Below are 115,343 nucleotides of genomic sequence, written 5' to 3' on the forward strand. Positions count from 1 at the left end.
CAAGCTGCTGAATAAAATACTTCTGGGCAAAGGGTGCAACGACTTCAAACAAAGACAAGTCAGGGTTCAAATCTTCAATCACACCTTCTAATGTTCCAAAAGCTTTGATCAGCATGGTAACAGAGTCGTCAATTTGTAAATTGTTATCATGACAAATCAGAACGACTTGTGAGAAAACTTTTTGCAGATCGATTTCTTTGATAGGTAGCGTCAAATAGCGATTCAAAAAATCATCTAATTCATCGGTGAAGGTTTCTTCATCGAAACTACCGACTTGTTTACAAATTGCGTGGACTGCGTTCGTGATTCGCTGGGTATCTTTACTGTAAATGGCAATAATCGTATTGCTCATCTTTACCTGCATCTCACCGTTGATGGTGCCCATCATTCCAAAGTCGATAAAATTTAAACGAAAAGGTCGCAGCTTTTCTTTAGTTGAATGAGTAATTTCATAAGGCAGTTTCCCCAATTTGCCGGCATATTCCTTTGTTTTTAACGGTTGGTCTTGTTGATTTTCGGCAGCGGTCATCAGCTGTAGCAAAAGATTTCCAGGGTGGGGATCGGCATGGAAAAAGCCGTCCTCAAAAACTTCTTTCATAAAATGATCGATCAACAGTTCGCTGACCATTTTTTTCAGCTCTTTATTGGATAAGTCGTTGTGAATTTGCGGCTTATCATCCGCGTTGATTAATTCCTTTAGGTTTGTCCCTGGCATCAGTTCCATCACGATTAATTTTTTGGTGGAGTAGGCGGGTTCCATTTTTGGAACGCGGATTTCTTTCCAACCATGATTTAGCTGGTAGAATTTTTCCGCAAAGTTCAGCTCTTTTTGAAAATCCAATTCATTTTGCAAAGAGGTGCGGATTTCTTTTAGGATATTTTTTAAATCAATGACGTTGCTTTCAGGCACCCAGCTAGCCAAAGGGATCGCTTTTTCAAATAAGGACAAGTCTACTTCGATCTCAGAAGCAATACCTGGATGCTGGACTTTAGCAACTACCGACTGGCCATTTTTTAGCTTCGCATGATGGGCTTGGGCAATTGAAGCGGAAGCAAAGGGGACCTCATCGAAGCTTTCGAAAATTTCCGTTAGAGGTACTTCTAGCTCACTTTCGACTAATTGTTTTACTGAGTCGAAGTCATCCGTCTTTACATCATCTTGGAGCTTGCGCAATTCTTTTGTAAAAGCTAAAGTAAAAATATCTGTTCGCACCGACATCATTTGTCCTACTTTTATAAAGGTTGGGCCTAATTCTTCAAAGGCTTTGCGAACATCGGCTGGATTTTTCTGCTGGGTAATATTTTTTACTAAACTATAGCGATTAACGATCGTCACGATTTGGCGCAAACGAGCCGTCTTGGATTGTTTACTCATAATCGTCACCTCCATCTTACTTCTATCTTACAAGAGAACTTTTCTGGATACAATCAAACCCCCACATTATTTCCGGTTACACAGAAGGAGGTGGGGTTAAGTTAGATTTTTAGCTTTAACGAGTAGTTACAGTCTGAATGACTTGCATGATACAATAAGTGATTCCAGCTGCGATAACAGGACCGGCAGCGACACCCTTTAAGAAGACCACACCCATGATTGTTCCAAAAACAAGAGCAACGGTGACCTCCGGCGATTGATTAATCAGCCCGACCCCTTTGGATGATAAGACGGCAACTAAGACGCCGCAAATCGTGGCTACCCAACCTAAGGGCGATTTTAAGGTATTTAACAGATCCTTCAATACGATATCACCGGTGGCGATAGGAACTAAGATCGTTGCCGAAATCAACGTCACCCCCCAATTGATGCCTTGTTTATTTAAGAGACTCAAAAATTTATCCGAATGGGGGACCAATTTCAACACTAAGACGGCGATCGTAGCAATCAACAAACTTTGATTCTTCGCAACAAAGGCCACCAATAAAATCAGTCCTAAAAAAAGCCAACTCTCCACTTATACCACTCCTTTATAAAAAAGATAAAGATTCTAATGCTGTTTATCTGCTGCTCAACGGTTCCAACTTATTTACTATACAAGAAAAGATCGGAAGTTGCGAATGGTTTTCTGATGTGGATAAAACTTTTTTCCCAAGTGATTTTAGTGTAAGCTTTTTAAGAAGTAAAAAATAATGTAAGCAAACAATGACTTAGCTAAAAGCAGGAGGATATACATGAAGATAGGTTTACGAACAATCAAAACAGCGGTGGCGGCACCGATTGCTTTATTACTAGCGGGAGGACTGCAATTAGATTCAGCTGCGTCAGCTGCTATCATCACGATCTTGACTGTCACCAATACTAAGCGTTCAACCGCTAAGACCGCGTTGAATCGTTTGTTTTCTCTGACCTTAGCTACGGTGATTGCTGCCGGCTGTTTCTTACTGCTGGGCTTTCATCCAATCGTCTTTGGCCTGTATTTAATCCTGTTTATTCCATTATCGATTCGTTTTGATCTAGCGGAAGGAATCGCGGTCAGCTCGGTCTTGATTACCCATTATTTAGCGGCTGGGGCCATGCCTCTAACGTTGGTGATTAACGAGTATTTGTTGATGGTGATTGGCGTGGGCTGTGCTTTGGCGGCCAACCTTTATATGCCAAATACCGAAAAGCAATTGCAGGAAGATCAGATAGTCGTTGAAGTGACGATGAAAAAAATGCTGGATCGAATGTCGGCGTTTCTTAATCAACCAGACAAAGAAGAAATCTTGCGGCAGGAATGCTTGTCATTGCAAGATTTTGTAAAAAAGGCGCAAACACGAGCATTAGAATATGAAGAAAATCATTTCTTCAACGGCAATAGTTATTATTTTGAATATTTTGCGATGCGGCGCTTGCAACTAAAAATTTTTTCGGACATGCTACAAATTTTGAATCGTTTGTCAGCAGCGCCAGAAGATGTACAGGAATTAAAGGAATTGTTTGAATTCACTGCGGAAACTTTAGCGGAGGAAAATGACGGCTCTGCGATTTTACTTAAGATCGAAGAAGTTGATCAGCGCTACCAGCAAAAATCGTTGCCGGAAAATCGCCAAGCCTTTGAAGAGCGAGCCCAGCTGTTTCAGTTGTTTCAATTATTCCAAGATTTTATTGAAATCAAAGCGGGCTTTTATCGGAATAAATAATTACGAAAGAATCAGCCTTAAGGCCTATGTAAACGGTTAACAGAAGCTTTAAAATAGTAAGTAAGAAGCAAGGGATGAGGGGGATAGCATGAAAAAAATAGTGGTAGGGTTGTTGTTGGTAGGGGCCGCTTTGGTCAGTATGAGTAGTTTGATTTTTCATAATCGTACCAGTAATGAGACTTTTACTAGCCAAAAGACGGTAAAAAAATTAATCATTGAGGATCGCAATATGCCAATTGAGATCGTTGGAGCTTCTGGCAATCAAACAAAGATCAGCTACCAAAAAAGCCGAGACATTAAGTATAAGATCAAGCAAAAAGGGGACACGTTGAATGTTGAACGACAAGGAAAACGTTGGTTCAATTTCAGCATCTTTAATTTTGGCGTCAGTAATGCAAAAGTAATGGTGGAAGTACCACGGGCCCGACTAAAGGATTTGGATGTGGAAACGTCAAATGGAAAGCTGACAGTCGAGAATCTGACGTTGGATAATTTAGATTTAGAAAGCAACAACAGTAAAATGCAGCTAACGGGTCTGGACGTGAAAACGATCGACGCGGAAACTAGCAACGGAAACATCCAGCTAGACCGTTTAAGTTTCGATGAGGGTTCTTTTGACACAAGTAATGGCAAGCTTGATTTGAATAACCTTGAGTTTAAAGAAGGTGAATTTGAAACGTCGAACGGAGCGATTCGTTTGAATCATTTGCAAGGAACCAAATCCATCTATCTAAAGACTAGTAACGCAAAGGTCAATGGAACGATCGTTGGAGAGCGAGCGGATTTTGCAACTGTTTCAAAAACCAGCAATGCCTCAAATAATTTAACCAATCAGTCTGACGGTTCGAAAGATTTAGAAGTAAAAACGAGTAACGGCGATATTGCCATTGATTTTATTCGTTAAAGCTTTCAAAGGATAAAAAAGAGGTTTCTATCTCATTTGAGATAGAAACCTCTTTTTTTTATCTGAATAAATGAACTTCTCTTTGGAAACGCCATACGAAAAAAGTTTCTGAAAGGGCTAAGTATAAAAATAAACCTGCTATCAAAAGAACTGTTTTGGCTCCAATCCACCGATAAAAGAAGACGGAGACGATTACTCCTAAAATGAAAGCGACGACGACGAATAAGAAATGGAAGAAGCGGGTTTTAGCGCCAGCATCTTTCGTCGCTAAATAATCGTAAAGATTCGTCGCAACGCCTTTCAAATTACCAGTTGTAAATAAATTCGTGTAGGCTAAGCCGTTGATTTTATCAAACGCCACCCATTGAATTGCGGCAGTGAAGGCGATCATGATTGTAATAATGGCTGGATGCGGCTGTAAAAAGTGCAAGCTGATCAAAAAAAAGACCAGTGCTTCAAAATAAAGCAGGAACAAACGCCAAAAATGAAGCTGTTTTTTCTTGAAATAATCGATCATAAATTTGGCCAAGAGAATCCCGATAAAGAAGAATAATGTAGAAAGAAGTTTTTTTCCTACCATATTCCATTGATGTTCATAGGCTTGAATGATTGCTAAGACGATGTTCCCAGTCTGAGCAGAGGCAAAGGCTTCGTAACGAATATAAGTATAGCTGTCCATCATTCCGCCGATAAAAGTCAAAAGCAATCCCACCGAACGATTCTCGTGAAAACTGTTTTCCATCTGTACTTCAACTCTTTTCGCTAACTATCTTAACATATTTTTTCTGAAAATCATTCTTCAAGTTTCATCTCTTCTTTAATTAGTAAGGTAAATTTGTTAAACAAGACCAGGTCACTCGTAAAAGAAAAGTAAGGCTTATTTCAGCGATTAGAAGAAGCGAAGCTGTAATTGTACATGAAGTTTTCATAAGAAACATTTAAAAGTTTCCTCTTTTTATTTAGCGAAAGCAGATATTTATAAAATTTGAAAAAAAATAATTCGGGTTAATCAACCAAATGAATTTTTTTGCAAAATAAATTAACTAAAATACTGCTTTTTACGAATGATCATGACCGTTTCCATAAAACTCGCAAGATGATTACGAGGGACTCCCTTTTTGGCAAGAATGTGTTAGAATGAGAATGCTTTTTATCCTGTGAACGTGAAGGGAATTGAGAAATTACCATGCCTGTAAAAAAAAGGACACCATGGTTAGAGGCGTTTTACGCAGTGATCCCACTTTGTTTAAGCTATATTCCAGTCGGCTTGGCCTGTGGCATGCTACTGCAAAAAGCGGGGTTCAATATTTTTCTGACGGCCTTACTTTCGATGTTGGTCTTTTCAGGAGGCGCACAATTTTTAGTCGTCTCAATGCTGAGTGTCCATGCATCATTTGTGTCCACCATCCTAATGGTCTTTTTCCTGGAGCTGCGTTACGCACTGCTTGGCTCCAGCTTGTCGCAATTTTTTAAAAAAGAGAAACGTTCATTCATCGCTTTGTTTTCGCAATCAATGAATGATGAAAATTATGCTGTAAATTATTTGAAGTATTCTACCGACCCTGAATGGAATCGTAAGAAAGCATTGTATGTCAATTGGTTTTCAATGGCTTCTTGGACCGGAAGTACGATTTTAGGTACGATTTTTGGTTCGGTGATCCATGTCGATACTGAACTGGTTCATTTTGCTTTGACAGCGATGTTCATTTTTATGTTCATGATGCAAATGAACAATGGCTTGCTGCTGATCACGGGCTTATTGTCTGGTGGGCTAGCGATCATTTTTATGCTGATGTTTAAAAATACCTTTGGTTTGATTTTAGCCACATTGTTAGCATCTTTTGTCGGTTATCTGATCGAACGTTTTCGTAAAACGTCCAACACGAAAAATGACGGGCCGAATCATTATGATTTGACCGGCGAGGAGGTTCATCATGAGTGATAGCTCTTTATTGTTGCTGATTTTGTGTCTCTTCTCGGCGTCTTATTTGCCACGATTGTTTCCGATGCTGTATTTTTCGCAACGTCAAGTGCCGCAATGGTTCAGTGATTGGATGAAATATGTGCCAATCTCTTTATTTGCTGCATTAGTATTTAAAGATGTCTTTATTAGCGATAATCAATTTGATTTGATCGGCAACGTTCGAATCATCGCGATGTTTTTAGTGGCCGGTGTCGCCTATAAAACTCGTTCTATGGCAATCTCTGTAATTACGGGATTAGCTGCAGTCTTTTTACTATCGATGATCTAAAAAAGAGGCCGTGACAGAAGCTACGCTTGGAACGCCGTTTATTTGGAAAAAGGAGGTATGACAAGTCTTTTGTCATACCCCCTTTTTTGTGAGTTCCATTTCGTATTTTTAAGGCGATTAGTGGAATCGTATGCGTGCTGAAGATCGATCATTTTTCTGCTTTTTAAAAAGGAGCCCGCCACTTTGAAGTAGCTGTATAGGCTAATTTTGATATTCAGCTAACGGCCGATAGGTTAGTACTTGCATTTTGCGATAAAATTCGGCGGGCAGGTTTTTCCAAGAAGCCAACAGGTTTTTGAAAAAACCGCCTTCTGCATTGATGATGTATTCATTTAATAAAAGGCCAAATGATTTTTTCGGCTGTTCTTTGACTAGTTCTTCATAAACTTTGGTGGCTTGTGCTTGGTCCTCGGCCACGAAAAGTGTATTCACTTCGACATACGCACCTTCAATGTTTTGTGTTTCCTCAACAAAGTAAACAGATTTAGTGACTGTTTGTTCCTCCATTTGAGTCATCCTTTCTTTTAACTACATCTAGCTTACAAAAGAAATATTAACTGTTCGTGAATTTTTACGCCTAATCCTTCAATAAATTATGAATTTTTCAAGTTATTCGGCAAATATATTTTAAATTTGCTGCCTTGATCAGGAGAACTCTTGACTTCGATACGCCCTTGGTGTAGTTCAACAATTTGTTTGGCGAGAGCTAAACCCAGTCCGTTGCCTTTTGTTTTTCGACTTGTGTCGCTTTGATAGAATTTATCGAAGATACGCTCCGTGATCTCTGGGGTCATACCGATTCCTTCATCGCTGAGCGTGATGATCTGTTCACTTTCCGTATTTTGCAGGTGGACATGGATACTACTGTTTTTTTGACTATATTTGATGGCGTTATCCATTAGGTTTAACCAGACTTGATACAGAAATTCTTCGTTGCCATAAAATTCGGTTCGAGGCAGATCCAAATCTAGGCTTAGATTTAATTGCTCCCATTTAGGTTGTAAAAATAAAATCACCTCACGAATTTGTTCGTCTAAGCGAAAGCCTTGAAAGTCTAACCCTAATCCTTGATTTTCTAGTTTGCTGAGCTTTAAAATATTGTCGGTTAAATGGGTCAACTGCTGAGTGCCCTCAAGCATTCGCTCCAGATACTCTCCTCGTTCAGCAGGAGACAGTGCCTCGTTTTGCAAAAGCTGGACATAGCCTTTAATCGTAGCGATCGGTGTCTTGAATTCATGGGAGACAGTTGAGACGAAATCGTTTCGTAAAGTTTCGATACTGCCTAATTCTTTTACCATTAAATTGAAATCGTGATATAGCTCCTCGACGTCTTCCATTTGCTTTTCTTCACTTAATTGGATCGTGAAATCTCCCTTAGCCACTTGACTCATAGCTTGTCGCAAGTCGCCGATAGGTTGCAGGATTCGTTTGCCGACAAAGATCGAAAGAGCGGCACCGATTACCAAGCTTAAAAAAATAATGAAATAAAGCGGAAAGAGGTGTCCGTCACGCTCTGGTGTCAGCAGCTGAAAATGATTCACGAGAAAGAGCATCGCGATGAAAAAAGCTAAGACAATCACCATCAGTAAAAAAATGATCGCGACAAAATTCATCCATAGTTGGGGAAAGATTCGTTTTCTCATAGAATGACCGCCTTATAGCCTAATCCGCGAATCGTTTCGATGGTAAAATCGGGATTATTTTCTAAGCGAGTTCGTAGGCGCTTGATATGAACATCGATCGTCCGTTCGTCGGTGTCTGAATCTAAGCCCCAAATCTCATCCATTAATTGCTGACGAGTAAATATTTTATTGGGATAAGCCAGTAATTTATATAAAAGTAAAAATTCCTTTTGCGGTAGCGTCACACGTTGCTCTGGCGTTTTAATTTGGTAAGTTTCTTGACTGAGCTGAGTATCACCCACGATTAATTCCTTCGTGTGGACGATTTGGGCCCGCCGCAGTAGCGCATCTACTCGTAAAATCATTTCATTTACATCGATTGGTTTGACCATATAATCATCGACTCCAATGGTAAAGCCGCGTTTTTTATCTTCGAAAGAATCTTTAGCAGTGATAAATAAAATCGGCAGTTCATAGCCCGCTTGCCGTAAACTTTCCGCCAGCTCATAGCCATCCATATCCGGCATCATGATATCACTGATGATTAGATCAATGAATTGCCGATCTAAAAGTTCGAGTGCCTCGACGCCATTACTCGCGCGAAATACTTCGAAACGTTCATTTTTCAAAGCTGATTGATAAAGGATTGATAAATTTTCATCATCTTCTACGATAAGTATTCGATTCATTTGCGTTGCCCTCCTTTTTGCTCAATAATAGTAGCAAATCACTGTGAACCTAGTATGAATTTTTGTTCATTTTGAGTTAATAATGCCATGCTATCTTTACGATGTAAACTAAGAGAAAAGGGTGACACGATGTTAGAATTAAAAGATATAAAAAAATATTATCATGTGGGCGATACCACCACAAAAGCGTTAGATGGTGTGTCGGTTGCATTTCGCCGACAAGAATTCGTCGCGATACTAGGAGCCAGCGGATCAGGGAAAACAACGATGCTGAATGTAATCGGCGGCTTGGATAATTATGATTCCGGCGATATGATCATTGATGGAACATCAACGAAAACCTTTAAAGACGCCGATTGGGATGCCTATCGTAATAATTCCATCGGTTTTGTTTTCCAAAGCTACAACTTGATCAGTCATTTAGGAATTATCGATAATGTAGAGCTTGGGATGACCCTCAGTGGTGTCTCGAAGGAAGAAAAGCAGCAGCGGGCTGAGGATGCGTTGCGGCGAGTAGGTCTGGCTGATCACATGCATAAGAAACCGAATCAGCTTTCTGGTGGACAAATGCAGCGAGTCGCCATCGCACGAGCATTAGCGAACGATCCAGATATTTTACTTTGTGATGAACCGACCGGTGCTTTGGATACCGAGACTAGTGTTCAAATCATGAACTTGATCCAAGAATTGTCCAAAGAAAAATTGGTTATCATGGTGACGCATAATCCTGAGCTGGCAAATAAATATGCTGATCGGACCATTCAATTTTCTGATGGACAGATTTTGAATGATTCACACCCTCATATCGAAGGAAAGAAAGGCGAAGAGTTTCAATTAAAACGGACCAAGATGAAATTCATCACTGCCTTGAAGCTTTCCTTCAATAACTTGCGTACCAAAAAAGGGCGGACCTTTTTGACTGCCTTTGCTTCAAGTATTGGGATCATCAGTATCGGAATTGTACTTTCACTGTCCAGTGGTTTTCAAAAGCAAATTGATACGACCCAAGCGGAAACGATGGCGAAGTATCCAATCACGATCTCCAAAACCACGACAGATCAGTCAGCAAATCGCAATCAAGCATTAGGCTCAGACAAAGTGAGTGACTCAAATAAAGCTGGCAAAAATGAAATCATCGCGAAGATCAGTGATGAAGATAAAGCTCAACATACGAATAAGATCGATCAAAAATATATCGACTACATTAATAATATCGATCCTAAGTTAAGTAATAATATCGGCTATACACGCGTCGTAGGGATGAATCTTTTACGTGACGTGGATGGTGATGTGAAACCAGTCAAGTTATCAAATGAAGCACCAGACAGCGGTCCTTCTATGATGAGCGCGATGTCTAGCATGACTGGGATGGGCGTTTCATCTTTCCCTACGCAGCTAGATGAAAGCTCTGGCAACTTTTTAGAAGACAATTATAAATTGTTAGCTGGGGCTTATCCGAAAGCTGATACTGATGTGGTACTAATCGTTGATGCCAACAACAGCACCAATATCAATTCATTAAAAAATCTTGGCTTCGAGCTGAAAGACGGCGAGAAACTGAACTTCGATAAGATCGTCGGCACACAATTCAAATTGATTAACAACAATGAGTACTATCAAAAATTACCGACAGGGAATTTTATTCCTAAAAATGATTACCAAGCGATGTTTGATAATGCCAACAACGACACGTTAAAAATATCAGGAATCTTGCGGGTGAAAAGTTCTTCGACTATGAACTTATTAGCGCCAGGGATCGCTTATAGTAATGAGTTAACGTCTAAAATCGTCAAAGACAATGAAAACTCTGAGATTGTCGCAGCACAAAAAGACGCGGACACGAATGTAATGACCAACGAAAAATTGGACGATGCAACCAAAGAGAGTACTTTGGCCTACTTAGGCGGCGACAGCATCCCAAGCAGCATTATGATCTATCCAAATAATTACAAAGACAAAGAACAAATTTTAAGCTATTTGGATGATTACAACAAAGGCAAATCAAAAGAAGACAAGATCATTTATACTGACTTGGCAGGCACAATGACTGAATTGACTGGCGGCTTAATGGACGCCATTACTTACGTTCTAGTTGCCTTCGCCGGAATCTCATTAGTGACCAGCATGATTATGATTGGGATCATCACTTATACTTCTGTCATTGAACGGACCAAAGAAATTGGTGTCTTGAAAGCGCTGGGAGCACGGAAGAAAGATATTACCCGAGTATTTGACGCAGAAACTTGTATTTTAGGTGTCGCTTCAGGAACTTTAGGTGTCTTGATCGCCTATCTTGCGACTTTCCCAATCAACGCGATTCTTTATAATATGACCGAACTTAAAGACGTGGCACAATTAAATCCAGTCCACGGAGTTATTTTGATCATCGTTTCGACTGTATTGACCATGATCGGCGGACACATTCCAGCCAAAATGGCGGCTAAAAAAGATGCGGCTATCGCCTTGCGAGCAGAATAATTTATCGATCAAATAAAAAATAGGGAGTGCGGCCGCTACAGGTCGCACTCCCTATTTGGTTAGTCTCAGTAAATCAATGTAAAGAAATAAAATTCGCTACGGACAAGAGAACTCCAAGCACGGCGATCACTCCGCAAACAATTAAATGAACCCGTTTGTTCATTAACGCCACTGCGATGAATTCCCGTAAAAACGCATTGGGCCAATAATAGCGGGCAGTTTTTGAACCGATTCCGTCAATTTTTAACCCCGCTTGGGAGGCATACATCCCAGCTCGAAAAATATGATAATTATTTGATGCAAAAATTGCGTGGTAGCCAGAAGGATTTTCCCGGTCCATGATTTCTTTGCTGAATTTCATATTTTCTAAAGTATTTGTAGATTGAGCTTCTAACAAGATATCTTCGGTGGGAATCCCTTGTTCGATAGCGTATTCTTGCATTGCAACGGCTTCGGGAACTTTTTCATCAGGACCTTGTCCACCAGACATCAATAGTTTAGGAGCCGACAAAGTTTCTTCTAGCTGTTGGTGATAAAATTGAATTCCACGATCGATCCGCTGCGCTAAAAGCGGTGTTACTTTGCGGCCATCAATCAAACCGGCACCAAGAATAATAATAAAGTCTTGATCTTCTTTCGGTTGATTAAATTGATAGATCATTGAGATGGATAGAAAATTCCAAAAAATGACGAAAAAATAAAAAGCAATCAAGGTTGGAATAGACAAGAGTGGGACAGTCCACTCAGGCAGTAGTTGAGTGCCATAAGATTGGACAATGATCAACGCGATAATCGCCAAAGCCAAAATCAGCGTTAATAAATTTGGCAGTCGGCGCGATTCATGACGCAAAACGATAAAGCTGTTTCCGATTAAAAAAATGATCGCGGCATAAATACCAAAAAATAAACTGAATAAGAACAACAGTCCTAAAATACCTAAGATCCCCGCCGAGATCAAGGAGCCTGCTGAAAGTGTCACGATAACTAAATAGCTCATAAAGCTAACTATAAAAAGATTGAATAGCCAGCCATTTCTCAAGCGACACTTGTCCTTGAAATAAAAATAATAAAATAAGAAAAAGAAAAATAGCGGAATTAAAATAAAAAACGTTTTCTCGCGTATTTCGATAAAGCAAAAATATAAGATTAGAAAAATGCCCGTCCAAATCAACACACGTCTGAATTTTTTTTGCTTAAATCGAACGAGTAAAAAAATAAATCCAATCAAATAGATTGCCAACGAAAATAAATCTCGTTGTAGTTGCATTTCACCACACCTTTCTAGCATAGTATAGCAAAAAAATAGAACAATGCGCACTCAAGAAGGAATAGTTGGTTTTCTTTCGGAAGATTAGTAAAATGAATAAAAGAATGACATGAAGTAAATAGGAGCAACAGTAGTTTTGGCTGAAAATAAGTTTACATTAGGAGGACAGAAATGGAAATTAAGGGAGTAGACCGAGTTGATTTGCCGCCATTAGTTGTAATTGGTAAAGAAGGCCGCGGCTTAGCTGAAGAAGGGTCATCATGGGTGCCATTATTATGGGATCAAATGAATACTCATTTTGAAGAAATTGTCGGACTTTTAGCTGGACAAGAAATGGAGGACTTACACCTGTGGGGCTTAATGAGTGATGGTGCCCATTGGTTAGAGCCATGGCAGGAGGAAGGCCGTTATCTTGCCGGTGTACAAGTGCCGAAGGATGCGGAAACACCCGCAGGTTGGTCGCGCTGGGAATTGCCGGCGATGAGCTATTTGACCCTCAAGGCTAGTGCTGAAAAAATCGAAGATGCCACGAATTTGATGCTGGGAGAAATATTTCCGTTAGAAAAGCTTGAGCTTGCCGGCGCGATTCAAGAGCATTATTTGCCGCATTTTGCTGAAGGCGAAGTTGAATTATATTTTCCCTTTAAAACGCAATAAAAAACTTTCGACCTATGAATTTGATTAGGTCGAAAGTTTTTTGTTTTAAGCAAATAGATTCGTGATTCTTTTCCAGATAAGTTCAAAGACGTTGGATTTTTCTACCGCTGTTTTTGTTAGCAGATCGGTCGTCGCACCTTCATCTTTTTGCAGATAGCCTAAGTTGTCTTGCGCTAGCTGGACACTGACGGTTCCGATTTTTTCGTTTTTATGAACCGGTGCGATAATGGCGCTATCGTCTAAAAGAGAATGATCTAAGTTCGTTTTGATTGTCAGATTTTTGATATCCATATCGTTACGGACCCATAATTTTACCGGAGCACCTAAGACTAAAGGCACATTCTCTTCTCTGCCATCGGTAACTTTCAATGTTTTTTGTCCGCTAGGTGGTTCTTGACCAGCAGCAGTAACCTCTTGCTGACTCCAATTCGTCAAGCAGTAGTCCATTAATTTGTTGGTCTCAACAAATCTAGCTGAGCTGTTATTTGGTTCATCCAAGGCGTTCAAAATGACCGTAATCACTCGGCGTCCATCTTTTTGAATCGTTCCCACAAAACAAGCACCGGCTAAATCGGTTGTCCCTGTCTTTAATCCGTCTACGCCGTCTTTGTGATCACTGCCGTCAAGCACCATCAAATTCCAGCTTTCCATCTCTTCTGGATGGGTCGTGTTTGGAGCGAAAACTTTTTTCGCAATTTTTGATGTTTCTAAAACCTCGGGAAAATCTTTAATCAGATGCTGAGCGACAATCGCCACATCTCTGGCAGACATTAGGTTCTCATCGTTTTCTTGTGTGTCAGGATAACGATGTGCGCCAAGGTAAACATTGCTTAAACCAGAGGCATTAATGATAGTAGCATCAGTGATGCCCCATTGTTTGACTTGTTCCCGCATTTGATCGACGAAGGTATGTTCATTGCCAGCGACTAATTCAGCTAGAGCAACGGCCGCCGCGTTGGCAGATTGAATGATCATGGCTTCAAAAAGGTCTTTAACTGTATATTTTTGATCCCGAACTAAAGTAACGTTTGATAATTCGGGGGTGGTGCTGAGCTGTTCCGCATATTCGGATATCGGCACTTCTTGATCCCACGAAATTTTTTGCTGTTTGATCGCGTCTAAAACAAGATATGCCGTAATTGTTTTAGTAATTGAAGCGATCCCTTTTGGTGTGTCACCATCTTGATTGAAAAAAACTTTTCCTGAGTCTGCGTCGATTGCAAAACCGGCATTAGCGTTGACGGAAAAATCGTCTGCTGCTCGAGCGGTGATCCCTACAAGCGATTGGCAGAAAAGAATTAAGACAACCAAAATGAGGGGGAATTTTTTCTTTTTATGCATTGATAATCTCCTTTATTTCTCTTAACCCTAAAAGTTTAGCAAAATCATTAGGTGAATACAAGAAAATACGCGAAAACACCGAAGATTCCATTAATTTTGGCTGTCCTCGGTGTTCCTTATTAGCATGTATTCTTTTTGTTGGTTAAAAACTTCTTCCTCCACCGCCGAAAGTTCCACCACCACTGGAGTGAGTTGAGCTTCCGCCGCCTCCGCCACCATTGTTATTGGAGGCTTTTGGAATGCGCCGCGTGGTGACAAACGAATTCACTAATTGATCTTGTCGTTCAGTTAAATCCAATTGCGCATTTTGGCGATAGGGATATTTGTAGGTCCCTATTTTTAATTGATAGCGCAGGCGTACTGAAACAAAAAAGCCAATTGCCGCTATCGCTGCAACGAGTACCCCAATCGCAAGTTCAAGCGGTGTGATGGATTTATAGTAGGTGACTTTGCCGGTGTTTTCATCAATGCGATAAGAACCGCCGGGCACTCCGTTATCGACGAAACTTTTGATATTGGTCAGATAGGCCGTGCTAGCTTGATAATAATCGCTGTTTTTCATGGCCTCCGTGACATCATCCAGTAGCTGATCACGGCGTTTGTCGGTCACAAAATCGATCATATTGCCGGAGGTCGATAAATAAATTTCACGTTGATTCATATCCAACAGTAACAAAGCCCCGTTATGATCGTTGCCAATCCGATCCCTCAGTTGATCGTCGGCAAATTTTCGTGGTTCTTCAGTGTTGCTATTGGTTGTTAGAATGAATACTTCACCTTTGATCTTTTCATTGATCGCGTCAGCGCGCTCAGCTAATTCGGTTCGTTCTTCCGGTGAAAGTAGGTTGGCCTGGTCATCGATAGTATTTGCTGCCGCTAAGACTTTCAAGGGACTAAGCAATACGAAGAAACCAAGTAAGAACAGTATTTTTTTCATAGAAAATACCCCACAATCATCGCAAGCGCCATAACGGCCGCAAAAATTCCGCCGGAGAAGAGTCCTAAGCGTTTATAACTAATCGGCAACACTCCGCTGACTTTTCCTGATTGGCCGTTCATCGCGTAATAGTATGTTTTGTCCGAATTGTCTTGATAAGTTACCAACCAAACAGGTAAGAGCATATAATGATTGTCCTGTTTTTGCACCTGAGTCGATTGATTGCCCGGCGTGAAGGTTGTGTAACCGGAAATCGTGTCTTGCAATAAGTCTTTCGTGTATTCATCTAATTCGTGGTCGATCTGCTGCGCTAAATCTTTGATTTCGATATCGCGCTTCTCTGCTTGGAAACCAGCTAAATATTCCGTATGAAAATCCACCGCTTGATCAATGGAAAAAGGTTGGACACCTTCCACCATTTTTTGTTGGATATTTTTCGTCAGGGCATTTTTGGTCAAGTGTTTGATAGAAGCTTTTCCTTTACGAAAAATTTGATAGACTTTAGTTTCCGTATATTCCAATTCGCCAACGACCCAGACTCTTAATGCCGTTCCTTTACCGGCTAAGCTGCCGACTGTTTCAGCGTCCACTACCCAATAAGGAAAATAGACACCAGTCATTTTTTCAATCTGAGCTTCATTGAAAAAATCTTTTGGAACAAAACGCTTTTTACGTGCCCAACTCAAAAAATCAGCCACTGCTTTTTCGCGATCAATGGTAAAAGGCAAGACCTTGTTAGGTAAAAATTCGCCGGTCAGCCGTCCAGATAACACGACGGGGTTGTGGCAAAAATAACAATAGGTTGCGGCAGTCGTATGATCCGTGACGATTTGAGCGCCGCAACTGGGGCAGAGAAACAAATCCATCTCGCCGGAAGCCGTGTCTGTTGGGCTCGCAGTAGCCGTCGCATCATCTTTAGTCACCGCTTGTTCTGTAGCTTCAAATTTTTCGATGTCTTCCACGGTAAAAATACTTAAGCAATAATCGCAGTGGAATTTTTGATCACTTGGATTAAACGTCAAAGGTCCACCACAGTTGGGGCAATGATGAGTTACTACATCTGCCATCGCAGGTCCTCCTAATTCGTATAAATGAATTCATTTTTCAAAAAGCGAAAAATGAGTTTGGTTCTCAACACGTATATCATTCCGCTAAAGTATTTTTCAGTTTTTAGATTAAATACCAGATTTCATCTTTTTACTAATAGATACTGTGAAAAGCGGAACTGACATCCTAATTCGTATTAATGAACTCATCTTTCAAAAAGCGAAAGATGAGTTTGATTCAAGTCGTATACCATTCTACTAATCTTGCTAAAGTAAGATTAGTAGAACTGGCATACTGCATCCTAATTATTACTCTAGTGGGATTCCTTTAAAAGGTTTGCCGCAGTGAGGACAGAATTTTGGAACGCCATTACTTAAATCGACGACTTCACCACATTCGCTGCATTTCATTTGAATTTTTGCGCCTGTTGCAGGAGCGGGTTTTGGTTCGCCGCAATTACTACAGAATTTACCGGTATTTTCCGTGCCGCATTTTGGGCAAGTCCAATGGTCATCTGCTGATTTTTGCTGTGCTTGTTGATTTTGCTGAATCTGTTGGTTATTACTTTGCGAAGCTTGGTTCAAAAAGTCTCCGCCAGCATTCATGCCCATTCCCATACCGAAGAAACCAGTCGTTGCTCCTGCGTCGTTTTTACCAGCCGCTTCCATGCCGCGAGCGACAGAGCCTTGTACATAGCCTTCTCGAACGCTTGGATCACCTAGCATTGCGCCTTCGTTGCGCATATTGATTAACTTGGTTGAGTCGTCCGTGTAAGAGATGCTGGCAACGGCTACTGAAACAATTTCCATCCCACGTAGTTCTCTCCAGCTATCATCCAACGCATCCGCCAAGTATTTACTTAGCTCTAAGCTTTTTGATGGTACGTAAGAAATCCGTTGGCCATCGGCTGACATTTGATTGATAGAAGCTTGTAAGCCAGTCAAAAATTCTTGCAAGTATTGTTCATTGATGTCGTTGATATCTACTTGATCCATATTCCGAGGAATCGCGTTGGCGAAAAATAGAATCGGATCGGTAATTTTAATTGAATACGTTCCATGTGCCCGCAAGAATAACTCCGCGTTATAAAAGTTATCGAAATAATTCAACGGAGTGCTGGTGCCAAATTTGATCCCTTTGATCTCTTGTAAATTAATATAGAAGACTTGTTGTTTTTGCGGAGTGACACCGCCAAATTTGAAACGGCTGAAGGTTTCGGCCACGGCATCTTTTAATGAGCCGTTGAACATTGAAGGCGCAGAATTATTTTCTACGGTGTAATAGCCTTCTTCAGCGGTGTAGTCAATAATTTTTCCGCCGTCTACTAGGAGCATCATCATATTTGGATAGACATGGATCACAGAGCCGTCAGTGATGACATCCTGAGTCCCTTTTTTATTGCTGCCACGTTTATCATCTTTACGTACGGCAACACCTTTTGACATGACAGTTGTCTGTCCCATGTCGGCAGGTTCAATGACCTCTAGCCATTGATCTGCCATTCCGCCGCCGATACTGCTAGTCGCTGCTTTAAATAGTCCCATCAAAATCCCTCCATAAAACGTTTTTTCTATTATACCATAGGCTTTTTTTGAAATAGAAAGGAAGTCCTCCGACAAATTAAAAGACCCTAAACAATTGCTGGATAAAATTGGTTTTTATAGTTTTTTTGTCTAAAATCACGTATAATAAAAAGCAGTGATTTTGTAAGAAAAGAGGAAAATTATGGCGTATCAAGCACTTTACCGCGTTTGGCGTTCTCAACGTTTCGATGACTTAGTTGGTCAAGAAGCGATTACTAAAACGTTAAAAAATGCGATCCAACAACAGAAAACTTCTCACGCCTATTTATTTACCGGCCCCCGTGGTACAGGGAAGACGAGTGCGGCGAAAATTTTTGCCAAAGCCATCAATTGTCCTAATAGTGTCGATGGGGAACCTTGCAACGAGTGTGAAATGTGCCGCTCGATTACTGAAGGACGGCAGGAAGACGTAATTGAAATCGATGCCGCCAGCAACAATGGTGTGGAAGAGATTCGTTTTATTCGTGATCGAGCTAACTATGCACCGACAGCGGCAAAATATAAAGTTTATATTATCGATGAAGTGCATATGCTTTCGACGGGTGCTTTCAATGCCTTGCTAAAAACGTTGGAAGAACCTAAGGAACATGTGATTTTCGTCTTAGCAACAACGGAGCCTCATAAGATACCAGCGACAATCATTTCGCGGACCCAACGTTTTGACTTCAAACGAATCGGTGTCTCAGCGATCATTGGTCGGATGGCTTACATTTTAAAAGAAAGCAATCAGCCTTATGAAGAACAGGCATTGTCGGTCATTGCGCGAGCGGCGGAAGGTGGGATGCGGGATGCGTTGAGTATTTTGGATCAGGCCATTTCCTTTAGTAATGAGACGATTACGTTAGCCGATGCCTTAGCCGTGACTGGCAGCTTAACGACTGAAATGATGGATAGCTTTATCGGTGCTTGCTTACAACAAGATGTCAGCAGTGCGTTAGAGGTTTTGGAAAATATTCTGGCAGAAGGGAAAGAAGCGCGCCGTCTAACAGAAGATTTATTATTGTACTGCCGTGATTTATTGATTTATCAGCAAGCCCCCAAGCTTTTGGAAGGTCGCGCGGCCTATTTGACCGATCCTTTCAAACAATTAGCTGAAACAACGGCTTCGGAGCGTTTGTATTCAATGATCAAGATTTTAAGTGATACACAAAATGAGATTCGCTTTACCAACCATGCGAACGTTTATTTAGAAGTTGCGACAGTAAAATTGGCAACACCGCAAACCGCGGCAGCAAATGGGGCGAATGTTCAAGTAAGTACGGCAACCAATCCAGTGGATCAAGCGGAGCTGACGGCTTTAAAAATGCAACTGCAGCAACTGCAGAAAGAATTGCAGCAATTAAAAGCTAATCCAGCTGTTGAAAAGGAAGAGCGTAAAGCGGCCGCACCGAAGAAAAGCGCTAATAGTTATCGTGTGCCGACTGAACGGGTCTATCAAGTATTGAGTGAAGCGACCAAGGATCATCTACTTGATGTCAAAAGCGTATGGGAAGATTTGTTGATGGCTTTGCCGGTAACTCAGCGGGCGATGCTAAAAGCCAGTGAACCAATGGCGGCCGGACCTGCATTATTGTTGGTCGCCTTTGACTATGAGATTGTTTGTCAGCGAGCAGACAGCAATGAAGAGCTGCGCTTGAATTTGCAAAACAGTTTAAGTATGATGATCAAAAATTATACCCCCGAGTTTGTTTTTATCACGCGGGAAAGCTGGCCTCGTTTACGACAAGCCTTTCTCAGTCAACATCACGACCGTCCAATCGAGATGGAAGCGAGTGATTCAGAGGAAGAAATCAGTTTACTACCAGAAGAAACCAATGAAGTCGTTGAACAAGCGAAAAGTTTGTTTGGTGATCTTGTTACAATTAAAGAAGATTAAAAGTAGAAGATAGAATCTTAAAGGAGCGAACAATCGAATGATGCGCGGAATGGGAAATATGCAAGGCATGATGAAACAAATGCAGAAGATGCAAAAAGAAATGGTGAAGGCTCAAGACGAATTAAATGCCAAAGAATTCACTGGTAGCTCGACAAATGATCTAGTTACAGTGACTTTCACTGGAGATAAAACCATGAAAACAATGGCCATCAACCCTGAACTGATTGATCCAGAAGATCCAGAAATGCTACAAGACATGATCGTGTTAGCTGTCAATGATGCGATTAAAAAAATTACTACCGAGACCGATCAAACGATGGGTAAATATACAAAGGGACTTCCTGGAATGTAAGCGACTTTGATCAGAAAGGAAGAACACAATGCAATATCCAGAACCAATTGCGAAACTGATCGAAAGCTATATGAAGCTTCCTGGGATCGGACAAAAAACCGCGACTCGTTTGGCTTTTTTCACAATTGATATGAAGGACGAGTCCGTTAATGAGTTCGCTCGTTCATTGATCAGTGTCAAGCGCGACCTGCGTTTTTGCAGTATCTGTGGTAATATCACGGAAGAAGATCCTTGCGAGATTTGTTCAGATACGACTCGCGATCGTAGTACGATCCTAGTGGTTGAGGAACCCAAAGATGTCATGTCGATGGAAAAGGTTCGTGAATATCACGGACTCTATCACGTTCTCCACGGAGTGTTGTCACCCATGGAAGGAACTGGACCGGAAGATATTAATATTGCACCGTTAATCAAACGGCTGCATGATGATGAGGTTAAAGAAGTTATTATCGCTACCAATGCGACGACTGAGGGAGAAGCTACGGCGATGTATTTGTCGCGCTTGATCAAACCAGCTGGCATTAAAGTGACTCGCTTAGCCCATGGCTTGTCGGTTGGCAGTGACATTGAATATGCTGATGAGATCACTTTGCTGAAAGCAGTAGAAGGACGTCGTGAACTTTAATTTTTTCACGGCGTTTTTTTGAAAATAGAAGATAATTATTTTGGGGGACAAGGAACGTGAAGGGACTATTTATTACGATTGAAGGACCAGACGGAGCTGGCAAAACTAGTGTAATCGAAGAGCTGTATCCGAGATTACAAGCAACAGCGGCAAAACAAATTGTTAAAACAAGAGAGCCAGGCGGTATTCCAATCGCAGAGAAAATTCGCCACGTGATCCTTGATCCAATCAACGACCAGATGGATGATCGGACTGAGGCGTTGCTTTATGCGGCGGCTCGGCGCCAACATTTGGTTGAAAAAATCTGGCCAGCTTTAGACGCTGGAAAAATTGTTTTGTGTGACCGTTTTGTTGACAGCTCTTTAGCTTATCAAGGAGCGGGCAGAGGCATCGGCATGGATGAAGTTTTAAAAATCAATGAGTTTGCTATTGAAGGAACTATTCCAGATATTACTTTGTATTTAGATGTCGATTCAGATACAGGTTTGCAACGAATTATGAAGAACCGAACCAATCAAATTGACCGTTTGGACTCCGAAGGGTTACAATTTCATCAAAGGGTTCGACATGCTTACCTAAAACTTGCGGAAGCAAATGCTGATCGAATCGTAAAAATTGATGCTAGAAAGCGTCTTGATGAAGTTGTAGAAGATTGTTTCTACGAATTGTTGACCTGTTTTCCAGAGTATTTTCAATCACGAGAGGTGTAAAAGAGATGAAACTTATTTTAGCGATTGTCCAAGACAAAGATTCTAACCGTTTAGCCAATGAATTTATTGATGCCAATATTCGAGCAACCAAGCTTTCTTCTACCGGTGGCTTTTTGAAGGCTGGCAACAGCACCTTCATTATTGGGATCGAAGATGAACGGGTAGAAGATACATTAGCGTTGATCAAAGAAACGTGTCAAGCACGGACACAATACGTGACCACGCCTGTGACCCTTGATATTTCTTTAGACGGGCAAGTTCCTTATCCAGTTGAAGTCGAAGTCGGTGGGGCGACAGTCTTTGTCTTACCAGTTGAAGGCTTCCAACAGTATTAATGATGGAAGAAGCGAAAAGACTCGAAACCATTCAACCGATCGTTTTTCGCCAATTACAAAACAGTTTTGAGCATGGGCGTATGGCTCATGCTTATCTTTTTGAAGGCGATCAGGGGACAGGTAAAGCTGAATTGGCACTGTGGTTTGTGAAACATCTTTTTTGTTTGGACCTGCAAGCCGGGATGCCCTGTGAAAAATGCAATAATTGTCTACGAATAAATAGTAAGGATCATCCCGATGTCGTTGAGATCGAACCGGATGGACAGTCAATCAAGGTGGACCAAATTCGCGCGCTGCAAAGCGAATTAGCAAAGAGCGGCTTTGAGTCTGCGAAAAAGGTCGTAATTATCCATCAAGCAGAAAAAATGAATCTTAATTCAGCAAATAGTTTGCTGAAATTTCTTGAAGAACCACCAGCGAATTTTATGATTATTTTAGAAACGCAATCGTTAGGGAAAATATTGCCCACGATTCGCTCCCGGTGTCAGATCATCCATTTTCAAGCATTGTCAAAGGAACGTCTCCAAGCACGCTTGGAAGCCGATCAACTCCCAACCAAAACCGCACAACTATTAGCAAATTTAACAAATAGTTATGGAAAAGCTGTTGAAATCTCAAAAGATGAATGGTTTAATGAAGCTAGAGATAGCGTTATTCAATGGTTTAATTATCTCGAAAAAAATGACCCGCAAGCTTTTATTTATGTGCAGAAGAAGCTCGTGAAGACCTTTAAAGATAAAACGCAGCAGCAATTTTGTTTTGAGCTGCTAGCTTATTTTGTCAAGGAAAAACGTGATCAAGACTTGAAAAACCAGCAAACAAGCTTAGTGAAGGCTAATAACTTGTTAGCGGAAGTTTTAGCTGCCAGTCAAAAATTAGAAGCGAACGTCTCATTTCAAAATATCGCAGAACAAATAACGTTGCATACTGTTTTTGCATAACGTTATTTAACAGAGAGTAGGGAAAACCATGGTTGAAGTTGTGGGTGTTCGGTTCCGTGACGCAGGACATATTTATTATTATGCGCCTGGAAACAAAGAATACTACTATAATGATAAAGTCTTGGTTGAGTCACAACAGGCGCACCAGATTGCGACAGTGGCGATTCCAAAAATCGAGATTGCTAAAAATGATTTATCAGATGATTTAAAAACAATTTTGCATAAAGCCTCTGAAAAAGAATTAAGAAAAGTGGCTCAAAACGAAGCAGATGCAGCCGCAGCCTTTAAAACGGCTAAAGAAAAGATTCGTGAACATGAGCTGGAGATGAAGCTAATTCAAGTTGAATATACGTTTGATCGCAGCAAAATGGTTTTCTATTTTACGGCAGACGGTCGGATTGATTTTCGTGAATTAGTGAAAGATTTAGCCAGTGTTTTTCGGACACGGATCGAATTGCGTCAGATTGGCGTGCGAGATGAGGCAAAAATCTTAGGCGGAATCGGCCCTTGTGGCAGACCACTGTGTTGTTCGACCTTTTTAGGCGATTTTATCCCGGTCTCTATCAAGATGGCAAAAGATCAAGGCCTATCCTTAAACCCAACGAAAATTTCGGGTCTGTGTGGTCGTTTGATGTGCTGCTTGAAATATGAGAATGGCGAGTATGAAGCAGCTAAAAAAGCCATGCCTGATTATGGCAAAGAAATCAATACACCCGAAGGCCGCGGAAAAGTGATCGGTTTGAATTTGTTAAGCAAAGTGGTGAAAGTGCGCCTATTCGGCCGCGATGCCACTGTGGATTTTGATTATCAAGAGTTAGTTGAAGCAGGTGAACAAGCATGATGGATCGACGCTCGTTATATGATGGCTTAAACCAATTAGAACATGAGATGCAAAAAAATCTGACTGATCTTGTTTCAATGAAAGAAACATTGTTAGAACTAGTAGAAAAGAATACGACATTAGAGATGGAAAACGAACGATTGCGGGAACGTATTCGACAAATCGATGAAAAGAAATCCCCTGTCTTTGATGAACGTCAGGAGTTATCTGAATCTCGGTTGAATCTTGAAAAAATATACGAAGACGGTTTTCACGTCTGCAATTTGCTTTATGGATCAAGACGAGAACAAGATGAACCCTGTGCCTTTTGTTTGGATGTTATCTATCGCGAAAGTAAACAAAAATAAGCGAACCGGGACGAACTGTTCCGGTTTTTTAGACTATAAAGAAAAGTATAAAATTTTCGCATGAATAAATTACTTTACAACAGGTATATTCATGTCTGGCTTCACGAACTAGCTTTATCGGTAATAAGCTGAGCGAGTTCGCGAAAGCCTTTCTTATAGTTTAGCGCAGCTTTCAGAAGTTTGCCTCTTGGAGAAGGACTTCAAATCGCTAATTAGAAAGAAGGAAAGTCGTGAAAAGTCAAAAGAGTTTTGCTGAAGCTGTCGGAGCGCTTTATCTAGTACCGACACCAATCGGAAATTTAGAGGATATGACCTTTCGAGCAGTAAAGACACTGCAGGAAGCAGATTTGATCGCCAGTGAAGATACACGAAATACCCAAAAATTATTGAATCACTTTGAGATAAAAGTACCGCAAAAAAGTCTTCACGAACATAATTATAATGAACGTATCCCAGAATTGATCCGCTTTTTAAAAAGTGGTCAAAGTATCGCGCAAGTCAGTGATGCCGGGATGCCCTCAATCAGCGATCCAGGTCATGAACTAGTCGTTGCTTGCATCAATGAGGATATTCCTGTGATTGCGTTACCTGGAGCGACTGCTGGGATGACCGCTTTGATCGCTTCAGGCTTATTGCCACAGCCTTTTTATTTTTACGGTTTCTTACAACGAAAGAGAAGTGCACAGAAAAAAGAGCTGGAAGAATTAAAGAAACAAACCGCAACTTTGATTTTTTATGAATCACCTCATCGAGTGAAAGAAACCTTGAAAAATATGAATGGTGTTTGGGGAAACCGTGAAGTAGTGATCTGTCGAGAGTTGACGAAGCTCTATGAAGAATATTTGCGAGGCACTACCGAAGAACTATTAACTTATTTAGAAGATCACACCTTAAAGGGTGAATGCTGTCTCTTAGTGGCTGGCGCTGACGAAGTGGAGGAAGCGGATGAAGTTTTCGAAGGAACGCTGAAGGAACAGGTAGAAGCGTTGATTGTAGCAGGTCAGCCTTCAAAGGAAGCCATTAAAACGGTTGCTAAAAGACACAATTTGAAAAAACAAGAAGTTTACAAAGAATACCACGAATTATAAGAGTATGAGAATCCTCCTACTCTTTTTATGTTAATATTTCTAACACGAAAAGTAACTAAATTAAAAAAAGATGAAAAAAATGAGTAAAAACACTTTTATTATAATGAAACGATGTTAGAATACTTAACATAAAAAGAATGGAGTGGTTTGATGGCAGCGAATATTGCATTTATTTTGATTTGTTCTGGATTGGTTTTTCTCATGACTCCGGCACTGGCCTTTTTTTATGGCGGACTAGAGCGTAGAAAAAATATTTTGAACACAATGATGATGGTCATCTGTACGATGGGATTGGCCTCGGTTCTGTGGGTGGCGATTGGCTATTCGTTATCCTTTAGCGGTCATGGCGACTTTTTTGGGAATTTTGACAAACTCTTTTTTCACGGTGTTTCTATGACGAAAGGCGATGGTATCCCTGAAGGTCTGTTTGCTTTCTTTCAGATGATGTTTGCTTTGATTACGACCGCAATTTTGACCGGATCAGTTGCTGGCCGGATGCGCTTTTCAGCGATTTTCTTATTCATCGCGATTTGGCTAGTGGTCGTGTATTTCCCAATGGCTCACATGGTTTGGGGTGGCGGCTTCCTTGATAAAATCGGTTCGATTGATTTTGCGGGTGGGAATGTTGTCCATATCAGTTCAGGCATATCTGGCTTGGTTTTAGCAATCGTACTGGGTCGCCGGCGAGAATATCATCTGGGGGATTATCGTCCTCATAACGTTCCATTTGTTGTATTAGGTACCGGCTTATTATGGTTCGGCTGGTTTGGCTTTAATGGTGGTTCTGCGTTAGCAGCAAATGGTTTAGCGATTCACGCGTCAATCACGACGAATACAGCAGCTGCTTGTGCCATGCTTTCATGGATGTTGATTGAAAAATTGTTAAATGGCAAGCCAACAGTAGTTGGAGCGTGTACCGGTGCGGTTGTAGGTCTAGTTGCCATCACTCCTGGTGCCGGTTTTGTTTCGATTGGCGCAAGCTTCTTGATTGGGGCTCTGGTTAGTCCCTTCTGCTATTTGTTTATTGCTGTAATCAAACAAAAACTAGGTTTTGATGATGCATTGGATGCCTTTGGCTGTCACGGTGTTGGTGGGATCTTTGGTGGGATTGCCACTGGGATTTTTGCTGATCCGTCAGTAGGTGGGAAAACAGGACTCATTTACGGACAGACCCATTTATTCATCGCTCAGATTGAGAGTGTTCTATTTACGTTAGTATTCGCTGGAGTGGCCAGCTATTTGATTATTTCTTTGATTAGAGTCTTTATGCCGATTCGAGTGTCGCAACAAGAAGAAGCGATGGGGCTGGATCAAATTGAACATGCTGAGAATGCCTATCCAACATTTATGGGGATGGATTCTTAATTAGAGAAATGAATCGAGAGTCTTTCTAGAAACATCATTTTGAAGGGAGTCTGCAAGGCACAATGAAAAAAGTTGAAGCAATTATCAGACAGGAAAAGTTGGAAATACTCAAGGCAGCGATTGATCATGAGGTGGAAGTAAATGGGATGACTGTTAGCCAAGTCTTAGGCTGCGGATTGCAAAAAGGACAAAAGACTCATGTCCGAGGACAAGAAGTTATTACGACCTTGCTGCCAAAAGTTTCGGTAAGTTTTATTTTAGCGGATGAAGACGTGGAGCGAGTGATTGATTTAATCTTAGATACTTGTCAATCTGAAGAATGTGGAACGGGGAAAATATTTGTTTATCCGATTGAGGAAGTGATTCGCATTCGTACGCGGGAATCTGGAAAAGCTGCACTTCAATAATAATGGAATAAATTTTAAACGAAGGGCCGTACCGATGTATTTTGGTGCGGTTCTTTTTGTTAATTCAGAATAAATGAAACATTTTTCGAAGCCCATGAAAAATGTCTTATTTTCGTACACATACGATTTTTCTAACCTGCCAAGGCAGGAAGAAAAACTCGCAGCTATTTCGTGTTAAGGAACTCATTTTTTGAAAAGCACAAAAAATGATTTCTATTTTCACTGCGCATACGATTCCACTAATCGCGCTAAAGCGCGAAGTGGAACTCGCAAAAAACCACCATAGCCGTCACTATGGTGGAAATGAAGGTTGTTATTTACTCTTGGTAGGAGTAAGTATGAAAAAACCAATTCGGGATAATTGGTATATCCATATAATAATCGACCGCTACGATGAATTCATGAATAGCCGTTTGTTAATCACTAAGAAATGTATTAGAAAAAACTTATGCAAATTTCTGTGGAATTTTTTGATATTTTTACATAATGTAAGGGTTGCATTTCGTTTTAAGGAAATTGCTGGCTATGGTACACTTGATTTGGAAGACTTAAATAGGAGGGTACATTTATGGCAAATATCAGTAAAAAGTTACTAGCTGAATTGACTTCAGAAGAAGCAACGGGACCGTTTATCACGTTTATGTTAAATACGCATCACGCGCATCAAGATGTGGAAAAAGATCAAATCACGTTTAAGAACTTTGCTAAAGAAGCGAAGAAACGCTTCGAGAAGAAATACACTGATCACAGCTTTGAACCATTCCAAGAAAAGATTGATCAACTCTTAGCGGACGGTGACTTTTGGCGTAGCGGAACAAAAGGGGTTGCGGTCATTTTGACAGCGAGCGAAACCTATATTCACCGGTTAAGTATCGGGGTGGATGATCAATATTATGTCAGTGATCTGCCTTACTTATTGGCGATCATTAAAAATGCCCAGTTCAATTATTCTTACTATCTAATGGCCTTGAACCGGGATTCGATGAAACTTTATTGTGTTCGCAATAAAGAGGTCAAAGCAGTTGAACTGCCTGATGACGCTCCTAAAGATATCGTAACGGCTTTAGGCGATGAATTGACCGGTGGAAACTTGAATGTGTCTGCTCGCGGCGGTGAAACCGGCAGTTTCCACGGAATTAATACCAAAGACGAAGAAGTTGAGATTGACTGGATCAATTACTACCAAGCGGTGGATAATTATTTGAAAGAGCTGGATAATCCAGAGCAGTTACCAATTTATCTATTTGCTTTACCGGAAAACCAAACACAGTTTAAAAAGGTGGCTAAAAATCCATATTACTCAGATAAAGCAGCTATTACTGGTTCACCGGCTCAATCGAACGTGAACGACGTGAAAAAGGAAAGTCAAAAAATTGCTGATGAGTTAGCTGCGGCGGAAACACAAAGCTATCAAAAATTAACTGATAAGAAATTTAATGATCAATTGGTAGATATTGTGCCAGCAGCAAAAGAAGGTAAAATTTCTCATCTCTTTATCGCTACTTCCAATTTAGTTGATGGATTTGGCGAGGACCCAGATGTAGAATATGATCGTCGTCAAGTATTGAATGAAATTGCTGATGATGTTATCAAAAATGGTGGACAAGTATTTGTTCTAGACCAAAAAGATGCTCCTGATGAAAAAAGTTTATTGGCGGTTCTGCGCTATTAGCGCTTTAATGTTTCAAATATATTAAGAAAAAACTTTTTAAGCGATAATCTAGTGTTATCGCTTTTTCTGTGTTATACTTCTAATTGTAGTTTTTGTACGGTAATATTGGCAAGTTTGTTTCAGACGACATCTTTCCTATTTCACCATTCAAGTAATTACAAAATTAATTTTTATCCTAGGAGGATGTTTAACATGGAACAAGGTACAGTAAAATGGTTTAACTCAGAAAAAGGTTACGGATTTATCACTGCTGAAAACGGAAACGACGTATTCGTACATTTCTCAGCAATCCAAGGCGACGGCTTCAAAACTTTAGAAGAAGGTCAAGCAGTGACTTTCGATGTTGAAGATGGCCAACGTGGACCTCAAGCAACAAACGTAAACAAAGCTTAATTAGTTTTTTCAAACGAGTGCTTCGGTACTCGTTTTTTTTATGCTCTTTTTTAATCGTGAGATCGACTTAGCAGAATTTTTTGCTAGGTCTTTTTTTATTTTTGAAAAAAATAGTCAGCTTTCAAAAGACTTAAGGGGACGGCTCTGTTAAAAAATGGTAGAATCCGCTATAATTCCATAGGAAGGAGGCTGTCATGAAAAAAAGATATGCAGTTGTAGACATTGAAACGACTGGGACAGATCCAAAGTCGGATCGGATTATTCAATTTGGCTGTGCGCTGATTGAAGATAGTGAGATCGTTGCGCATTTTTCAACGGATATCAATCCCGATCAAACGATTCCAAATCAAATTCAAACCCTAACAGGGATCACGAATCAGCGGATTCGGAAAGCCCCTTATTTCGAAGATGTCGCCGAAACAATCAGTAATTTATTAGAGGGAACCGTTTTTGTCGCCCATAATATTTATTTTGATTATCCCTTTTTAAGTAACGAACTGGAACGCTGCGGGATGCCGCCGTTAACGAGTGACGGCATCGATACCGTTGAATTGGCGCAAGTGTTCATGCCAACTTCACCAAGCTTTCGTTTAGGCGATTTGGCAGAGGAATTGCAGCTAGTCCACGAAAATCCTCATCAAGCAGATAGCGATGCTGATGTAACGGCGCAGCTACTGCTCTATTTAGAGACTCAAATTAAAAAATTGCCGATCATCACGTTAGAGAAAATTGTAGCGACTGCTGACCAGATGGCCTTTCAGACGAAAGACTATTTAGTCGATTGTTTGACTGAGTTGCAGGAACAACGTGAGCCGTTGGCAAAAGAGTTGGTGATCGTTCATGGCTTCGCGCTGAAAAAAAAGAGCGTACCACTTTTTTCTGAGAATTATTTTGGCAGCAAAGCTTATCCTCGTTCTCGGAAAGCCAAAGAAAAGGTCTATCAAAGTGAACTGGATTTTCGTAAGGAACAGGCACGCTTGATGAATTTAGTCTATGACTTTTTCAATAAGAAAGAGGATAAAAATATTTTAGTCGAAGCCGCAACCGGCATCGGAAAAACCTTAGGCTATTTATTGCCTATGAGTTATGTGGCAACACCGGAAAAACCATTAGTGATCAGCACCGTCTCTTTATTGTTGCAGGAACAGATTTTGAATCACGACCTGCCGCTGATCAATCGTTTATTAGATCAGCCTTTGCAGGCGGTGGTGATGAAAAGCAGTCGCCACTATCTCGACCTTGACCGTTTTTATCAAAGCTTCCAAAAAAAATCACAGCAAAAGCAATATACCTTTTACCAAATGGCCTTGTTAGTCTGGCTGACTCAGACAGAGACGGGGGATTTTGACGAGCTGAATATGACGAGCTTGAAGCATCCTTTTTGGCAAAAGGTGGCTCATCTTGGCCCAACAACGCTGAATCCTAACAGCCCTTTTTATGGGGTTGATTTTATCCATCATCGTCAGAAAAAATTGGCACAAAGCAATGTGATTATTACGAATCATTCCTTCTTAGCTCAAGAAAATCAGCGGAAAATCCCGCAGCTGCCGGCCAGTCCTTATTTGATTATTGACGAGGCCCATCATTTAAATCGAGTTCTAGAAAAGGTCAGCACTCATCAATTAAATATTTTGGCGATCCAAAAGGGTTTTAACCATTTACTGGAAAATAAAGTCTTTCAAACTTGGCAGGCCCTAGTAAAAAAAGATCAGCAGACCCAGCATTCATTAGAAGTTTTTCAGGATGTGCTGCAGGAATTAAATGAAGAGCTGACTGATCTTTATCAGCTATTTAAAGAGGAGTTCCCAACCAATGACGAGCGCTTGATTACTAAGGAAATGATTGATCAATTATCTTTAGCGAGTGAACAAGTCTTGCAGCGGGTAAGTTTGCTTTATCAAGACGCCTTAACAATTGGCGAGCAGTTGAAAAGTTATTATCTGCGCTATCAAGAGACCTTTAGTATTTCCGAACAGGCCCAATGGAGCGATCTACAAACATTATTGGATAGCTTAGCCCAACAGCAAGTGGCCTTCGAACTTTTCAGTGAACAGTGGGAGGCTCGTTATATTCATTGGTTCAACGTCAAACGTAAGACGCTCTATGTACAAGACTTGGAAGCTTCGCAATTAGATCAAACAAGTTGGTATCATCGCTACAAACAGATTTTGTATCTCGGCGGAACATTAAAAATCGGTGGTGATCGCCATTATTTTGCGAAGCGCTGGGGGATTCCTGAAGCGGCGTTGAAAATCATCAGCAGTCCCTACGATTATGAACAACAAGCGCGACTTTATTTACCAACAGAAAATATTAGTATCCAAACGTCTTCACCAGATCAATATGCCCAATATGTTGCCGATGTTGTCCATAAAATGGCGGATCATCAAAAGCGACCGATTCTAGTGTTATTTACTTCTCATGATATTTTGAACCGTGTGCATCAGCGATTGAAAATGCCGTTGTTGCATGAAGGCCGAGAAGTCTTGGCGCAAGGAATTGGCGGCAGTCGTGAGAAATTACTGAAACGTTTCTTACTTTCAAAAGATGCCGTGCTGCTAGGTGCGGACAGCTTTTGGGAAGGTATCGATTTACCCGGGGAGATCTTGCAACTCTTAATCGTAACCCGACTGCCCTTTGAAAATCCGCAACGTATCCAAGTTCGCGCTCGGAATAGTTTCTTAGAGGCTGAAGGAATCAATCCCTTTTTCCAAGAAGCGGTTCCTCATGCGGCACTGCGGTTAAGACAGGCTTTAGGTCGCCTGATTCGTTCTGAGACGGATAAGGGTGTAATGCTCTTATTGGATCAACGCTTTATCTCAGCTAGTTATGGCGAACGCTTACGAAAGGCGCTGCCAAAAGAATTAACGATCAAGCAGTTGCCGTTGGAAGAAATTTTGACGGAAACGACCCAATTCTTAATTTCTGAGAAAAATGAAGAGAATTAATGAGGGATAGTTGTTCTTTTGGTATAATGTAGCTTGTCTGGAAGGAGTATGATTTTGGATACGAATAGTGCAAAACAGAAAAAACTTAACCGTTGGCTGTTAGGAATCGTGACCTTTTTGTTGATCATCCTTGTTGCCGGAACTATGATTTTCATTCGTTCGAACCGACCAATGCAACAGGCGAAAAGAGAAGCGGTCCAAATGGCGGAAAAATATGCGGATCTAGAAACGGTTGATCAGTTCTATTGGTTCAATCGCGAGCAGACTTATTTTACGGTAGTAGGAAAAAACAAATCGCAGGAAGAAATCATTGTGATCATTCCGAAATCGGGAGACAAAGTGCGTGTTCTTGCTCAAAAGGATGGGCTGACTGAGGTGCAAGCAGAAGAAACCGTTAAAACGAATGATCCTGATGTGACTATTGAAAAAGCAAATCTCGGTATCTATCGCGACCAGACGGCTTGGGAAATCACTGCAAAAGACGATCAAGGCGCGATTTATTATTACTTGCTGAACTTTAATGACGGCAAGATAATTAAAGTCATCAAAAAGATCTAAAAAAATCTTGGTAGGGGAGTTATTGGTTATGAAATTATCACAGCGTGTAACAAACTTAGAACCGTCCGTCACTTTAGCAGCAACGGCAAAAGCCAAAGAATTGAAAGCAAAAGGTTTAGATGTGATTAGTTTGACTGTGGGAGAGCCCGATTTTACTACACCGGAAAATATCGAGCAGGCAGCTATTGATGGGATCAAGAGCGGAAAAGTCAGCTTTTACACTGCTTCCGGTGGTACGCCAGAATTAAAATCAGCGATCGTTGATTTTACGAAAGAAAATTATGATCTGACTGTTGAACCGCAAAATATTATCGTAACTAGCGGGGCAAAATTTGCGTTATACACCTTATTTCAAACAATTCTTGATGCCGGCGATGAAGTCATCATTCCAGTACCTTATTGGGTTAGTTATGGCGAACAAGTCAAATTGGCGCAAGGAAATCCGGTCTTTATTCATGGTGACCAAGCCAATGATTATAAGATCACGGTGGAACACTTGGAAGACGTCCGCACGGAAAAAACCAAAGCGATCATTATCAGCTCACCATCAAATCCGACCGGAATGATTTATTCAGAAGATGAGTTGCGAGCACTGGGTGAATGGGCGATTCGTCATGAGCTGTTGATTGTTTCAGATGATATTTATGATCATCTTGTTTATAATGGGAACGAAGCGGCCCATCTTGCTTCTTTATCTGACGAGATTTTCCAGCATACAGTGATCATTAACGGCGTGTCAAAAACCTATTCTATGACTGGTTGGCGAATCGGTTATGCGATTGGTAGCGCTGAAATCATCAGTGGTATGACAGCAATCGCTTCACAGTCTACTAGTAATCCAACGGCGGTCAGCCAAATTGCGGCTGTCGAGGCTTTGACAGGTGAGCAAGAGACGGCAGAAAAAATGCGGCAAGCCTTTGAAGAACGACTAAATACGATTTATCCAAAGGTTGCTGATCTGCCAGGCTTTAAGTTAACAAAACCACAGGGCGCCTTCTATCTATTTCCTAATATCAAGGAAGCGATGGAAATGGGGGGCTATGACAACGTCACTACTTGGGTCAACGATCTATTAGAGCAAGAACAAGTAGCGTTGGTGACTGGTGAAGGATTCGGTTCCCCTGACAGTGTGCGGATGAGTTATTCTGCTAGCATGGAAGAGTTAGAGGAAGCCGTTGTACGGATTCGCCGTTTTATCGAAAATAGTAAAAAGTAAAAAAATCATCATTCGGGATAAATAAGTTAGGAGAGACATTTGTGGAACAGATTCAAATCATTGATGCCAAGAACCATGTTGGCGAAACAGTAAAAATTGGTGCTTGGGTAGCGAATAAGCGCTCAAGCGGGAAAATTTCTTTTTTACAATTACGTGACGGTACGGCTTATTTTCAAGCAGTCGTAGTGAAAAGCGAAGTGTCAGAAGAGGTTTTTCATTTAGCAAAAGAATTAACACAAGAAACATCGATTATCGTTACCGGAGAAATTCGTGAAGACACACGTTCGAAATTTGGCTATGAACTAGGCGTGAAGGAAATCGAAGTTATTGGTGAAAGTCATGATTATCCGATTACACCAAAAGAACACGGCGTTGATTTCTTGATGGATCACCGTCATTTATGGCTGCGTTCATCACAACAACACGCAATCATGTTGATTCGTAACGAGGTGATTCGTGCGACCTACGAATTCTTCAATAATAATGGTTTTGTGAAAGTTGATCCACCGATCTTAACTGGTTCAGCTCCCGAAGGTACAAGTGATTTATTTGAAACAAATTATTTTGATCATAAAGCTTATTTATCACAAAGTGGACAGTTATACATGGAAGCCGCAGCGATGGCTTTAGGTAAAGTCTTCTCATTCGGTCCAACCTTCCGTGCTGAAAAATCAAAGACGCGTCGTCACTTAATCGAGTTTTGGATGATCGAACCGGAAATGGCCTTCATGCATCAAGAAGACAGCCTAGAAGTGCAAGAACAATATGTTGCATACTTGGTACAAAGTGTCTTGGATAACTGTGACTATGCGTTAGATACGTTAGGTCGAGACAAAGAAATTTTGAAAAATTATACAAAATTACCGTTTCCACGGATCACGTATGATGATGCGATTGAATTATTGAAGAAAAATGATTTTGATGATATCGAATGGGGCGATGATTTTGGTTCGCCGCATGAAACCTTTATCGCGAACTCCTTTGATCGTCCGGTCTTTATTTTGAATTATCCAAAAGCCATCAAACCATTTTACATGAAACCACATCCAACACGTGAAGACGTGGTGATCTGTGCCGATTTGATCGCGCCAGAAGGTTATGGTGAAATCATCGGCGGTTCAGAACGGGCGACGGATTATGATTATCTGTTAGAACAAATTCGTGAAGCTGGTCTGAACGAAGAAGAATATTCATGGTATTTAGATTTGCGTAAATACGGAACTGTGCCTCATTCAGGTTTTGGTTTAGGCTTGGAACGAACCATTACCTTTATTTCAGGAATTGATCATGTACGGGAAGCAATTCCATTCCCACGCTTGTTAAACCGGATTTATCCATAAGAATGAAACGCCAAAAGCATCGAGGGCTCCTCGGTGCTTTTTTTTTTGAAAAAGCTTTCTTTTTCTGCTTGACATATGAATGATCACTCATATATAATAAACATGAAGAAACATTCATATGTATTTTAGAGAGAAGGGAATCTCATGGAAAAAGTATATCGGTTAGACGGACTGGATTGCGCAAACTGTGCAGCTAAGATCGAACGTTCAGTTCAACAAATCAAAGGTGTGGAAAAAGCGCAAGTTGATTTTATCAGCACCAAACTGACAATCGTGGCGCCTGAAAAGGAAATTGATCGCGTGACGGAAGAAGCGAAGGAAGTAGTTTATAAGCTGGAACCTGATGTAGAGGTCAATAGTGTCCAAACGGAAAAAGTCGAAGAAGACTCTAAAGGAAAAATCATTCAAATTGTGGTCGCTGTCCTAGCATTAGCTTTATTAGCGATCGTTGCACCGGCAATGCCGTGGAAGCTCGCTGCTTACTTAGTTTTGTATTTGTGGATCGGGTATGACGTATTGAAGACCGCTATTACCAATATTTTTCATGGTGAGATCTTTGATGAAAATTTCTTGATGGCTGTAGCAACGGTTGGAGCAATTGCGATTGGCGAATATCCAGAAGCGGTGGCAGTCATGCTATTTTATCAAGTCGGTGAATTTTTCCAAGATTATGCGGTGGCAAAATCTAGAAAATCAATTAGTTCGTTATTGGCGATTCGACCTGACTCGGCGAATTTGATCCAAAATGGTGAAGTAAAGAAAGTCGCACCGGAAACGATCCAAGTCGGCGATCAAATTTTAATCAAACCAGGTGAAAAAGTTCCTTTAGACGGAATCGTCAAAGAAGGAAGCTCGATGCTGGATACTTCTGCTTTAACAGGCGAATCCGTCCCCCGCAGCATTCATCCTGATGAACAGATTTTGAGTGGTTTTATTAATCAAAGTGGGCAGCTGACGGTGGAAGTGACGACGACGTTTGGTGAGTCGACGGTTAGCAAAATTTTGGATTTAGTTGAGAATGCCAGCAGTAAAAAAGCACCGGCGGAAAACTTTATTACTAGCTTTGCTCGTTATTACACACCGATCGTTGTCGGTTTAGCAGCGCTGTTGGCAATAGTACCACCGCTTGTTACCGGTGAGCCCTTTTATGATTGGGTATATCGTGCATTGACCTTCTTAGTGATTTCTTGTCCTTGTGCGTTGGTTATTTCGGTACCATTGAGCTTCTTTGGGGGAATCGGTGGAGCAAGTAAAGCTGGCGTGTTAATCAAAGGTAGTAACTATATTGAAACGTTAGCGAACGTCGAAACGCTAGTTTTTGATAAAACCGGAACCTTGACCAAAGGCGTTTTCGAAGTGCAAAAGGTTGAGACCATCATCAATCAAGGCGATTTTCTACGTTATGTTGCCAGTGCGGAGCAAAGCTCGAGTCATCCGATCGCGCAGTCCATCGTGAACTACGTTGATCAACCGTTATCGCCAGTCAGTCAGTTAACAGAAATTGCTGGCTATGGTATTTCGGTTATAATTGAAGGGCATCAATTTTTAGTTGGAAACGAAAAATTATTAGCTAAAGAAAATATTTCCTTTCAAGTAGTCGACGAAATCGGTACGATCGTGTATGTGACGATGGGTGGAAAATATATTGGACATTTAGTGATTGCAGATGAATTGAAAAATAATGTTGCTGAAGCGTTGAACGAAGTGAAAAAGCTGGGTGTCAAGCGGACCGTTATGCTGACTGGGGATAATCGTGGGATCGCTGACGCAATTGGTAATAAAATCGGAATCGATCAAGTCTACAGTGAATTATTGCCAGAGGATAAAGTGATTCATTTAGAAGATGAATTGAAACGTCAACAAAAAACCGCCTTTGTTGGGGATGGAATGAATGATGCACCGGTTTTAGCACGCGCGGATATCGGGATCGCCATGGGTGGCCTTGGCTCAGATGCTGCCATTGAAGCAGCTGATGTCGTAATCATGGATGACCAACCGGAAAAAATCCCGGTCGCGATTCGGATCGCCCGTAAAACCATGAAAATCGTCAAACAAAATATCGTATTTGCGATTGGCGTAAAGGTGATCGTCTTGATCTTAGGTGCATTGGGCTTTGCTACAATGTATGCTGCTGTTTTTGCAGATGTCGGCGTGACCGTGATCGCCGTCTTGAATGCGATGCGGTGTTTGCGAGCAAAATAAGTAACGTTAAAGCTTTGGGACTGTTCGGTCCCAAAGCTTTTTTTGCGTTTAAAAAAAATAAAAAGAAAAATAATCAACATAATAGTTGACGAATTGAGATTACAATTGTAAACTTAAAAAGTAGATTACATTTGTAAACGGAAGAGGTGAAAATTTATGACTATGACGATTACACCGATTAAAATCAGTGATTCTGAATGGGAAGTCATGCGAGTGATTTGGACGCAAAAAGCAACTACCGCGCAAGAAATTATTGATATTTTAGGGCAGACAATGGACTGGAAACCGGCGACGATCAAAACGCTGTTAGGGCGTTTAGTGAAAAAAGAAGCCGTCCGTACCGAGCAAGCGGGGAAAAAATATATTTATTATCCAGCGATTAGCGAAGGTGAAACAGTCAAGAGCGCGACGGAAAATTTATTTTCTCATATTTGTGCAAAGCGAATTGGGGAAACAATCGCCGAGTTGGTAGCGGAAGCTGAATTGACCGATGCCGATGTTGCATTGATTCAAGAGCAGCTGGTAAACAAACAAACAGTAGAAAAAATTGAATGTAACTGTATTCCTGGGCAATGCGAATGCAAACATCATCAATAAAAAGATAAAACAGATAAGAATGGAGACGGAAAAAATGAAAAAACAATTTGCAATTAACGGAATGAGCTGTAATCACTGTGTGGCAAAAGTGGAACAAGCGATCAATCAATTAGATGGAATCGATAAAGTGAAAATCAATCTTAAGAAAAATAATGGTACGGTGAAATTCGACGAGGCACAAGTTTCAGCAGACCAAATCGCTGCAGCAGTGACTGAGGCAGGGTATGAAACTGAGGTGATCTAATTGGCAGACGCAACCGTAGAAACATTCGCGATTACTGGTATGACTTGTGCCAATTGTTCGGCCCGAGTGGAAAAAGAATTGAAAACGACCGATGGTGTACTGGAGGCGAATGTCAATTTAGCGACTGAGAAAGCCACTGTCCAATTTGACGATACCCTTAGTGCAGAGCAAGTGATCCAACGAGTCGAGGCTATCGGGTATGGGGCAATTTTGTTTGACGAGGAACATAAGCAAAAGATTCAGCAAGAAAAAGCCGCTTACTTAAAAAGAATGAAACGTGATTTGATTTTAAGTACGGTTTTAACAGCACCCTTAATGATCGCGATGGTCGCGATGCTGTTAGGTAGCCATGCCGGTTGGGTTCATTTTCTACACTTACCACTGGTTCAATTGATCTTAGTGACCCCAGTTCAATTTGGAGTAGGTCAACGATTTTATCGCGGCGCTTATCATGCCTTGAAGACCAAAGCCCCAAACATGGACGTTTTGGTAGCGATGGGTACGTCAGCGGCATTCTTACTTAGTGTCTATAATGGCTTTTTTAATCCCCATAACTCTGATTTGTATTTTGAAAGCAGTGGCATGATCATCACGTTGATCTTGTTGGGTAAATATTTAGAACAAAAAGCTAAAACAAAAACTAGCGACGCCATCAAACAGCTAATGAGTCTGCAAGCCAAAACGGCGACGGTTATCGTTGCCGGTATAGAGCAGCAAGTTCCAATTGAAAAAGTTCAAGCGGGGGATTTACTGCGTGTTCGTCCTGGAGAACAGATTCCGGTGGATGGCAAAATTTTGGCTGGTCAAACGACGATTGATGAAAGTATGTTGACTGGGGAAAGTCTGCCGGTGGATAAACAAGTAGAAGATCAAGTGTTTGGTGGAACGGTCAATACGACTGGTAGTATTCAATTTACCGCCACCCAAGTTGGCAGTATGACGGTACTTTCTCGGATCATTCGGATGGTGGAGGACGCGCAAGGGGAAAAAGCGCCGATCCAGCAAATTGCGGATAAAATCTCGAAAATATTTGTCCCGACTGTTTTAGGCATCGCGTTACTGACCTTGTTGGCCACTGGCTTCTTTACAGGTGATTGGCAGCTGGCGATCGTTCACAGTGTTTCTGTCTTAGTAATCGCCTGTCCTTGTGCCTTGGGTTTAGCGACGCCGACAGCGATTATGGTGGGCACTGGTTTGGGAGCGAAGTCCGGTATTTTGATTAAGGGCGGTGGTGCGTTAGAAAAAATCGCGCATCTGACAACGGTAGTTTTAGACAAGACGGGGACCATCACTGAAGGAAAACCGGTGGTCGCTGATTTTGAAGCTTTTGATCCGCAAGCCTTAGCTTATCTGACGAGTTTGGAACAGCAGTCAGAACACCCACTTGCAAAAGCGATTTATCAATATGGCAAAGACCAGACTGAAATTTTACCGGTTGATCAATTTGAAAGTTTGACTGGACAAGGTGTGACAGGAATCATCAATGGCAAACAATATTTTGTTGGATCAAAACGGGGCTTGAAGGAGCGAAATATTTCATTTGCAGAAGATCGTGTGATAGCGTTAGAAGAGGAAGGTAAGACGGTGATGTTCTTGACCGATCAAGCCAATCTTTTAGCGATGATCTCCGTGACTGATCAAGTTAAAGCCTCTTCTAAATCGGCAATTGAAGCACTTCACACACTAGGCATCAAAGTGAAAATGCTGACAGGAGACAATCCTCAGACCGCTCGTTACATTGGTGAACAGGTCGGTTTGCAGTCTGCGGATATTGTCGCAGAAGTATTACCTGAAGACAAGGCTCAAGTTGTGAAGGAATTGCAGACAAAGGGAGAATCCGTTGGTATGGTAGGCGATGGAATCAATGACGCGCCAGCCTTGGCCTTAGCAGATATCGGAATTGCAATGGGCAGTGGGACGGACATCGCGATGGAGACAGCAGATATTACCTTGATGAATAGCGATCTTGTATCGGTTGAAAAAAGTATTCGTTTATCTAAGTTAACTTTACGGAAAATCAAGCAAAATCTATTCTGGGCCTTTTGTTATAACGTGATTGGAATTCCTTTTGCGGCCTTCGGCTTTTTGAATCCAATTATTGCCGGCGGTGCGATGGCCTTCAGCTCAGTTAGTGTTTTGTTGAATTCACTGAGCTTGAATCAGAAAAAATTGTAGACTAACGAATATTGAAAAATAAGATTAAAAGAATTGGGAGTGAGTTGCTATGAAACAGCGAGAACAAATGGATGAATCGATGGAAATGGATCATTCGGCACATGAACATCATGAGATGAGTGATCATCAGCAGATGAATCACGGAATGCACGGTCATGAGGATCACGAAATGGATCATGGTGGCATGGATCATTCGATGCATATGGGCAATTTTAAACAAAAATTTTGGCTCTCGCTGATTTTGGCGATCCCCATCATCGTACTTTCACCGATGATGGGAATGCAGCTACCTTTCCAGTTTACTTTTCCTGGTTCTGAATGGGTCGTCTTAGTTTTAGCGACGATTCTGTTTATTTACGGTGGCCAGCCCTTCTTAAGTGGCGCCAAAATGGAATTACAAATGAAAAGTCCCGCGATGATGACCTTGATCGCGATGGGGATCTCGGTTTCGTATATTTACAGCTTGTATTCTTTTGTAGCGAATAAAATGAACCCTGCGGCCCATGTGATGGATTTCTTCTGGGAGTTAGCAACGCTGATCGTTATTATGCTACTAGGGCACTGGGTAGAAATGAGTGCTGTTTCTAATGCCAGCAATGCATTGAAGAAGTTGGCTGAATTGTTACCAGACGAAGTCAACAAGATCGAAGCAGACGGCTCTACGAAAAAAGTTAAACTGCAAGAAATAAAAAAAGCCGATCGATTGTTAGTACGGGCCGGCGACAAAATGCCTACTGATGGTGAAATTATCGACGGCTCGACGATCGTGGATGAATCGGCAGTAACGGGTGAATCAAAAGGCGTTCAGAAAACGGTCGGCGACTCAGTGATTGGCGGTTCCGTCAACGGTGATGGTACCATCCAATTAAAAGTAACGGGGACCGGTGAAGATGGCTATTTAGCGAAAGTTATGACGATGGTGAAACAAGCCCAGCAAGAAAAATCAAAGCTGGAATCGATCTCCGATAAAGTGGCCAAATGGCTGTTTTATATCGCACTAGCCGCTGGGATCTTAACTTTTATTGCTTGGCTGATTGTAGCAGATTTGCCTCAAGCCTTGGACCGCATGGTCACAGTCTTCGTAATCGCCTGTCCTCATGCATTAGGCTTAGCGATTCCTTTAGTAATCGCTCGGTCGACTTCTTTAGCTGCAAAAAATGGGTTGCTATTAAAAAGTCGTCAGGCGTTGGAACAAGGCAATCAGTTAGATTATGTATTTTTAGATAAAACGGGAACGTTGACAGAAGGTCAATTCACAGTGACCGGGGTTGAAAGCCTGACTGAGATGGACAAGACAGAAGTGTTGAAGTATATCGGCGCGTTGGAAGCACAAACGAATCATCCATTAGCCGTTGGAGTCATGAATTATTTAACCGCTGAACAAATCGAACCTTATCAAGGAAAAGATATTTCAACCTTAAAAGGTATTGGCGTGAAAGGATCTGTTGAAGGTCATCAAGTGATTTTAGCGAATCAAAAAGAAATCGAAAAACGACAGTTGACAATTGATCCAGAGAAATTGAAAGATTATCAGGCTCAAGGCAATACAATTTCTTTCTTGTTGATTGACGATCAGCTAGTTGCTTTCTTCGCCATGGGCGATACCCTAAAATCACAGGCTAAAGAGTTTATCAAGAGCTTGCGAGACAATGGGATTGAACCAGTCATGCTGACAGGTGATAATCAAGAGGCAGCGAAAGCAGTTGCTAATTATTTGGACATTAAAGAGTTTTACAGTGAACTCTTGCCAGATGACAAGGAAAAAATTATTAAGGACTATACAGATAAAAGCAAAAAAGTCATGATGGTCGGTGATGGGATCAATGACGCGCCAGCATTAGCGAGAGCCTCGATTGGGATGGCGATCGGTGCCGGAACAGATATCGCGATTGATTCAGCTGATGTTGTTTTGACTAACAGCAATTTACAGGATATTTTAAAATTCGTTCGCTTGGCTAAGCGGACTCATAGTAAAATGATCCAAAATCTCTGGTGGGGAGCCGGCTACAATATTTTAGCGATTCCTTTGGCCGCCGGTATCTTGGCACCAATTGGGATTTTATTAAGCCCAGCTGTTGGAGCAATCTTAATGTCTTTAAGTACGATCATTGTGGCGATCAATGCCATGACGTTAAACGTCTGAGTTTTCAGGCGTTTTTCTTTTTTTTTGGAAAAAAATTGAGAATTTAAAGCCTTTGAACTTATGCTATGTTGAATAAGAGACCTATCGGCAAGGAGCAGGAAAGAAGGGCGAAGGATGATCTGGCAATTTATGACAGGAAAAAAGGAACAGCGGCAGCTGCAACTAATCGAGTTATTGAAAGAAGAATGTTATACAGTAAAGGAATTAATGGGGCGGCTTGGCGTTAGCAGGAAAACCGTTTTACGGGACCTAACCGTTTTGCAAGAAAAGGGTTATGCTAAAAAAATGACTCAATGGCAGCTTGATTGGTCCAACGTAACGAGTTTTTCTGAGCTGTATCGCAAAATCCTTTTAGAAAATCCCACCTTCAAGCTGTTCCAACAATACTTATGGAGTGATGGACCACAAGAAATTGAGTATAGAAAAATCAAGCAATTAAATAATTATTTACTTACTTGGAATCTTTCAGTGAATCGACGACAAGGGTGTTTAAGCGGGGATGTCCGTTTGATCTTCCATCTGCAGTTGAAGTTTTTACGGGATTTTTGCCAGTTAGAGGAGCGGGCGTTATATTGTCGTCTGGCTCGGCATTATGAAGAGCAGCAGCTTTTTTATCCAAAGCAAGAGTTGATCCCAGACAAAGAAATGCTGTTGACTTTCGCAGCTGATTTTTCTTTGCCAGAAAGTATTGCTGAGCTTTGTTTTTTTGATTATCTGCGCCATCATATCCAAGCTTGTCTGGCGTTTTATCTTTGCCATGAAAAATATCAAACCCCTTTATATAAAGAAATCATCAGGAGCCTACAAATCATTGAGATGGAACCTATGTGGGAATTAAATCCTAGTAAACAAGTTTTTATTCTTAAATTATTTGATTTGTTTTTAGGTATCCAGCAAGGCTTGCCTTTAGCGGTTTTCAACCAAAAATGGAAGACAAGAGAAGTACCGGCGATTTTATTTTCCTTTAGCAAGGAATTGAAGCGATCGATTCCGCTATTAAGGAACTGCCGAATCGATGAATTGGCGTTGGCGCTGAATCATATCCTTTATTCCAGTTATCAAGTTTCGTTATCCTTAAATCCCAACTTAAAAACTTCGTTGCGAATTCAGGAGGGCTATCAAGCTTTTTTATCTTCAACCGAAAGAATTTAGAGGGATGTTTTTGCTTAATGAAGGGTTATGCTATAATGATGAAGACTACGCGTAGGAGGAGAGCAGATGGGGTTAAAAAAATTAGATGTTCCGACATCTTCGATTACAGAAGTAAAAAAATCACCAATGGATGTTTTTGCTCAAGCTCGCAAAGCCGACACTGGGGTCTATGTCTTCAATCGCGAAAAAATTGCTGGCGTGATGTTGACGAAAGAACAGTACGAAGCTTTAATTGAGGAATTAACAACCTTACGAGATACATTATACCAACCAGTGGAGCGGGAATTACCGGTCCCAGAAGAATTAGAGGAATTAGCAACGGCTTTACGAACCACCTTAGCGAAAGGCTCAGTGATTTCTGCCCGCTACTTAGACGAACGCATGGTAGCGACCGGCTTTATTACGAAGAAGACTGGCTTTGGCGGTGTTACGGAAATGATGAAGGAACTGGAAGACAGCGGTAAAATCGTTTATCAATTACGTCGCAGGGAGCATAATAAAGTCATCTACGCTGAAATTTTTGGTGAAGCCCAAGAATTCCAACGAGCAGCGGCGGATAAGCTGATGATTCGTAAAGTCAATCTGATTGAACGTTAAGTCGTTCAAGCGCTGAATCAGAAAAATAAATTTGGGGTCTAAAGCAAAAGCTTAGGCCTTTTTTTACTATAAAGAAAGTCTAAAATTTTTACATGAATAAATCACTTTACAGCAGGTCTAGCCATGTCTGGCTTCACGAACTAGCTTTATCGGCAATAAGCAAAACGATTTCGAAATCGTTTGGTCTTATTGCTCAAAAGCTGAGCGAGTTCGCGAAAGCCTTTTTTAGTGCGGTAAGGTCGTTAGCTGAGAGACTACGGGATAGTTGTCTGTGAACAAACGTTCGGTTATAATGGAACCAGAATCATTGATAAGGACGCTGAAAGGGGAGGTGAATTCTGTGGCCGATTTAGTTTTTCCATTAAAAAATGATACGACGCGAAAAATTATTCATATTGATATGGATGCTTTTTTTGCGTCGGTTGAGGAGCGGGATGATCCTGAATTAGCGAAGCATCCCTTAGTAATCGCCCGCCATCCTTCTGATACTGGAGGAAAAGGGGTTGTGACGACCGCGAATTACAAGGCTAGGGTTTACGGGATTCATTCTGCGATGAGCGCTCAAAAAGCGTTTGAGCTTTGTCCCCAAGCAATTTTTAAACCCGGCGATCACGAAAAATACCGAGCGGTCTCGCAACAAGTTCGAGCCATTTTTCATCGCTATACAGATGTCATCGAACCCGTTTCGATTGATGAAGCCTACTTAGATGTGACAGAAAATAAAATCAATGCCCGTTCAGCCATCAAAATTGCTCGCTTGATTCAGCAGGATATTTGGCAGGAGCTGCAACTGACTTGTTCGGCCGGAGTTAGTTATAATAAATTTTTGGCTAAATTGGCCTCTGACTATCAAAAACCGCGAGGCATGACAGTGATCTCACCAGAAGAAGCTGTCATCTTTTTAAAGCAGCTACCAATTGAAAAATTTCACGGTGTTGGGAAAAAGACCGTACCGAAAATGAATGAATTGGGAATTTTTACTGGCGAGGATTTATACGAAAAAAGTGAAATGTTTTTGATCCAGGAATTTGGTAAGATGGGCTACTCTTTGTATCGAAAAGTTCGTGGAATTCACGACTCGCCCGTCAGTGTTACTCGTGAACGCAAGTCGGTGGGGAAAGAACATACTTACGGCCGTCCATTGGCCACAGAGGACGAGGTTTTAAGTCAGTTAAGGCAATTAGCGGAAAAGGTCGAAGGCTCCTTAAAACGCGTGCAGCGGCATGGCAAAACGGTGGTCGTCAAGATTCGATATACAGATTATACGACTGTGACGCGGCGAGTGACGCTGCCTTATTACATAGAAAAAAAAGAAGAACTATTTTCCCAAGCTAGCTTGATTTGGGAGGAAATTGGCGGCATTGAAAAAGGGATCCGCTTAGTCGGTATCACCTTGACTAATCTAGATCCCGTTGCCTATGAAAATATTGTCTTGCCTTTGTGGGAGTGAAAAAGCTAGTTCGTAGAGCCAGACATCAAACAAGAAGAGCGACTAAATTAGTTCGCTCTTTTTGATTTGTTCAAAAGCTTTTTCGGAGTCATGGAGTTTTTCCCAAATAACGACTTCACCTTGTGCTAAAGATTTTTTGACATCAATGATCCGTTGATTGGCACTGCCACGAAATTGCAGCATCAAGTTTTTTTGTGTCAGTTCAAAACGCCCGTCAACGAGAATATCAATCTTGCTGAGCATTTCTAGTTTGTCTTCACTGTCTTGTAACAGCTCTTCAAACGTGTAGCCGCTCCAAGACCAGATATCCTTCGTGTCGCCAAATTCTTTCCGTAAACGGTCAATCACTCTTAAGCAGACTTGAGTATTCAAAAAAGGCTCGCCGCCTAAGAAAGTGACACCTTGAACATAATCGTGGGCTGTATCCGCGATTAATTGATCTTCAATTTCTTGGGTGAAGGGCTTGCCGTAATGAAAATTTTGTGCGGCAGCATTGAAGCAGCCTTCGCAGGCAAAGGGACAGCCACTGACGTAGAGACTATTCCGGACGCCTTCTCCATCAACAAAGTTGAAGGCCTTATAATCGGCGATGTATTGCTGACTTAACTCACTGGCCAGCCATTCTTTTGGTTTAGGATTACGCATGTTTTTTTCACCTTTCAAGTAAAACAGGGAGCGGCAAAGAGCGCCGTCCCTGTCAATCGTATTTCCAGTTTCTATTTCATATGTTTGACGCGTGAGGCGATTTCTTCATGACGGCCGTGAACCATCGGACGTGCTTGCGGATTGCCTAGGTAGCCGCAAGTCCGTTTGACAACATCACAGGTTTTTGGATCATGGTTGCCGCACTCTGGACATTCAAAGCCGCGTTTGGTTGGTTTGAAGTCGCCTTCGAAGCCACATTCGTAGCAATGATCGATCGGTGTGTTGGTTCCTAGATAAGCGATGCGATCGTATCCATAGTCCCAAACAGCTTCCAAAGATTTTGGATTTTGCTGCAATACTGGGTATTCACAATAGTGGATGAAGCCGCCAGAACAATATTTAGGATAGTCTTTTTCGAAATCCAATTTTTCAAATGGCGTTGGGTTTTTCCGCACATCATAATGGAAGCTATTCGTGTAATAATCCTTATCCGTGATGTTTTCAACAACACCAAAGCGCTCTGTATCTAAACGACAGAAGCGATCCGTCAAACTTTCACTTGGTGTTGAATAAACACTGAAGTGATAGCCGTATTCATTGCCCCAGGCATCTGCATGTTCTTTTAGATCTTTCATAATATCCAAGGTGAAAGCTTTCGCTTCTGGATTGCCTTCCCATTCGCCGCCGTAAAAAATGCTGGCAACTTCGTAAAGACCAATGTAGCCTAAAGAAATCGTAGCTCGTTTATTTTTGAATAATTCATTGACAGCATCTGTTCGTTTCAAACGTTTGCCGAATGCGCCGTATTGATACAAGATCGGTGCGTTCGCCGGTGTGGCCTCTTTACAACGATCAATCCGGAAAACAAGCGCGTCTTTAGCGATTTGCAGACGTTCCTCTAATAATGTCCAGAATTTTTCTTTGTTGCCGGCTGATTCTAAGGCGATCCGTGGTAAATTCAACGTAACGACCCCAAGATTCATACGACCTGCATTGATTTCTTCGCCTTGTTCATTTTTCCAACCTTGCAAGAATGAGCGGCAGCCCATCGGCACCTTGAAGCTGCCAGTCAGCTCGATTAATTTGTCGTAATTCAGGATATCTGGATACATCCGCTTGGTTGCACATTCTAATGCTAATTCTTTAATATCATAGTTTGGATCAGTTGGTTCCAAGTTGGTTCCACGGCGTAGAGTGAAAATCAATTTAGGGAAAATCGCCGTGCGTTTTTCGCTACCTAAACCTTCGATCCGGATTTGTAGGATCGCTTTTTGAATCTCGCGTTCAAACCAATCTGTTCCAAGACCAAAGCCTAATGACGTAAAGGGTGTTTGTCCGTTTGAAGTAAATAACGTATTGATCTCGTATTCTAAGCTTTGCATCGCGTCATAAATATCTTTACGTGTTTTTTGTTTCGCAAAAGCTTTTTGCTTTTCTGGACTATCGATCCATTCTTCGGCGTCTTTTAAATGTTTTTCATAATTTAAGCGCGCAAAAGGAGCTAACAATTCATCTGTCCGATCGGCTGAACAACCGCCGTATTGGCTTGAAGCTACATTGGCAATGATTTGTGAAATTTGTGCGGTCGCCGTTTGAATTGATTTAGGACTTTCTACTTCGGCATTACCGATTTTAAATCCGTCGTTCAACATGCCTTTAAAGTCGATCAAACAGCAGTTCGTCATTGGTGTATAGGGATGATAATCCAAATCATGGTAATGGATGTCGCCTTTTTGGTGAGCATTCGCTACATGGGCTGGCAGCATTTTTAAACCAATGGATTTACCCACGATTCCAGCCGTTAAATCCCGTTGAGTATTGAAGACATCGCTGTCTTTATTGGCATTTTCATTCACGACCGTTTGGTCCTTGTTGATTAATTTGCCGATTGTAAAGTTAATGTCAGTGGCTTTGCTACGCTGGAAATCACGATGGGTCCGATAATTGATATATTCCTCGGCTAACCCGTACTCGTTATGCTCTAATAGAATATGTTCCACGATGTTTTGGATTTCATAAATTTTAATGTCACTGTTGAAACGCTCAGAAATTTCAGCATCTACGCGTTCGACGATTGATTGGATGCGCCCGTGAGCTAAAGGATCAATCGAACCTTTTATTTTTGTTTCAGCTTTAATCAATGCATCATAAATTTTTTGGTCATCAAAGGAGACGTGACGTCCATCGCGTTTTACGACTTTGATATTTTTTAATGACGATTGAAACTCGTTGAGCAACGAGTCTTTTGTATGGATTTCCATCATAACAAACACTCCATTTCTTCTAAATCTCACTATTAATAATATAGCATTTTGATTTAGCATGCAACGATATATTGGGGCTTTTTTTAGGAATAAAAGAAGAACACACTATATATAGTGTGTTCCTTTATGTAAAAGTGTATGAAAGCTGATGAGGCCGTGCTTTACAGCTATGTTAAAATAACTTAAAAATATTTGTTTTGAATGTGAAAAAAATGTAAGCTGTCAGACAGTCGTTTCACGTAAAAAACTAACCCAAATATGATACCATAAAGGAAAAAATTTGGATATTAAAAATAGGTGTCTAATTTTGAGAAGGAAATCGTTTTGACAGGAGGATCAAGCAATGAAGAAAATAATTGATGTGCAGCATTTAAGTAAAAGCTATGGCACACGCAATAATAAAGTGACGGTCTTGAATGATTTGAATTTTTCCATGGAGAAGGGAGAATTCGTTGGGATCATGGGTCCTAGTGGCGCCGGTAAGACGACGTTAATGAATATCCTGTCAACGATTTTGCTGCCTACGATGGGCAGTGTGAAGATCGACGGCGCTGATATCACACAGATGCGGGAGAACCGACTGACAGATTTTCGTCGAAAAAATCTGGGTTTCATTTTTCAAGAGTTTAATTTGATTGATAGTTTGTCGGTACGGGACAATATTATTTTGCCTTTAGCAGTCAGCAAGCTTTCCTATGAAGAAATTACGAAACGGGTGGATCATCTAGCGCAAATTTTAAAAATTGAAGGTATCTTAGACCGATTTCCAGAAGAACTGTCTACCGGTCAACAGCAACGGACTGCAGCAGCGCGGGCTTTGATCACCCGTCCGATGATTTTATTTGCTGATGAGCCCACGGGCTCTTTGGATTCTAAAGCAGCGACTGAGTTTTTGAATTACTTAGACGAGGTGAACCTTCATGAGGAGACGACGATCTTGATGGTTACTCATGATCCTTACACGGCTAGCTATTGCAATCGCGTGCTGTTTATTAAGGATGGGCGTTTTTTCTCCGAGATCGTTCGGCGTTCAACCCGCAAGGATTTTTTTGAGAAAGTGATTGATATGCAGGCGACGATCGGCGGGGGAGGCAAAGCCAATGCTGATTAAATTAGTTTGGCGCGGCTTTAAAAAACAATTATCCAATTATTTATTGCTATTCTTTAGCTTGATTTTTTCGGTGATGGTTTATTATTCCTTTACGGCGATGACCTATGAGCAGCCTTTGATTCGCGGTGCCGGAAAAAACACCCAATTGGTTGGTGTTTTAGGGTTCGGCAGTTTTGCGGTGGTGCTGATTCTTTTATTTTTTATGGCGAATACCAATCGTTTCTTTATTGAAAATCGCCGCAAGGATATCAGTATCTTCCATTTATATGGACTGAATTATTATCAAATTTGTTTGTGGTTTATTTTAGAGCTTTTATTTATTGGGGTGTTTTCCTTCGTGATTGGAATTGGCTTAGGTATTTTATTTTCAAAACTCTTTAGCATGATCTTGGTCAAAGCGATGGATCTGCCACTGCAAGTCCATTTCTTTTTCTCTAGTGACGCGATTCTTGCGACTGGGCTCGTGGTACTGTTTATTTTGGCAGTTGTTTGTTTGCAGATTTTGTGGTTAGTGTCTGGCTATAAGTTCAGTCACGTCAAAAAGGCCCGTCTGCGAAACATCCAAGCAATGAAACTTTCCTCGTGGCAAAAGGTCATGGCAGTGATTGGCGGCATGTTCTTACTAACCGGCTGGGGTCTAGCGTTGACTTATATTTCGATTGCTCGCAAGGTGAGTGATCAGCTCGGTTTGATTCAAGGAAATTTTCTATTAATGAGTATTATTTTTCTGTTATGTGTGATCGGTAGTTATCTTTTTTTCGCTTTTACTTTACGTTGGTATAATTCCTTTCACCCGAAGCGGCTTGATAAAAATTTAGGTATGTTGTCACGCAGTGAATGGCAGCTGCGGTTATTCAGCGAATGGCGTTTTTTAGGATCAATCACCGTTTCCTTAGGTTTAGCTCTAGCGATACTTGGCGGCATGGCAGCTTTGGCTTCGATAGAAATGCGTTCTGTAAATGAAATCGCCCCGGCTTCTTTATTGATTACACGAGAAAGCTATCAGAAGCTGGCACCTAAGTTGGAAAGTGTCGAACCTTACCAACGACAATCCATTCATTTTAAAGCGGTGCCGGCGAAACAAAATGTAGAAATTTCAGGAGAAGGGATGAATACCCAGCCGGAAGTCATGGACATGGTTTCCCTCTCAGATTATCGGGCCTTTCAAAAAACGAATCCAACATTGCGGGACATTCAATTGAAATCTGCCAATGCTACCGTCGTATTAAGTTCTTATCAGCGTTATTTGAACGACTATACGCGCTATAGCAATCGGATTTATTTGAAGGATAAGAAGTTAAGCGTCCAGGCTAGTCACCCAAATTTTTTTGGGGATACGAATCTACGCTATGGTACGGGGATGATCGTTGTTTCGGATCAACTATTCAATGAAACGGAAGGCATTTCGTATACGATCGAGGCGATTGATGTCCTTCCCCAAAATGAAAACAAACTGAACCAGTTGGTCCAAAAAAATGTCAAAGGAGATTGGAATTTTCCGATCCATTATGATCTTAGCTGGAAAAATCATCAGCTAATGGGAGACATTACCCAAGGAGCCGGCACCAAAAAATCCGATTCAACCATCTATCGTTCAGAGTACACATCTTATCAAGATACTTATCGCGGGACCCGCAGCAGTCTTGGCTTGGTCTTGTTCGTTGTAACTTTTGTAACGACGACGTTTATTATTACGACAGCCAGCACGGTAACTTTGCGACGCTTGTCAGAGTTTAATCAAAAACGTAAGCAGTACCGCTTGTTACAACAAATGGGGATTCCTAATCAGACGATTTATCAAGAGATCAATCGTGAAAATCGGGTGGTGTTCTTTATCCCCGCATTATTAGCATTGATCCACAGTGTTTTGGCTATTTCGGTTATTTCTCATATCGCTCAGAACGCAGATTATGGCTTTGTTTACTTATTTTGCGGGTTGATGCTGGTAGTCTATGGAGTTTTCTATTTATTCTCCAGTGCCTATCAAAAAAGATTGCTCTAAATTTGTTAGGTCGGTTTTTTAACGCGTCGTCAGCTAGACCAATTATCAAATCATTGATTTTAAATTGGTAATAGTAAGAGCAGCAAACAGAAGATTTAACTTTTCTTTATAACTTTTTTTGCCGCGGCACGGTGGGTGTCGCGGTTTTTTGTATTTAAATAACTGATGTGACAAAACTGTTCGTTTGAAACTAGATAATGTAAGTTGAATGCGTGGAAGATTATTTTGATCGTCCTATAATAAGCTACGAAAGAAAAAAAGAGAGGGCGATTTGATGAAGGCATTTTTGAGCCGTCCGACAACTCGTTACTGGTTGAGTTTTATCGGCAAGACGATTTTCTATTTTGCAGTCGTGCTGATCTTAATCTATTTATACCATTACAAGAGTATCCAAGGCGGTAACTTTATCTACAATGAATTTTAGTTTCAACAGCACAATTTCGTCTGAACCCGAACGGAGGGATAGTTATGAAAAATATCATTACGACGATTGATCAATGGGCGATCGATCAACCAGAGGCGTTAGCCTACCAATCTGAAACAGCCAGCTATTCTTATCAATTATTGCAGCAGTGGTCTGATAACTTAGCGCAGTATTTAGCAAAACAAACCGCAGCCAAAACACCAATCGTTGTTTTTGGTGAGCTGGAGTTTGAAATGATCACTAGCTTCATAGGGGCAGCCAAAAGCGGTCATGCTTATATTCCAATCGAATCGAACACACCCTTAGATCGCATCCAATTGATCTTAGACGTCGCGCAACCTGCTTTAGTTTTAAGTGTGTTGCCATGGCCTGAGGAACTGGCGACGGAGATTCCCGTCGTTACACCAACTGAATTGGCTCAAATTTTTAAAACAGAACAAACACAAATCGAATTGCAGCCAGTGAAGGATGATGAGACGTTTTATATTATCTTCACTTCTGGTACGACGGGTGTACCAAAAGGGGTACAGATCAGTCATGATAATTTATTGAGCTTTACGAATTGGGATCTGCAAGATTTCGGTATTCAGCCAGGAATGCGTTTCTTGTCCCAAGCGCCGTATTCCTTTGATCTATCCGTGATGAGCGTTTATCCTGCTCTTTGCAGCGGTGGTACCTTGATCCCGATGGAAAAAGCCGTCATCAATGATTTTAAAAAGCTCTTCAGCTTTTTACCAAGCTTAGACTTGGAAATTTGGGTCTCGACGCCTTCTTTCATGGATATTTGTTTGATGGAGAAAACCTTCGATGGTGAACACGTTCCTTCATTAAAGATTTTCCAATTTTGCGGCGAAGAACTGACACGTAAAACAGCGGAAGAATTAATTCGGCGCTTCCCCAATGCCAAAATTTTTAATACGTATGGACCAACTGAAGCAACGGTGGCGATGACCTTGATCGAAGTCACCGCGGAAGTATTGGATCAATATGATCGTGTTCCGATTGGCTATATCAAAGAAGACACCGAGGTTTTAATTTACGATGAAGATCAGCTTGCAGCACCAGGTGAAGCCGGCGAGATCGTTATCAAAGGCCCTAGTGTTTCAAAAGGCTATTTGCATAATCCAGAAAAAACCGCGGCGGCCTTTTTCGAGATCGATGGCGTGCCAGCATACCATACCGGTGATGCTGGTCGGTTGCAGACAGATGGGTTATTGCTTTATGAAGGACGGATCGATTTCCAAGTCAAATTGCATGGCTTTCGGATCGAACTAGAAGATATCGATCATCATTTGGAACACGTTTCTTATGTGAAGCAGGCAACGGTAGTGCCAAAATATCAAGACCACAAAGTTCAACAGCTAGTGGCCTATGTCGTTGCAAATGACAATGACTTTGAAAAAGCCTATCAATTGACGAAGGCAATTAAAGAAGAGTTGGCTGAAGGCGTGATGGACTATATGATTCCGCAAAAATTTGTTTATGTGAATCAATTGCCACGGACAGCGAATGGCAAGATTGATCGTAAGCGGCTGATTAATGAGGTGAATAGTTAATGTATATCCCTCACATGGTGCCTTATGCGTCACCGATTTATTTCATTATTTTAATGGTTGCGTTGTTGCCACTGATCTTAAGTTTATTGCTTCGTGGTAAACGAATCAGTTGGTACCAATCTTTGATCACCGTATTCTTTTTGTATATTTCCTTTGGTGGAAAAGATTACCGTCAAGGAATCGCTTTGATTGGTTATGTAATCTTCCAAAGTATCTTGGTTTGGGGATATCACCAATACCGCAAAAATAAAAATCAAGCGAATATCTTTTATCTAGCGGCCTTTTTAAGTATTGTCCCATTGATTTTTGTTAAAGTGACGCCTTTTATGGATGGACAAAATTCTATCTTCGGTTTTCTAGGCATCTCGTATCTGACCTTTAAATCGGTTCAGATTATTATGGAGATGCGAGACGGCATGATCAAAGAATACAGTCCTTTGAATTACATCAAGTTTCTGTTGTTCTTCCCAACGATCTCATCAGGGCCGATCGATCGCTATCGTCGTTTTGAAAAGGACTTGAACGAGCCGCCTGCACCGGAAAAATATATCGATTTGTTAGGCTCAGGGATTCATAATATTTTTGTTGGATTTTTATATAAATTCATCATCGGCTATTATTTTGGTCAGGTTCTATTGCCGATCGCGGATCGGATGGCGATGCAGCACGGTGGAATTTCTTGGGGCTTAGTTGCTTATATGTACGTGTACAGCATGTATTTGTTCTTCGATTTTGCCGGTTATAGTTTGTTTGCGGTAGGGACAAGTAAGCTGATGGGCTACGAAACGCCGCCGAACTTTAACAAACCTTTCTTATCGTGGAATATCAAAGAATTTTGGAATCGTTGGCACATGACGCTTTCCTTCTGGTTCCGTGATTATATTTACATGCGCTTGATGTTTACCTTGATCAAAAAGAAAACCTTCAAAAGCCGGATCGTGGCTTCCAATGTCGGTTATTTCGCGTTGTTCTTGATCATGGGTGTCTGGCACGGTTTGACATGGTATTACATCGTCTATGGGATTTATCATGCGACCTTGATTTGTTTGACGGATGCTTGGCTGCGTTTCAAAAAGAAACACAAGAAACAGCTGCCGTCGAATAAATTTACCCACGCATTGGCGGTCTTCTTGACCTTCAATGCCGTCTGCTTGAGCTTTTTAATCTTCTCAGGCTTTTTAGACAAGTTATTCTTTCATAACTTTTTGATGCGTTAAAAGAGTTTTACTTATAAAAAATGAAATGGAGCGAGGAACATGGAAGACACATTATTCAGCATTTTAGAAGATATTACAGGAACAGATGAAGTAAGAGACAATCCAGATGTCGACTTATTTGAAGAAGGTTTGATGGATTCATTGGCAACAGTCCAATTATTAGTGGAGGTCGAAGGGCAATTAGGCGTTCAAGTTCCTGTATCTGAGTTCGACCGCGCTCAATGGAATACACCAAACAAAATCATTCAACAAGTGAAGGCTTTAGAAGCTTAATGAAAAAGAAACTCTTCGGTATCTTTGGCCCGATCCTTTTGGCGGCGGTCCTATTGGTTCTTCTGTTTTTTTCACCATTTAAGATCGACAGCAATGATCCGAAATTGATCAAGGCTGCCTCAAGTTCGATGGCGGGAAATGTCTTACGAGGAAACAGTATTACAAAGGAAGCTTTAAGTACCGATAAGTATGTACCGTTTTTTGGTTCTTCTGAGTTGAGTCGAATCAGCCCTTTCCATCCATCGGTCCTGGCTGAAAAATATGACCGTGGCTATACGCCCTTTTTGATGGGGGCGCCGGGGACACAGTCTTTGACCCAATTCATGATGATGCAGTCGTTAGGCAGTGAATTGAAAGATCGTAAGGCGGTCTTTATCATTTCTCCGCAATGGTTTGTTAAAGATGGGATTAAGCGTGATTATTTTGATGCCTACTATTCCCCAGAGCAAACCTTGAGCTGGTTGCTACGTTTAAAGAAGGTCCAAACCAGTGATCGCTATTTGGCTCAACGCTTGACTGACTATGGCGTAGTAAGAAAAGACGAACGACTAGATCGAATGCTGGCTGCCGTGAAGACTGGCAAATTACCGAACAAGACGGATGCGATGTTCAGCCGCTTGAAATTGAATATGCTGGAACGCGAGGATGAATTATTCAGTACCATCGGCATGGTAAGTAAGCAAGAGGCAATCGATAAAAATGTCAAAGCCTTGCCAACTGAATACAAACATAATGAGTTAAGCAGCTTGGCCGATCGATTAGGAGAGCGAGCAACTCAAGGAAATGAGTTCGGCATCCAAAAGCACTTTTATCAACAACGGATCAAACCGCATATGAATCTTTTTGCCGATTCACAAAAAAATTGGGATTATCGTTATTCGCCTGAATTCTCTGATTTTCAATTGGCCTTAGATCAATTATCTAAAGAACATGCGGACTGTCTCTTTATTATTCCGCCAGTAAATGGCCGCTGGGCTAAATACACAGGACTTTCTCAAGAGATGCTGCAGCAGTTTTCTGACAAGATTAAATACCAATTGACTTCTCAAGGCTTTAACAACATTGTTGACTACACTGATCAAGGGAACACGCCTTACTTTATGCAAGACACGATTCACCTAGGTTGGAACGGGTGGTTAGCGGCAGATAAAAAAATCGCACCATTCTTAAAAAATCGCCAACCGATCAAAGAGAATTACGCTATTAACAATACGTATTTCCTAAGTCATGAGTGGCAACAGACCAACCCGCTAGATATTAAATAAAAATAGACGTCAATCTCTTGAGATTGACGTCTATTTTATTGATATTTTTGGTAGTAGAAGATCGCTAGTTGGGTACGATCGCGAACCTCTAATTTTTCCAGCAGCTGACTGATATTGTTTCTGACGGTTCCCTCACTTAGAAATAATTCATGAGCGATCTCTTTATTATTTTTTCCGTTGGCAACAGCGAGCAAGATACTTTCTTCCCGCTCCGATAAATGGATCTTAGACTGTTTTCGCGGCGTTTGATCGGTTAAGATAGAGGCCAATTTTCCCACGATCTCCGTGCCAAAAACGGACTGTCCATTGTAGACAGCTTTAATCGACGGCACGATACTGGCTAAATCTTGCTTGATGAGATAACCTTTTACGCCGATCTGTAAGGCTTCTCGGATGTATTCGTCATCTGAAAAAGTGGTCAAAAGCAAGATGACTGCTTCGGGGACCTGTCTAAAAATTTCCTTGGCAGCTTCAATGCCAGTATTTTCTCCCATTCGAATATCGGTTAATAAAACATCCGGGCGTTCTTGTAAATATAAGGTAACGGCCTCTGAAGCTGAATTGCCTGTTCCTACCACCTGAATTTCCGCGGATACTTCTAAAATAGTTTTTAACGATTCCGTCACAAGCGGATCATCATCAACAACGACAACGCGAATCATATTCTTCCTCCTAACTTAAAAATAAAAAACGGGACTTTCACTTAACGATTGCTGCGCAGAGAAGTGTGAGTATTTTTCGGTAAGATGACATGGATCATAAAATTATTCGGCGTTTGTGCGACGTGTAATTGTCCGCCGATTTTGGTGACTCTTTGCCGCATACTCTTCAGCCCGATCCCATCGCCATTTCTTTTGGTCAGCGTCCCATTATCTAGAATCTGTAAACGATAAAAGGCCGGCATTTCATTGAATGAAAGTGTCACTTTGGTGGCGTTGCTGTGTTTCATCACATTAGCCAAAGCTTCTTTTAAAATCATCAGTAAGGTTCGTTCTTGTTCCTGATTCAAATGATTCGGAACCTCGCCACGGAGCTCTACTGCACAAAATTGAAAATCAGCGAGTAATAAATCTAATCCTTTTTCAAAAGACAACGATGTTTCATGCAAGTCATGGACGCTCTCACGAATATTATCCATACCCGTATGAATCGTTGAACGTAGCTGATTTAGTGGCTTTTTCAACGGTTCGTTTTGATTGATTGCTTCGATCGCCCCCAACTGGATGATCGCGCTAGATAATAAATGCCCGACATTATCGTGGATATCTCGAGCGATGCGATTACGTTCCTCAGAGATTTCGAGATCGATGAAGGTTTCTTGTGATTGGATTAATTCTTGATTCTTTTGTTTTAACAGCTCTTGCTTTTCCCAACTATCATCTTTTAGTTGCAACAAGGCTTCGCTAACTTCTTCTTGTTTTTTGCCCCGCCAGGCCAGAAGGACTGCAAAACAATTTAAACAAAAAAGCAACAGATTTTCAGACACAGAGTAGGTGCCTTGAAAGAACGGAACGATTAAGACGATTAGTACCCAGCTCCAAACAATCTCATCCCGCCAAGCAATCCGCAGATTTGCCGGCAGAAAAACAAGCAAGGTTGGCCAGAAAAAGCTCAAGATCAAGAGCGGGAACACGCCGACTGTCTGACCTAACATTTTTGGCAGCAACAAAGCTGGGCCAGCCAACAGAATACTGATCAATAAATAAATGATCATTTGCGGCTGAAAGCCCTGCTGAAAAATCAGCAGTATCCCAATCACTTCCAAAAAGAAAAAATCTACCCAATAATTATTTAAAGACTGCATTTTTTGTACCCGCTTCGTAATAAAGTATTTGTTTTCGAAAGAAAAAAATAATTTCAAACATCATTATGACTGATAACCAATGAATATATCGAATAATGACATTTGTCATTTTATCATTGGCGTAAATTCACTGTAAGTTTGCTCCTAATTTTATTATAGTAAATGTATGAAGAAAAGGAAAAGGGGTTTTTCAAATGTTGATTGAAATCGAAAACTTAGTGAAGCGTTATGGGGATTTTACAGCGCTGAATCATTTGAATTTAGCGGTTAAAAAGGGGGATATTTTAGGTTTGTTGGGGCCGAATGGGAGCGGAAAATCGACTACGATCAACTGCATGCTGTCATTGTTGACCTATGATCGCGGCTCAATCAAAATATTTGGCGAGGAAATGGGACCAGAAAAATACGGAATCAAGCAAAAAATTGGTGTGGTACCGCAAGAAATCGCGGTTTTTGAAGAGCTGAATGTCACTGACAATGTTGATTATTTTTGTGGCTTATATGTGCAAGAGAAAAAGCAGCGAGAGCTGTATGTGGAAGAAGTTATCCAGTTAGTCGGCTTGGAAGAATTTCGCAAGTTTTATCCCAAGCAGTTAAGCGGCGGGCTAAAACGACGTCTGAATATTGCTTGTGGCATCGTGCATAAACCGGAATTGATTTTCTTGGACGAACCGACTGTCGCAGTTGATCCTCAAAGCCGCAATAAAATTTTAGACAGTATCAAGGAGCTGAATCGTCAAGGGGCCACGATCGTTTATACGACTCATTACATGGAAGAGGTTGAAATTTTGTGTAACCACATCGTAATTATCGATCAAGGGCAAGTAATTGCTGAAGGCAGTAAGGAACAACTGAAAAATATGGTCCGAGAAAACGAAAAATTGATTATTGAAGTTCCCGGTTTAACTAAGGCACAGGTTGAAGCGGTGGAAGCTGTGCCTTCGATTTTAGAAGTCTCCTATGATGACAGCTATTTGCAAGTTACCACGAAAGACTTGAAGCAGGCGCTGTTACCGATCTTGAATTATTTTGAAGCGGAGAAGATCATGTACGCTAATATCCACACGCAGGAAGCAACCTTGAATGACGTTTTCTTAGAAATTACAGGCAAAGAATTAAGAGATTAGGGGGTGAGAAGATGTTTGTTCGGCTATTTATTTATCGTTTAAAGGTGCTGCTAAGAAATCGCAGTTTGCTCTTTTGGACTTTCGCTTTTCCTATCGTCTTAGGTCTGTTATTCAATTTAGCTTTTGGCAACTTGGATGATATATTGGCGCTGGAAACTTCAACGGTTGGGATCGTTGCCACTGATCAGTCAAAAGCGGATCAGTTTGAAGCAGTGTTGAAGCAAGTCAAAAATGAGGATGAAGTCGTTTTTAAAGGAAAAGAATTATCAAAAAAAGAAGCAAAAGCACAATTGTCTGATGATAAAATTTCAGGTTACTTTGAAATTGACGCCAAAAAAATCGAATTGTTCGTCAGCAAAAGCGGCACGCAGCAAACGGTCTTAAAGGAATTATTGAATCAATACTTACAAAATACGGATAAAGTCGAGAACTTAATGGCCTCAGGCGCGGTCCAGCCGCAAGCTATTGAACAAGCATTAGAACAAAAAAACTTTGTTCAAGATGGAAATGGAACAGGAAATTTTAACTTAAAATCCTTTTATTTCTTTACTTTAGTGGGGATGACAGTGATGTATGGCTTTATGTGGGGATTACGGAACGCGAATGATCAGCAAGCCAATCAATCGCCAGAAGGCATGCGGCTATGCTTGATCCCCCGAAATAAATTGCTGGTTTCCTTTACTAATATGCTAGCTAGCTTTTTCCTCTTTGTTGCTCAAGTGATCTTGATCCTAATGTTTTATCGGTTTGTCTATCAAGTTGAATTCGGAGACCATTGGAATTATATTTTACTGGTTTGTGGGCTAGGAGCTTTTACGGCAATTTCCTTTGGTACCTTGATCGGCAATGCCTTTTCGAAATTAGATTTCCAGCAAAAAATTTCCATCGGTATCTCGATTTCCATGATTATGAGTTTCTTAGCCGGGATGATGGGTTCGCAATCGATCAAATATTGGATTGATGTTCATGTCCCGCTGTTGGGACGAATCAATATCGTCAATCTGATTAGTGAAAGTTTGTATCAATTATTCTATTATCAATCCTTAGATTCCTTCTACATCAATCTGATTTGGCTAGCGGGCTTTGGTCTTTTGTTTGTGATAGTGAATTATTCTTTCGAGAGGAAGGTGCAATATGACCACTTATAAAGCGATTCTGCAAATTTTAAAGAAAAATAAGGGCAGTCTGCTGTTAGGTGTGATCATTATGGCGATCATTACTTTATTTTACGCGGGACAATTAACGAGGGACGCGGAAGAATTGACGGGAGCGAAGATTGCTATTCTCTCGAAAGATGATTCTAGCTTGGAAAAAGATTTTGTTGCTTACTTAGCGAAACAGCATACGATTGTAAACTTGCAAGATACCTCACAGAAGAGTTTGGATGATGCTTTGTATTTTGATGAAGTACAATACATTTTAGAGATTCCAAAAGATTTTTCTGCTAAATTATCCAAAGGAGAAACGGTTACATTAGCCAGCAAGACTCGACCGGCGACCTTTTCTCAATCGTTAGTCGATACAACCGTCAATAATTATCTGAACACCTATTTAACTTATCAAAAGCAACTGCCTTCGCTTAGTCAAAAAGAACTATTGGAAAAGACTAAGACCACTTTAAGCAAGGATGGTGAGGTCCATTTTGATTCCACCTATCATAAAAAGAAAAAACAAAATGTAACGGGTCAAATTTATAGTTTATTGGCTTATGGGATGTTCATGTCCGTTTTTAGCGGCTATGCGGCAGTCAATTTAGCCTTCAATCGTAAGGAGATCCGTGAGCGTAACAGCTGTTCGCCGATTTCTCGCCGGAAATTGGCCCGGAAGATTTCGCTTGGTAATTTGTCTTACGCGATCCTTTGCTGGCTGATCTTTCTTGCCTTTGTTCAGTTCGTTACCCGCGGCAGTTTTGATCAAGTGCACGGCTACTTTATTTTGAATACTGTTGCCTTCTTCATTGCCATCATCAGTTTTTCTATTATGATCACCAGTGTCCTGCAAAATGAGGATGCAATCACTGGCATCAATAATATTTTTATTATGGGAAGCTGTTTTATTGGCGGGGTCTTTGTTCCTAGCCAATTTTTACCGGATGTGGTGAATAAGATTGCGGCCTTTACGCCGACGTATTGGTTTGCTCAAAACAATGATCTGATTGGGAAGACTGTCGATTTCAATCAAAAGTTTTTAGTTAAATTTTTATTCCAATCGGGGATATTGTTAGCCTTTGCCGCCGCCTTCTGGGTGATCCACTTGATCACGATGCGAGAAAAAGGCACATGGTCGTTAAAGAAAATTCAAGCATAAATTAGAAGAGTTTGGGACAAACATGGTCAGCTTCAAGAAGTTGCGGCTTATTTCTGAAGAAGCTTCTGTCACACCCTTATACGTAAAAAGTCATTTTAGCGAAAACACCGCTAAAATGACTTTTTTATACTTCACGATAATATTGCTGCTCTTCACCAAAAAAGATTGGCAACAGATCATGTAAAGTCCCAGCCAGAGCTGCAGACTGTAAGTCTTCTTTAGCTACCCAAAAAAGATTTTCTGAGACTGCTTGTTTAGTAACGCTTGCGCGATAAAGGAAGGCCAGTTCACGTGTTCCAGCTGCTAAATTATTCCATTCAGCGGTCCCTTGCAGTCTAGGCTGGATCGCTAATCCAGTTTCTTCTTGGATCTCTCGGACAGCTGCAAGGTAGCTGCCTTCATTTTTTTCAACATGACCGCCGGGAAAAGTCCAGCCGGGCCAATCTTTCTTTTTCCGATCTTGGACTAGAATTTCCCCTTCTTCATTTTCAATCATTACCATCATGGTGAATTCTATCGCTAGTAAACGTTTCATTCTCTCACCTCCTTGTGATTATACAACATACTACGCAGATTTTTTTGACAATGGTATACTATTTCTAAGGAAAAGTGAGTATCCAACTGAGTCGGGAAGGCAAACGAGCACTCCTGTTTAATTAGGATATTCTTGAAGCAGAATAATTATTTTTTATAAAGTAGGAGGAATAGATTTGGAGAAAAAAGAAGAAGAACTACTGATTGATTTAACTTCTGCTCGCGGCATCGCGGGAAATGAAGAAGAAGTCAGAGAGGTTTTTAAGGCATATGCTAAAAACTTCGCAGACGATATTTTTTTTGACGGCTTGGGTAGTGTGATTGCAAAGCATGGCGCGGGTGGCGGGCCGAAGGTTTTCATTTCGGGACACTTAGATGAAGTCGGCTTTATGGTAACGAAGATCACGGAAAAGGGCTTCTTAGAGTTTCAAACGATCGGTGGCTGGTGGAACCAAGTCATGCTGGCGCAGCAAGTCGAGATCAAGACTCGTAAAGGGAAAATCATCCATGGGGTAATTGGTTCAAAACCACCCCATGTATTGACACCGGAAGCTCGTAAAAAACCGTTCGAGATCAAAGATATGTTTATCGATATCGGCGCTACAAGTCAAGAAGAAGCCAAAGAGTGGGGGATTCGTCCTGGCGATATGGTGACACCGTATATCCAATACCAACGCATGAACGAATCTAAATTTTTATTAGCAAAGGCTTGGGACAATCGGATTGGTACAGCAGTCGCGTTGCGGGTATTGGAAAACTTATCTCAGCGGGAACATCATAATGTTCTTTTTGCTGGCAGCGATGTGCAAGAGGAAGTCGGTTTACGAGGCGCTCGCACGAGTTCACATATCGTTAATCCAGATATCGCCTTTGCCTTAGACACCGGAACAGCTGGTGATACTCCAGGAATGACACCGAAAGAAGCGGATTCAGTCTTAGGAAACGGTCCGCAAATCTTAATCTATGATGCTTCGATGGTTCCTCACAAAAAATTATTGGATTTTGTAATTGATGTGGCGGAAGAATTAGCGATTCCTTTCCAATATACGGTGATTGCCGGCGGCGGCACCGATGCGGGACAGATGCATCTAACTAGAGACGGAGTACCTTCCTTAGCGATTACTGTACCGGTTCGTTACCTACATTCTCATACGTCAGTGATTCACGAAGAAGATTATTTGAATACCGTCAAATTAGTGACGGAGGTCGTGGCGCGTTTAGACAGCGAAACCGTCGGCGAGATCAAAAATTATTAAGACTACGGATTTTTCCGCGAAGAAGGAAGTTTATTAATATCAAGATGAGGAGTGAGTCAATGAAACTTAGTGAATATCGTCAAACTGCCAAGGATCGTTTAGGTGGTCAATGGGGGATCAATGTTGGATTAGTGGTGATTGTGGGATTGTTAACGGGAGCGATCAGTAGTGTCTCTACGATGCCCAATGATACGAATCTGCAATTAGGTTTTTCTTTCCTATTAAGTATTCTCGTAATCTTTGCCTTTAGTTATGCGCTTTATTATGTCAGCCTGTATGTGGTGCGTGGTGGACGAGCTGAGCTGGGTCAGATCTTTGTTGTTTTTCAAAAGGGTTACTATGTGCCGCTACTATTAATCAATATCATCGCGCAAGTCGTTCAATATGCCTTAGCGGCGATCTTCTTCATTCCCATGCTACTACAAGCTGGCAGTGGCGTCTACTTCTCCTTGATTTCATCAGGGGGAGTGACCAGTACAGATAATGTCAGTACCTTATTGAGTGTTGGATTGTTTGGTTTGTATTTCATTTTACTATTGGTCTTTTTATTAGTCACCACGATCATTAGTATTATTTTCAGATTCGCTGTTTGGGTCAAATTTGATTATCCTGATTTAAGTGTCAGTGAATCCATCAAGCGGGCGTGGCTATTATTGAAAGACCGCTGGGGCAAATATATCTTACTGCAGTTATCTTTCATTGGCTGGTATATTTTGGGCATAGTAGCTTTATTCGTTGGACTATTATTTGTGGTTGTTTATGTGAATACAGCGAGTGCGGCATTTTATGATCAAGCGGTCAAAGAAAAAATCGAGCAGGGGGAATTTGCATGAAATTAACCGTTTTAGGTTGCTTAGGTGCTTATCCTTATGAAGGTCACGGAACGACCAGTTATTTACTGCAGTCGGAAGGCTTCAATTTATTATTAGATGCTGGTAGTTCGACGTTAGTTGAGTTGGAAAAGGAATTAGATCCGTTAGATTTAGACGCGGTGATCCTGACCCATTATCACCATGATCACATCGCCGATTTAGGCGTGCTGCAATATTATTGGCAACTTTATCCAACCCAAACACCTAAACCGATTTTACCGATTTATGGACATACCGAAGATGAGTTTCATTTCAATGATTTAACGATGGAAGGGGTGTCTGAAGGGCATTCCTATTTCGAGGCAGAAGAATTGAAACTTGGTCCGTTTCTTGTTACGTTTATGAAGACGATCCACCCGGTGCCTTGCTATGCGATGCGCTTCGTGGAAGAAAAAACCGGAAAAGTGTTTGTTTTTACCGGCGATTCGGGCTATCTAGAATCCTTTAACGAATTCGCGAAGGACGCGGATTTGTTCTTAGCGGATACTTATTTATTTGACGGGAACGAACGTCATAAAGCGCATTTTACTGCTGGTGAAGCGGGAACATTCGCAAAAAACGCTGCTGTCAAAAAATTAGTGTTGACCCATCTGCCTCAACAAGGGGATTTAGAAAAACTGCGTCAACAAGCAGCGGCTGTAAGCAATGGGATTCCTGTTGAATTAGCAGCACCGCACAAAATTTTTGAGATATAGAAATGGAGTTGGGAAAATGCTCTACGTACCAAATGATAATGAACGTGATCCACGAATAAATTTAGCGATTGAAACGTATTTATTACAAAATATGCCTTTGGACGAACCGATTTTACTTTTTTATATCAATGAGCCTTCGATCATTATTGGCCGCAACCAAAACACGATCGAAGAAATCAATAAGGAATATGTCGATGAAAAAGGGATCCATGTTGTCCGCCGGTTAAGCGGTGGCGGCGCTGTCTATCACGACCAGGGGAATTTGAACTTTAGTTTCATCATGCCTGATGATGGCAATTCCTTCCGGGACTTCAAGAAATTGACAGAACCGATCGTGGAAGCCTTGCATAAACTAGGCATTGAAGGTGCCCAATTGAAAGGTCGCAACGACCTAGTAATCGATGACAAAAAATTCTCCGGCAATGCGATGTATTCGACGAATGGTCGCATGTTTGCTCATGGGACGTTGATGTTTGACAGCGATATTGATGAAGTCGTGAATGCGCTGAAAGTCAAAAAAGATAAGATTGAATCAAAAGGCATCAAGTCGATTCGCTCTCGTGTAACGAACATCAAAGATTATTTGCCACAAGACAAACAAGCCATGACTACTGAAGAATTCCGGCAAGCAATCTTGTTGCAAATTTTTGGCGTAGACGATGTCGATCAAGTCAAGACCCACGAATTGACTGATGAGGATTGGCAAGCAATTAACAAAATCTCTGATGAATATTATAAAAACTGGGATTGGAATTATGGCCGTTCTCCAGAGTTTAACTTGGAACGACAAAAACGGTTCCCAATCGGTTCGATCGAAGTGCGCTTAGATGTCGCTAACGGCTCGATTGAAAAAGCCAAGATTTTTGGTGATTTCTTCGGGTTAGGCGAGATCAAAGATGTGGAAGAACAGCTGATTGGTACCCGTTATGAGAAGCAAGCGTTGACTGAAGTGATCAATCAGCTTGATCTGACTCATTACTTTGGCAATATTACCAAAGAAGACTTTTTAACGTTGATTTATTAATTTAAAGAAAAAGCGGTTGTCCATCTTTATTGGACAACCGCTTTTTAGATTGAAAGAGTGATCTTAAAATATTGTTCTTTGTCTTTATTTTCCCAATGCCACTGGCCGTCAGCACTTTTTACGAAATGCTCCAAGGATTGATGCTCAACAGCTGTTTCTACTTGGATACTTTCAGCGAAGGAATGACGAGTAAAGACGTTCGTGCTGCTTTCAATCACTAGTTTTCCTGCTTGCTCTTGAATGATGATATCGACTGCACCATATTCATCGCCAAACAAAAAGTTTTCAAGCAACTGGATAATGATCAAAAGACTGTTTTCTCGCAATAATTCATGTTCTTTAGGAACCTTAATTTGATAAGTAAAAAACTTCGAACGCTTTGAAAATTCTTTCTGATAATAACTCGTTGCATGCTGTAGCACATGCTCCAATGATTGCAACTGGTCGTATTTACCGCTTTCCTGTTGTGCTAAAAGCTTAAAGGTTTGTAGCAAGTTCTGTTGCCGCTCGCCGCGAATGACCGCTTTTCGCTTTTTTTCTTGCTGTCGTTTGGCTTGCTCGCGTAAAAAGGCAAGATCTTCGCTAAAGTGATAGGAACAAATGATAAACATCAAGAAACTGAAGAGAATCAGCGGCCAGTCAATTGTTAAATTAGCTGCGCCAGCAAACAACTGAATATAGAAAAAGCAGTGGATAAAGGCAGCGATTACAATTGCTGGGGAACAAACTACATAAAAATGATTTTGATTCGCTGACTCGGCTAAAGCAATCGTTGCGGTATAAAGGGTCAAGAAAACATGAAAGCCATTAAAGACCTGCATCGTAACCGGCAGTGAGATTTGATTGATAAAAGTAAAAATCAATCCCGCGAACAAAATGAAGAATTGTAGGACAATCGCCGCTAAGTAAAATCGGTGATACATTTTAGTTCGTAATAAGTAATAGTTAGTCAAACAAACTGGAATCAAAATCCCGGTAAGATTATAAATCAACGACAAACTAGTAGGACTAAATAAGGTACTGGCTGGAATATTAAAAACGATTGATTGAAACCCAATTAAAAAGATAAAGCTCACTAAGAGCAGTGTCCCAATAACTCGTTGACGAGCAGGCTTTTTCCGTAAAAAAAGTAAAACCAGCGCCGCGATTATCGAGCCGAGACAGACAATCAATAAAATTAATTGTGGGATAGACTGAAGCACAAAGTAACGACTGATCTCAGATTTCTCTCCAATAAATACTTGAGCGGGGATTCCTGCGTAATATTCGTAAGGCGTATTAGTGATAATTCTTAATTTTTTTTGCTGATAGCCTTCAGGCAAGTGCAGCGTAGTCTGTAAAAGACCAGGCGTTGGGTTACGTTCGCTAGCAGCATATTGATATAGAAGCTGATCTTCCAAATAGACCGATACCCATTGATGATTTGCTCGAATCGCCAATTCAGGATTTTTCAATGGTGAATCTAAAATCTGTTGCATAATCAATGAATGATTAGGCCCGACATCTTTGATTCGCTGATCCGATTCACCAAAGACGAGATGGTCCGAACGATCCTTGACAAAAAAAGACCAATGCTCCGTTATTTGACGGACATTTGTTGTTTTTAAGTCAGAAAAAAACTTTGAAGAGCCTAATATAAGTGATAATAAAATAACCACAGATATGATAAGTTGTTTTCGCGTTAGAAGTTTTTTAAAAACAACTTTAAAATCTCTAAGAAACGGAATAAGATAACACCCCTTTTTTTATAAAAGCACCTAGCTGCAATACTTGTATGTATATTAATTTTAACATAAAGCATAAATCTTTCAAAATTTATTCCGCTTTTTTATTCATTACATAATGAAAAAATGGATTTTTTTGCTGAATATGCTATTATAATAATAAGAGGAAAATCTTTGTTCGGAGGAAAACCACGCGTGCGTAAACATAAAAAAATAACCATAGTATATATTTTTATGATCTTCTTTCTATTTGCCTTAGCACTAGTAACGATTGTTATTCCAAAAATACTCAATGTTACTCCTTATGTCGTAGAAGATAATAAAATGGCGCCGCAATATCGTAAAGGCGGATTGGTTTTTGTCAAAAATAAGGAGCGAGATATTCATGTAGGCGATCCAATCACCTATTATGAGAATCAAGGAAATGCAATCAAAACGCGCCGTGTCTTGGCGGTAGATGATCGCTTGGAAGGATATTTTGTCAAAGGGGATAATACGGATAAAGTGGAGATGGGCATTGTCCATAAACGCAACCTGATTGGAAGACCGTATTTCTATCTACCTTATATTGGCATCTTAGTGAATGCGCAGATCATGGGTGTTTTAAAAGTAAGTCTATTTTTGCTAGCGGTCCTGATGACTTTTTACGCGCTATTGGTTCCAGCAAGCATCCATCAATTTCGGCAACAAACAAAATAAGAAACCATTCCTCTGATTAGAAGAATGATTTCTTTTTTTATACGACCATATACCCGTTTGCAGTGAGGATGGAGCTGGCAGCCGCCTGTTTTTCTGTTTTGACTAAAATATAGTCGGTATTGTAAGTAGAGACGGCAAAAATACTAATGTCGGCATCTGCTAACAGCTGGGCGATCTTTGCTAGAATTCCAACTAAACTAAAATCTAGGATACCTTCTATTTTAAAGGCTTTCCAATCGTCTTCCCGCTCAATAGTGTCAGCAGGGACTTTATCTGTAGCCGAAACAACAGAGATTTCTTCGTCAGTCACACCAATAAACAACGGCTGCTGAGACAAGTCCAGCTCAGTTAACGCCGCGACTTGGTAAACGGACAATGCTTGCGGTAAGGCAATTAGTTTCATAGTACTTCTCCTTATATGATAATTTCGAATCACGAGTCTTCTCTTATCAATTTACCAAAGTTTCAGACTAGGAGCAATTCAATTAAAACTAAAGACATATCTGATTCAGCATGAACTGCGCAGCTAGAATATCCTTGCTATAATAGAAAAAAGTGAAGGTGAGGTACATCCATGAAATATGATTGGAAAAAAGAGGAGAAGTTTTTATATGGTGTAAAAAAATTACCGCAAGTAGTCACAGTCCCGCCGCAAAAATTTATTACGATCAAAGGAGTAGGCGACCCCAATAAGCAAGCTTTTTCAGAGCGGGTTGGAGTGTTATATCCAACTGCTTGGAAAATCAAGATGGGCTTCAAAAAATTTTATCAGCTCCATCCAGAGCAACAAAAGGATTTTGAATACGCTGAGTTTGCGATCTTTCCTTTAGAGGGAATCTGGTCCACCAAAAATGTGGAAGACATTACTGATAAGGATAGTTTTGAATATCGGATCATGTTACGGCAGCCAAACTGGATCACCCAAGAAATGTTTGAGGCCGCAGTCGCTGCAGTGGCAAAGAAAGAACCCAATGACTTATTAAATAAACTTTCTTTTGAGACGATCGAAGATGGCAAATGCCTGCAAGTATTGCATCGTGGTTCCTTCGACGATGAACCGGCAACGTTTCAAAAGTTGGATCAATTCGCTGAAGCCAATGGATTAAAGCGAAAAAGTTACTCTCATCGAGAAATTTATCTCAATGATGCTCGCAAAACAGCACCTGAAAAACGTCAGACGATTTTACGCTATCAAATTGAATAAAAAAGAGGCCCTATCGAAATTATTCATGAAGTGTTTCGCTTTTTTCTCACAAGCACAATTTTCGTCTTCTATCCACCTTTCTAGTATAGTGGCTCTGAGGGAGGTGGAGACATGGAAAATCTTATTTTGCTGGGACATATTCTTTTTGGGATTGCTTCTTTTGTTGGCGCTTTATTATTGACGATCGGTTTTAGAAATACTTTTGCCAATCTGACAACGATCCAAAAATCCGGTATTGTTTTAACTGTGGCAAGTCTTTTTGGAACAATCGCTTTTGCGATGTTGACGAAGGGAAATATCGTAGGCGCAGGACTATTTATTGTTTTAGGATTAGCGATGTGTTGGTTGCTAGTAGTACCAAAAGCCGTGAAAGAATAAAAACGCAGGTGTTCAGAAGGGACCTTCTGAACACCTTTTTTTCTATCTAAGAGGGGAGACTTTTTACACAGTTACCTTCTAGCTGGCTGCATAAACTAAATTATTCAACAAAAAAACCGTTAGGAAAATGAATTCCTAACGGTTTAAAAATATCACAGGAGGGATTCGAACCCCCGACCGTCCGCTTAGAAGGCGGATGCTCTATCCGGCTGAGCTACTGTGACAGTAGTTTTGCAACAATTGCTATTATAGAAAAACTACACACGCTTGTCAATCCTAATCAGTTATTTTACTGATTCAAATAGATATTCTTTGATCAGCTTCAACGTTTTCGGATTTTCGATTAGTGAACCGTGATTGGCTTGCTCATTGACGATGATTTCTTTATATTTTTCACTATCGCCATAAATCAGGCGGCCAGCTAAGACGCTAGTCAAAGGAACGGTAGTGTCCGTGTTTTGGTTATCTACGTTACCGGCAATATTATAGACCGTTATGTTTTTAGGGATATTCTGCTTATTTTTCAAGTAATACTTCAACAAGTTGCTCTCATCCTTTGGTTTGGTGAAGGTCGAGCTGTTTTCGTTGTAGTCCCATGAGGTATCGTTGTACGGAGTCCCTAATGTAATCAAATGATAGAGTGCAGGATCGTTACTCTTTTGCTCATTTTCCAAGTAGCCGGTAATAATCAATCCGCCGTTAGAATAACCTAAGTAGTCATAGGTATTGAAAGTATAATGTTTCTCAGCATACTCCAAGGCCTTTTGAAACCACCGTGCTTGTTTAGGCAAAGAAGGGTTAGAGCCGTCTTCGAAAGCAATCGCGATGATTGGCCGTTTCGTCTCTTTCGTAAATTGTCCAGATGATGTAATGGAATCATCTTTGTTAACCGTGATTTTTATTTCATCAACATTTTTTTCTGTTTCTTTTAGAGAATTCACTAGACTATCAAAGCGATCGACATCGCCATTTGTACCAGGTACCATGATTACTGGTGCGGGGATAGCCAAGGGGGGTTCAATTTTTTTCGAGGCATGAGCGGAATCTTTCGTTTTAAATAGAACAATTCCGACAAAACACACTATGACGATTGATATGATGATTCCTATTTTCTTTTTCATAGGAAATTCCTCCATTTCAGTTCCTTAGTGTACGCCGAATTTTTTCAGGTACAAGTAAAAAGACGGAAATTCAAAAAAGTTTCAAATTTCCGTCTTATCTATTAGTTATTTTTCGAAATTAAAGCAACACCGTCACCCAATGGCAATAAGGTGGAGGTTAGCTCGGGAGATTTTGTAACTTCTTCTAAGAATTCATTCAAATGACGATGGATCGCACGATTTTTTCGTGGGATTTCTTCGATGTCTTTCAACACGGTGCCGGCTTGGAAAATATCATCTACCATCAGCACACCGTTATCAGCTAGTAAACGTAAGCATTCTGGTAAGAAGGCGATGTATTTAGCTTTGGCACTGTCCATAAAGATAAAATCATAAGGACCTTCCAGTGTGCTCAGTAAATCAGCAGCGTCTCCCTCAAGTAAAGTGACTTGATCAGTCAAGCCTAGTTTTTCAAAGTTCGCTTTGGCTTTTTCAATCATCACTGGGAACCGATCGATCGTGGTGATTTTAGCCTCTTTACCAATGGATTCAGCCATTAAACTAGCTGAGAAGCCGATGGCAGTCCCGATTTCTAACACGTTTTTTGGTTGTTTTTGTTTCAATAGGAATTGCAGGAAGACGACGGTTTCGTGGGGAATCACCGGCACACCATTTTCATGAGCCAATTCTTCCAACGCTCCTAATTTTCCAGTCAATTGCTTTTGCTCCGTTCGCAAGTAATGCAAAATATCTTCATTAATAATTGGACGGTACATCATCTCGTTACGCATTTATTTGGCCTCTTTCTCTAATAATTTTCCTAAGGTGATCCAGTCTTTGGTGATCTTCTCACTTAATGAGCGATTATAAAAAATCGCCGCCGGATGAAACAAGGGAACGACGGTGTATTCTTTTTCAGATGGTTGGTAACGATCTTGTGCTTTGCTTAGCTCTAACACTGGTCCGTGATAAACGGTCCCATGACTTTCGCTGATCTGCCATTTTGGTCCTAGCAGCCGTTGTAAACCGATGTTGCCTAGCGTGGCAACAATCGTCGGTTGGACCTGTGACAATTCATAATCTAAAAGCGGTGCGTGAGCTAAGATTTCTTTTTTGTTTGGCGTTCGATTCGGATAAACACGTTCATTTTTCTGCGTTCGTTTATTCAAACGCTCCAACACTTTATAGGGACGACTTCTGACGGCACTCGTAATATAAGTATTTTCTCGGGTGAGGCCAATCGATTCCATCGCTTGAATCAGTTCTTTGCCGGCGGCACCAGAAAAGGGGATGTGGTTCTCGACTTCTTTTCGACCAGGTGCTTCCCCCACTAACATCAGTTTCGGATGAATAGGTCCTTGCCCTGCAATAAAACCTTCTAGTTGAAAGCCCTTTGAACGTTCTGCTACTAGGTCAACTAAACCTGTTGGATAGTCCATCATTATCACCTCGCCTTATTATAGTAGAAAAAAGCTGGCGCCACGTCAATAATTAATCATTGACTTGACCTATCTTTTTTAGTAGAATATGAATGTTGTAATTGTGGAACCCACAGCTACAACCGCACAGAACAAGTAGTAAGTACTTCGGTCACTTGGGATGGCGAGTCTAAGTATAAATAATAAGGAGGTGCCACAAGCATGTACGCAATCATCAAAACTGGCGGTAAACAAATCAAAGTTGAAGAAGGTCAAGCAGTCTACATTGAAAAATTAGACGTTGAAGCTGGCGAAAAAGTTGTCTTCGACCAAGTCGTTTTAGTAGGCGGCGAATCTACCAAAGTAGGAGCTCCTATCGTTGAAGGTGCAACTGTTGAAGGAACTGTAGAAAAACACGGCAAACAAAAGAAAGTCGTAACTTTCAAATACAAACCTAAAAAACATTCACACCGTAAACAAGGTCATCGTCAACCTTACACTAAAGTTGTCATTGACTCAATCAAAGCATAAAAAAGAAGGTGCCTAAGTTGATCAAAGGTACATTCACTCGAAACCAAGCGGGTCTAATCAGTGAATTTACGCTGACCGGCCATGCTGAAGCAGGTCCTTACGGTAGCGATATCGTCTGTGCCGCCGTTTCCGCGTTAGCCATCAGTACTGTAAATAGCTTGGATGCACTAGCGGGTGTCATTCCGAACATCGAAACCAATGATGATGAAGGTGGTTACCTTCATGTTTCAATGGAAATAAATGATTCTTTGACCCAAGAGCAGATGAATATCTCGCAAATTTTGCTAGAGCATTTATTGTTAGGCTTGCAATCAATCGAAAAAGACTATTTGGATTTCATCGAAGTCCAAACAGAATCTAAATCATAGGAGGTGCAGCTCATGTTAATGAATATGAACTTACAATTATTCGCCCACAAAAAAGGTGGCGGTTCAACATCTAACGGACGTGATTCAGAATCAAAACGTTTAGGCGCTAAACGTGCTGACGGTCAAACTGTTACTGGTGGATCAATTCTTTACCGTCAACGTGGTACTAAAATTTTCCCTGGTGTTAATGTTGGTATCGGTGGCGATGACACATTGTTTGCTAAAGTTGACGGTGTAGTACGTTTCGAACGTAAAGGCCGCGACAAAAAACAAGTGTCTGTTTACCCAGTCGCTCAAGAAGCTTAATAACTTAAAAGTCTTAATCCTGTTTTCAGGGTTGGGACTTTTTTTGTTTATTCGTAGCAATTATTCGCTTCTTTTCACTTGTTCATTTAATATTAACTATGGAATAAATGAGAGGTGTTTTTATGGACAAGAAAGAACATACGATTTTAGTATTTGGGCGAATCGCATCAACGCTCTCTGTATTGATGTATGTTTCCTACATCCCGCAGATTATGAATAACTTGGCGGGAAATAAGGGAAATCCGATTCAACCAATGGTAGCAATGATTAACTGTATCTTTTGGGTGATCTATGCTTCCATGCAAAAGAAAAAAGATGTACCCATTATTATCGCGAATGTGCCAGGTGTCATTTTAGGTGCGATCACGTTTGTTACCGCAATTATTTAACATAAAACCAGTCAGAGCAGACCCGAAGCTTTGACTGGTTTTTAGTTTGTCTAAAAGCAAATACTTGGTAATATTTTTATTTGATTTTTTATAAAGTTTAATTGAAGAAAATGGGATAAGACTTTGTGAAAGGATGTTGTTTTCCCTTGTATAAAAAGCTAGAATGAGGGGTAAGAATGTCCTAAGAAAGTTAATTCAGTTTTGCGATTTATTTAACAAAATTAGTTGAATGATATACGGCATTCGAATGAAACTCATTTTTCGTGAGAAAAATGAATCCATTGAAACGAATAAGGATGTCAGTTCAACTTTAGCAGTTTACTAATAAGACGAACTGTCTGTAAAATTACTGTTTTAAAAAAAGTGAATGGTTTAGTTGAATGATAAACGGCATTCGAATGAAACTTATTTTTCATGAGAAAAATGAATCCATTGAAACGAATAAGGATGTCAGTTCAACTTTAGCAGTTTACTAATAAGACGAACCGTCTACAAAATTACTGTTTTAAAAAAAGCGAACGGTTTAGTTGAATGATATACGACATTCGAATAAAACTCATTTTTCGTGAGGAAAATGAATCCATTGAAACGAATAAGGATGTCAGTTCAACTTTAGCAGTTTACTAATAAGACGAATCGTCTGAAAATTACTGTTTAAAAAAAGCGAACGGTTTAGTTGAATGATATACGGCATTCTAATGAAACTTATTTTTCGTGAGAAAAATGAATCCATTGAAACGAATAAGGAGAAAAAATGAAAATTATCGTTTTAGGTGCTGGCAAGGTCGGGAAATCTCTGACGCAGCATTTATCTAATGAAGATTATAATTATGATGTGGTCATCATTGATTTACATGCTGAAAAGGTCGAAGCAATCGTGAATCAGTACGATGTGTTGGGGATCGTCGGTAATGGTGCCACCTACGACATCTTGATGGAAGCAGGAGTCAGTGATGCGGATATTATCATCGCTGTGACTGAAACGGATGAGCTAAATATTTTAGCTTGTTTGATGGCGAAAAAAATGGGTGCTCAAAATTCCATCGCTCGTGTTCGGAATCCTGACTATTTGAAGCAGCGTTCCTTTATGCGGGATCAATTAGGAATTTCTATGATCATCAATCCCGAATTAGAAGCAGCGAATGAAATTCGGCGGATCTTGCTTTTTCCTTCAGCCTTTAAAGTTGATACTTTTGTCAGCGGTAAGATCGAGCTGGCGGAATTTCGGCTAAAAGAAAATACACGTCTAAACGGCGTGCCGTTGAATCGTTTAGTGAAGGTTTCTAAATCGAATGTGTTGATTTGTGCGGTTCGCCGCAAGGAAGAACTGATTATTCCGGATGGGAATTTCGTACTTGAACAGAACGACAGAATTCACGTGATGGGTCAGCATCGAGACTTGGTGCGTTTTTGTCATGATATCAATTTATTTAAACAAAAGACTAAGCGGATCATTATTGTCGGCGGCGGCCGGATCGCATTCTATTTGGCGCGCCAATTGGTTGAGCATGGGATTCAAGTAAAAATTATTGAGAACAATCCGAAGCGTTGCTTAGAGCTTTCAAGAAAGCTGCCTGAGGCGACGATCATTGAATCGGATGGCAGTGATGAAGAGGTATTGATTGAAGAGGGGATCGAATCGATTGATGCCTTAGTCGCGTTAACTGGATTGGATGAAGAAAATATCGTGATCTCGCTTTACGGCAAGCAAATGAATGCGAAAAAAACTGTGGCGAAGGTGACGCGAATGAATTTCGTCCATGTCTTGGACCAATTGGATATCGACAGTGTTATCTCTCCAAAAAATATTATCGCTGGCCATATCTTGCGCTTCATTCGAGCAAAAAATAATAAGGATGATGACAGCAGCGTGAAGACCTTGCATCGATTGGTGAATGATGATGTTGAAGCGATGGAGTTTGTGGTCACGTCTCAGTCAAAATTCCTAGACAAAAAGGTTTCTGAGGTTCACTTGAAGGACAACGTATTGATTGCGGCGATCTCAAGAGAACGTGGTTTTGTTATTCCAAAAGGCGATACCGAAATTCGGTTGAAGGATCATATCGTGATTATTACAACAGATCGAAATATTTGCTGCTTAAATGATCTGGTAAGGAGATAACGATCGATTACTATGAATAAAAAAATGGTTCTATTTACATTAGGCAAATTATTGAAGGTGGAGGCGGGGCTATTATTATTGCCACTATTAGTCTCGTTGATTTATCAAGAAAAGGTAACCACTTCCTATGCCTTCGTATCAATATTCGTTTTTTTAGTAGGATTTTTATTGTGTCGAAAGACGCCTAAAAATCGAAACATTTATGCGAAAGAGGGCTTCTTCATCGTTGGGGTCAGCTGGTGTTTACTGTCGCTTTTTGGAGCATTGCCTTTCGTTTTGACTGGTGAGATTCCTTCCTTTACCAATGCTTTCTTTGAAACAGTCTCTGGTTTTACGACGACTGGTTCATCGATATTATCGACGCTTGAAGGTATGAGTCACGCGAGTTTATTTTGGCGTAGCTTTACCCATTGGGTCGGTGGGATGGGGATCTTGGTCTTTACCGTTGCCTTTATTCCATTGGCCTCTGGTCGGACGATGCATATTTTGAAAGCCGAGATGCCAGGGCCAGTGATTGGCAAATTGGTGTCTAAGGTACGGGTCACCGCCCGCATACTCTATGTCATTTATGGCGCTTTGACGGTACTCCAGATTGTTTTATTAATCATCGGAGGAATGCCGGTTTTCGATAGCATGCTGAATTCTTTTGCGACTGCTGGAACGGGTGGCTTTTCTGTTACTGATGCAGGAATCGCTGGATATAATAGTGCCTATATTGATGGTGTGATCACGGTCTTCATGATTCTCTTTGGAATTAATTTTAACCTGATTTATTTCTTTATTATTGGAAAAATCATTCCGGTATTGAAAAGTGAAGAACTAAGAGGCTATTTGACAACTATCGCGGTAGCAACAATTCTAATTACCGTGAATATCGCTTCACAGTATCCTTCATACTTGAAAGCTTTTCGTTATGCCGTTTTTCAAGTGGCATCGATCATTACGACGACAGGCTTTGCTACGGCAGATTATGATTTGTGGCCGATGTTTTCTCAAGTGATCTTGCTATCTTTAATGTTTATTGGCGCTTGTGCTGGTTCCACAGGCGGGGGGATCAAAGTTTCGCGGATCATGATGCTCTCGAAGCATGCTCTGCAAGAGTTAAAACGGATTTTACATTCTCGGACAGTCACTACCTTGAATTTTGAAGGAGAGGCGATTGCGCCTAAGACGATCAGCAATATCCATTCGTATTTAGTTCTGTATTTGTTAGTATTTGCTAGCTCATTACTGATTATTTCTTTGGAGAATGTTGATTTCCATACGACTTTTTCAGCAGTGGCGACCTGTATCAATAATGTTGGACCGGGCTTCAACGGCGTCGGTCCCACCCATAATTTTGGCTTTTTATCCAATCTTTCTAAATGGACCTTATCCTTTGCCATGTTAGCTGGACGGTTGGAAATCTTTCCGATATTGATTCTCTTTTCAAAATCCTTCTGGCGAAGTTAACGCAATAGAAGCAGCCGACTTCTTTTGACCAATTCTTTGCTGTAAACGATTCTCAGACTGATTGTTTGGTTTTTGCTTGTTCTGGCTTTCTTTCTATCAAAGCGTATAATTAAGATAGAAAAGCAAAAGGAGTGTTGACGATGGCGGAAACAAAACACAACATTGCTGAGCGGACTTGTGCCAACTGTGCGTATTGGGAAGGACAACGATTGACTGACGAAGCTTTAGGTATCTCTTTCATCAATCCAAATGAAGTTGCGAAGTGTACAAATGAACAAAGTCCAGATCGTTATCAAGAAGTGACGCCGTCTCACTCATGTGATTTTTGGAAAGATGCTGTTTAAATTTGATTTTTTCCTGTCTTCCTAGAAGATGGGATTTTTTTGTTTTTCCGCTTGTTTCGAGCAAAAAGATGGGGAAGTCCAACTTTTTCCTATTTATATAGAAGAAACCAGGTATCTTTTTAGGAAATTAGGAAAGGATAAAAGAAATTGTCGGGATTTATTAAGGAAGTTTTTATAATTCTTGTGAAAAATCAAGAAAATTTCCATTTGTAAAAAATATAGTGTATTATTCTATAACAAATTATTTGACATTTTAACAAAAACTATAGATGATTGATAATAGGAATACACTAATAAAGTAGGTGACTGAATGGAACGACGGATTGACCGCATTTATCGCTTTGTATCAGAGAACGCGAATGTAACAACAAAAGATGTTGCGGATTCTTTAGATATTCAACGAACAAATGCCAGTAAAGATTTAAATTTACTTGTTAAAGAGGGCCAATTGAATAAAAGTGAAGGAAGACCTGTTCGCTATTTTGTTTCGACCCAATCAGTAGAAGTGTCGTTTGATCCAGAACCTGTTCATGATAAAGCCACCAAAATTGAACCGCCAGAGAAAAAAATTCTGAATCATAATACTGGAAATGTTTTTACTCAAATCATTGGCTCGACCGGCAGTATGCGTAACGCTGTGGAGCAGGCGAAGGCGGCCATTTTATACCCGCCACGTGGCTTGAATTGTTTGATTACTGGGCCTACTGGCTCGGGGAAAACCTTTTTTGCTCACGCGATGTTTCAATTTGCTCAAACTGAAGGCACCATTAAAAGTGATTGTGAGCTAGTTGTGTTTAACTGTGCCGATTACGCTAACAATCCGGAACTATTAATGAGTCATTTATTTGGATACGAAAAGGGAGCCTTTACGGGAGCGGATACCGACAAAGATGGACTGATCCAGCAAGCGGACGGTGGAATGCTGTTCTTAGATGAAATTCATCGCTTGCCTCCTGAAGGCCAGGAAATGATTTTTTATTTTATGGATCATGGTACGTATAGTCGTTTAGGAGAAACGGGGAAAAACCGTTTCGCAAATGTTCGGATCGTTGGAGCGACTACAGAAGATCCTCATTCCTCTTTATTGGATACCTTCGTTCGAAGAATTCCGATCAATATCCAGATGCCAGCCTTCAGTAGTCGTCCAGCTGCAGAGCAATTGGATTTGGTTCGGGTGATGGTAGCGATGGAAGCCAATCGAATTCAGCGCAAGATCACTTTGACTGAAGATGTGGTAAAGGCACTTCTTGGCAGCGTCTCTTATGGAAATGTCGGCCAATTAAAATCAAATGTTCAATTGATTTGCGCCCGTGGTTTTATGAACCACATGATGCAAGAGGAAATCCCTATCACATTGAATGATTTGACGGAAGGAATCAAAGCCGGCTTAGTCCAGCTTTCTGCCGATCGAATCAAAACGACGGATATCTCACCGTATCTTGAACCAGAGATGGTAGTCACTCCGAATGAAATCGATGAATTGATTAAGACGGATACTTATGAGTTGCCTTATAATTTGTACGATATCATTGGCGATAAGGCCGCGTTATTGAAAACGGAAGGTTTGGATCAAGAAACGATCAATCATTTTATCTCAACGGATATCAATGTTCATTTGAAATCATTTTATAAAGATCACGGCTTTACCTTCGATACGGAAACACGTTTAACGGAATTTGTCGATAAGCATGTGATTGATACGAGCAATAAAATCGCTGCCCTTGTAGGTGAACGACTAGAAACTCATTTTCAACAGAACTTTATTTATGCGATGAGCCTGCATATTTCTTCGTTCTTGAAAAAAATCCATGTTGGTGAGACTCGTGAGACGAATGATAATATTCGTGAGATGGCCAAAGACTATCCGACAGAATTTGCGGTAGCTCGTGAGATTCGGCGTTTAGTTGAACAGGAATTCCAAGTGATTATTCCAGAGAGCGAAGATTATTATTTAACGGTCTTACTGGTTTCATTGCGCGAGGATCAATCTTCAGGCAAGATTGGTGTGGTTGTGGCGGCACATGGAAATAGTACGGCGTCATCGATGGCGCAAGTCGTTCGCGAGTTGCTAGATGTCACGAATATCAACGCAGTGGATATGCCGCTAGATATGCATCCACGGGTGGCCTATGAAAAAATGCGAGAAGCAGTCACGCAAATTGATGACGGTAGCGGCGTTTTGATTATGGTAGATATGGGATCACTTGCTACTTTTAATGAAGAGATTCGAAAGGACACAGGGGTAGAGGTTCGAACCTTAGACATGGTGACGACGCCCTTATTGATTGAAGCCGCACGCAAATCCAGTGTACTCGGTTCTGGTGTGGATGAGTTGTATGAATCCTTGCAAGGCTTTCGCGGCTATGGGCACGTAAGTCAAGAAAATGAGGAAGTCAGTGAGAAACAGGCGATTTTGGCCGTCTGTGCTTCAGGTGAAGGAACAGCGCAACGTTTGAAGGAAATTATTGAACGCCCATTGAAGCAGCGCAATTTAAAACATATCGAAGTGCTGACTTTGGCGGTAGGAGATATAAAAACCAAAGTCCCTGTCTTTAAAGAAGAATACAAAATTATCGCAACGACTGGAATTGTTGATCCTAAGGTCGGTGCTCCTTATATCCCAATGGAAAAATTTATCAACCAAAAAGCGGAGCAAGTCATTGACGAATTGTTATTAGAAAATGATTTAGCAGATCAAGGTGAAGTCGTCTTAGATGCTAAGCAGGCGCGAGAATTGTGTGTCAAATTTATGGAAGAGAGCTTTACGTTTGTCAATCCTAGCAAGATCATTGAGCCTTTATGGCATTTAGCTACGACGGTTATCGAGAATAATGGGAATTCCTCGGACTATGCTTTGATGGTGAACTTCGTCATGCATATGGCTGGAACGATTGAGCGTGGAATTTTACAGCAGCCGTTGAAAGTCGATGAAGAATCTAAAAAAATCTATCAGAAAGTAACGGATAATAAAGTAATGAATCGAGGGTTGAACGAATTAGAGAGTCAGCTTCGGATTTCGATTCCCACCTCAGAGCGTTACTATATTTATCAATTACTCAAAAATCATGAAGAAGTAATCGCATAATAAATACACAAAAAAGGATACAGTATACTGTATCCTTTTTTGTGTATCGTTTAAAAGCTGATAACTAAAGAATTTCTTGCTAGTGTATTTTGGCACGGCAATTGCTTTATATTAAGTGAGTAGCTGTGTGTCAGTGTACTCTTAATTTGTAGCACAAGTCTTTTAGCATCGGAGCCTTGTATTAGTTGTAGGAGGTGGTGGGATGGTAATGGATATACGCCTCACTCGGATCGATGATCGTTTGATCCATGGTCAAGTAGCTACCGCATGGTCAAAGGCAACTGGAATTGAACGGATTTTAGTAGTCAGTGACGAAGTGGCTAATGATGAGTTGCGAAAATTCCTATTAAAACAAGCCGCTCCACCAGGTATCAAGTCTAATGTTGTCACAAAAAGAAAATTGGTAGAGGTTTATCAAGATCATTTGTTTGATGGAATGAAGATCATGCTACTATTTGCTTCTCCGCAGGATGTGTTAGAAGTGGTCCAAGCGGGCGTTGATTTGAAGGCAGTCAATATCGGTGGTATGCGTTTTTGCGAAGGGAAAAAGATGATCACAAACTTTATTTCCATGAATGAGGACGATATTGCTTGTTTCAGCACTTTAGCTGAACTAGGAGTCGAGTTGGAAGTACGACAAGTACCTACAGACCGCAAAACAGATCTAATGCAATTGATCAAAAAAAGAAAAGATGCTGCAACAACTTAATTTTGGTTACAGGTTTTTAGAACTTATTTATATTTTTGAGCTGTAACAATACTAATAGGAGGTAAAGAGATGGTAGGAATTATCATTGCTAGTCATGGCGAATTCGCTAATGGTATCTTGCAATCCGGAGCGATGATCTTTGGAGAACAAGAAAACGTCAAAGCTGTAACTTTGATGCCCAGTGAAGGACCTGATGACGTTAAAGCAAAAATGAAGGAAGCAATCGCCTCTTTCGAAAACCAAGACGAAGTATTATTCTTAGTCGATCTTTGGGGTGGAACTCCTTTCAACCAAGCCAATAGCTTGTTTGAAGAACACAAAGATTCATGGGCAATCGTTGCTGGTATGAACTTACCGATGTTGATCGAAGCGTATGCTTCACGTTTCTCAATGGAAACGGCACATGAAATCGCTGCACATATTTTAGGCACAGCTAAAGAAGGGGTTAGAGTTCGTCCTGAAGAACTTGAACCAGCTGAAGCTACTCCAACAGCTGCAACAGCTGCACAACCATCAAATGCTGGACAACCCGGCAAATTCTCTTATGTTTTGGCACGTGTTGACTCTCGTTTATTACATGGACAAGTAGCAACTGTCTGGACTAAGACAACTGGTCCAACTCGTATTATTGTTGTTTCTGATGAAGTGGCAAAAGATGAACTTCGTAAGAGTTTAATCCAACAAGCTGCTCCTCCAGGTGTAAAAGCACACGTGGTGCCAGTGGACAAGATGATCGAACTTGCAAAAGATGATAAACATTTTGGTGGACAAAAAGCATTACTACTTTTTGAAAACCCAGAAGACGCTCTTAGAGCAGTTGAAGGCGGCGTTGAATTGAAAGAAATCAACGTTGGATCAATGGCTCATTCACCTGGTAAAGTGCAACCGAATAAAGTATTGGCGTTTAACCAAACTGATATCGATACTTTCAACAAATTGAAAGCTAAAGGTATTACTTTTGATGTTCGTAAAGTACCAAGTGATTCAAAAGGAAATATGGATGAAATTCTTAAAAAAGCTCAAGAAGAGCTGAATAAACAAAAATAGTCCAAATTATTATAAGAAAACGGAGGATTAATAATCATGGAATTAAATTTTATTCAAATGATTTTAGTCGTTATCGTTGCATTTTTAGCTGGTATGGAAGGTATCTTGGATGAATTCCATTTTCACCAACCAGTTATTGCTTGTACGTTAATCGGCTTGGTAACAGGTAACTTAATACCTTGTGTAATCTTGGGTGGTACATTACAAATGATCGCTTTAGGTTGGGCAAATATCGGTGCAGCTGTAGCGCCAGATGCTGCTTTAGCCTCTATCGCATCTGCAATTATTTTAGTATTAGGTGGACAAGGTCGTGCTGGAGTTTCTTCTGCCATCGCAATCGCTGTTCCTCTAGCTGTCGCTGGTTTACTATTAACTATTATCTGTCGTACAATCGCAACTGCATTCGTTCATTTAATGGATGCCGCAGCGAAAGAAGGAAATATCCGTATGGTAGAATTATGGCACATCATTGCCATTGCCATGCAAGGTGTTCGTATTGCAATTCCTGCTGCTTTAATCTTAGCAGTTGGTGAAGGTCCTGTACGTGGTTTATTAGAATCTATGCCTACATGGTTAACAGATGGCTTGGCAATCGGTGGTGGTATGGTTGTTGCCGTTGGTTATGCAATGGTTATCAATATGATGGCTACCCGTGAAGTATGGCCTTTCTTCGCAATTGGTTTTGTTTTAGCAACTGTTTCACAAATTACTCTTATCGGTCTTGGTGCTATCGGTGTAGCTTTAGCTCTTATCTACTTAGCCTTATCTAAACAAGGCGGCGGTTCAGGTAATGGCGGCGGTTCAAATACTGGTGACCCATTAGGCGATATCATCGATAACTACTAAGAAGGAGGAGAACACGAAAATGGCAGAACAAGTTAAGTTAACAAAAAAAGATCGTATTTCTGTTTGGATGCGTTCAACCTTTCTTCAAGGTTCTTGGAACTATGAACGTATGCAAAATGGTGGTTGGGCATTCTCAATGATCCCAGCGATCAAAAGATTATATAAAACTAAAGAAGACCGTGCCGCAGCCTTGACTCGTCACTTGGAATTCTTTAATACTCACCCATATGTTGCTTCACCAATTATCGGTGTTACTTTGGCACTTGAAGAAGAACGTGCTAATGGTGCCCCAGTTGATGACGTAACGATTCAAGGGGTTAAAGTTGGTATGATGGGGCCTCTAGCAGGTATTGGGGATCCAGTCTTCTGGTTCACTGTTAAACCTATTTTGGGAGCTCTAGCTGCATCACTTGCAATCAGTGGTAATATCTTAGGTCCAATCATTTATTTCGTTGGATGGAATATTATTCGTATGGCATTCATGTGGTATACACAAGAATTCGGCTACAAAGCTGGCTCTCGTATTACTGAGGACTTGTCTGGTGGATTACTACAAGATATTACAAAAGGTGCTTCTATTTTAGGGATGTTTATCCTTGGTTCATTGGTAAACCGTTGGGTATCAATCAAGTTTGCACCAGTTGTATCTACTGTCAAACTGGATAAAGGTGCTTACATTGAATGGGATAAATTACCTTCAGGTGCCCAAGGAATCAAAGAAGCCTTACAACAACAAGCTTCAGGATTATCATTAGATAGTTCTAAAGTAACGACTTTACAAGACAACTTGGATTCATTAATTCCAGGGCTTGCTGCGTTACTATTAACTTTATTCTGTATGTGGTTATTGAAGAAAAAAGTTTCTCCAATCATCATTATTTTGGGCTTGTTCGTAGTTGGTATTGTATTCCACCTAATTGGACTAATGTAGAAATTTTATTTAAGAGATCTGGGCTCAAGATTTTTGGCTCAGATTTCTTTTTTTTTAGAAAGGATAGTGTCATATGATTGATAACATAGTCAAAGCATTTGAATCTCAAGTTGATAAAACCCCTGATTTAACCGCAGTGGAATTTGCTCAAAAAACTATGACTTATAGTGAATTAAATGATAAAGCCAATTCTATTGCTAAATATTTGATTACTGAAAAGACTATTGGTTCTGGAGATATTGTACCATTGCTGCTTAGTAGAAATGAAAATATCGTAATAGCAATGTTAGCAGTCTTAAAAACAGGTGCAGCGTATACGGCACTCTCTCTACAATACCCTGAGTCACGAATTAATTTTGTAAAAGAACAAACGAATGCTAAATTAATAATTGATGATTTATTCATGAGTCAAAAGTTTAAACAATATAAAGAAAATTTAGATATAGAAATTAAACCTGAAAATAGAGCTTATATTGTTTACACTTCTGGAACAACAGGGAATCCTAAAGGTGTAGTGCATACGCACAAGAGTGTCTATAGTCATGTGGATGCCTATTCAAAATTTATGTCTATTGGGGAATATGATCATCTCAACATGCTTTTTTTAGTTAATTATGTATTTTCTGTCGCAACAACACAGATCTATACCGCTCTTTTTCATGGACATAAGTTAGTTATATCTGAACCAAACTGCTTAGAGAACATCGAGCAATTTACAAAGTATATTAATGATAAAAAAATTAATTACTTTCAAAGCACGCCGTCTTTAGCAGATAGTTTAGATTTTTCACAATTAAATGAACTAAAAATCGTTGGTGTTGCTGGAGAAAAGCTACCTGCAAGCTTAGTTGAAAACGCTAACCAAAACGATGTTAAATTGGTTAATGTGTATGGACAATCAGAATTCCATTCTGTTACAGCAAAAGTGATTCGTTCAGTAGAAGATAAAAATAATATTGGATCTACTCTAAATAGTATGAAAGCATATATTTTAGACGAAGATCTCAATGAAGTGAATATCGGTGAAATTGGTGAAATATGTGTTGAAGGGCAACAATTAGCAGAAGGATATTTAAATTTAAATGAAGAAACAAAGAAACACTTTGTAAAGAATCCATTCACTTCAGGTCGGCTTTGCAGAACAGGAGACTTAGTAAGAAAGCTGGAAAATAATGAGTTTGAATTTGTTGGGCGGAATGATTTTCAATTGAATATCAATGGTATACGAACCGAACCAGCAGAGATTGAAACGCAAATTAATAGTGTCCCTGGAATTAGTAATTCTGTAGTTGTAGGGTATAAAGGTCAATTCATAATCGCTTATTATGTTAGTGATAGAAAAATTAATGACGAAACAATAAGAAAAATTACAAATAGAAAATTACCTGATTATATGCAGCCTCATATTTATGTTTGGTTGAAGAAATTGCCATTAAATGATAATGGAAAGCTGGATAGAAAGAGCTTACCTAAGGTCAATATATCTAGAAAAGAATTGATTGAACCAACAAATGATTATGAAAAAATATTGGTAGACTCTATTGAAGAAATATTAGATATACCAGCAGTAAGTATATTGGAAAACTTTTTTGAACTTGGTGGGACCTCACTTCAGGCTATGAAATTAGCTAATCAAGTTATGAAAAAAACTAATAAAAGGCTGACTACAAAAGAAATATTAGGAACTTTGAACATACAACAATTAGCCGAGCGACTTATGGAGCAAAATTCTGAAGTAGAGAATTCGTTGTTCCCGATTATTGAACAAAAGAAAAATCTAATGAGCCCCGCCCAAAAAAGAACATTCGTTTTTTATGAACTAAATAAAAATGAAATTGATTATAATGAGCAAACTGTATTAGACTTTTCCGGAAAAATTGATGTAGCAACAATTAAAAATGCTTTATTACAGATGATTAGAAGCCATGAGTCATTGCGAACTAAGTTTTATAGCAAAAACGGGAATTATATTCAAGAGGTTCTCAATGAAGGAACGCTTGATTTTGAGTTAGTATCGCAAGTTAAAGATTTTTCTTCATTAGTAACTCCTTTTGACTTGGAGCATGGTATTACAATGCATGTACGTTTAATTCAAGGAAGAGATAAGGATTCTCTTTTTATTGATAAACACCACATTATAACAGATGGAACAAGTGAAGAACTATTTTATAAAGAATTGGCAACTCTATATAAAGGTGAACGAACCGAAGTAAATAAATATCATTACAAAGATTATAGTCATTGGATAAATAATTTAGATTTGAGAAGCGAAAAAAAATGGTGGTTTGACTATTTAGCCGGTTATCAAAGGTTGGAAATTGCGACAGATTATAGAATTCAAAAAAATAAACCTACAGTAGGGAAAACGAAAGTTATTCCATTTAAAAAAGAATTACTATGTAAAATTAGAGATTTCTCTAAAGAAAATAAAGTAAGTGATTATGTTTTAATCTTCACTACGATTAGTATGTTACTTTCTAAAATGTACAAATCGAAAGATTTTGTTGTTGGAACAGTTGCTAATGGTAGAGTTCACGAAGCGGCTGAAAATATGTTGGGTATGTTTGTAAATACTCTACCAGTTCGAGTGAGTGTTGATACAGATCAGAGCGCACGTCAATTTTTGAATATGATGAACGAAAATATTCTTTCGACTCTCTCTAATCAAAATTATCAATTTGAAAACATAGCAAAAGACTTAGATGCCGCAAATGAAGGGAGAAACCCTTTCTTTGATTGTATGTTTGTTTACCAAAATACTCGTTACCAAGATTATTTTGAAGGATTAGCTAAAAAGAATCCCTATAAAACAACTGCAGCTAAGTTTAGTTTAACTTTTGAAATAGAGGACTCAGGTCATTCTATGGATCTTTTTCTAAATTATGATTCTTCGCTATTTAAACAAAGTACAATAGATAGGTTATGCAAAAATTTCTTTACTTTATTAGAGAATTATTTAGTAAGTAATCAAGAGACTATATCTGAACTATCTGCATTATCAAAAGAAGATAAGAATTTATTATTGAATTTTGATACCTTATCAAAACATGGAAATGTGATTAAATTAATTGAAGAGCAAGTAGATAAAACCCCAGATAATATTGCTTTACAATTTGGGGAATGCTCGTTAACTTACTCGGAACTTGATAATGAGATCAATAAATTAGCGAATTATTTAATTACCAAGCGAAATGTAAAAATTGAACAAAAAATTCCCTTGCTACTTCAACGCTCTGAAAAGATGGTCATTGCGATTTTAGGAGTTTTAAAAGCGGGAGCTGCCTATGTCCCGATAAGTCCCAAATATCCACAAGACAGAATTGATTATATTATTGATACTTGTGAGTCAAATTTTGTTATAGACGATGAATTCATGTCCATAGAGTTTCCTGATGATACACATCGTCCTGAAGTGAAGATAAATGAAAATAACTTAGCTTATATTATTTTTACCTCTGGAACAACCGGAAAACCAAAAGGTGTTATGGTTGAGCATGGAAACTTAAGCAATTTTGTAGTCGAAGTGTCCAAAATGTCTCATTCGGGTATGGCTCCAGGAATCATTAATGGTGCTTTTTTTGAATATGTTTTTGATGCATCTATCCATGACTTAATTCGCCCTTTTAGTATGGGAGAAAGTGTAGTTATGCTTGATACAGACTTAATTTATGACATAGATAAATTCATTAACACTTTAAATCATTATAAAATTAATGCAATGGGAATAACACCTTCATTAGCAAGCAAGCTTGATTTAAATCGAGTGCCTAGTATGAAATTTATTCATTGTGGTGGTGAAGCAATTACTACCGAGGTTATCGAGAAATATGCTGATACAAATATTCAAATTAATAATTGTTATGGTCCAACAGAAACGACCATTTTAAGTTTTGTGAATAATGATGTAAGGGATTTATCCATTGGAAAACCAATTGGTGGAGTTTACCCGTTCATTCTAGATGATGAAAAGCAGCTATTGCCTGTCGGTGCTGTTGGTAATCTATTTATTGGAGGAAAGCAAGTAACTCGAGGCTACATTAATCAACTAGAAGAAACAAGAGAACGTTATCTAGATAATCCGTATGGCGAAGGATTTATTTATGACACCGGAGATGTAGTTAGACGACTAGAAAATGGTTCTTATGAATATTATGGAAGAAAAGATCAGCAAGTTAAAATTCGTGGTTTCAGAATCGAGTTATCCGAAGTTGAAAAGCAATTGCAAGCTATTGGAAAAATTGAACAAGCAGCAGTAATAGTGGATAAGGAAAATCTTGTTGCTTACTATACTTCACCAGAAGCAATAGATTCAAATTTTATTACAGAATCTTTAAATAACTATCTCCCAAACTATATGATTCCTATTGCTTACGTGCACATTAAGGAAATACCAATAACTATTAATGGGAAATTAGATATAAAGAGATTGCCAAAACCGCAATATAGTAAAGAGTATCATGCACCAGAAACTGACCGTGAAAAAGAAATTGCAAAGGCTATTTGTAAAATACTAGAGTTGTCAAAAGTTTCAATCGATGATGATTTCTTCCGAATGGGTGGAAATTCAATTGCTGCAATATCATTAGCTAGCCTAATTGATGTTCAAGTTAAGGATATATTTGAACAAAAGACGATCCGAAACCTTGCAAAAATTGAGAATAAGAATTTAGAAGTGGAAAAACAACTATTTAGAAATGAATCTGATCAAATATTATCTTATGCTCAAGAACGATTATTTTATATTGATCAATTAGAAGGTGGTACACAGGCTTACAACGTACCAATGGAAATTGTTCTCAATCCTACGACAAACCTATCTCAATTAGAACAAGCAATTAAAAAAGTAGTGAACCGTCATGAAATATTAAGAACGATTATCAAAGATTCCTACCAAAAAGTTTTAGAGGAAGAGGTCACTATAACTCATGAACCAATTGACAATAGTGAATTCTTTTCTTACAAATTTGATTTAACAAAGGAAATTCCGATAAAAGTAAATCTCTATGAATTGGTTCTTTCAATAAATATTCATCATATTGCATTTGATGGTTGGTCTACAAATATTTTCTTAAACGAAATTGCAGAAGTATACAATAACAATGTTCTTCCTAATTTAGAAATTCAGTATAAGGATTTTGCAAAATGGCAGAGAATTACCCAAAATGAAGAATACTTAGAGGAACAAAAAAGTTATTGGGTTAATAAGTTAACAAATTATGAAACTCTAAATTTACCAACAGATTTCAGTAGACCGTCAGAATTTGATTATAAAGGAAGAGAATTAATCTATGAACTGAGACCAGGATTAATGGATGATTTAGAAGTCATCGCGAAGAAACAGGCGACTAGTCTTTTCTCCGTTACACTAAGCGCGTTTATGATTCTCCTTGCAGCTTACAGTAATCAAAAAGACATAGTAGTTGGGACTCCGATTGCAAATCGTCAAATAAAAGGGACAAAAGATTTAATTGGTTTTTTTGTAAATACTTTGGCTCTTAGGAATGAAGTAGATTTAGACTTACCAATTGAAACTTTAATTCAACAAAATAGTCAACAAGTTGCGGAGGCTCAGAAGTATCAAGATGTGCCTTTTGAAAATATCGTAAAGTACTTAGACGTGGAATCTGATTTATCAAGAAATCCTATCTTCCAAATTATGTTTGGTTTTCAAGATGTTTCTGATGTAATGTCAAATAGTAATTTGTATCAGTCAATTAATGAAAATTTAAATCTCTTTAGTACTAAGTTTGATATTTCAGTGATGCATAGAGAAGACTATATTGACTTTACTTATGCTACAAGTTTATTCAAAAAGGAAACTATATTAGGAATTGCTGAAACTTACGAGAATATTCTTGAACAGATCATAGTAAAATCAGGACAACTTATTTCAAATATTGAATTAGAAACAAATATTTTATCAAGAACAGAAAAAGCATACCCACAAGAAACTATTGATCAATTATTTGAGAAGGTAGCTATCAATTATCCAGAAAATAAGGCAATTATATATGGAACCCAAGAGCTAACATATAGAGAATTGAATCAAAAAGCAAATAAATTTGCGCATACTTTAATTGATGATTACGGTATCTTACCAGGAGCACAAATCCCAATTCTTTTGAATCGTTCTGAAAATTATGTGATTGCTATCCTAGGAATATTAAAAACTGGAGCATGCTATGTACCATTGAGCGTTGAATATCCGAAAGAACGAATAGATTACATTCTAAATAAAATAAAGGCTCCAGTAATCATTACGGATAAGTTTAAAATTACTTCCGGAAACACGGATAACCCTAATGTAGAAATAGAAAACTCTGATTTAGCATATATCATTTTTACATCAGGTACTACAGGTCTACCGAAGGGCGTAATGATTGAACATCGTGGGGTAGTAAATACTATATATAATCAGATTGATTTATATAATATTAATGAAACTACTAGAGCTATTCATTTTGCTGACTTTGTATTTGATGCATCGGTCTTCGAATTATTTTATACGCTTTTAGCTGGAGCTACTACTTATTTAGTGGATCAGGAAGCGCGAAAAGATTACCAATTATTGAGACAGATGATAGTGAAAAATGGAATTGAATTAGCAACATTACCTCCAGCAATATTGAGTACTGAAAACCTACTTCCATTAAAAACGCTAATAGTTGCTGGTGAAACAACACCAAAAGAAGTTTTTGAGGCTTATGATAATAATGATACGAAGATAGTTAATGCTTACGGGCCAACTGAAACTACAGTATGTGCAACAGTTAAAATTTATGAACGTGATATGGATGCACGAAATATCGGCCAAGCTTTGAATAATACTACGAACTTTGTGTTAGATTCAAAACTACATGACCTTCCTTATAATGCTCTTGGAGAACTTTATGTTGGAGGAGCTGGATTAGCGAGAGGATACATCGATGATGATGGTAAGACAAAAGCATCGTTTATTAATCATCCTCGATTTGGAAGAATTTATAAAACGGGGGATATTGTAAAACGGTTACCAACGAATGATTTAATCTATATTGGAAGAAATGATTCTCAAGTTAAATTACGAGGGTTTAGAATAGAGTTAGATGAAATTGAAGCTAGGATGTTAGAACAGGAATCAGTTCTTCAATGCGTTGCATTAGTTAAGAAAAATAATATTGTTGTTTACTATACGGGAAATCTGGATCATTCTTTAGATAATGAACTTCCAACATATATGGTGCCAAATCAATATATTAAATTATCAACTATTCCATTAACTATCAATGGGAAAATTGATTTAAGAAAATTACCAGAGCCAGTATTTGAACGGCAAGAATTTATAGCACCTAAAACAAAAAGAGAGTTGGAAATAGCAGCAGCTTTTAGTGGTTTATTAGGTCTAGATAAAGTATCTATTACTGATGACTTTTATAAACTTGGCGGAAATTCTATCTTAGCATTAAAATTATCAAACAGAATTGACCTTCAAGTTAAGCAAATTCTTCAAGCAAAGAATATTCAACAAATGGCAAAATTAGAAAAGCGAAGTGCACAACTGAATTCTTATGGTGATATAAAAGAATCATCTTATGAATTATCTTTTGCACAAGAAAGACTTTGGTTTATCGACCAATTTGAACATGATTTAAAAGCGTATAACGTACCATTAGTTTTAGAGCTATCTCCAGATGTAAAATTAGAAAATTTAGAACGGGCAATTAAAGAAATAGTAAACAGACATGAAGTACTTCGCACGTTGATCATTGACGGGCGACAAGTTATACAAGAAAAAACTTTGTATATTTCCCATGATTCTGTTGAACCAAGTGAATTTATTGAAGAGCCGTTTGATTTATCTAGAGAGTTTCCTATAAGAGTGAATATTTACGATGGTCAACTTATGATCAGTATTCACCATATCGCATTTGATGGATGGTCAACTGAAATTTTACTGACTGAATTAAATGATTTATATCTAGGAAAAAAATTATCATCTTTAACTAACCAATATAAAGATTATTCAGGTTGGCAAAGGCATGAATTTAATGGACATAGTTTAGAGAAGCAAGAAGCTTTTTGGAAAGATAATTTGAAGGGCTATGAGCCACTAAACCTGCCATCTGATTTTGAACGGCCTAAAGAATTCTCTTATAGAGGTGCTGATATCTCGATAAAATTTAAATCTGAATGGCAAGAAGCATTGGAGACCATTGCTCGAAAATATGAAACTAGTTTATATACGATTATGCTAAGTCTCTTAGATATTATGCTTGCTCAATACAGTTATCAACAAGATATTGTTGTGGGGACACCAATTGCAAATCGTCATATAAAAGGAACAGAAGACCTGATTGGTTTCTTTATCAATACACTTCCGGTTAGAACAGAGGTAAAATCGGATGCAACGGTAAAAGATTTAATTTTAAAAAACAAAAAAACAATTGTAAATATTCAAAATAATCAAGATATTCCTTTTGAAAAAATAGTGGATATTCTAAATGTCCCACAAGATACATCTAGAAATCCAATTTTTCAAGTATTATTTAGTGTTCAAGATTTCGCCCCAGAAAAATTAATAAAAAATAATTTATTCATGGGTTGTAATGAAGGATTAGTTTTAAACTCTGCTAAGTATGATTTATCAGTACTTGTAGAAAATGGGGGAATAAATTTTAATTATTGTACAGATATTTATAGTGAATATACTATACAATCGATGATTGATAGTTACTCTAATCTTATTGAGCAAGTAATTGAAGATGAGAATAGAGAAATCAAGAATATCCAACTAACGGGTAAATCTTCAATAGGTGTCAAAAGATATTACCCAGCAAAAACAGTTGTTGATATATTTTTAGATCAAGTTCGTAAAACTCCGGACTTAATTGCTATTGAATACCAAGGTAAAAAGATAACCTATTCTGAATTCGATAGTCTAACAAATCAATTTGCTAACTATCTATTAGAAAATGGTGTGGAAAAAGGAGATAAGATTCCAGTTTTACTTGAACGTAGCGAGAAAATGTCTATTGCAATTTGGGGAATATTAAAAGCTGGATGTGCATATGTTCCTATTTCACCGGAATTTCCTGAAGAAAGAAAACAGTATATTATTGAACAAATTGAAAGTTCATTCTTGATTGATGAAGCATTTAAAGGATTCGAGTTCACTAACAAAAAAGTATTAGATTACAGACCTGAATTAAGTGATCTAGCTTATATTATTTTCACTTCTGGAACAACGGGTAATCCTAAAGGTGTTATGATTGAGCATTCAGGATTAAGCAATCGTATTCAATGGATGAATGAAACTTATCCTATTAATGAAACGGACAAGGTTTATCAAAAAACAAATTTTGTTTTTGATGTATCCGTTTGGGAACAAGTATGGGCTCTTCTAGTGGGGGCACGTATAGTATTTGCAAAAGAAAATGGACATAAAGACCCCTTATATCTTGCAAATGAAATCAGAGATAAAGGGATTACTGTGATGCATTTTGTTCCAAGTATGCTTGATGTATTTTTGGACACATTAGAAATTTATTCGAAAGATAAACACAGCTCACTAGATGTTTCTTCATTAAAATATGTTTTTTGCTCAGGAGAGGCACTAAGTGTTGCTAGTGTAGAACGTTTTAAACAAATGTTACCCAACACAAAATTATACAATTTGTACGGTCCTACAGAAGCAAGTATTGATGTTACAGCATTTGATTGTAGCCAACCTACTATAGAAAAAGTCTTGATTGGAAAGCCTGTAGCAAATACTAATTGTTACGTTCTAGGGAAAAGTGGACAGTTATTACCAGAAGGAGCTATTGGAGAGCTCGCTCTAGGAGGGATTCAACTTGCGAGAGGTTATATAAACCAAGCAGAGTTGACTAAAGAGAAGTTTGTTGATCATTCAGTAGCAGGAAGAATATATAAAACTGGAGATTTAGTACGCATACTTCATACTGGAGAAATTGAATATTTAGGTCGAAACGATTTTCAGGTTAAAATCCATGGATTACGAATTGAACTCACTGAGATCGAAAAAAGGGTATTACAAATCGAGGGTATCCAACAAGCTATTGTTCTAAAAGTAGAGGACCAACTAGTTGTTTATTACTCAGGCTCAATGGAACTGTCGCAAGAAATGATAGAAAGGACCTTGAGAGAAAAATTACCAGATTATATGATTCCAGCATACTATATATTTATGGCAGAATTTCCGCTAACTATTAATGGGAAGCTGGATAGAAAAGCTTTGCCAGTTCCTACTATAAAATCAGAAGAGTTTGTTGAACCAAATAATTCTATGGAAAAAAATTTACAAGAAATTTTTTCAGATATATTAGGTATAAAGGCTAATGATATTAGTATTCTAACTAGCTTCTTTAATCTGGGTGGAGATTCTATTAAAGCTATTCAGTTAAGTAATCGAATAAAGCAAAAATTGGATAAATCTCTTTCAATTAAACAAATATTTGATGCAAAAACGATCAAGGAAATCGCCAAAATTATCGAGGGACTCAAAGAAGTTGAGATAATCAATGAACAGGGGGAACTCACTGGAGGAGTTAAATTACTACCTGTGCAACAGTGGTTTTTCGAAGAGTACAATACTGCTCACTTCAATCAGGCATTTGCAATTCAGTTACCAGAAGATGTGAATATTGAGAAATTACGTGCTGCATTGATTGATCTAATTAATTATCATGATGCTTTAAGAATCGTGTTTGATAATAAAAATCAGTATTATTCTTCTAAAGTTAACTCTGTTGAATTGAGTTTTGTTCAGAATGTAGACGATATTAATAAGTTACAGCGAAGTTTCAAGTTAAGCGATAAGTTGTATCGCTTTGCAATCAAACCTGATGAAAATATTTTAATTATGATAGGTCATCATTTAATTATTGATAGTGTCTCTTGGCAAATATTTACAATAGATTTGAAAGACTTATATGAAGGTAAAAGGTTACCAAAAAAACAAACAAGCTATCGACAATGGAGCAATGAAATTGATGATTTGAGTAAAAAAATAGATTTCAATGATGATATGAAAGTTCCTATTCAGACATATAAGCGTGGAAAGAATTATCAAAAGACTTCCATAACAGTAGATACTGAGACAACTACTAAATTAGTTGAAAGTGTAAATAATGTTTACAATACAAATATCAATGATATTTTATTAACAGTACTAGCTAGAACTCTTAAAAAGGTTAACAATAGTGATTTAACCAGTATCAAGTTGGAATCACATGGCCGTGCTGAATTGAAAGATACTCTGAATATTCAACGAACAGTGGGTTGGTTCACAACAATTTATCCTCAATTGATATCAACAGATTTATTAAAAACAAAATCTTTAAATCGGAGAGTTAAAGATAATGGTATTGACTATGTTTCTAAATATGGCATTCATTCGAAGGAAATTCCAGGTATACTGTTTAACTATTTAGGTCAAATTGATACAGGTGAAACAAAAGAATGGTCTATTGTACAAACTAATTTAGGTGAATCGACAAATGTTGTTTTTGATGAAGACTTAACGATTAATGGTGCAGTTTACAATAAGATTCTTAATCTAGAATTTAGTGGTTTTATTGCTGATATTGAACTAATAGCTCAAAATTACAAGTTAGAACTTGAATCGTTAGTAGAGATTCTTTCTAAAAGTGAACGAACTTATCTTACTGTAGAGGACATCAATGGGTTGCTCACTCAACAAGACTTAAATATTTTACAAAAAGAACAAGAAGTTGAAGCAATTTTGCCAGCTAATTCGTTACAAAAAGGTTTTGTCTATCAAAGCCTCAATAACACCACTAATGATGATGCATACATTGGTTCATTCATTTTTGAGTACGAGCAAAGTATCAATATCGAAGCATATAAGAAAGCTTGGAAATTTGCACAGCAGAAATATCCAAGTTTACGTTTATCATTAAATTCAAAATTCGGAGATATTTTACAGATAATTCTAAAATACGGTACATTGGATTTTGAATATATTGAAAATGCAACTATTGAAGAAGTAATCAATAAGGAACGAAAAGTGCCTTTCAACTTAGAAAAAGGGAACCTTTTTAGAATTCGATTAGTAAAAACAGGAGAAGAACATTTTACATGTGTGTTAACTAACCATCATGCAATTCTTGATGGTTGGTCCAATCCAGTGTTGTTAAATTTTGTACACGAAGCTTATCGTACGATTACACAGAATAATAGGGTTAAAGTGATTGAAGATACTGCTTATATTAAGTCACAGCAGTACTTAGAAGAGACAAAAGATTTGAGTAAGGATTATTGGAACGATAACTTAAAAGACGTTTTGCATCCTGACTTAGCCGGAATATTTAATGAAGATATGCGTAATACAAAAATAGAAAATTTTGATCGAATTGAGAAACCTAGCGACAAAATTTTTAAAATATCTGGAGATAGTTACAACAATCTTATTAATTTTTCAAAAAAACAAGGTATAACAGTTAATATTGTCACTCAATATGTTTGGCATAAAGTTTTAAGTATTTACGGTGGAATCAAAGAAACGACAATTGGGGTAGTTAATTCAGGACGAAATCTTCCAATTGATGGAGTGGAAGATAGTGTAGGACTTTATATTAGGACCCTACCAGTTCAATTTGATCATGTCAAAGATTCAATCAATAATCAGCTACAAAAACTACAAGATTTAAATAATGAAAATATGATGCATGGTAATGTGAACCTTGCAGAATTACAAAGTAATGGAGAGCGTTTATTTGATACAGTCTTCATTTATGAAAATTATCCAATGCCTGTGGCTAGTGACGAAAAGGACCAATTACGAATTATAAAATCAGATGGTATTGAAAAATTAGACTATCCAATTTCCATAGTTGTGTTTGAGGCTGCAGGGGAATTGAGTATTCGAGTAAAGTATGCAGAAGAATTGTTTTCATCAACAACGATTGATAGTTTATTCGAACTTATGGCGTATTTGATTGATCAGATAACTCAAGAGGTTGATACTTTTAAATACGTTAAAAATATTCCAGAATTTGGTGAAGCAAGCTATCCAACAAAAACTATTACAACATTATTTGAGCAACAAGTTTTATTAGTTCCTAAAAAAATTGCCTTAAAATATGGGGATATGCAGTATACATTTGAGGAATTGAACAAGGCAGCAAATCGAGTCGCCCACGCATTAATCAACGAATATGGTATTAAAGTAGGAGATAAGATTCCATTAATACTAACAAAATCAGAAAAAATGATTATAGCAATTTTAGGGGTCTTAAAAGCCGGTGCGGTTTATGTGCCGATGTCACCGACATTCCCTAAAGAGAGAATTACTTATATCCAAAAACAAGTTGAAGCTAGTTTGACTATTGATGATAAGTTTATGGCAAAAGACTTTTCTATTCATGATGATAATCTGGACATAGAAGTCAGACCTGAAAGTCTAGCCTATATTATCTTCACATCTGGAACAACCGGTAGGCCTAAAGGGGTAATGGTAGAACATCGTAATTTTATTTGCTATTTGGGGAATATACTGGCTTCTATTAAAAATACCGGTACTCAAGATATCGAGTTTGGTTGTATTGCAGAATATGTTTTTGATATTTTCGGAACAGAAATATTTGGTCAATTATTGAGAGGAAAACCAATCAATTTATTCACAGGTACACCAGAGGAATTTCCTGATTTTATGAAAACCCATTATGTAACTACTTTACAATCGACTCCAGGTAAAATTAGTTATTTGTTTCAAGATAATGATAAAGAAATATTAGGTACTAATTTATCTACTATATTAGTTGGTGGAGAAAAAATGAATGACTCTTTTGCTGATCGATTTAGAAGTATTAACCTAATAAATATTTATGGACCTACTGAGGGAACAGTCTGGACTTCAATGAAAAGAATAGAAAAAAATTATTCTAATATAGGAACACCGTTTCCTAACTATGCTCATTTCATATTAGATGAGGAAATGAGATTAATTCCAGATGGTGCTATTGGTGAACTTTATGTTGGGGGACCACAGCTTTCTAGGGGATATTATGGTCAACCTGAATTAACTAATAATAGTTTCTTAAAGAACCCATATAATTATGTGGGATCGACTGAATATTCTCGTATTTATAAAACTGGTGATGTTGTTAGACGTTTGTTAAATCATGAGTTTGAGTTAATCGGTCGAAATGATTTTCAAGTTAAAATTCGTGGGTTTCGTATTGAATTAGGCGAAATTGAATCTGCAATGTTACGGGTTCCCGGTATAAAACAAGTTCTTGCATTAGCATTAGGAGAACCGGAGAATAAGTATTTGGGCGTCTATTACAAATCAGATGAAGAGATCAAGAAATCTATTATAGAAGAGGTTATCTCACAATACTTGACAGATTATATGATGCCGTCAGGCTATCAACATGTTGAAGAATTTCCATTAACAATTAATGGGAAAATTGACCGACGTGCGCTTCCGGAAATTACGTATGACAATCACCTTGAATTTATAAGTCCACGCAATATAAATGAGAATAATGTATTGTTGGCAGTTTGTGATGTGCTGGAGTTAGATCCAAAAAATGTTTCGATACTTGAAAGCTTCTTCAATATTGGTGGTGATTCAATTAAAGTAATTAAACTTATTAGTCTAATTGAATCAAGAACGGGTTATAGACCGACGATTAAAGAAATCTTTGATACAAAGACAATAGATAAGATAGCTCGGTTAATTAGTCCAGAATCAGTTAATGATGATTTTATTGATAAAGATGAACTTTCTGTTTCTAAACAGGTATTTTTAGATATTAAGGACCAGAAGCTTTCTTATGCGCAACAAATATATAAGCAAACCCAATCCAATTCATATAGTAATATCAAGATACGGTTTAAACTAAAAGAAAATGTTAATCCTGAGCAATTGGCAGAAGCTGTAATCGCCGTAGTAGATAGACAAGAAATATTACGTACTAAATTATATGATGATTACCAAATTATTGACAAAAGCAGTTTAGTCGTAAGTAACGATAAGATTGATACTAAAGAATATTTTGCTCATGTTTTCAACTTGGAAAAAGAAATTCCAATAAAAGTCAATATCTATGATAACGAGTTCACCTGTGTTATTGACCATGTTGCTTTTGATGGCTGGTCCACTTCACTATTCTTGAAAGAAATCGAAGCTTTTTATGATAAGAAAGATTTGCCTGATCTTCCTTATCAATATAAAGATTATTCAAAATGTCAATATGAATTTTTAAGTAGTAATAAAAAGCAAAAACAACTAGATTATTGGAAAAAGGAACTAATTGATTATGGAGGGGTTTATTTATCAGAGAAAGAACCTAACAGAGCTGTTGAAAGCACTGGAGGAGATATATACCTTCATATTAGTGATAAACAATATAAAAAATTGCAAGGGATGATCAAAGAAAATAATTTTACTATGCATGATATATTGTTAGCTGTGTTCTATTTGATGACTGCACAAGTAAGTAAGCAAGAGAAAATTGCTATTGCTATTCCAACGCTTAATAGGAATATATCAGGAGTAGAAAATTTAATTGGCCTATTTATCAATCAGTTCTTACTACAAATGAATATTTCAAAAAAAATGACCTTTAGGGACTTTGTCAATGTTTTAAACAATAAGATTATTTCTGCTCAAAGTAATCAAGATGTGCCACTTGCACAAATGATGAAGGAAAATAATATTAAACTAAAAGGGAATACACTATATTTTGGTATTCAAGGATTCAAAGGTGAGGCATTGAGTCATTCCCATCTTTTTGAAGGGATTAAAGAGATGAATCAGCAGGAGCAAAAAGATGCTTTTAGTGATTTGACTCTGTTTGTTTGGGGACAAAATCTAGACTTCAATTACTCAAAAGTATTATTTAAAGAAGAAACCGTTCAAGCGTATACTAATAAGTATGAAAAAATACTTAACTCAGTAATTGAAAATTCAGATGTTATTTTGAAAGAACTTTATTAGGAGGATATTAAATTGTTAGTTGAAATGTTAAAAGGGAAAATCCATAGAGCTACAGTTACACAAGCAGAATTAAATTATGTCGGAAGTATTACTATTGATAAAGAATTAATGGAGGCAAGTCATATTTTAGAATATGAAAAGGTCCAAATTGCGGATGTTGACAATGGTGAGAGATTTGAAACATATGTAATTGCGGGTCCAAGAGAGTCCGGGATGATTTGTTTGAATGGCGCAGCAGCAAGATGTGTATCAGTTGGTGATAAAATAATTATTATGAGTTATTGTCAGTTAGATTCAGAAGAGGCAAAATCAACAAAACCATACGTAGTTCTAGTAGATGATGATAATAAAATTGATAAAGAGGTACGTTATGAAAAATATGGATTATTAACAGAGGAGTTGGAATAGACATGCGAGAGAGAGCATTTTTAACTCCAGTTACTGAGAATTTTTTACATGCAATTGGTGTTGGAATGGTTTCATACGAACTCGCTTTAAAATACGATGTTGATCCGAAGACTGCCTTTATAGCAGGCAGTCTTCACGATCTTGGTGGAGCAATTCCAGACTCAGATAGAGTACAAATTGCTGAGTTCTATGAAATCCCATTATATACAGAAGAAATAAATGTCCCCATGCTTGTCCATGCAAAGCAGGGAGAATTTTTTGCGAGAAACTTATTTAATATTTATGAACCAGAAATATTAAATGCAATCCTTTTTCATACTACCTGTATAGATAATGCATCAGAGTTAACAAAAATTGTATTTATAGCTGATAAAATACATTGGGACCGTAATGGAGAGCCTCCTTATTTATCGGGGCTACTAGCGGCTTTAGATGTTTCTTTGGATTACGGGTGTAACTATTTTCTTAATTGGCTGTGGAATTCAGATTTATATGTTATTCATCCCTTTTTAAAAAGAAGCTATGGTTACTATATAGAAAATAAAAGGTTTTCAACATTAAATAGAAATGAATTGACAAACGAAAATAATATAATTATTGATGATGATATAAGAAGAAGATATTTTCTTAATGAAATTAAAGATGAATTTGAAAAAATTTTTCGTATATCAAAATCTGCTTATGAGTTGGCTAAAAACGATTCAATTAATCAAGATAAAGCCTTTATTGCGGCTGTTTTAACAACCGCATCAGATACAATCTTTAATAACCAAAAAGATATTATTGCTAAAGCTCTAAATTTAGATCCTAAAGGAACTAACCTATTTGCTGAAATAAATTATTATTTTGCAAAAACAGAATTTAAAGTGGAAGACCCAGAAATTTTAGAGTCGCTGTTGAATTATCAATCAAAAAATCTCATTAATAATCAAAAGTTGGCCAAAATAGTGGCAATGGCTTATAAAACAAGTTCAAACCGAATATAGTTAATCAATCATTATTCCAACTAGTAACTTTGGAGGAGATCATGTCAATGAATGATACAAAAGATTTTTTATCACAAATTTTTGAATTTGGACAAACCTTACCAAATCAAGTTGCATTAGTAGACGATAATTATGAACTAACTTACCGTGACCTTAAAAATAGGGTCGAAGAAGCGGTAAAACAAATTGAAGAATATATTTTAGGTAATCAATGCGTGGTACTTCAAATTCCTAGAAGTATTCATTTTCCGATTATAATACTGGCGTTAACTAAATTATCAATTACTTTTATTCCACAAGACATTTCTCAACCAGATGAAAGATTGCGGCAAATGATCAATACTGCAAAAGCAACCATGCTAATTTCTTTAGATGAAAATGAGCAATATAAATTCACTAAAATTAATCAGCCGGAACATACTCCTTCTCAGGCATGGGCTATTTATTTTACATCCGGTTCAACTGATGTACCTAAGGCGGTTGAAATTCCTAGAGAAAATGTTATGAACACTGTAATATGGGAAAAAAAAGAATTTAAAATAACTAGCAACGATCACGTTGCTGCTTATACGCCTTATTCTTTTGCGATTAGCTATATTGAGTTATTCTCTACACTTTATTCTGGAGGAACCATTTATATAGCAAGTGAAAAAGTACGTCATGATTTAAGTTTGTTAGAAACTTTTCTTATAGATAATAAAATCACATTGATGAATACGACCGCAGTCATTGGAGAACGGATAATACGAACTATGAATATACCTAGTTTACGATTACTAACATTATCTGGACAAAGGTTTCCTAATATCGATTTAAGTCAAATTCCCTACCAAATATTCAATGTATATGGAAATACTGAATGTGGGGCTGCAACAATTTCTGAAATTAGAAATTCGAGTGGGAAAATTACTATAGGTAAACCCGTTTATAAGATGAGTGCACTAATTTTAGGAAAAGAAAATCAGATCTTGGATGCTGAACAAGTTGGTGAGTTATTCATTTATGGTCCACAGGTTGCTATTGGTTATTACCAAAATGATGATGCGACTGAACGGACCTTTGTTACAGTCAAAATTCCAGATAGTGATGATGAAATTAGAGGATATAAGACAGGCGATTTTGCGCGCATATTGAGTACTGGAGAAATTGATTATCTTGGAAGAAGAGATAGGCAATATAAAATAAATGGTGTAAGGATCGACCTAGCAGAGATTGAAGAAGTTATTCAACAAGTTGTCCCTGGTATCAAGCAGACCTATATGGCTGTAAAGGAAAACAGAATTTATTGCTGGGTAACGAGCGACATAAGAAAAAAAGAAAATGATCTTATAAAAAAAGTGAGTACTCGAGTACCAGCTGTAATGGTACCTACGAGAATAATCCAAATAGAGTCGCTCCCCTTAAATGGTAATGGGAAGACGGATGAGAAAAGGTTATTTAGAGATCTTTTGGTTCAAGAAAACATAATCGACGATAGAGATATTAGTCCTGAACAGCGAAAAGCCGAAAAATATTTAAAAAATACATGGGCTCAGATTCTTAATATTAATACCGAGAACATAAATTTTGAAAGTGACTTCAAAAAATTAGGTGCTACTTCTCTTCAAATTATGGAACTTGGTGTTAAAATCCTTCAAGATTTAAATAAAAGAACAAATTTTGTTGAACTACATCTGCGGAGTAACTTGTGTGATATGGCACAAATATTAATCACTGAGGACAAATTCCAACCAATTTATACTTTTGTAAAAAGAACACCTAGTATGGGAAACACCCCAGCTTTATTTGTAGTACATTCTGGAAATACGGGAAGTGATGTTTATCGCCCGCTTTTTGAAAATATTGACGAACCTAACTTTCCGATTTATGTAATTGAACCCCATAATTTACTTTCTTCGGGCAAAAGGATTGATGGAATTGAAAATATTTCGACATACTATATAGATTTAATAGAGAATTTTGTACCTGAAAAAAATTTTTCACAAATCAATTTAATGGGTTGGAGTTACGGTGGAGTCGTCGCAAGCGAAATTTGTTATCAACTATCTCAAGAGAGGTCCTTAAAAAGCGTAAAAGAACTTACTATTTTAGATTCCCCATTTTATATTGATCAAAATGATGTTGATTTGGCTGAACTTAGAGAGAAAAGTGGCTACTACAGAAAATATTTTGAGGAGACACATATTTTTGAAGATATGAACAAAAAAAATATTACTACAGAAAAGCTAGTTGCTAATAACCATAATGTTTTTCAAGATCTAATAGAGTATAAGCCCAAAAACGTTATTACACCAACAACATTTGTTAGAAGTATGGTTGAAGATAAACCGTTAAAAATTGAACAAATAGAAAAAATATTCAACAAAAGTAGAATTATAGATGTTTTTTCAAAGCATGATTATCTATTTGTAGAGCAGGAAACTCGCGATAAGATTAAAGAGATTCTTCATTTGAACTTTAATGAGGTGAAAAGTATATGAAGAAAGTGGTAATTTACCAAGTTAAGGAAATGCTTTACGATGAGGTTATGAAATTCGTTAAAAGTAATGCCCCTAAACGTTTTAGATACTCAAATAGATTTTATAAAAAGGCAGATAGGTATAATTCTGCCGTAGCATATGTATTACTGTGCATAGCCTACGGGTTTATCATCAAAGAATTTGAGGTAGGCAAACACGGAAAGCCTTATTTTAAAACATTCGCTCAATATTTGTCAATTTCTCATTCTGGTAGTATTGTAACTGTTGGAATATCAGATAATGAAATAGCGATAGATTGTGAATATAAACAGTCTGTTGACGAATTTATAATTGAAAAAACTTTTACGAAAAAGGAAAAAAAACTTGTCGAGAAGCAATATATGAAAGAGAGCGCTATTTGGACAGCGAAAGAGGCGATTAGTAAATTTTGGAATGAGGACTGGTACTCTTACCCCAGAACCGAAATTACCATTGAGGAGAACATAATATACGACCAAAATAATCCTAATTTACTATTAGAATTTATTGATTTAGAAAACTGCAGTATCTGTATCGTGAGCGAAGATGAAGATAAATCTGAAGTTTATTGGATAATTGAGAATGATATTAAGAAAATGGTTGAATAAAAAATATTTGGAAAAATTTTATTTAGAATTTTATTTTTGCTATAATGTATATAAGTAAAACATTTTTGCTGCTTTATTGTATTTCAAAATATCAGTGTAGTAAAAAATAATACGGATATAGAGGTTATTTAATCAGAATAAGTCAAGAATTCCATTGCCTAAAATAGATTAAAAATCTTTACTATTGAGTTAAAAGAAGTGATTATAAATTAAACAACATTTATAATTATAGATAGGAGATTTATTCATGGTTCAATCAATCAATACGCAGGTCGATTTAGTTGTGAGTGCAACTTCTTTGGCAGGTGCATCAGATTACGGAAAGATTATGATTGGTGACAAAGGATTTGAATTTTATAATGATCGAGATGCGAATAAGTTTATTCAGATTCCTTGGGAAGAAGTGGACTACGTAATTGCTTCAGTCATGTTCAAAGGAAAAAAAATTCCTCGCTACGCCATTCAAACAAAGAAAAACGGAACGTATACTTTTGCATCAAAAACACCTAAAGAAGTTTTGCGGGCAATTCGTAAATATGTTGATCCGGAACATATGGTCCGTTCATTAAGCTTTTTTGATGTTTTAAAACGAGGAATTAAAGGCATTTTCAAACATTAATTAAATAATTTTTTTTAGGTAGGTCTTTAAGACCTACCCATTTTTTTAAATGTTACTCAAAAACCTTTCTTCTAAATAAATACTGAAAGTAGATTTTGTCAAATTTAAATCTCTTTAATTTTGGCACAAACTTCTGTGCCAAAGCTCTATCTTCTATTCCTTGAAAGCGCATCAATCTGGCGCTATGATAAAAATGTAAACGAAATCATTTTATCATTTAAGGAGGAACTAAAATGGAAGCTACTAGACAAAAGAGTGGACTTAAAGCAAAAGTCCAGCGTCTCGGAAGCCACTTGTCAGGGATGGTAATGCCCAATATTGGGGGATTCATCGCTTGGGGGGTTATTACGGCACTATTTATTCCAGATGGCTATTTTCCAAATGAAAACCTTGCCACATTAGTCGGACCAATGCTTTCTTACTTATTGCCATTATTAATCGCTTATACAGGTGGTAGCATGGTGCATGGCCAACGTGGAGCTGTCGTTGGGGCAATTGCAGCGATGGGTGTTATTGTTGGATCAGACGTTCCAATGTTTATCGGAGCTATGATGATGGGACCTTTAGGTGGTTGGTGTATCAAGAAATTTGATGACGCTTTCCAAGAAAAGATCAAAGCTGGATTTGAAATGTTAGTCAATAACTTTTCTTCTGGATTGATCGGTTTTGCTTTAGCCATCATCGGTTATTATGCTATCGGGCCAGTCGTTGAGGGCGCAACTCATTTAATGGCTGCCGGTGTTGAATCAATCATTAACATGCATTTATTGCCATTAGCCAATATCTTTATCGAACCTGCGAAAATTTTATTCTTGAATAACGCGATCAATCACGGCATTTTGACGCCACTAGGAATCGAACAAGCCGCAGAAGCTGGAAAATCAATTCTATTCTTATTAGAAGCAAATCCTGGACCAGGTCTAGGAATTTTATTAGCCTTCACCTTGTTTGGTAAAGGTGCAGCGAAATCTTCGGCACCAGGTGCAATCATCATCCAATTCTTAGGTGGGATTCATGAAATCTACTTCCCATATGTCATGATGAAACCGCTATTGTTCTTAGCCGTTATGGCCGGTGGGGTTGCCGGAACATTTACTTTCCAATTGTTAGGTGCAGGTTTACGAGCAGCTGCTTCTCCAGGATCAATCATCGCGATCATGGCTATGACACCACCGGATGCTATTGTCGCCAACTTAGCTGGGATCATTGTCGGATGTATTGTTTCATTCTTAGTCGCAATGATTATTATCAAATCTGACAACAGCGAAGAAGACGACTTGGCCGCTAATCAAGCTGCTATGGCAGATGCAAAAGCACAAAGCAAAGGTCAAAACGCTGTTAAATCAGAAAATCAAGAAATGTTTGGCAACATCAACAAAATCATCTTTGCCTGTGATGCTGGGATGGGTTCAAGTGCGATGGGAGCTTCGGTATTACGAGACAAAGTTAAAAAAGCCGGGTTAGCTTTACCTGTTTCTAACTCAGCGATTAACAATCTAAGTGATGATCCAAATGCCTTGATTGTGACACAAGAAGAACTCCACGATCGTGCAAGTCAAAAAGCACCAAGTGCAACCTTTGTCCAAGTAGAAAACTTTATGAACTCCCCTCGTTACGATGAGATCGTTAACCGCCTATCGGAAGAACCAGCTGCTGCTGATACTGAAGAAAAACCATTGACTGATGATGTCATTCAAGGCGTTGCGGATTATTCGAAAGTAGATCATGTCGTCTTTGCCTATGATCAAGTCAAAGGCTCTGCTAATATGGGTGCAACGATCTTGAAGAAATTACTGAAAGACAACGGGATGAATTATCCAGTCACAGTTGTAGCGATTAAGGATTTAGCAGATGAAACAAATGCTTTAGTCATTACCAACAATGACGAAACTATAAAAGCGGAACAACAAGCACCAAGTGCGACTCATGTACCATTGAGTGATTTAGTTGCTTCAGAAAAATATGACCGCGTGATCCAAAATCTAAGAAAATAAAGTAGTCTTTTTTGAAGAATCGTATTACTCTTAAAGCAGTGAGGATTCTCACTGCTTTTAGCCTTTGAAATTATTGGAGGAGATATTGTGTATTTTTCGATTCGCGAAAAAAAGATACTTTCCCTTTTGTTAGAATATCCAAACGGCATTACGTCGGAGGAGTTACAAGATATATTACAAGTCAGCAAGCGAACGGTCTATCGTGAGATATCCAGTATCGAAAAGACGATCAAATCCGTGGATGTCCAAATCATCAAACCTCGTGGCGAGGGATACCGGATAGTTGGAGAGACTCAAAGTTTGGAACAACTGCAGCAACAATTAGGCGCGAAACAAACGGAGCTATTTACCGATAACGTTCAACGGCAAAGTGCGATCGTCTGCTCGTTGCTACTGATGGATGAAGAAGAAACCATCGAAGGACTGGCGATTGATTTTAAAGTTAGCCCCGCGACGATCACTTCCGATTTAGCGGCGATCGAAAAGAGTTTGATTGATTATCGTTTAGAACTAAACCGTCTAAAAGGACGAGGGATTCGGATCGACGGTCGTGAAAAACAGCGTCGGCAGTTATTAAGTAATTTGATTTATAACGGTGTGAGTGAATTCGATTTTTTTCAGTTTCTTGATTTGTTGGAAGAAGGCGAGGCGGTCACTGATAATTTCTTTTTGAAATTATTGAGCCAAGAGAATTTATTACTAGCCGGTCAGATTTTTACTCAAGTTTCCCAGCAGTCTTTCCAGAAGGTCACAGACAATCAATTACAGCGAGTCTTGATTTTATTAGCATTGTCGATTGATCGGATGGCACAAGATCGTTTTGTCGAGGCAGAACAAGAAAACAAAGCCAAGCCTGAAAGTATGCAGATTGCAAGCCAAATCATGATTAAGGTGGCGACAACATTAAAGAAATCAATTCCGCCACAGGAGGTCCGTTTCTTCGCCTTTCAATTGGAAGGAGTCAATTATAAGCAGCCACAAAATATTTTCATTGATAGTTTTGATGTGGAACTTTCTTATCAGATCAAGGAATTGATTCGTTTAGTCTCTGAGGCGACGGCGATCGATTTTCGCAAAGATGAGCAGCTTTTCAATGACTTATCGGCCCATATGTCGGCGGCCTTGAAACGAAATTTGACGGTCATTCAAGGCGCAAACAATCCATTGCTGCAAAAAATTCGTGAGAAATACCAGAAGCTGACGACGGCGATTATTAAAGAGTTGGCGATAGTTTTTCCAGATCATGAATTTACTGCGGATGAATTAGGCTATGTCGTGATCCATTTTGCGACATCCTTGGAACGCCACCCAAGTGGTCGAGCCCTCTCCGCCTTAGTCTTGTGCTCTAGTGGAATCGGAACGGCACGTATCTTGGAAAGCCGGATTCATAAATATTTGAATGAGATTGAGCAGGTGCAAGTCGCAAAAATTTCAGAAATGAATCATCTAGATTATAAAAGTTATGATCTGATTTTAGCGACGGTCTTCTTGCCGGGGTTCCATTTACCCTATAAAGTCATTTCACCCTTGCTACTAGATGATGAGATCAAGGAAATCAAAGAATATATTCAGACGCTGCATCCTGATAAAACGGTTGAAATGATGAATCAACCCGAACAAGAGCCGAGTGATGCCTTTGATGAGATTTATGAAACGATGCGGATCGCCAATCAACTGTTGCAAAGTTTTGATGTGAAGCCGATTACGTCTGAAGAAACGATTGAACAGACCTTAGCGAAAATCATTGATCCCTTGCAAGGAACGATTGTGACCGACGCGGCGACTGTCACAGATAAAGTGATCAAGCGCTATTTAGTAGCACCAATTGGGGTACCGAAGACCAATTTCGCATTGTTCCATACTGCAGATCCTCACGTCAAAGAGCCTCTATTCACCATCTATGATCTGGACCAGAAATTTTTGATCCAAGGGATGGATAAAAAAAGTATTGAATTAACGCGAGTATTATTATTGCTTGCCCCTGATCCAATGCCGGAAAATCAACAAAATCTGTTAGGAAAAATCAGCAGCTCCGTGATTGAGAGTGATTTGAACACGGAAATTTACAAGTTCGGCAACAAAGAAATCATTTATCAACTATTGAGTTCTTTGTTCGTAAAAGAAATACGGGAAAATTAATCTGTGATAGGAGTGAATCAAAAATGGAATTAATGCCAGAAATGATTTTATTGGATCAAGAATATGCCAACAAGGAAGACGCAATCCGGGCCTGTGGTCAGTTGTTAGTTGATGCAGGTTGTGTGGAACCAGGCTATGTAGACGCCATGATTGAAAGAAATAAATTAGTTTCTGTTTATATGGGAAACTTTATCGCGATTCCTCATGGGACCGACGAAGCCAAACACTACGTGAAAAAAAGTGGAATTTCAGTGATTCAAGTCCCAACTGGCGTTCACTTTGGTAAAGATGATACAGAAGACGTGGCAATGGTATTATTCGGTATCGCTGGAATCGGGAATGAACATTTAGATATCCTACAAAAAATCGCCATCTTTTGTTCGGATGTTGAAAATGTCGTAAAATTAGCAGATGCAAAAACAAAAGAAGAAGTCATGGGCTATCTTCAGGAGGTAGAATAGGATGCAAGCAACACATTTTGGCGCAGGAAATATTGGACGAGGATTTATCGGAGAGATTTTAGCAAAGAATGGTTTTTCAATCGATTTTGTCGATATCAATGAAACAATCATCAATGCGTTGAATGAACGAAATGAATATACGATCCAATTAGCAGACGAAAGTCAAAAAGAGATCCATGTCTCAAACGTGGATGGTCTAAACAATCAAACGAATCCGGAAGCGGTGATTGCTTCTGTCAGCAAAGCGGATATTGTAACAACAGCAATCGGTCCGAATATCTTGCCGTTTATCGCAGAATTAATCGCAAAAGGAATTCAAAAACGTCGCAGTGAAGGAAATACAGCGCCTTTAGACGTGATTGCCTGTGAAAATATGATTGGCGGCAGCCAGTTCTTATTTGAAAAGGTCCAAGCATTTTTATCAGCTGAGGATATGGCCTATGTTGAACAATACATTGGATTCCCCAATGCAGCAGTTGATCGTATCGTTCCGATTCAACATCATGAAGACCCGCTATTTGTTTCTGTAGAACCTTTTAGTGAATGGGTGATTGACGAAACGCAAAGTAAAAACAAAGACTTGCGCCTTGATGACGTGGAATACGTAGAAGATTTAGAACCTTATATTGAACGGAAGCTGTTTTCAGTCAATACCGGACATGCGACGGTTGCTTATACGGGTGCTTATGATGGTTATAAAACGATTGATGAAGCTATCTCAGATGAACGAGTCTTAGAAAAATTACGAGCAGTCTTAGGTGAAACCGGCAGTCTGTTAATTAATAAATGGGGCTTCGACAAAGAAAAACACTTTGCTTACATTGATAAGATTGTTAGTCGTTTTGAAAATAAATACATTTCTGACAGTATTAGTCGTGTCGCACGGACTCCAATTCGTAAACTAGGCTTTGATGAACGCTTCATTCGTCCGATCCGCGAATTGAAGGAAAGAGAATTAGGCTATGACAACTTAGTCGATGTAGTAGCAATGGTGTTGAAATACAATGATCCTAACGATGAACAAAGTGTTGAATTACAAAGTTTGTTAAAAGAAAAATCAGTGGCTGAAGTCATTCAACAAGTAACTGATTTAAAAGACGATGAATTAATTGCGGAAATCTCTGCACGATATCATCAATAATAATATCTTACAGCGTAGAAGAACTTCTACGCTGTTTTTTAAGCAAAAGTTTTCCCCATATAGAAGAAAAAATCACGGGGGTGAAGAAAAAATAGTTTTGGTCTAGACTTAATTGTTGCAAATTAGAGATCATGGTGTTAGAATTGGTGTATACCAAAACAACAAAGGAGCGTTTACCCATGAAAGTAATTCGCGTAAAAGATGCCGCTGAAGGCGGAAAAAAAGCATTTGAAATTATCAAAGATGGAATGGAAAACGGCGTAAAAGTATTAGGTCTAGCAACTGGTAGTACTCCTGAAACGTTATATCAAGAAATGACTTCTAGTGATTTAGATTTTTCAGAAATGACTTCTGTAAACTTAGATGAATATGTTGGTTTAGCAGGCGACGATGTACAAAGCTATCGTTACTTCATGAATGATCAATTATTCAACAAAAAACCATTTAAAGAAACGTTCGTACCAAATGGCAAAGCGGAAGATTTAGAAGCTGAATGCAAACGTTACGACGGTGTGATCGCTGATCATCCACTTGACTTGCAAGTATTAGGTATCGGCCGCAACGCTCATATCGGATTCAATGAACCTGGCACACCATTTGATGTGACAACGCATGTCGTTGAATTGACTGAATCAACCATTGAAGCCAACAAACGTAACTTTGATAAAGTAGAAGATGTTCCTACTCATGCTTTATCAATGGGGATTGGTTCAATTATGCAAAGCAAAAAAATCTTGTTAATGGCATTCGGTACTGATAAAGCTGACGCAATCAAAGGAATGATCGACGGCCCTGTAACTACTGATGTTCCTGCTAGCGTATTACAAAACCACGCTGACGTAACCGTGATCATCGACGAAGATGCAGCTAGCAAACTATAAGAATTAGATTGAATAGAGACGTCAAGGAAATGTTCCTTGGCGTTTTTTTTACATGAATAAATCGCTTTATAGCAGGTGTATTCATGTCCGGCTTCACGAACTAGCTCTATCAGCAATAAGCCAAACGATTTCGACATTTGAGCAGCATTTTAGAAATCGTTTGGTCTGATTGCTCAGCGGACTCCTAATTAGGGAATCATTTTCCAAAAACACAAAAAATAGTTCTGATTGTCGTTACTCATACCATTTTTCCGATCTCAATAAAGCGAGCAGAAAAACTGGCAAAAAGCTGAGGGAGTTCGCGAAAGCCTTTCTCACTTATGATCTACTTGCTTCTTTTCTTACCATTGGCTATAGTAAATTATCAGAGTAAAAAGGATGAGAAGAATGCGTTTAGATAAATTTCTAGCGGAGGTCGGCCTAGGCAGTCGCAAGGAAGTCAAGCAGCTGATCAAAAAGGGTCAGATCAGCGTCAACCAACAAATTGAAAAATCGGAAAAGAAGCAAGTGGAACCGGAAAAGGATCAGATCGCCTTTCAAGGTGAGCCGCTGCATTATCAGGAGTTTTATTATTATCTGCTACATAAGCCCGCGGGTGTGGTGAGTGCAACAGAAGATTCACGGGATCGAACGGTTATGGATTTATTCGCGCCAGTAGATTACCGCAGTGATTTATTTCCGGTAGGGCGTTTAGACAAAGATACGGAAGGTTTATTATTGATTACCAATGATGGCCAGTTGGCCCACGAGTTATTATCTCCCAAAAAGCATGTAGAGAAGGAATATTTTGCGAAGGTTGCTGGTGTGATGACAGTAGAAGACCAACAGCGCTTTGTTGAAGGGATTTTGTTAGATGGGGAAAAGACTTTGCCAGCGGAATTGTTGATTGATGAGACGACCGCAGACTCGTCAAAAGTTAGAATCATTTTACACGAAGGTAAATTTCATCAAGTGAAGCGGATGGTCAAGGCCTGCGGTAAAGAAGTGACCTACTTAAAACGAATTCGTATGGGAGATTTGGAATTGCCGTCAGGGTTAGTTAAAGGAAATTACCGATTATTGACAGCAGAAGAAATAGCTTCGCTAAAAGGTTAGGAAGTTCGCTTTTTTCTCTAGCGTGCTATACTGAATAGAGAGGTGATGGACCAGTGGATTTGAAATTATCAGTTTATGAAATCATGCTGCGCTTATTTTTAGCCATGGTCATGGGTGGCGCCATTGGGATAGAGCGTGAATATAAGAATCGCCCGGCTGGCATTCGGACTCATATTTTGGTGTGTATGGGCGCGACTATTATTGCATTGATCCAAGTTGAGATCGCCGATCAGGCGTTGCGCTATGCGGCGGCTAAACCTGAGTTTGTTGGAGTGGTTCGAGCAGATGAGGCCCGTTTGATCGCTCAAGTGGTCAGCGGAATCGGTTTTCTAGGTGCGGGTACGATCATGGTCAGCAATCGTTCGGTCAAGGGGCTGACGACGGCTGCTTCGATCTGGGCTGGTGCTGGCTTGGGGATCGCTATCGGTATGGGGTATTATACGATCGCCATTTGTAGTTTTGTCGGCATAATGCTGGCGCTGACTGTGGTGAAGCGTGTGATTAAGATCAACGCGATTAAAAAAATCGAGATTCGTTACATTCATCGTGAAGCCACCAAAGAATTTATTATGAATTATTTCGAAAGTAAAAATATTGAAGTCGAGGATGTCGATTTCGACGTGGATTTCATGGATGATTATCGAATATACACCAATGTCTATACGATTGATTTGCCGCGGGGGATGAATTATACCGATGTGATTGAAGATTTATCGATGTATAAAAATATTACTAAGCTCCGGATGATTAATATCTAAACAAAAAAGAGAAACTCCTTGCGATAAGGAATTTCTCTTTTTTGTTTACTCTAATCCAATTAAATAATCATCGTCATTCATCGCTTCGACTTGGCCAAGTAGGTAGCCGTTGCCGACTTGTGAAAAGAAATCATGGTTGCTGGTTCCGGTCGAAATCCCGTTCATTACGATTGGATTGACATCATCGGCGGTGTCAGGGAATAGTGGGTCCATTCCGAGGTTCATCAAGGCTTTATTGGCGTTGTAGCGCAAGAAAGTTTTGACTTCTTCCGTCCAGCCGATTTCGTCATATAATTCTTCAGTATAATGCTCTTCATTTTCGTACAATTCATACAATAAATCGTACATCCATTCTTTCAGACGTTCTTGCTCAGCTTCTGGTTGTTCATTGAAGCCACGTTGGAATTTGTAACCGATATAAGTTCCATGAACCGATTCGTCACGAATGATTAATTTAATGATCTCCGCCACATTAGCTAATTTGTTATTACCTAAATAATACAGCGGCGTATAAAAACCAGAGTAGAATAGGAACGTCTCAAGAAATACACTAGCGATTTTCTTTTCTAAAGGTGTGCCATTTTTATAAATCTCATTAATTCGTTCCGCCTTTTTTTGTAAATACGGATTCGTATTTGTCCATTCAAAAATTTCATCAATTTCGGACTTTGTATTTAAGGTACTGAAGATCGATGAATAACTTTTGGCGTGGACTGATTCCATAAATTGGATATTGTTCAAGACGGCTTCTTCATGAGGCGTCCGAACGTCTTCTCGCAACTGATCCATACCGCTTTCTGATTGAACAGTATCTAGTAGTGTCAATCCGCCGAAAACATGACCAACCACGGTGTGTTCCAGTGGTGATAATTTCCGCCAGTCATCTAAATCGTTTGACAACGGAATACGTGTATCCAACCAAAATTGCTCCGTTAATTTTTCCCACGTCGATTTATCGATGACGTCTTCGATTTCATTCCAGTTAATGGCTTCATAATACGTTTCTGCCATGAAGATTCCTCCTAAGATAAGTATATAGTCACGCATAGCATTCCCTCTCAAGCAGAAGCTCAAGAGGGAATAGAAATTTAGATGTCCAGCTGCACGGACTAGCTTCCTTAGCAATAAGCGAAAATTTTAATAAATGTGAAGAGCCTTTTTTTAAATTTTTCGTCCTATTGTTCGGAACCTAGACGAGTCCGTTCCGCTTTTCCTAGATCACACAGCTTTCACATTGATTCGAACCGATTTCTTCTGCATCGTCCGTAAAGGTCCGGACATAGTAGATCGA

96 protein-coding genes, 1 tRNA gene and 1 other annotated feature (2 of these 98 running past the window's edge) are annotated in these 115,343 nt (G+C 39.1%); of the genes, 73 read left to right on the plus strand and 24 right to left on the minus strand.

From position 1 onward, the window contains the following. Together RV00_RS00510 and RV00_RS00515 are read right to left on the minus strand one after the other, a co-directional pair. Positions 1–1,375, minus strand: partial view of an ABC1 kinase family protein gene (locus RV00_RS00510; protein WP_071860652.1) — the 5' portion only. It extends 368 nt beyond the left edge of the window; the window shows 1,375 of its 1,743 coding nt (coding positions 1–1,375); its start codon is at positions 1,373–1,375; the stop codon falls past the left edge of the window. Positions 1,376–1,490: 115 nt separating this feature from the next. After that, positions 1,491–1,952: a DUF441 domain-containing protein gene (locus RV00_RS00515; protein WP_071860653.1), complete on the minus strand. Its 462-nt coding sequence runs from the start codon at positions 1,950–1,952 to the stop codon at positions 1,491–1,493. Positions 1,953–2,169: 217 nt separating this feature from the next. Here RV00_RS00515 and RV00_RS00520 point away from each other — a divergent pair, with 217 nt between their 5' ends. Both RV00_RS00520 and RV00_RS00525 read left to right on the plus strand, forming a co-directional pair. After that, the gene (locus RV00_RS00520; RefSeq protein ID WP_071860654.1) at positions 2,170–3,120 is read left to right on the plus strand and encodes an aromatic acid exporter family protein; all 951 of its coding nucleotides are present in this window, start codon (positions 2,170–2,172) and stop codon (positions 3,118–3,120) included. 88 nt (positions 3,121–3,208) lie between these two features. Beyond that, a complete protein-coding gene (locus RV00_RS00525; RefSeq protein ID WP_071860655.1) occupies positions 3,209–4,024 on the plus strand; it encodes a DUF4097 family beta strand repeat-containing protein in 816 nt (271 codons plus the stop codon). Positions 4,025–4,082: 58 nt separating this feature from the next. Here RV00_RS00525 and RV00_RS00530 read toward each other — a convergent pair whose 3' ends face one another. After that, on the minus strand, positions 4,083–4,766 hold the full coding sequence (locus tag RV00_RS00530) for a YoaK family protein (protein ID WP_071860656.1): 684 nt from the start codon (positions 4,764–4,766) through the stop codon (positions 4,083–4,085). 444 nt (positions 4,767–5,210) lie between these two features. Here RV00_RS00530 and RV00_RS00535 point away from each other — a divergent pair, with 444 nt between their 5' ends. Both RV00_RS00535 and RV00_RS00540 read left to right on the plus strand, forming a co-directional pair. Further along, complete coding sequence (locus RV00_RS00535) at positions 5,211–5,966, plus strand: AzlC family ABC transporter permease (RefSeq protein ID WP_071860657.1); 756 nt, start codon at positions 5,211–5,213, stop codon at positions 5,964–5,966. After that, a complete protein-coding gene (locus RV00_RS00540; RefSeq protein WP_071860658.1) occupies positions 5,959–6,276 on the plus strand; it encodes an AzlD domain-containing protein in 318 nt (105 codons plus the stop codon). Before RV00_RS00535 ends, RV00_RS00540 begins: the two co-directional genes overlap by 8 nt. A 201-nt stretch (positions 6,277–6,477) precedes the next feature. Here the strand turns inward: RV00_RS00540 and RV00_RS00545 are convergent, their stop codons facing one another. From RV00_RS00545 to RV00_RS00555, 3 genes are all read right to left on the minus strand, one after another. Beyond that, on the minus strand, positions 6,478–6,783 hold the full coding sequence (locus RV00_RS00545) for a hypothetical protein (RefSeq protein ID WP_071860659.1): 306 nt from the start codon (positions 6,781–6,783) through the stop codon (positions 6,478–6,480). Between the two features lie 86 nt (positions 6,784–6,869). Next, a complete protein-coding gene (locus RV00_RS00550; protein WP_071860660.1) occupies positions 6,870–7,919 on the minus strand; it encodes a HAMP domain-containing sensor histidine kinase in 1,050 nt (349 codons plus the stop codon). Then, the gene (locus tag RV00_RS00555) at positions 7,916–8,587 is read right to left on the minus strand and encodes a response regulator transcription factor (protein WP_071860661.1); all 672 of its coding nucleotides are present in this window, start codon (positions 8,585–8,587) and stop codon (positions 7,916–7,918) included. The genes RV00_RS00550 and RV00_RS00555 overlap by 4 nt, the downstream gene beginning before the upstream one ends. Positions 8,588–8,716: 129 nt before the next feature. Here RV00_RS00555 and RV00_RS00560 point away from each other — a divergent pair, with 129 nt between their 5' ends. Continuing rightward, positions 8,717–11,065, plus strand: coding sequence for an ABC transporter ATP-binding protein/permease (locus RV00_RS00560; protein ID WP_071860662.1), 2,349 nt, complete (start codon positions 8,717–8,719; stop codon positions 11,063–11,065). 73 nt (positions 11,066–11,138) lie between these two features. Here RV00_RS00560 and RV00_RS00565 read toward each other — a convergent pair whose 3' ends face one another. Next, complete coding sequence (locus RV00_RS00565; RefSeq protein ID WP_071860663.1) at positions 11,139–12,332, minus strand: YdcF family protein; 1,194 nt, start codon at positions 12,330–12,332, stop codon at positions 11,139–11,141. 171 nt (positions 12,333–12,503) lie between these two features. On the opposite strand from RV00_RS00565, the gene RV00_RS00570 reads away from it, so the two are divergent. Beyond that, complete coding sequence (locus tag RV00_RS00570; protein ID WP_071860664.1) at positions 12,504–12,989, plus strand: GyrI-like domain-containing protein; 486 nt, start codon at positions 12,504–12,506, stop codon at positions 12,987–12,989. 45 nt (positions 12,990–13,034) lie between these two features. On the opposite strand, the gene RV00_RS00575 is transcribed toward RV00_RS00570, so the two are convergent. From RV00_RS00575 to RV00_RS00590, 4 genes are all read right to left on the minus strand, one after another. Next, positions 13,035–14,330: a serine hydrolase gene (locus tag RV00_RS00575; protein WP_071860665.1), complete on the minus strand. Its 1,296-nt coding sequence runs from the start codon at positions 14,328–14,330 to the stop codon at positions 13,035–13,037. A gap of 142 nt (positions 14,331–14,472) precedes the next feature. Next, positions 14,473–15,267, minus strand: coding sequence for a TPM domain-containing protein (locus RV00_RS00580; protein WP_071860666.1), 795 nt, complete (start codon positions 15,265–15,267; stop codon positions 14,473–14,475). Beyond that, the gene (locus RV00_RS00585) at positions 15,264–16,334 is read right to left on the minus strand and encodes a TFIIB-type zinc ribbon-containing protein (protein WP_071860667.1); all 1,071 of its coding nucleotides are present in this window, start codon (positions 16,332–16,334) and stop codon (positions 15,264–15,266) included. Before RV00_RS00585 ends, RV00_RS00580 begins: the two co-directional genes overlap by 4 nt. 288 nt (positions 16,335–16,622) lie before the next feature. Beyond that, the gene (locus RV00_RS00590) at positions 16,623–17,858 is read right to left on the minus strand and encodes an SPFH domain-containing protein (protein WP_071860668.1); all 1,236 of its coding nucleotides are present in this window, start codon (positions 17,856–17,858) and stop codon (positions 16,623–16,625) included. Between the two features lie 181 nt (positions 17,859–18,039). On the opposite strand from RV00_RS00590, the gene dnaX reads away from it, so the two are divergent. From dnaX to dinB, 25 genes are all read left to right on the plus strand, one after another. Next, on the plus strand, positions 18,040–19,773 hold the full coding sequence (gene dnaX / locus RV00_RS00595) for a DNA polymerase III subunit gamma/tau (protein ID WP_071860669.1): 1,734 nt from the start codon (positions 18,040–18,042) through the stop codon (positions 19,771–19,773). A gap of 37 nt (positions 19,774–19,810) precedes the next feature. Next, positions 19,811–20,125, plus strand: coding sequence for a YbaB/EbfC family nucleoid-associated protein (locus tag RV00_RS00600; RefSeq protein ID WP_071860670.1), 315 nt, complete (start codon positions 19,811–19,813; stop codon positions 20,123–20,125). Between the two features lie 28 nt (positions 20,126–20,153). After that, a complete protein-coding gene (recR, locus tag RV00_RS00605; RefSeq protein ID WP_010745627.1) occupies positions 20,154–20,750 on the plus strand; it encodes a recombination mediator RecR in 597 nt (198 codons plus the stop codon). Between the two features lie 56 nt (positions 20,751–20,806). Beyond that, positions 20,807–21,460: a dTMP kinase gene (gene tmk, locus RV00_RS00610; protein ID WP_071860671.1), complete on the plus strand. Its 654-nt coding sequence runs from the start codon at positions 20,807–20,809 to the stop codon at positions 21,458–21,460. Between the two features lie 5 nt (positions 21,461–21,465). Further along, a complete protein-coding gene (locus RV00_RS00615) occupies positions 21,466–21,795 on the plus strand; it encodes a cyclic-di-AMP receptor (protein WP_071860672.1) in 330 nt (109 codons plus the stop codon). 2 nt (positions 21,796–21,797) lie between these two features. Continuing rightward, positions 21,798–22,736 (plus strand): DNA polymerase III subunit delta', encoded by a 939-nt coding sequence (holB, locus tag RV00_RS00620; RefSeq protein WP_071861031.1) that lies wholly within the window; start codon positions 21,798–21,800, stop codon positions 22,734–22,736. 28 nt (positions 22,737–22,764) lie between these two features. After that, positions 22,765–23,577, plus strand: a complete 813-nt coding sequence (locus RV00_RS00625; protein ID WP_071860673.1) for a PSP1 domain-containing protein — start codon at positions 22,765–22,767, stop codon at positions 23,575–23,577. Then, on the plus strand, positions 23,577–23,924 hold the full coding sequence (locus RV00_RS00630) for a DNA replication initiation control protein YabA (protein WP_071861032.1): 348 nt from the start codon (positions 23,577–23,579) through the stop codon (positions 23,922–23,924). Before RV00_RS00625 ends, RV00_RS00630 begins: the two co-directional genes overlap by 1 nt. Before the next feature lie 230 nt (positions 23,925–24,154). Then, positions 24,155–25,012 (plus strand): 16S rRNA (cytidine(1402)-2'-O)-methyltransferase, encoded by an 858-nt coding sequence (rsmI, locus tag RV00_RS00635; protein WP_071860674.1) that lies wholly within the window; start codon positions 24,155–24,157, stop codon positions 25,010–25,012. A gap of 150 nt (positions 25,013–25,162) precedes the next feature. Next, a complete protein-coding gene (locus tag RV00_RS00640) occupies positions 25,163–26,377 on the plus strand; it encodes an ammonium transporter (RefSeq protein WP_071860675.1) in 1,215 nt (404 codons plus the stop codon). A 62-nt stretch (positions 26,378–26,439) separates the two neighbouring features. Further along, positions 26,440–26,784: a P-II family nitrogen regulator gene (locus tag RV00_RS00645; RefSeq protein ID WP_071860676.1), complete on the plus strand. Its 345-nt coding sequence runs from the start codon at positions 26,440–26,442 to the stop codon at positions 26,782–26,784. A 568-nt stretch (positions 26,785–27,352) separates the two neighbouring features. Beyond that, a complete protein-coding gene (locus RV00_RS00655) occupies positions 27,353–28,456 on the plus strand; it encodes a baeRF6 domain-containing protein (protein WP_071860678.1) in 1,104 nt (367 codons plus the stop codon). A 192-nt stretch (positions 28,457–28,648) separates the two neighbouring features. After that, positions 28,649–28,849: a cold-shock protein gene (locus RV00_RS00660; protein WP_010740784.1), complete on the plus strand. Its 201-nt coding sequence runs from the start codon at positions 28,649–28,651 to the stop codon at positions 28,847–28,849. A 194-nt stretch (positions 28,850–29,043) separates the two neighbouring features. Further along, positions 29,044–31,797, plus strand: a complete 2,754-nt coding sequence (locus RV00_RS00665) for a helicase C-terminal domain-containing protein (protein WP_071860679.1) — start codon at positions 29,044–29,046, stop codon at positions 31,795–31,797. A gap of 54 nt (positions 31,798–31,851) precedes the next feature. Next, positions 31,852–32,355, plus strand: a complete 504-nt coding sequence (locus RV00_RS00670) for a cell wall elongation regulator TseB-like domain-containing protein (protein ID WP_084133199.1) — start codon at positions 31,852–31,854, stop codon at positions 32,353–32,355. Between the two features lie 28 nt (positions 32,356–32,383). After that, on the plus strand, positions 32,384–33,571 hold the full coding sequence (locus RV00_RS00675; RefSeq protein WP_071860681.1) for a pyridoxal phosphate-dependent aminotransferase: 1,188 nt from the start codon (positions 32,384–32,386) through the stop codon (positions 33,569–33,571). Positions 33,572–33,612: 41 nt separating this feature from the next. Beyond that, entirely contained in the window at positions 33,613–34,911 is a 1,299-nt protein-coding gene (asnS, locus tag RV00_RS00680; RefSeq protein ID WP_071860682.1) for an asparagine--tRNA ligase, read from the plus strand. Positions 34,912–35,055: 144 nt separating this feature from the next. Beyond that, positions 35,056–37,113, plus strand: a complete 2,058-nt coding sequence (locus RV00_RS00685) for a heavy metal translocating P-type ATPase (protein ID WP_071860683.1) — start codon at positions 35,056–35,058, stop codon at positions 37,111–37,113. 156 nt (positions 37,114–37,269) lie between these two features. Continuing rightward, positions 37,270–37,710: a CopY/TcrY family copper transport repressor gene (locus RV00_RS00690; protein WP_071860684.1), complete on the plus strand. Its 441-nt coding sequence runs from the start codon at positions 37,270–37,272 to the stop codon at positions 37,708–37,710. Between the two features lie 34 nt (positions 37,711–37,744). Then, positions 37,745–37,954, plus strand: coding sequence for a copper chaperone CopZ (gene copZ / locus RV00_RS00695; RefSeq protein WP_071860685.1), 210 nt, complete (start codon positions 37,745–37,747; stop codon positions 37,952–37,954). Continuing rightward, a complete protein-coding gene (locus RV00_RS00700; protein ID WP_071860686.1) occupies positions 37,955–40,129 on the plus strand; it encodes a heavy metal translocating P-type ATPase in 2,175 nt (724 codons plus the stop codon). A gap of 49 nt (positions 40,130–40,178) precedes the next feature. Continuing rightward, a complete protein-coding gene (locus tag RV00_RS00705) occupies positions 40,179–42,272 on the plus strand; it encodes a heavy metal translocating P-type ATPase (RefSeq protein WP_071860687.1) in 2,094 nt (697 codons plus the stop codon). A 114-nt stretch (positions 42,273–42,386) separates the two neighbouring features. Beyond that, the gene (locus RV00_RS00710) at positions 42,387–43,424 is read left to right on the plus strand and encodes an HTH domain-containing protein (protein WP_071860688.1); all 1,038 of its coding nucleotides are present in this window, start codon (positions 42,387–42,389) and stop codon (positions 43,422–43,424) included. A gap of 66 nt (positions 43,425–43,490) precedes the next feature. After that, positions 43,491–44,021, plus strand: a complete 531-nt coding sequence (locus RV00_RS00715; RefSeq protein WP_071860689.1) for a prevent-host-death protein — start codon at positions 43,491–43,493, stop codon at positions 44,019–44,021. A 340-nt stretch (positions 44,022–44,361) separates the two neighbouring features. Next, the gene (gene dinB / locus RV00_RS00720) at positions 44,362–45,471 is read left to right on the plus strand and encodes a DNA polymerase IV (protein ID WP_071860690.1); all 1,110 of its coding nucleotides are present in this window, start codon (positions 44,362–44,364) and stop codon (positions 45,469–45,471) included. Positions 45,472–45,513: 42 nt separating this feature from the next. Here the strand turns inward: dinB and nrdG are convergent, their stop codons facing one another. Both nrdG and nrdD read right to left on the minus strand, forming a co-directional pair. Beyond that, a complete protein-coding gene (gene nrdG, locus RV00_RS00725; protein WP_071860691.1) occupies positions 45,514–46,116 on the minus strand; it encodes an anaerobic ribonucleoside-triphosphate reductase activating protein in 603 nt (200 codons plus the stop codon). Between the two features lie 71 nt (positions 46,117–46,187). Further along, a complete protein-coding gene (gene nrdD / locus RV00_RS00730; RefSeq protein ID WP_071860692.1) occupies positions 46,188–48,380 on the minus strand; it encodes an anaerobic ribonucleoside-triphosphate reductase in 2,193 nt (730 codons plus the stop codon). Positions 48,381–48,723: 343 nt separating this feature from the next. Here nrdD and RV00_RS00735 point away from each other — a divergent pair, with 343 nt between their 5' ends. The 7 genes from RV00_RS00735 (at position 48,724) to dltD (ending at position 56,228) form a co-directional block, all read left to right on the plus strand. Next, positions 48,724–49,491, plus strand: a complete 768-nt coding sequence (locus RV00_RS00735) for an ABC transporter ATP-binding protein (RefSeq protein WP_071860693.1) — start codon at positions 48,724–48,726, stop codon at positions 49,489–49,491. Continuing rightward, positions 49,481–51,493 carry an FtsX-like permease family protein gene (locus tag RV00_RS00740; protein WP_071860694.1) on the plus strand — a complete coding sequence of 671 codons (2,013 nt, stop codon included), beginning with the start codon at positions 49,481–49,483 and terminating at the stop codon, positions 51,491–51,493. Before RV00_RS00735 ends, RV00_RS00740 begins: the two co-directional genes overlap by 11 nt. A 274-nt stretch (positions 51,494–51,767) precedes the next feature. Then, on the plus strand, positions 51,768–51,917 hold the full coding sequence (locus RV00_RS00745; RefSeq protein WP_071860695.1) for a teichoic acid D-Ala incorporation-associated protein DltX: 150 nt from the start codon (positions 51,768–51,770) through the stop codon (positions 51,915–51,917). A gap of 44 nt (positions 51,918–51,961) precedes the next feature. Further along, positions 51,962–53,473, plus strand: a complete 1,512-nt coding sequence (gene dltA / locus RV00_RS00750; protein WP_071860696.1) for a D-alanine--poly(phosphoribitol) ligase subunit DltA — start codon at positions 51,962–51,964, stop codon at positions 53,471–53,473. Next, a complete protein-coding gene (gene dltB / locus RV00_RS00755) occupies positions 53,473–54,690 on the plus strand; it encodes a D-alanyl-lipoteichoic acid biosynthesis protein DltB (protein ID WP_071860697.1) in 1,218 nt (405 codons plus the stop codon). The genes dltA and dltB overlap by 1 nt, the downstream gene beginning before the upstream one ends. A 39-nt stretch (positions 54,691–54,729) precedes the next feature. After that, a complete protein-coding gene (gene dltC / locus RV00_RS00760; protein ID WP_071860698.1) occupies positions 54,730–54,963 on the plus strand; it encodes a D-alanine--poly(phosphoribitol) ligase subunit DltC in 234 nt (77 codons plus the stop codon). Next, on the plus strand, positions 54,963–56,228 hold the full coding sequence (gene dltD, locus RV00_RS00765) for a D-alanyl-lipoteichoic acid biosynthesis protein DltD (RefSeq protein WP_071860699.1): 1,266 nt from the start codon (positions 54,963–54,965) through the stop codon (positions 56,226–56,228). Before dltC ends, dltD begins: the two co-directional genes overlap by 1 nt. A gap of 35 nt (positions 56,229–56,263) precedes the next feature. Here the strand turns inward: dltD and RV00_RS00770 are convergent, their stop codons facing one another. Then, entirely contained in the window at positions 56,264–56,890 is a 627-nt protein-coding gene (locus RV00_RS00770; protein WP_071860700.1) for a response regulator transcription factor, read from the minus strand. Between the two features lie 41 nt (positions 56,891–56,931). Next, complete coding sequence (locus tag RV00_RS00775; RefSeq protein WP_071860701.1) at positions 56,932–58,032, minus strand: sensor histidine kinase; 1,101 nt, start codon at positions 58,030–58,032, stop codon at positions 56,932–56,934. 194 nt (positions 58,033–58,226) lie between these two features. Between RV00_RS00775 and RV00_RS00780 the strand changes: the two genes are divergently transcribed. From RV00_RS00780 to RV00_RS00790, 3 genes are read left to right on the plus strand one after another with little or no spacing between them, the layout of a single operon-like run. Continuing rightward, a complete protein-coding gene (locus tag RV00_RS00780; protein ID WP_071860702.1) occupies positions 58,227–59,159 on the plus strand; it encodes an ABC transporter ATP-binding protein in 933 nt (310 codons plus the stop codon). 11 nt (positions 59,160–59,170) lie between these two features. Continuing rightward, positions 59,171–60,307 carry an ABC transporter permease gene (locus RV00_RS00785; protein WP_071860703.1) on the plus strand — a complete coding sequence of 379 codons (1,137 nt, stop codon included), beginning with the start codon at positions 59,171–59,173 and terminating at the stop codon, positions 60,305–60,307. Beyond that, complete coding sequence (locus tag RV00_RS00790) at positions 60,294–61,466, plus strand: ABC transporter permease (RefSeq protein ID WP_071860704.1); 1,173 nt, start codon at positions 60,294–60,296, stop codon at positions 61,464–61,466. The genes RV00_RS00785 and RV00_RS00790 overlap by 14 nt, the downstream gene beginning before the upstream one ends. Positions 61,467–61,590: 124 nt before the next feature. On the opposite strand, the gene RV00_RS00795 is transcribed toward RV00_RS00790, so the two are convergent. After that, a complete protein-coding gene (locus RV00_RS00795) occupies positions 61,591–62,001 on the minus strand; it encodes an NUDIX domain-containing protein (RefSeq protein WP_071860705.1) in 411 nt (136 codons plus the stop codon). Positions 62,002–62,176: 175 nt separating this feature from the next. Here RV00_RS00795 and RV00_RS00800 point away from each other — a divergent pair, with 175 nt between their 5' ends. From RV00_RS00800 to RV00_RS00815, 4 genes are read left to right on the plus strand one after another with little or no spacing between them, the layout of a single operon-like run. After that, entirely contained in the window at positions 62,177–63,256 is a 1,080-nt protein-coding gene (locus RV00_RS00800) for a M42 family metallopeptidase (RefSeq protein WP_071860706.1), read from the plus strand. A 59-nt stretch (positions 63,257–63,315) separates the two neighbouring features. Then, entirely contained in the window at positions 63,316–64,089 is a 774-nt protein-coding gene (locus RV00_RS00805; protein ID WP_071860707.1) for a DUF975 family protein, read from the plus strand. Next, positions 64,086–64,823 carry an MBL fold metallo-hydrolase gene (locus tag RV00_RS00810; protein ID WP_071860708.1) on the plus strand — a complete coding sequence of 246 codons (738 nt, stop codon included), beginning with the start codon at positions 64,086–64,088 and terminating at the stop codon, positions 64,821–64,823. Before RV00_RS00805 ends, RV00_RS00810 begins: the two co-directional genes overlap by 4 nt. Before the next feature lie 16 nt (positions 64,824–64,839). Continuing rightward, positions 64,840–65,847, plus strand: a complete 1,008-nt coding sequence (locus RV00_RS00815) for a lipoate--protein ligase (protein WP_071860709.1) — start codon at positions 64,840–64,842, stop codon at positions 65,845–65,847. Between the two features lie 44 nt (positions 65,848–65,891). Here the strand turns inward: RV00_RS00815 and RV00_RS00820 are convergent, their stop codons facing one another. Further along, a complete protein-coding gene (locus RV00_RS00820) occupies positions 65,892–67,505 on the minus strand; it encodes an MFS transporter (protein ID WP_071860710.1) in 1,614 nt (537 codons plus the stop codon). Between the two features lie 261 nt (positions 67,506–67,766). Here RV00_RS00820 and RV00_RS00825 point away from each other — a divergent pair, with 261 nt between their 5' ends. Further along, positions 67,767–68,270 carry a signal peptidase I gene (locus RV00_RS00825; RefSeq protein WP_071861033.1) on the plus strand — a complete coding sequence of 168 codons (504 nt, stop codon included), beginning with the start codon at positions 67,767–67,769 and terminating at the stop codon, positions 68,268–68,270. Between the two features lie 37 nt (positions 68,271–68,307). On the opposite strand, the gene RV00_RS00830 is transcribed toward RV00_RS00825, so the two are convergent. Continuing rightward, on the minus strand, positions 68,308–68,673 hold the full coding sequence (locus tag RV00_RS00830) for an ACT domain-containing protein (protein WP_071860711.1): 366 nt from the start codon (positions 68,671–68,673) through the stop codon (positions 68,308–68,310). A 171-nt stretch (positions 68,674–68,844) separates the two neighbouring features. Here RV00_RS00830 and RV00_RS00835 point away from each other — a divergent pair, with 171 nt between their 5' ends. Both RV00_RS00835 and RV00_RS00840 read left to right on the plus strand, forming a co-directional pair. Further along, positions 68,845–69,474 (plus strand): GyrI-like domain-containing protein, encoded by a 630-nt coding sequence (locus RV00_RS00835; protein WP_071860712.1) that lies wholly within the window; start codon positions 68,845–68,847, stop codon positions 69,472–69,474. Between the two features lie 111 nt (positions 69,475–69,585). Next, the gene (locus RV00_RS00840; RefSeq protein WP_071860713.1) at positions 69,586–69,852 is read left to right on the plus strand and encodes a Na+-transporting malonate decarboxylase, carboxybiotin decarboxylase subunit, madB; all 267 of its coding nucleotides are present in this window, start codon (positions 69,586–69,588) and stop codon (positions 69,850–69,852) included. Between the two features lie 150 nt (positions 69,853–70,002). Here the strand turns inward: RV00_RS00840 and RV00_RS00845 are convergent. The 4 genes from RV00_RS00845 to RV00_RS00860 all read right to left on the minus strand — a co-directional run bounded on the left by RV00_RS00845 (position 70,003) and on the right by RV00_RS00860 (position 72,391). Beyond that, a tRNA-Arg gene (locus RV00_RS00845) sits at positions 70,003–70,076 on the minus strand. A gap of 60 nt (positions 70,077–70,136) precedes the next feature. Further along, positions 70,137–70,973: an alpha/beta hydrolase gene (locus RV00_RS00850; protein ID WP_071860714.1), complete on the minus strand. Its 837-nt coding sequence runs from the start codon at positions 70,971–70,973 to the stop codon at positions 70,137–70,139. A 101-nt stretch (positions 70,974–71,074) separates the two neighbouring features. Beyond that, complete coding sequence (locus RV00_RS00855; protein WP_071860715.1) at positions 71,075–71,743, minus strand: O-methyltransferase; 669 nt, start codon at positions 71,741–71,743, stop codon at positions 71,075–71,077. Further along, positions 71,744–72,391: a uracil-DNA glycosylase gene (locus tag RV00_RS00860; RefSeq protein ID WP_071861034.1), complete on the minus strand. Its 648-nt coding sequence runs from the start codon at positions 72,389–72,391 to the stop codon at positions 71,744–71,746. Between the two features lie 110 nt (positions 72,392–72,501). Beyond that, positions 72,502–72,572, plus strand: a sequence feature (ribosomal protein L21 leader region). 20 nt (positions 72,573–72,592) lie between these two features. On the opposite strand from RV00_RS00860, the gene rplU reads away from it, so the two are divergent. The 25 genes from rplU (at position 72,593) to RV00_RS00985 (ending at position 114,052) form a co-directional block, all read left to right on the plus strand. Next, a complete protein-coding gene (gene rplU / locus RV00_RS00865) occupies positions 72,593–72,901 on the plus strand; it encodes a 50S ribosomal protein L21 (RefSeq protein ID WP_010740661.1) in 309 nt (102 codons plus the stop codon). A gap of 17 nt (positions 72,902–72,918) precedes the next feature. Then, positions 72,919–73,269: a ribosomal-processing cysteine protease Prp gene (locus tag RV00_RS00870; RefSeq protein WP_071860716.1), complete on the plus strand. Its 351-nt coding sequence runs from the start codon at positions 72,919–72,921 to the stop codon at positions 73,267–73,269. 12 nt (positions 73,270–73,281) lie between these two features. Then, positions 73,282–73,575: a 50S ribosomal protein L27 gene (gene rpmA, locus RV00_RS00875; RefSeq protein ID WP_010779981.1), complete on the plus strand. Its 294-nt coding sequence runs from the start codon at positions 73,282–73,284 to the stop codon at positions 73,573–73,575. 122 nt (positions 73,576–73,697) lie between these two features. Beyond that, on the plus strand, positions 73,698–73,964 hold the full coding sequence (locus RV00_RS00880; RefSeq protein ID WP_071860717.1) for a SemiSWEET family transporter: 267 nt from the start codon (positions 73,698–73,700) through the stop codon (positions 73,962–73,964). 754 nt (positions 73,965–74,718) lie between these two features. Continuing rightward, on the plus strand, positions 74,719–76,086 hold the full coding sequence (gene trkA, locus RV00_RS00885; RefSeq protein WP_071860718.1) for a Trk system potassium transporter TrkA: 1,368 nt from the start codon (positions 74,719–74,721) through the stop codon (positions 76,084–76,086). A gap of 12 nt (positions 76,087–76,098) precedes the next feature. Next, positions 76,099–77,538 carry a TrkH family potassium uptake protein gene (locus RV00_RS00890; protein ID WP_071860719.1) on the plus strand — a complete coding sequence of 480 codons (1,440 nt, stop codon included), beginning with the start codon at positions 76,099–76,101 and terminating at the stop codon, positions 77,536–77,538. A gap of 140 nt (positions 77,539–77,678) precedes the next feature. Then, the gene (locus tag RV00_RS00895) at positions 77,679–77,882 is read left to right on the plus strand and encodes a hypothetical protein (protein WP_071860720.1); all 204 of its coding nucleotides are present in this window, start codon (positions 77,679–77,681) and stop codon (positions 77,880–77,882) included. 310 nt (positions 77,883–78,192) lie between these two features. Next, entirely contained in the window at positions 78,193–80,967 is a 2,775-nt protein-coding gene (locus tag RV00_RS00900; RefSeq protein WP_071860721.1) for a sigma-54-dependent transcriptional regulator, read from the plus strand. Positions 80,968–81,169: 202 nt separating this feature from the next. Next, entirely contained in the window at positions 81,170–81,676 is a 507-nt protein-coding gene (locus RV00_RS00905) for a PTS sugar transporter subunit IIB (RefSeq protein ID WP_071860722.1), read from the plus strand. 69 nt (positions 81,677–81,745) lie between these two features. Continuing rightward, on the plus strand, positions 81,746–82,723 hold the full coding sequence (locus tag RV00_RS00910; protein ID WP_071860723.1) for a mannose/fructose/sorbose PTS transporter subunit IIA: 978 nt from the start codon (positions 81,746–81,748) through the stop codon (positions 82,721–82,723). A 36-nt stretch (positions 82,724–82,759) separates the two neighbouring features. After that, positions 82,760–83,569, plus strand: coding sequence for a PTS mannose/fructose/sorbose transporter subunit IIC (locus tag RV00_RS00915; protein ID WP_071860724.1), 810 nt, complete (start codon positions 82,760–82,762; stop codon positions 83,567–83,569). Positions 83,570–83,588: 19 nt separating this feature from the next. Next, the gene (locus tag RV00_RS00920) at positions 83,589–84,500 is read left to right on the plus strand and encodes a PTS system mannose/fructose/sorbose family transporter subunit IID (protein ID WP_071860725.1); all 912 of its coding nucleotides are present in this window, start codon (positions 83,589–83,591) and stop codon (positions 84,498–84,500) included. Positions 84,501–84,573: 73 nt separating this feature from the next. Further along, positions 84,574–100,464 carry a non-ribosomal peptide synthetase gene (locus RV00_RS00925; protein ID WP_071860726.1) on the plus strand — a complete coding sequence of 5,297 codons (15,891 nt, stop codon included), beginning with the start codon at positions 84,574–84,576 and terminating at the stop codon, positions 100,462–100,464. Positions 100,465–100,488: 24 nt separating this feature from the next. Continuing rightward, positions 100,489–100,872, plus strand: coding sequence for an aspartate 1-decarboxylase (gene panD / locus RV00_RS00930; RefSeq protein WP_379924971.1), 384 nt, complete (start codon positions 100,489–100,491; stop codon positions 100,870–100,872). Between the two features lie 2 nt (positions 100,873–100,874). Beyond that, entirely contained in the window at positions 100,875–101,858 is a 984-nt protein-coding gene (gene yqeK / locus RV00_RS00935; protein WP_071860728.1) for a bis(5'-nucleosyl)-tetraphosphatase (symmetrical) YqeK, read from the plus strand. A 47-nt stretch (positions 101,859–101,905) separates the two neighbouring features. Then, on the plus strand, positions 101,906–104,338 hold the full coding sequence (locus tag RV00_RS00940; RefSeq protein ID WP_071860729.1) for a non-ribosomal peptide synthetase: 2,433 nt from the start codon (positions 101,906–101,908) through the stop codon (positions 104,336–104,338). Continuing rightward, positions 104,335–104,964, plus strand: a complete 630-nt coding sequence (locus RV00_RS00945; protein WP_071860730.1) for a 4'-phosphopantetheinyl transferase family protein — start codon at positions 104,335–104,337, stop codon at positions 104,962–104,964. The genes RV00_RS00940 and RV00_RS00945 overlap by 4 nt, the downstream gene beginning before the upstream one ends. A 247-nt stretch (positions 104,965–105,211) precedes the next feature. Next, entirely contained in the window at positions 105,212–105,583 is a 372-nt protein-coding gene (locus tag RV00_RS00950) for a DUF956 family protein (RefSeq protein WP_071860731.1), read from the plus strand. A gap of 233 nt (positions 105,584–105,816) precedes the next feature. Next, entirely contained in the window at positions 105,817–107,577 is a 1,761-nt protein-coding gene (locus RV00_RS00955; RefSeq protein ID WP_071860732.1) for a PTS mannitol transporter subunit IIBC, read from the plus strand. An 87-nt stretch (positions 107,578–107,664) separates the two neighbouring features. After that, positions 107,665–109,716 carry a BglG family transcription antiterminator gene (locus RV00_RS00960; RefSeq protein WP_071860733.1) on the plus strand — a complete coding sequence of 684 codons (2,052 nt, stop codon included), beginning with the start codon at positions 107,665–107,667 and terminating at the stop codon, positions 109,714–109,716. A gap of 23 nt (positions 109,717–109,739) precedes the next feature. After that, a complete protein-coding gene (locus tag RV00_RS00965; RefSeq protein WP_071860734.1) occupies positions 109,740–110,177 on the plus strand; it encodes a PTS mannitol transporter subunit IIA in 438 nt (145 codons plus the stop codon). 1 nt (position 110,178) lies between these two features. Then, positions 110,179–111,318 (plus strand): mannitol-1-phosphate 5-dehydrogenase, encoded by a 1,140-nt coding sequence (locus tag RV00_RS00970; RefSeq protein WP_071860735.1) that lies wholly within the window; start codon positions 110,179–110,181, stop codon positions 111,316–111,318. A 179-nt stretch (positions 111,319–111,497) separates the two neighbouring features. After that, entirely contained in the window at positions 111,498–112,199 is a 702-nt protein-coding gene (gene nagB / locus RV00_RS00975; protein ID WP_071860736.1) for a glucosamine-6-phosphate deaminase, read from the plus strand. Positions 112,200–112,586: 387 nt separating this feature from the next. Next, on the plus strand, positions 112,587–113,294 hold the full coding sequence (locus RV00_RS00980) for a pseudouridine synthase (RefSeq protein WP_071860737.1): 708 nt from the start codon (positions 112,587–112,589) through the stop codon (positions 113,292–113,294). An 83-nt stretch (positions 113,295–113,377) separates the two neighbouring features. Further along, positions 113,378–114,052 (plus strand): MgtC/SapB family protein, encoded by a 675-nt coding sequence (locus RV00_RS00985; RefSeq protein ID WP_071861035.1) that lies wholly within the window; start codon positions 113,378–113,380, stop codon positions 114,050–114,052. Positions 114,053–114,097: 45 nt separating this feature from the next. On the opposite strand, the gene nrdF is transcribed toward RV00_RS00985, so the two are convergent. Both nrdF and nrdE read right to left on the minus strand, forming a co-directional pair. Continuing rightward, positions 114,098–115,063, minus strand: coding sequence for a class 1b ribonucleoside-diphosphate reductase subunit beta (gene nrdF, locus RV00_RS00990; RefSeq protein WP_071860738.1), 966 nt, complete (start codon positions 115,061–115,063; stop codon positions 114,098–114,100). A 202-nt stretch (positions 115,064–115,265) separates the two neighbouring features. After that, a protein-coding gene (gene nrdE / locus RV00_RS00995; RefSeq protein WP_071860739.1) for a class 1b ribonucleoside-diphosphate reductase subunit alpha crosses the window boundary here: on the minus strand, positions 115,266–115,343 show its final stretch. It continues 2,082 nt past the right edge of the window; the window shows 78 of its 2,160 coding nt (coding positions 2,083–2,160); the start codon falls outside the window, past its right edge — the gene reads right to left on this strand; its stop codon occupies positions 115,266–115,268.

The organism is Enterococcus devriesei (genome assembly GCF_001885905.1).
In the GTDB taxonomy this organism is placed as follows: Bacteria; Bacillota; Bacilli; order Lactobacillales; family Enterococcaceae; genus Enterococcus_A; species Enterococcus_A devriesei.

Excerpts from the sequence above, each read along its gene's own strand:
- RV00_RS00690 (WP_071860684.1), top strand. The coding sequence starts at position 37,270 with ATGACTATGACGATTACACCGATTAAAATCAGTGATTCTGAATGGGAA.
- panD (WP_379924971.1), top strand. The coding sequence starts at position 100,489 with ATGTTAAAAGGGAAAATCCATAGAGCTACAGTTACACAAGCAGAATTA.
- RV00_RS00835 (WP_071860712.1), top strand. The coding sequence starts at position 68,845 with ATGAAATATGATTGGAAAAAAGAGGAGAAGTTTTTATATGGTGTAAAA.
- RV00_RS00950 (WP_071860731.1), top strand. The coding sequence starts at position 105,212 with ATGGTTCAATCAATCAATACGCAGGTCGATTTAGTTGTGAGTGCAACT.
- copZ (WP_071860685.1), top strand. The coding sequence starts at position 37,745 with ATGAAAAAACAATTTGCAATTAACGGAATGAGCTGTAATCACTGTGTG.
- RV00_RS00535 (WP_071860657.1), top strand. The coding sequence starts at position 5,211 with ATGCCTGTAAAAAAAAGGACACCATGGTTAGAGGCGTTTTACGCAGTG.
- RV00_RS00940 (WP_071860729.1), top strand. The coding sequence starts at position 101,906 with ATGAATGATACAAAAGATTTTTTATCACAAATTTTTGAATTTGGACAA.
- RV00_RS00580 (WP_071860666.1), bottom strand. The coding sequence starts at position 15,267 with ATGAAAAAAATACTGTTCTTACTTGGTTTCTTCGTATTGCTTAGTCCC.
- RV00_RS00890 (WP_071860719.1), top strand. The coding sequence starts at position 76,099 with ATGAATAAAAAAATGGTTCTATTTACATTAGGCAAATTATTGAAGGTG.
- RV00_RS00705 (WP_071860687.1), top strand. The coding sequence starts at position 40,179 with ATGAAACAGCGAGAACAAATGGATGAATCGATGGAAATGGATCATTCG.
- RV00_RS00600 (WP_071860670.1), top strand. The coding sequence starts at position 19,811 with ATGATGCGCGGAATGGGAAATATGCAAGGCATGATGAAACAAATGCAG.
- RV00_RS00815 (WP_071860709.1), top strand. The coding sequence starts at position 64,840 with ATGCTCTACGTACCAAATGATAATGAACGTGATCCACGAATAAATTTA.
- RV00_RS00955 (WP_071860732.1), top strand. The coding sequence starts at position 105,817 with ATGGAAGCTACTAGACAAAAGAGTGGACTTAAAGCAAAAGTCCAGCGT.
- RV00_RS00910 (WP_071860723.1), top strand. The coding sequence starts at position 81,746 with ATGGTAGGAATTATCATTGCTAGTCATGGCGAATTCGCTAATGGTATC.
- recR (WP_010745627.1), top strand. The coding sequence starts at position 20,154 with ATGCAATATCCAGAACCAATTGCGAAACTGATCGAAAGCTATATGAAG.
- RV00_RS00770 (WP_071860700.1), bottom strand. The coding sequence starts at position 56,890 with ATGATTCGCGTTGTCGTTGTTGATGATGATCCGCTTGTGACGGAATCG.
- RV00_RS00540 (WP_071860658.1), top strand. The coding sequence starts at position 5,959 with ATGAGTGATAGCTCTTTATTGTTGCTGATTTTGTGTCTCTTCTCGGCG.
- RV00_RS00810 (WP_071860708.1), top strand. The coding sequence starts at position 64,086 with ATGAAATTAACCGTTTTAGGTTGCTTAGGTGCTTATCCTTATGAAGGT.
- nagB (WP_071860736.1), top strand. The coding sequence starts at position 111,498 with ATGAAAGTAATTCGCGTAAAAGATGCCGCTGAAGGCGGAAAAAAAGCA.
- RV00_RS00550 (WP_071860660.1), bottom strand. The coding sequence starts at position 7,919 with ATGAGAAAACGAATCTTTCCCCAACTATGGATGAATTTTGTCGCGATC.
- RV00_RS00530 (WP_071860656.1), bottom strand. The coding sequence starts at position 4,766 with ATGGAAAACAGTTTTCACGAGAATCGTTCGGTGGGATTGCTTTTGACT.
- dltB (WP_071860697.1), top strand. The coding sequence starts at position 53,473 with ATGTATATCCCTCACATGGTGCCTTATGCGTCACCGATTTATTTCATT.
- RV00_RS00915 (WP_071860724.1), top strand. The coding sequence starts at position 82,760 with ATGGAATTAAATTTTATTCAAATGATTTTAGTCGTTATCGTTGCATTT.
- dltA (WP_071860696.1), top strand. The coding sequence starts at position 51,962 with ATGAAAAATATCATTACGACGATTGATCAATGGGCGATCGATCAACCA.
- RV00_RS00970 (WP_071860735.1), top strand. The coding sequence starts at position 110,179 with ATGCAAGCAACACATTTTGGCGCAGGAAATATTGGACGAGGATTTATC.
- RV00_RS00900 (WP_071860721.1), top strand. The coding sequence starts at position 78,193 with ATGGAACGACGGATTGACCGCATTTATCGCTTTGTATCAGAGAACGCG.
- RV00_RS00780 (WP_071860702.1), top strand. The coding sequence starts at position 58,227 with ATGTTGATTGAAATCGAAAACTTAGTGAAGCGTTATGGGGATTTTACA.
- nrdF (WP_071860738.1), bottom strand. The coding sequence starts at position 115,063 with ATGGCAGAAACGTATTATGAAGCCATTAACTGGAATGAAATCGAAGAC.
- dltD (WP_071860699.1), top strand. The coding sequence starts at position 54,963 with ATGAAAAAGAAACTCTTCGGTATCTTTGGCCCGATCCTTTTGGCGGCG.
- RV00_RS00710 (WP_071860688.1), top strand. The coding sequence starts at position 42,387 with ATGATCTGGCAATTTATGACAGGAAAAAAGGAACAGCGGCAGCTGCAA.
- rpmA (WP_010779981.1), top strand. The coding sequence starts at position 73,282 with ATGTTAATGAATATGAACTTACAATTATTCGCCCACAAAAAAGGTGGC.
- RV00_RS00965 (WP_071860734.1), top strand. The coding sequence starts at position 109,740 with ATGGAATTAATGCCAGAAATGATTTTATTGGATCAAGAATATGCCAAC.
- RV00_RS00615 (WP_071860672.1), top strand. The coding sequence starts at position 21,466 with ATGAAACTTATTTTAGCGATTGTCCAAGACAAAGATTCTAACCGTTTA.
- RV00_RS00790 (WP_071860704.1), top strand. The coding sequence starts at position 60,294 with ATGACCACTTATAAAGCGATTCTGCAAATTTTAAAGAAAAATAAGGGC.
- RV00_RS00905 (WP_071860722.1), top strand. The coding sequence starts at position 81,170 with ATGGTAATGGATATACGCCTCACTCGGATCGATGATCGTTTGATCCAT.
- RV00_RS00925 (WP_071860726.1), top strand. The coding sequence starts at position 84,574 with ATGATTGATAACATAGTCAAAGCATTTGAATCTCAAGTTGATAAAACC.
- RV00_RS00985 (WP_071861035.1), top strand. The coding sequence starts at position 113,378 with ATGCTGCGCTTATTTTTAGCCATGGTCATGGGTGGCGCCATTGGGATA.
- RV00_RS00520 (WP_071860654.1), top strand. The coding sequence starts at position 2,170 with ATGAAGATAGGTTTACGAACAATCAAAACAGCGGTGGCGGCACCGATT.
- RV00_RS00880 (WP_071860717.1), top strand. The coding sequence starts at position 73,698 with ATGGACAAGAAAGAACATACGATTTTAGTATTTGGGCGAATCGCATCA.
- RV00_RS00840 (WP_071860713.1), top strand. The coding sequence starts at position 69,586 with ATGGAAAATCTTATTTTGCTGGGACATATTCTTTTTGGGATTGCTTCT.
- RV00_RS00555 (WP_071860661.1), bottom strand. The coding sequence starts at position 8,587 with ATGAATCGAATACTTATCGTAGAAGATGATGAAAATTTATCAATCCTT.
- RV00_RS00920 (WP_071860725.1), top strand. The coding sequence starts at position 83,589 with ATGGCAGAACAAGTTAAGTTAACAAAAAAAGATCGTATTTCTGTTTGG.
- RV00_RS00570 (WP_071860664.1), top strand. The coding sequence starts at position 12,504 with ATGGAAATTAAGGGAGTAGACCGAGTTGATTTGCCGCCATTAGTTGTA.
- RV00_RS00735 (WP_071860693.1), top strand. The coding sequence starts at position 48,724 with ATGAAGAAAATAATTGATGTGCAGCATTTAAGTAAAAGCTATGGCACA.
- RV00_RS00785 (WP_071860703.1), top strand. The coding sequence starts at position 59,171 with ATGTTTGTTCGGCTATTTATTTATCGTTTAAAGGTGCTGCTAAGAAAT.
- RV00_RS00565 (WP_071860663.1), bottom strand. The coding sequence starts at position 12,332 with ATGCAACTACAACGAGATTTATTTTCGTTGGCAATCTATTTGATTGGA.
- RV00_RS00980 (WP_071860737.1), top strand. The coding sequence starts at position 112,587 with ATGCGTTTAGATAAATTTCTAGCGGAGGTCGGCCTAGGCAGTCGCAAG.
- RV00_RS00855 (WP_071860715.1), bottom strand. The coding sequence starts at position 71,743 with ATGCGTAACGAGATGATGTACCGTCCAATTATTAATGAAGATATTTTG.
- RV00_RS00850 (WP_071860714.1), bottom strand. The coding sequence starts at position 70,973 with ATGAAAAAGAAAATAGGAATCATCATATCAATCGTCATAGTGTGTTTT.
- RV00_RS00795 (WP_071860705.1), bottom strand. The coding sequence starts at position 62,001 with ATGAAACGTTTACTAGCGATAGAATTCACCATGATGGTAATGATTGAA.
- RV00_RS00745 (WP_071860695.1), top strand. The coding sequence starts at position 51,768 with ATGAAGGCATTTTTGAGCCGTCCGACAACTCGTTACTGGTTGAGTTTT.
- RV00_RS00860 (WP_071861034.1), bottom strand. The coding sequence starts at position 72,391 with ATGGACTATCCAACAGGTTTAGTTGACCTAGTAGCAGAACGTTCAAAG.
- RV00_RS00945 (WP_071860730.1), top strand. The coding sequence starts at position 104,335 with ATGAAGAAAGTGGTAATTTACCAAGTTAAGGAAATGCTTTACGATGAG.
- dnaX (WP_071860669.1), top strand. The coding sequence starts at position 18,040 with ATGGCGTATCAAGCACTTTACCGCGTTTGGCGTTCTCAACGTTTCGAT.
- RV00_RS00560 (WP_071860662.1), top strand. The coding sequence starts at position 8,717 with ATGTTAGAATTAAAAGATATAAAAAAATATTATCATGTGGGCGATACC.
- rplU (WP_010740661.1), top strand. The coding sequence starts at position 72,593 with ATGTACGCAATCATCAAAACTGGCGGTAAACAAATCAAAGTTGAAGAA.
- RV00_RS00805 (WP_071860707.1), top strand. The coding sequence starts at position 63,316 with ATGAAACTTAGTGAATATCGTCAAACTGCCAAGGATCGTTTAGGTGGT.
- RV00_RS00655 (WP_071860678.1), top strand. The coding sequence starts at position 27,353 with ATGGCAAATATCAGTAAAAAGTTACTAGCTGAATTGACTTCAGAAGAA.
- RV00_RS00625 (WP_071860673.1), top strand. The coding sequence starts at position 22,765 with ATGGTTGAAGTTGTGGGTGTTCGGTTCCGTGACGCAGGACATATTTAT.
- RV00_RS00665 (WP_071860679.1), top strand. The coding sequence starts at position 29,044 with ATGAAAAAAAGATATGCAGTTGTAGACATTGAAACGACTGGGACAGAT.
- yqeK (WP_071860728.1), top strand. The coding sequence starts at position 100,875 with ATGCGAGAGAGAGCATTTTTAACTCCAGTTACTGAGAATTTTTTACAT.
- RV00_RS00675 (WP_071860681.1), top strand. The coding sequence starts at position 32,384 with ATGAAATTATCACAGCGTGTAACAAACTTAGAACCGTCCGTCACTTTA.
- trkA (WP_071860718.1), top strand. The coding sequence starts at position 74,719 with ATGAAAATTATCGTTTTAGGTGCTGGCAAGGTCGGGAAATCTCTGACG.
- RV00_RS00660 (WP_010740784.1), top strand. The coding sequence starts at position 28,649 with ATGGAACAAGGTACAGTAAAATGGTTTAACTCAGAAAAAGGTTACGGA.
- RV00_RS00640 (WP_071860675.1), top strand. The coding sequence starts at position 25,163 with ATGGCAGCGAATATTGCATTTATTTTGATTTGTTCTGGATTGGTTTTT.
- nrdG (WP_071860691.1), bottom strand. The coding sequence starts at position 46,116 with ATGCGTAATCCTAAACCAAAAGAATGGCTGGCCAGTGAGTTAAGTCAG.
- RV00_RS00630 (WP_071861032.1), top strand. The coding sequence starts at position 23,577 with ATGGATCGACGCTCGTTATATGATGGCTTAAACCAATTAGAACATGAG.
- holB (WP_071861031.1), top strand. The coding sequence starts at position 21,798 with ATGGAAGAAGCGAAAAGACTCGAAACCATTCAACCGATCGTTTTTCGC.
- RV00_RS00525 (WP_071860655.1), top strand. The coding sequence starts at position 3,209 with ATGAAAAAAATAGTGGTAGGGTTGTTGTTGGTAGGGGCCGCTTTGGTC.
- RV00_RS00585 (WP_071860667.1), bottom strand. The coding sequence starts at position 16,334 with ATGGCAGATGTAGTAACTCATCATTGCCCCAACTGTGGTGGACCTTTG.
- RV00_RS00575 (WP_071860665.1), bottom strand. The coding sequence starts at position 14,330 with ATGCATAAAAAGAAAAAATTCCCCCTCATTTTGGTTGTCTTAATTCTT.
- dltC (WP_071860698.1), top strand. The coding sequence starts at position 54,730 with ATGGAAGACACATTATTCAGCATTTTAGAAGATATTACAGGAACAGAT.
- RV00_RS00830 (WP_071860711.1), bottom strand. The coding sequence starts at position 68,673 with ATGAAACTAATTGCCTTACCGCAAGCATTGTCCGTTTACCAAGTCGCG.
- RV00_RS00545 (WP_071860659.1), bottom strand. The coding sequence starts at position 6,783 with ATGGAGGAACAAACAGTCACTAAATCTGTTTACTTTGTTGAGGAAACA.
- RV00_RS00740 (WP_071860694.1), top strand. The coding sequence starts at position 49,481 with ATGCTGATTAAATTAGTTTGGCGCGGCTTTAAAAAACAATTATCCAAT.
- RV00_RS00685 (WP_071860683.1), top strand. The coding sequence starts at position 35,056 with ATGGAAAAAGTATATCGGTTAGACGGACTGGATTGCGCAAACTGTGCA.
- RV00_RS00645 (WP_071860676.1), top strand. The coding sequence starts at position 26,440 with ATGAAAAAAGTTGAAGCAATTATCAGACAGGAAAAGTTGGAAATACTC.
- RV00_RS00590 (WP_071860668.1), bottom strand. The coding sequence starts at position 17,858 with ATGGGACTATTTAAAGCAGCGACTAGCAGTATCGGCGGCGGAATGGCA.
- RV00_RS00895 (WP_071860720.1), top strand. The coding sequence starts at position 77,679 with ATGGCGGAAACAAAACACAACATTGCTGAGCGGACTTGTGCCAACTGT.
- RV00_RS00775 (WP_071860701.1), bottom strand. The coding sequence starts at position 58,032 with ATGCAGTCTTTAAATAATTATTGGGTAGATTTTTTCTTTTTGGAAGTG.
- RV00_RS00715 (WP_071860689.1), top strand. The coding sequence starts at position 43,491 with ATGGGGTTAAAAAAATTAGATGTTCCGACATCTTCGATTACAGAAGTA.
- nrdD (WP_071860692.1), bottom strand. The coding sequence starts at position 48,380 with ATGATGGAAATCCATACAAAAGACTCGTTGCTCAACGAGTTTCAATCG.